Genomic DNA, 111,610 nt, shown 5'->3' with positions numbered 1-111,610 from the left:
GCCCTTCGCCCAGAGGATCTGCTGCGCCTGGTGCGACGCGGCGAGCCGGGCCTCCGGGGTGGCAGCGCTGCGGGCCTCGGCGACGAGCGCATCCGCCTCGGGCAGGGTGCCGGGCACGTGGTTCGGCTCGAAGAGCGCCGGCGGTGCGTACCCGGCGGCGAACGGCAGCTTCTGGTACGCGGCGTAGTCGGCGTAGAGCTGGCCCGCGGGCAGCTCGGAGAGGGTGGCATCGACGCCGATCGCGCGGAGGTCCTGCACGATCAGCGTGGCGGTCTCGACCATGCCGGGGAGCTCCGGCCCCGCCGTGAGCGTCACGGACATGCCGCTCTGGCCGGCCTCGGCGAGCAGCGCCTTGGCTCGATCCGGGTCGTGCTCGCGCACGGGCAGCGTCGTGTCGTAGCTCGGGAAGCCGAGCCCCGGCACGTCGTCGCCCGCGAACGCGTGGCCGAAGTAGACGGTGTCGACGATCTGCTGGCGGTCGATCGCGAGCTTGAACGCCTCCCGCACGCGCTCGTCGGCGAAGGGCGCGAAGGCCGGGTTCATCAGGAACTGCAGGGAGGAGGCGTAGGGCAGCTCACTCGTCGACACGGTGATCCCGGACGCTCCCGTGAGCTCCTGCGCCTGCGCCGGGGCGAGCCCGCTCGCGTAGTCGACCTGCCCCTGGCGGAGCGCGTCCTCGCGGGCGGTCGCGTCGGGGACGGACAGCAGCTCGATGGAGTCGAGCGTCGGACCGGTGCCGAGGGCGGTGCCGTAGAAGGTCGGGTTGCGGGTGAGGACCGTGCTCCTCCCTGGCTCGAACCCGCTGATGGTGAAGGGGCCGGAGGACGGCGTCGTCGGGGTGAACTCCGTGGTGCCGTCCTTGATGGCGAGCATGCTCTGGCAGATGAGCTGGCGCCCGTCGGCGACCGGGTGGCGCGTCGGCAGCGTGACGGTGAGGTCGTCGACGGCCGTCGCGGCGTCCACGTCGAGGTCGCGCGCGACGATCTGCGTGAAGGGAAGGCCGTGCAGCAGCCCCGGGGCGCGGAGCGAGTAGATGACGTCGGCGGCGGTGAGCGTGGATCCGTCGGTGAACGGCACGTCGGGCCGCACGTGCAGCGTGTAGGAGGAGAGGTCGGGGCTCACGTCGATGGAGGAGAGGGCGCCGTATGCGACGCCATCCGCGGCCGACGCGTCGAGCTCGCAGAACGGCGCGTGGACCAGGCGCGCGCGCACGTAGTCGAGCGCGGTCGGGCCGACGAGGTAGTCGAGGGTCTCTGCCGCGCCGCCGCCGGGGAAGGCCGCGCGGAGCGTGCCGCCGGATGCAGCGGCGTCGGCGGACGACGCGGAGGACGGCGCGCAACCGGCCGCTCCGGCCGTGATCGCGAGGGCGAGCAGCGCCGCGACGATCGCGGGATGCCTCCTGGGGAGCGTGGTCATGGGATCCTCCGTGCAGCTGCGTGGGGATCCGCGCGGTGGCGCGGATCGAGATGCAGGCTAGCGGCTTATCGAGAACCATTCTCATGGAACTGCACACCCTCACCCGCGCGGCATGGGCCCGGGGCTCCGCCGCGGATCAGCCCAGCAGCCGCTCCAGCTCGTCGGCCAGGTCCGCGATCGGGCGCCGGCCGTCGAGCTCGACGTCGGCCGACCTGCGGAGCAGGGGCTCCACCTCCCGCGCGTGCCGGCGGATCTCCTCGCGCTCGGCGGGGTCCTTCCCGTAGTCGTTCCCGGTGCGCGCGGCGATGCGTGCGAGCAGGACGTCGAGGGGTGCGCTGAGCAGCACGACGTGCGCGAACCGGTCGCGGAACGCACCCTGGTTCTCGACGGTGCCCGAGATGACGATGCGCGGCTCGCGGTCGAGGAGACGCGCCATCCGGGGCTCGTCCCATCGGCCGTCCGGCATGGTCCAGTCGTCGTGGTCGGTGTCGAGCGCGCGGTGCCCTCGCCGGGCGAGCTCGGCGAGGAGCGTCGACTTCCCGGCGCCGGACATGCCGGTGAGGAGGATCCGCGTCATGCGTCGACGGTACGCGACGGCGGGTGCCGTTGGTCGACCGGCGTCAATCACTGGTTGACATCGCCCGATGTCAAGAATATGTTGACGACATGGCAGACAAGCAGGAGATCATCCGCGGCGGGCTCACCTCGATCATGGCGGGGTTGGAGCCGGACATCGGCAAGGACCTCGATGACGACCCGGACGCGTACCTCCGTCTCGTCCAGGCGGCGGCGGACATCTCCATGGAGGCCGGCGACTCCCTCCGCGAGGCCGTCGTCTCCGCGCGGGCCGCGGGAGTGAGCTGGGAGCGCATCGGCGACGTGCTGCGGATCTCGCGTCAGGCGGCGCAGCAGCGGTTCGGAGGGCCGACCGCACCCGCCGACACGTCGGTCTGGAGGATGAAGCCGGTGACCGCGTTCACCGAGATGGAGAAGCTCGACGAGGCCGGGCGGCACGGGTGGCACTCCGTCGGGTTCGGGACGCTGTACCACGACCTCGTGCGCTCCGATCAGCGGTGGGAGCACCGGCGGGTGAGCATGTTCTCCTCGCATCACGCGCTGGAGGCGGCGGGCTGGACGCGGATCGGCACGATGTGGATCCCGTGGGCGTACTACGCCAGGCCCACCGGCGAGCCCGCCCTGCCCGACCCCGTCCAGCCCGGCAGCTGACGCACGCCGCTCAGCCCGCGAGCACCTTGCGGATCCGCTGAAGCGACACCGGTTCGGCCGTCGGCAGGTGCTGGGCGAAGAGGCTGAGGCGCAGCTCCTCGAGCATCCAGCGCGCATGCACGAGCGACTCGGGCGCGTGCGGCGCGGACGGGATGACGCCGCCGGCCTCGCGGTAGAGGTCGGTCGCCTTCTGCACCTCGGTCATCCACGCGCGGTCGCGCGCGGGCTGGTCGGGCAGGCGCTGGACGCGATGGGTGAGGCCTGACAGGTAGGGAGGCAGGCGCTGGAGCCGGGCGAGACCGGTCGCCGACACGAAGCCCGGGTGCACGAGGCTGGCGAGCTGCTCGCGCGCGTCGGTGAGCGCGCCGATCAGCTGCATGCTCGTCGCGGCCTTGATGGCGCGCTCGGCGTCGCGCGCGCCCGTGAGGATCCGGTTCACGAGCGCCACCGTGTCGAACATCGAGTCCATGACGACGCCCGAGACGCGGTCGCGCGCCGTCTCGAAGAGCTCCTTGGAGTAGATCGCGCCGCAGGGGGCCACACGCTCGAGCACCTGGTCGATGGCGGCGAGCAGGCAGTCGTCGAAGAGCGCCTGCACGTTCGGGTACGGGCTCGTCGCGAGCATCAGCTTCTCCTGGCTCGTGAGGTGCTGCTTCACGTAGGCGGAGGGGTTCGCGATGGCGAGCACGAGCAGGCGCCGGACGCCGCCGGGCATGGCGCGGGCCTGGTCCTCCGCGGTCGCCATGAGGCGGATCGCGACGGTGGATCCCTCGTCGACGAGCGCGGGGTACGCGCGGATGACGTGGCGGCTGTCGCCCGTGCCGCCCTGCGCGGTGTCGACGAAGCGCGGCAGCTCGTCGAGGTCCCACGTGGTGAGGCCTGTGCGCTCCATGCCGCGGGGCGCCCCGCCCGAGGCACCGGCCACGCGCTCGACCGGGCGCGCGGTGGCGCGGGCGACGCTGTCGCGCGCGCGGCTGGAGAGGCGCGCCTGCAGCTCCGTGAGGTCGCGGCCGGCGGCGACCTCGCGGCCGCGCTCGTCGACAACGCGGAACGCCATGCGCAGGTGCGCGGGGATCCGGTCGAGGTCGAAGTCGTCGTCGGCGACGCGCACGTGGGCCTTGCGCATGATGAGGCCCGCGATGGTGGTGGTGAACGCGACCGGGTGCTGCGGATCCGGCTCGGGCAGCCCCTCGAGGAGCCGGTCGGCCCAGTCCGCGGCGGGCACCACGTTCTTGCGCAGCGCCTTGGGGAGGGCCTTGATCATGGCGGTCACGAGGTCGCGCCGCATGCCCGGCACCTGCCAGTCGAAGCCGGCGGGGCTGAGGCGCGCGAGGAGCGCGAGCGGCACCTGCACGGTCACGCCGTCGTCGGGCGCGCCCGGCTCGAAGCGGTAGGTGAGCGAGAGGCGTTGGTCGCCCTGCTGCCAGGTAGGCGGGAACGCGGCTTCGTCGACGTCCACCGCGTCCTCCGCGAGGAGCTCCTCGGCGGTCATGGTGAGGAGCTCCGGCGTCTCCTGCCGCTGCTTCTTCCACCAGCCCTCGAAGGCGCGCGTGGAGGCGACGTCGCGCGGGATCCGCTTGTCGTAGAACTCGAACACGGCCTCGTCGTCGTTGAGGATGTCGCGGCGGCGCGTGCGCTCCTCGACCTCGGCGAGCTCCTCGCGGAGCTTCCGGTTGGCGCGGTCGAACGCCTGCTGCGACTCCCAGTCGCCCTCGACGAGCGCGTGCCGGATGAAGAGCTCGCGCGCGTACGCGGGATCGATGCGGGAGAACTGCACGCGGCGCTTGAGCACGATCGGCACGCCGTAGAGCGTCACGCGCTCCCACGCCACGGTCGCGCCCTGCTTCTTCTCCCAGTGCGGCTCGCTGTGGGTGCGCTTGACGAGTCCGCCCGCGATGGGCTCGGCCCACGCCGGGTCGATGGCCGCGTTCGTGCGCGCGAAAAGGCGGCTGGTCTCCACGAGCTCGGCGCTCATGATCGCGTCGGGCTGCTTCTTCGCGAGCGCCGACCCCGGGAACACCACGAACCGCGACTGCCGCGCGCCCACGTAGTCCTTCTTCTGCGCGTCCTTCAGCCCGATGTGGGAGAGGAGGCCCGCGAGCAGCGACTTGTGGATCCCGTCCGGGTCGGCCTTGGGCTCGTTCATCTGCAGGTCGAGCGGGCGCGCGAGCTGGCGCAGCTGCCGGAAGACGTCCTTCCACTCGCGCACGCGCACGTAGTTGAGGAACTCGGCCTTGCACATCCGACGGAACGCGCTCGAGGAGAGCTCGGCCTCCTTCTCCTCGAGGTGGTTCCAGAGGTTGAGGAGCGTGATGAAGTCGCTCGCCGGATCCACGAAGCGCGCGTGCTGCTGGTCGGCCTGCGGGCGCTTCTCGAGCGGGCGCTCGCGCACGTCCTGGATGGTGAGGCCGGCCACGATGATCATGACCTCGCGGCTCACGCCGTGCTTGCGCGACTCGACGACCATGCGCGCGAACCGCGGGTCGATCGGCAGGCGCGACAGGTCGCGGCCCACCTTCGTGAGCGCCGGCGTGCCGTCGGGGGAGCGGACGACCGCGCCCAGCTCCGTGAGCAGGTCCACGCCGTCCTTGATGCCGCGCGAGTCCGGCGGCTGGAGGAACGGGAACGCGGCGATGTCACCGAGGCCGAGCGACACCATCTGGAGGATGACCGCGGCGAGGTTGGTGCGCAGGATCTCCGGCTCGGTGAACTCGGGGCGGCGGAGGAAGTCCTCCTCGGAGTACAGGCGGATAGCGATGCCGTCGCTCGTGCGGCCGGAGCGGCCCGAGCGCTGGTTCGCGGACGCCTGCGAGATCGCCTCGATGGGGAGGCGCTGCACCTTGGAGCGCACGGAGTAGCGGGAGATGCGCGCGGTGCCGGCGTCGATCACGTACTTGATGCCGGGCACGGTGAGGCTCGTCTCGGCGACGTTGGTGGCGAGCACGATGCGTCGGCGCACGCCCGCCTGCGTCGACGGCTGGAAGACGCGGTGCTGGTCCGCGGACGAGAGCCGGCCGTAGAGCGGCAGCACCTCGGTGTGCGGGAGGTGCCGGCTCCGGATCGCGTCCTCGGCGTCGCGGATCTCGTTCTCGCCGCTGAGGAACACGAGCACGTCGCCCGACGACTCGCCCGCCAGCTCGTCGAGGGCCGCGTTGATGCCCTCCAGGAAGTCGCGATCGTCGGCCGGGCGCTCCATGGGCGCGTCGGCGAGGTCGTCGTCCTCGCCCGCGACGGCGGCCTCGGCCACGAGCGGGCGGTAGCGGATCTCCACGGGGTACGTGCGTCCGGAGACCTCCACGATGGGCGCGTCGCCGAAGTGCTTCGAGAAGCTCTGCGGGTCGATGGTGGCCGACGTGATGATGAGCTTGAGGTCGGGCCGGCGCGGCAGCAGCTGCTTGAGGTAGCCGAGCAGGAAGTCGATGTTGAGGCTGCGCTCGTGGGCCTCGTCGATGATGATCGTGTCGTACTTCTTGAGCAGCCGGTCGCGCTGGAGCTCGTTGAGCAGGATCCCGTCGGTCATGAGCTTGATGCGGGTGTCGGCCGAGACCTTGTCGGTGAACCGCACCTGGTAGCCGACGAGCTGGCCCACCTCGCCGCCGAGCTCCTCCGCGATGCGCTCCGAGATGGTGCGCGCGGCGAGCCGGCGGGGCTGCGTGTGGCCGATGCTCTCCCGGCCGAGCTCGAGGCAGATCTTCGGCAGCTGCGTGGTCTTGCCGGATCCGGTCGCGCCCGCGACGATGACGACCTGGTTGTCGCGGATGGCGTCGGCGATCTCGTCCCGCATCCGGCTGACGGGGAGCTCGGGCGGGTACGCGATGCTGAATTCCATGCTGGTTTGAGTCTATCCGCGGGGCGCCGCCCCTCCCCGTGGCGGCGGCCCGGAGGTAGCGTCGGGGAAAGGCGCCGGGACACCACGGCGCGCGGGTCGCAGTCGCCGCCCGAGTCGACGACGACCGACGGGATCCACCCATGAGCTCCGACACGCCCCTCCTCGCCACCGACCACCCGACGACGACCGGGTTCGCCTCGGTCTCGGTCGCCGCGATCCTCGCCGAGTCGGCCGAGCGGCACGCCGACCGGGTCGCCGTGGTCGTCGGCGAAGTCTCCACCACCTACCGCGAGCTCTGGGACGAGACGCGCGCCTACGCGGGCGCCCTCGCCGAGCGCGGGGTGGGGGAGGGCACGCGCGTCGCGATGCTCATCCCGAACGTCGCCGACTTCCCGCGCGTCTACTACGCGGTGCTCGCGCTCGGCGGCGTGGTCGTGCCCGTGCACGCGCTGCTGAAGAGCGAGGAGATCGCGTACGTGCTGCGCGACTCCGGATCCGCGCTCCTGGTCTGCGCCGGCCCGCTGCTCGAGCAGGGCGCGAAGGGCGCCGCGCTCGCCGAGGTGCCGGTGATCAGCGTGCTCGTGCCGTCCGACACCGAGGGCGGGCCCGACCGGCTGGAGGAGCTCGCGCAGGCCGCGACGCCCATCCGCACCTACGTGCCGCGTCGGCCGTCCGACACCGCGACGATCCTCTACACGTCCGGCACCACCGGCCAGCCGAAGGGCGCGGAGGGCAGCCACCTCGCGCTCGTGATGCAGGTCGACGTGCTCATCCTCGACACCTTCGACCTGCGCGCCGGCGACCGGATCCTCGGCTGCCTGCCCCTGTTCCACACCTTCGGGCAGACCTGCACCATGAACGCGTCGTTCCGGGCGGGCGCCACGATCGTGATGGTGCCGCGCTTCGACGGCGACACCGCGCTCGCGCTCATGGTCGAGCACGAGACCGAGGTGTTCATGGGCGTGCCCACCATGTACTTCGCGCTGCTCGCGGCCGCCGCCCGGAACCCCGCGCGCCCGGTCCTCCGCTACGCCATCTCGGGCGGCGCCGCGATCCCCGTCGCCGTCATCGACGCGTTCCGCGAGCAGTTCGACGCCGAGATCCACGAGGGCTACGGCCTCACGGAGACCTCCCCCGTCGCGTCGTTCAACCACGTCGGCGTACCGGCGCGGCCCGGCACCGTCGGGAAGCCGATCTGGGGCGTGCAGATCGAGATCGCCGACCCCGAGCACGAGGACCGCGTGGAGCTCGTCGAGCGGGGCGTGCTCGGCGAGATCGTGATCCGCGGCCACAACCTCATGAACGGCTACCTGCACCGCCCCGAGGACACGGCCCGCGCGGTCGTCGACGGCTGGTTCCGCTCGGGCGACCTCGGCACCATCGACGAGGACGGCTACATCCGCGTGGTCGACCGGACGAAGGACATGATCCTGCGCAACGGCTACAACGTGTACCCGCGCGAGGTCGAGGAGGTGCTCGCCCGGCACGAGGCCGTCGCGCAGTGCGCCGTGTTCGGCGTGCCGCACGAGGAGCACGGGCAGGAGATCGTCGCGGCGATCGTGCCGAAGGCGGACGCCACGGTCGACGCGGCGGAGGTCGTCGCGTACATGAAGGAGCGCATCGCCTCCTACAAGTACCCGCGGCGGGTCGAGGTGGTCGAGGCGCTGCCGCTCGGGCCGAGCGGCAAGATCCTCAAGCGGACGCTCGTCGAGCGGTTCGGCGCGTGAGCGGCGGGGTCCTCCGCACCTCCATCCCGTCGGTCGCGATGGGCGACGGCGTCCCCATCCCGCAGTTCGGCGTCGGCACCTACAAGGTGTCGGACGGAGATGCCGAGCGGATCGTCGCGGAGGCGCTCGAGGTCGGCTACCGGCACATCGACACCGCGGCCATGTACGGCAACGAGGAGGGCGTCGGGCGGGCGATCCGCGCGTCCGGGATACCGCGCGACGAGCTGTTCGTCACCACCAAGGTCTGGAACGACGACCACGGGCGCGAGCGGGCGGCCGAGGCGATGCGCCGCAGCCTCGACCGCCTCGGCATGCCCGCTGTCGACCTGATCCTCATCCACTGGCCCGCCGCCGAGCGCGGCCTCTTCGTGGAGACGTGGGAGGCGCTCGCCGAGGCGCGCGCTGCGGGGCTGACCCGCTCCATCGGGGTCTCCAACTTCCTCGTGCCGCACCTCGAGGCGCTGGATGCCGCCGGGCTGCCCGCGCCCGCGGTCGACCAGATCGAGCTGCACCCGCGGCACCAGCAGCGCGCGACGACCGAGTACCTCGCCGAGCACGGGATCGCGGTGCAGGCGTGGAGCCCGCTCGCGCGCGGCGCCGTCGCCGACGCGCCCGTCGTGCGCGACGCGGCCCGCGCGCACGACCGCACGGACGCGCAGGTCGTGCTCCGCTGGCACGTGCAGCGCGGCACCATCGTCTTCCCGAAGACCACGCGGCGCGAGCGGCTTATCGAGAACGCGGACGTGTTCGACTTCGCGCTGACCGATGACGAGATGGCCGGGATCACCGCGCTCGAGTCCGCCGGACGCGTCGGCAGCCACCCTGACCAGGTGGTCTGAGCCGGGCGCTCCCCAGCGGCACGGACGCGTCACCTCCGGCGGGTACCGTGTCCGTCATGTCCCAGCACCGCATCCGCACGCGCCTCAAGTCCGTGGTCTCCCGGGGCGTCGCGCCCCTCGGCGGGCATGCGGGCGGCGCGTCGCGGGCGCGGGCCGAGCGGGAGGATCCGGCGGAGCAGTCGGGCGCGCGCCGCCCGAGCCTCGTCGACAACGGCGTCTACGTCGACGGCTGCCGCGTCGCCTCGCCTGCCACGCTCGCCGACACGTTCCGCGAGCTCGACGAGCGGCCCGACGCGATGGCGTGGATCGGCCTCTACCGCCCCACGGTCGAGGAGCTGCAGGCGCTCGCCGAGGAGTTCGACCTGCACGAGCTCGCGGTGGAGGACGCGGTGCAGGCCCACCAGCGCCCCAAGACCGAGCGCTACAGCTCCACCCTCTTCACCGTGCTGCGCGCGGCCCGCTACGTGGACGACCGCGAGGAGGTGGAGTTCGGGGAGCTGCACGTGTTCCTCGGACGCAACTTCGTGATCACCGTCCGGCACGCCGAGTCGCCCGACCTCTCGGCCATCCGCACGCGCATGCAGGAGCGGCCCGAGCTCCTCACCCACGGGCCGCAGTCGGTGCTGTACGCGATCCTCGACGCCGTCGTCGACGGGTACGCGCCCGTCGTCACGGGCCTCGCCAACGACATCGACGAGATCGAGGACCAGGTGTTCGACGGGGATCCGGCCGTGTCCCGCCGCATCTACGAGCTGTCCCGCGAGGTCATCGACTTCCAGCGCGCGGTGCGCCCGCTCGGCGGCATGCTGCAGCAGCTGCAGGCGGGATCCGGCAAGTACGAGGTGAGCGAGGACCTGCAGCAGGCGCTCCGCGACGTGGCCGACCACGTCATCGTCGTCAACGAGCGCGTGGAGGAGTTCCGCGTGCTGCTGCGCGACATCCTCACGGTGAACTCCACGCTCGTCGGCCAGCGCCAGAACGAGGAGATGCGGGAGCTCAGCGAGTCGAGCAACCGGCAGAGCGTGGAGACCCGCAAGATCTCCGGCTGGGCGGCCATCCTCTTCGCGCCCACGCTCGTCTCGAGCGTCTACGGCATGAACTTCGACATCATGCCGGAGCTGCACTGGGACTGGGGATACCCCTTCTCCCTCGTGCTGATGCTCGGCGTGAGCGGCGTGCTCTACGGCATCTTCCGCAAGCGCGACTGGATCTGACGCCGGGGTCGGCGCCGCGCCCCGCGCGTAGCGTGGACGCATGCCCAACCGCCTCGCCGACGCCGTCAGCCCGTACCTCCTCAGCCACGCGGACAACCCGGTCGACTGGCGGCCGTGGGGCGAGGAGGCGTTCGCGGAGGCCCGCCGCCGCGACGTGCCCGTGCTCGTCTCGGTCGGCTACTCGACCTGCCACTGGTGCCACGTCATGGCGCGCGAGACGTTCTCGGATCCGGCGCTCGCCTCGCGTCTGAACGAGGGGTTCGTCGCGATCAAGGTCGACCGCGAGGAGCATCCGGAGGTCGACGCGGCGCTGATCACCGCGGCCGGCGCGTTCACCGATCAGCTCGGCTGGCCGCTCAACGTGTTCACGACGCCCGAGGGCCGCACCTTCCACGCGGGCACCTACTCGCCGCCCGAACCGCGCGCCGGGCACCCGTCGTTCCGGCAGGTGCTCGACGCCGTCGCCGACGCGTGGACCACGCGGCGCGAGCAGGTCGAGCAGGGCGCGGGGCAGCTGAGCGCCGCGATCCGCGAGGCCTCCGAGCGCGGATCCGTCGCGTCGCCGCTCCCCGACGCCGCCGCGCTCGACCGGGTCGCCGCCGAGCTCGCCTCGTTCGAGGACGCGGAGCACGGCGGGTTCGGATCCGCGCCCAAGTTCCCCGTCGCGCCCGTCGTGCTGCTCCTCGACACGCTCGCGACCTCGGGAGCGCTCACGTCCGAGCGCGCGACGGCGACCGCCGCGCTCGTGCGCCGCACGCTCGAGGCGATGGCCGGATCCGACCTGCGCGATCCGCTCGAGGGCGGCTTCTTCCGCTACTCCACGCGCCGAGACTGGTCCGAGCCGCACTACGAGCGGATGCTCTACGACAACGCGCTGCTCCTCGACGCCTACGCGCGCGCCGGGGACGAGGAGGTCGCCGCGGGCATCGTCGCCTTCCTCACGGGGACCCTGCGGCGGGCGTCGGGCGGGTTCGCCTCGGCGCAGGACTCGGAGAGCACGGTCGGCGGGCGCCGCGTCGAGGGCGGGTACTACGCGCTGGATGCGGCCGGGCGCGCGGCCGAGGAACCGCCGGCCGTCGACGGCAAGGTGCTCACCGGCTGGAACGGGCTCGCGATCGGCGCGCTCGCCCGGGCGGGCCGCGCGTTCGGACGCGGGGAGTGGATCGACGCCGCCCGCGGCGCCGCCGACATGCTGCTCGCGGAGCATGTGCGCGCCGACGGGTCGCTCGTGCGGGCCTCGATCGACGGCCGCGTCTCGCCCGCCGTCGCGACGCTCGAGGACCACGGGATGCTCGCCGACGGGCTCCTCGCGCTGGCGCTCGCGACGGGCGAGGTCGGCTACGCGGTGCGGGCGCGAGGGATCGTGGACGCGCTGATCGCCGCGGCGGACGGCGACCCGCAGCCGGGCGCGGCCGGGTTCCGGGTGCCGACGGGTGCGGATCCGGTGCTCGCGGGCTTCGGCCTCGACCTCGCGTCCGACCCCTCCGAGGGTGCGTACCCGTCCGGCCTCACGGCCGCGTCGTCGGCCGCGCGCGTGCTCGGGCGGCTGACGGCGGATCCGCGCTACGAGCGGGCGGCCCGCGCCGCGCTCGCGACGGTCGCCGCGGGCGGGGCGAGCCGGCCGATCGCGTTCGGCGGCGCGCTCGAGCAGGCGGCGGCGATCGAGGCGGCCGGGCGGCAGCTCGTCGTCGTGCTGCCCGACCAGGCGGAGGCCGGCGACGACCCGCTCGCCGCGATCGCGCACGCGCTGATCCGCCCGCCGCACGTGTCGCTGGTGGTCACGGAGACGGCCGCGCGCGCCTGGGCCGACGCGGGCTTCGAGCTGCTCGCGGACCGCATGGCCGGATCCACCGCCACCGCCTACCTGTGCGCCGACTTCGTCTGCCGCCTCCCGATGACGACGGCCGACGCGCTGCGGGCGCAGTTGGCCGACGCGGCCTGACCGCTCAGGCGACGATGTCCTCCCCGTGGGCGAGGATCCGCTCGAGCTCGGCGAGCTGACGCGGCGACGGATCGACGAGCGGCGCCCGCACGGATCCCACGGGCACCCCGCCCAGCCGCAGCCCCGCCTTGATGAGCGACACCGCGAACCCGGGCGTCTCGTCGCGCAGGCGCACGAGCGGCGTGAAGAACTCGTCGAGCAGGAAGCGCTGCCGCTCGAGGTCGTCGGCGCGGTACGCGGCGTGGAACGCGCTCGCGATCCGCGGCGCCATCGCGAACACGGCCGACGAGTACAGCGGCACGCCGATCGCCCGGTAGGCGGCCTGGCTCGACTCGGCCGTGAGCAGCCCGTTGAAGAACTGCACGTCGTCGCGCCCGGCCCGGCGCGCGGCGAGCACGAAGCGCTGGAACAGGGCCACGTCGCCCGCGCCGTCCTTGATCCCGGCCAGCGTCGGCAGCGCGAGGAGCCGCTCGACCGTGGCCTCCGTCAACTGCGCCTGGCCGCGGTGGTAGGCGATGAGCGGCAGGGGAGTCGTCCGGGCGACGGCCTCGACGTACGCGGCGAGGCCCTCCTGGGGGCCTGCGACGAGGTACGGCGGCAGCACGAGGATCCCGTCGGCGCCGAGCTCGGTGGCCAGCTGCGCGCAGCGGCGCGCGTGCCCGAGCGGCCCGCCGACCCCCGCGATGACGAGGTGCCGGCCGCCCGCCGCGGACACCCCGGCGCGCACGGCCTGCGCGTACTCGTCGATGTCGAGCGCGTGGAACTCGCCCGTGCCGCACGCGACGAACGCGGCGCCCGCGCCCTGGTCGAGGCCGTGGGACACGTGCGCGGCGAGCACGTCGACGTCCACGCGATCGGCCTGGTCGAACGGCGTGACCGGGAAGAAGAGCACGCCCTCGAACGGCGGGAGGAGGCCGGCGGATGCGGGAGCCGGGGCGGTGGCGGGGTGGGCGGCGGTGTCGGTCGTCGTCATCAGAACCTCGGGAGGGTGGGGTCGTAGGCGGGCTGGATGGTCTGCATGTAGCCGGAGTCGTCGCGCGCGGTGCGGCCCGACTCCACGTACACCAGGTGCTGGCGGTCGAGCGCGGCGTGGTCGAGCTCCACGCCGAGCCCGGGACCGGTCGGCACGGCGACGGATCCGCCGACGATCTCGAGCGCGCCCGGCACGATCACGTCGTCGCCGCGGTTCCACGGGTAGTGCGTGTCGCACGCGTACGCGAGCTCGGGGCTGGCTGCGGCGACGTGCGTCATGGCGGCGAGCGAGATCCCGAGGTGCGAGTTGGAGTGCATCGAGAGGCCCACGCCGAAGGTGCGGCAGATCGCGGCGAGCTCCCGGGTGTGCGCGAGGCCGCCCCAGTAGTGGTGGTCGGAGAGCACGATCTGCACGGCGTCCTTCGCGAACGCCTCCCGGATCTGCTCGAAGGTGACGACGCACATGTTCGTGGCGAGCGGCTGCGGCACCTCGGCGGCGACGCGCGCCATGCCGTCGATGCCGAGCACCGGATCCTCCAGGTACTCGAGCACGCCGTCGAGCTCGGCCGCCACGCGCACGGCCGTCTCGTGGGTCCACGCGCCGTTCGGGTCGATGCGCAGCGGGTGCGTCGGGAACGCCTCGGCCAGCGCGCGGATCGCGGCGACCTCCTCGTCGGGCGGGAACACGCCCGCCTTCAGCTTGATGGAGCCGAACCCGTACCGGTCGATGAGGTGGCGCGCCTGCGCGACGATGCCGGCGGGATCCAGCGCCTCGCCGAACGCGTCGGGCTCGGCGCCCGGGTGCGCCGCCCACTTGTAGAAGAGGTACGCGCTGTACGGGACCCGGTCGCGCACGCGCCCGCCGAGCAGCTCGCTCACGGGCAGCCCGGTGATCCGGCCCCACGCGTCGTGCGCGGCCACGTCGATCATGGAGAACACGACGCGGCGCTCCTGCCGGCTGAGCGGTCCGGCGTCGCCGCCGAGCGCGGCGTCCACCGCCCGCTCTATGCCGTGCAGGTCGGTGACGCGGAGGCCGACGATCGCGTCCCGCACGGACGCGACGCGCGCGGCCACGACGGCGCCGCCCTGTCCCTCGCCGAGGCCGACGACCCCGCCGTCCACGACGAGCTCGACGATCGTGCGGAGCGCGAGGGGCTCGTGCACGCCGTCGGCGTTGAGCAGGGGCGGGTCGCGGAAGGCGATGGGGGTGACGACGAGGTCGTGGATGATCATGGTGCTATCCCTTCGTCGCGCCCGAGGTGATCCCCCGGATGAGCGACCGCTGCATGAGCAGGTAGATGACGAGGCTCGGCAGGAGCGCGAGCAGCGCCCCGGCGAGCAGGACGCCCGAGCCGACCGTGGGGTCGGTGCGGAGGACGCTGAGCGCGACCGTGAGCGTGTAGTCGCTCGGGTCGTTAGCGGCGATGAGGGGGAGCAGGTACTGGTCCCAGATCATCATGAAGCCGAAGATCGTGACGACGCCCAGCACCGGCTTGCACAGCGGCAGGATCACGGTCCACAGCATGCGCAGCTCGCCGCAGCCGTCGAGGCGCGCGGCCTCCTCGATCTCGAGCGGGATGTCCTTCATGAACTCCGTCATCACGAGGATCGAGAAGCCCCAGACCGCCACCGGCAGGATCACGCCGAACGGCGTGCCGCGGAGGTCGAGGCCCGTGCCGCCCACGTTCCCGATGACCTGCGACAGCGGGATCGCGATGACCTCCTCCGGCAGCATCATCGTGAGGAGGAACAGCAGCAGCACGAACGACTGGCCGCGGAAGCGGTGCCGGGCCAGCGCGTAGGACGTGAGGATCGCGACGCTCACCTGCAGCACGAGCCCGCCGCCCGCGATCACGAGCGAGTTGCGGAGGTAGCCGAGCACGCCCGAGTCGAACGCGACGCGGAACGACTCCAGCGACAGCCTCTGCGGGAACAGGTGGATGCTCGTCGACGACGTGAAGGCGTCGAACGCGCCGGACACGATGATCACGAAGGGCGCCGCGAACACCACGAAGGCGACGGCGCAGAGCGCGAAGCGGATCACGTTCGACGGGCGGAGGCCGGGCTTCCAGCCGAGCGCGCTGTCGAACTGGCCGTCGTTCCCGCGGCGGGACGCGCCCGTCGGGCGCTCGAGGATGCTCATCGGACCTTCTCCTTGCGGGATGACAGGGCGCGGACGCCCACGGTGAGGCCCAGGGTCGCGAGCAGCAGCAGCACGGAGGCCGCCGACGCCACGCCCAGGTCGTTGGCCTTGAAGCCGAGCGAGAACACCCGGGTCATCCAGACCTCGGTGGATCCCGCGGGTCCGCCGCCCGTGAGCACGTACACCTCGGTGAAGGTGCGGAGGCTGCGGATCGCGGCGAGCGTCAGCACGACGCTGACGGCGGGGCGGAGGGCCGGCATCACGATGTACCGGAAGCGCTGGCGCAGGGTCACGCCGTCGACCGCCGCGGCCTCGTAGAGCGTGCGGTCGATGCCGGTGAGGCCCGCGAGGATGATGACCATGTTGTAGGGCGCGCCCGTCCAGACGCCGACGAGCATCACGTACCCGAGGGCCGTCGACTGGTCGCTGATGAAGCCCTGCGGCGGGATCCCCACCATCCCGAGCAGCGAGTTGAGGAACCCGGTCTCGGTGGGGAAGTAGAGGATCCGCCAGATCTCGCCGATGACCGCGACCGCGGTGACGACCGGCAGGAACACGGCCGTGCGCACGAACCACAGCCGGCGCGACGTGCCCTCCAGCAGCAGCGCGAGCGCGAGGCCGATGATCAGCGCGCCGACCGTCTGCCCGATGCCGAGCAGCACGGTGTGCCCGAGCGCCTCCGTGAAGCGCCGGTCGCGCAGCACGTGCACGTAGTTGTCGAGCCCGAGGAACTTGTCGCCGAGGAACGGCTGGACCTTCACGAAGCTCATCCGGAAGCCCTCGAGCATCGGGATGAACTTGAACAGCGCGCCGAGCACGAGGCCCGGCACCAGGAAGGCCCACGGGATCAGGGAGCGCGTCCGGAACGGCAGGCGGCCCTTCGGCTGCACGGGGCTGCGGCCCGCGGGCGCGCGGCGCTCGGGATCCACGAGGAGAGGTGCGGGGGCGCCGATGCTCATCCCTGCACCCCCTGCTCGTCGAGTTCGTCGGAGAGCTGGGACTGGATGTCGGACAGCGCGCCGGGGATGTCGCTGGAGCAGTCCGCGATGACGCCGTTCAGGCCGTCCGCGACGATCTGGCGGTACGGCGTGAAGTCGATCGCCCACGGGAACGACCTGCCGTGCTCGTCGTAGACCTCCTTCGCGGTGTCCCAGCGCGGGTCGGCCTTCACGGTGCCGATGTCGACCGAGGTGTTGACGGGGATCCGCACCACGGGCTGCGCCAGCACGCCCTGGTCGTTCGTCTTCACCTGCATGGCGAGCTCCTGCGCCTCGGGCGTGATCATGAACTCGGCCAGCTGCTCCTGGAGGTCCTGCTTCTTCGAGGAGGCGCCGAAGTAGATGTTCTCGCCCTCCGCGAAGGAGTCCGTGCCGCCGCCCGGGCCGGCCGGGGTCGGGATCACCTCCACGTTGTCCGCGCCGACCGCCGCGTCGAACGAGCTGAGGTTGTAGGGGCCGGTCTGGTAGATGCCGGCCGTGCCCTGCGCGAAGAACGGCGTGTTGGCGGTGGTGAGGTTGACGGAGCCGGGGACGACCACGCCGGGCGTGCAGAACTGGTCGCGGATCCACTTCACGGCCGTCTCGGTGCCCGGGTTGTCGAAGTCGGCGGTGTAGGTGCCGTCGCCCCCGTCCTTCAGGATGTCGCCGCCGGCCTGCCAGATGTACGACGCGGCCCAGCGGGCGATGTAGCCGTTCTCGGCGCTGCCCGGCACGACCATGCCGTAGGTGTCGGCCTTCCCGTCGCCGTCGGGGTCGTCGTCGGCGAACGCCTTCGCGAGCGCGGAGAGGTCGTCCCACGTCTTGGGCACCGCCAGGCCGAGCTTCTCGCGCCAGTCCTTGCGGATGAAGGTGATGTTCGCCTGGCGCGACCACGGGATGCCGTAGTGGTCGCCGTCGGTGCCGAGCGTGCTCTTCCACGTGGCGTCGGAGATCTGGTCGCCGCCGGCGACGGCGTCGCGGTCGACGGGGCGGAGGAACCCCTGCGACTCGTAGGCGCCCAGGTTGCCCGCGTCGGTGACCATCACATCCGGGAGGCTCCTCTGCTGGGCGCGTGCCTGCAGCTGGGTGTCGAACTCGGGGATGGGCTTGTAGTCGATCTTGATGCCGGTCTTCGCGGTGAAGGCGTCGAACACGAACTGGTACGACGCGGCGTCGTCCGGCGTGCTGCGCGTCCACACCTCGAGGGAGCGGTCGTCCGCGGACGAGCCGCCCCCGTCGTCCGACGCGGAGCAGGCGCTCAGGGTCCCCGCGAGCGCGGCGACGGACGCCAGGGCGATCGCCCTCCGCCCGAGTCGAGTCTTCATCATCGAATCTCCATTTACATGCATGAATGCATTACGTCAGTGTGAATGCGGTGCTAACGTAGGTGGACTCGACGGCGATGTCAATCGCCGCGGCCCGACCCTGGGGAGAAGGCATGACGACCTCGACGCGCATCGTGATCACGGGAGCGGCCGGCATGGCCGGGCGGGGCGTCCGACCCCTGCTGCGGGCGGCGGGCCACGAGCTCGTGCTCCTCGACCTGGTGGATCCGGATCCGGTCGACGGGGAGCGCGCGACCATCGCCTCGGTGCGCGACGTCGCCGCGATGCGCGAGGCCGTGCGCGACGCGGACGTCGTGGTGCACCTCGGGGGCATCAGCCGGGAGCGGCCGTGGGAGGACGTCCTCGCGGCGAACGTCGACGGCACGCGGACCGTGCTCGACTCCGCGCGCGAGGAGGGCGTCCGCCGCGTGCTCCTGGCGAGCTCCACGCACGCCGTCGGCTTCCACCCCGCGCCCGCGGAGCCCGTGGACCACCTGCCGCCCCGGCCGGACAGCCTCTACGGCGTGACGAAGGCGGCCATGGAGGCGCTCGGATCCGTGTACGCCGACCGCCACGCGATGAGCGTCGTGAGCGCGCGCATCGGCACGCTGCTCGACCGGCCGAACGGTCGCCGCTCGCTCTCCACCTGGCTCTCCTTCCCCGACCTCGCGCGGCTCATCGAGGCCGTCGCCGCGCTCGAGGAGCCCGGCCACCACGTCGTCTGGGGCGTCTCGCGCAACACCCGCGCGTGGTTCCGGCCCGACGCCGGCGAGCGGATCGGCTACTACCCTGAGGACGACGCGGAGGCCTTCGCGGGCGGCATCGACGACGTGGACGACGCCGACGGGAACGGCCTCATCGGCGGCGAGTGGGCCGCCCCGGAGCACGCACTGGGAGACGCATGGTGACCGAGGAGCAGGCCGCCGAGCGCGGCGCCCGGCCGGTCAAGTCGGCGGAGCGCACGCTCGCCCTGCTGGAGCGGCTCGCCGCGTCGTCCGAGCCCGTCTCCGTGGTGGAGCTCCACCGCGCGTCCGGCTACCCGCGCTCGAGCCTGCACCAGCTGCTGCACACCATGGCGGCGAGCGGCTGGATCGAGATGCTGCAGGACGGCACGCACGTCTCCATCGGATCCCGCGCGCTCGTCGTCGGCACCGCCTACCTCGACCGCGACAGGGCCCTGCCGCACGCGCTCGCCGCGCTCGAGCGGATCCGCGACGAGACCGGGTACACCGCGCACTACGCGCGCCGCGAGGGCGACCGGGTGCTCTACCTGGCCACGCGCGAGACGACCGAGTCCCGGCGGGCGACCTCGCGGGTCGGCCGCCAGCTGCCCGCGCACGCGACCTCGCTCGGCAAGGCCCTGCTCGCGGAGCTCAGCGCCGAGGAGCGGCGCGAGGCGCTCGGATCCGGCCCGCTCGCCGCCCTCACGCCCCAGACCGTGACCGACCCCGCGGCGCTCGACGCGCAGCTCGACCAGGCGCACGAGCGCGGCTACGCGCACGAGCGCGAGGAGAACCTGGCCGGCGTCAGCTGCGTGGCGGTGAGCGTGGGCTACCGGATCCCCGCGACCGACGCCATCAGCTGCTCCATGCCGATCGACCGCGCGACGCCGAAGGAGGCGGAGCGCGTGGCCCGCATCATCGGCGCGCACGCGGATCGGCTCGCCCAGACGCTGCGGTCGGCGGGCGTGCGGTGAGCGTCTCCTTCTGCGCCTACCCGTGGGACCTGATCGACGACCCGGACGCCGTGGCGCGGGTGCATGCGGCGGGCGCCGACGGCGTGGCCATTGCCGCGGCCTACCACTCCGTGCGGGCCGCGACGCCGCTGCATCCGCGGCACCGCATCGTCGACGCGCGCTCCGCCGCGCTCTACCTGCCCGTGCGCGACGGGGCGTGGGGCGAGCTCCGGCCCGACGACGACACTCCCTGGGTCGGCCCGGACGCGTTCGCGCGCGCCGCCGCGGTCGCGCGAGCCGCGGGCCTGCGCGTCGAGGCGTGGATCGTGCTCACGCACTCGACGTCGGTCGGCACGCGCAACCCGGACAGCTGCGTCGTCAACGCGTTCGGCGAGGCGTACCCCTACGCGCTCTGCCCCGCGCGGCCCGAGGTGCGGGAGTACGCGGCCGCCCTCGTCGCCGAGACGGCCGCGGCGGTGGACCTCGACGGCGTGATGCTCGAGGCGTGCGGCCCCATGGGCCTCGGCCACCTCGGCCACCACGAGAAGACCGCGGGCGCGGACTGGTCGGCCGCCCAGGAGGCGCTGCTCTCGATCTGCTTCTGCACGGTGTGCGTCGCGCTGCTGGCGGAGGAGGGCGCGGATCCGGACGCGCTCCGGGCCGAGGTGCGCGCCCGCGTCGACGCATCCGCGGGGCTCGACGGCCTCGACGCCGTCCTCCGTGTGCGCGGCCGGGCCAGGCGGCAGCTCCTCGACGCGTGCGTCGGGGTGGCGCGCGCGGCCGGCGTGCAGCGCGTCGTGGTGCACGCCCAGGCGGATCCCTGGGCCACCGGTCCGTTCGCCGCGCTCCTCGACGACCTCGACGAGGTGGACGGCGTCGTGGTGCTCGACGCCGTGGCCCACGACCCCGAGGCCATGCGCGGGCTCCGCGAGCGGCTGCCCGGCACCCCCATCGGCGGCTACCTCTGGGCGCTGCCGCCGGCGAGCCCCGCGAGCATCCGTGCCGGCTGGCCCGACGCGGTGCGCGGGCTCGACGACACGTACGTGTACCACCTCGGCCTCATCGGCCGAGAGCGCCTGGCGACCGTGGGCGACGCGCTGCGTGCGGCGGCCGCGCCGCGCTAGTCGCGCCGGGTCCGCGGCGGCCCGTACCGCTCGGCGTCCTGCCGCTCGGCCTCCTGCCGGCGGGCGACCCGCTTGGCCGCCTGCCCCGCGCGGAACGTGCTCCAGACGATCCCGCCGACCAGCAGCAGCCCGCCCCAGCTCGCGACGCTGTTCATCCCGGCACCGGCCGCGATCCCGCCGATGACGCCGCCGATCGCGACGGGCAGGCACGTGCTGCGGAGCGCGGGGAGGGCGGCCACGTGCCCGGCCCGCCAGGCCTCGTCGCTGGCCATGAGGGGGCGCGTGCGGATCCCTATCCAGCCGTTGCGCTTGAGGAGCCCCCAGGCCGCGAGCTGCGTGGTGCCGAGGACCAGCAGCGCCGCGACGGCGAGCAGCAGCGCGGGGACACCCATGCGCCCAGCCTGACACGGCCGGCCGCCGCCGGGGCGCTCAGCACTCGATGACGTTGACCGCGAGGCCCCCGGTGGACGTCTCCTTGTACTTGGTGGACATGTCGAGGCCCGTCTGGCGCATGGTCTCGATCACGGTGTCGAGCGAGACGAGGTGCGTGCCGTCGCCGTGCAGCGCCATGCGGGCGGCGTTCACGGCGGTCGACGCGGCGATGGCGTTGCGCTCGATGCACGGGATCTGCACGAGCCCGCCCACGGGATCGCACGTGAGGCCGAGGTGGTGCTCCATCGCGATCTCGGCGGCGTTCTCGACCTGCCGCGGGGATCCGCCGAGCACCGCGCACAGGGCGCCGGCAGCCATCGCGCACGCCGTGCCGACCTCGCCCTGGCAGCCGGCCTCCGCGCCCGAGATGGACGCGTTGGCCTTCACGAGCGAGCCGATCGCGGTGGCGGTGAGCAGGAAGTCGCGGATCCCGTCGCGGTCGGCGCCGGGCACGAACCGCAGGTAGTAGGAGCCGACCGCGGGGATGATGCCGGCCGCGCCGTTCGTGGGCGCCGTGACCACGCGCCCACCGGACGCGTTCTCCTCGTTGACCGCGAGCGCGAACGCGTGCAGCCACTCGTGCGAGGTGTCGCGCGCGCTCTCGGCGTCGATGGTCGCGAGCTGCGACGCGACGCGCGCCGCCCGGCGTCGCACGTTGAGCCCGCCCGGCAGCGTGCCCTGGCCGCCGAGGCCCGCGGTCACGCACGCGGCCATGGCGTCCCAGATCGCGTCGAGCCCGGCGACCGCGCGGCGGGATCCGTGGATCGACTCCTCGGTGTCGCGCGCGACGTCGGCGATGGAGCGCCCGGTGGTCTCGGCCAGCTCGATCAGCTCGTCGGCGTTGGAGAACGAGTGCGGCAGTCCGGTGGGCAGCACGGCCGAGGGCGCCTGGTCCTCGCGCAGCACGAAGCCGCCGCCGACCGAGAACCACGTGCTCTCGAGCACCGTGCCGCCGTCGGCGTCGAGGGCCGCGAGGTGCATCGCGTTGGGGTGGCGGGGGAGGCGCGTGAACGGCTCGAACGTGAGGTCGCGGCCCACCATCCGCACCGGGTGGATCCCCGCGAGCGGCACGTCGACGCCCTCGCCGAGCCCGGACCAGCGGCCGCGCACCTCGTCCGGGTCGCACGTCTCGGGCGCGAGGCCGGCCAGCCCCGCGACGACCGCGTCGGGCGTGCCGTGGCCGAGGCCGGTGGCGCCGAGCGAGCCGAAGAGCCGCACGGTGACGCGCGCGATCTCCGTGAACCGCGGCGACGCCTCGCACTCCCGGGCGAAGAGCAGGGCCGCGCGCATGGGTCCGACGGTGTGCGAGCTCGACGGCCCGATCCCGATGGAGAAGAGGTCGAGTGCCGAGACGTACGCTGTCATCCCGTCAGACTATGCCGCCGCCTCCGCGCGGTCCGCCGCGGGGGCGCTCGCGGGACCGGCGGATGCGCCGGACGGCCGGCGGGCGGGCCCGCGCGAGGCGAGCGCCAGCCAGGTCCAGCCGATGGCGAGGCCGAGCATGGTGATCACGCCGCGCGGGAAGAAGATGTGGCTGTCGACGAACGACACGGCCGCGACCACGGCGATCGCCGCTCCCGGCAGCGCCCGCAGCCCCGCGTGCCGGATCACGAGCGCGCTCGCGAGCACGGTGACCGCGACGTACGACCACACGCCGGTGACGACGATCCCGTCCGCGAGCGCGTACATGGTGGTCACGCCCTGCCCGCCCTCGAGCTTGAGGGCGCCGGCCGCGATGCCCGCGAGGATGTCGAGCGCCTGGTAGCAGACGGCGTACGCGAAGCCGAGGACGATCGCGAGGATCCCGAGGCGGCGGTCGTGGCGGCGCGTGACGAGGATCGGCGCGATGGCGAGCAGCGGGAAGACGGGGAGGAGCGCGATGTGCAGGTCGCGCCAGTGCATCGCGGTGTCGTCGGTCAGCGAGCTCGGGTGCGACAGGCCCGCGGCGGCGAGGGCCAGCGGCGGGAGCGCGACGGCGACGAGGACGGCGGCCGTGCGGGAGCGGGAGGGTGAGGAGGAGGGCGGGGCGACGGCGTCGGGCATGCGGTCATCGTAGGCAGACCCCGCCGCGCGACCCGCCCGGATCAGGATCCCGACATGACGAGAGCCCCCGCCGCCGATCCGGTCCGGATCAGGCGGCGGGGGCTCCGCGGAGCAGGAAGGACTAGGCCTTCTTGCGGCCCACGATCGCGCCGTAGACCAGCAGGACGATGATCGCGCCGACGATGGCGAGCGCGAGCGAGCCGAGGTCGAAGCCGTCGACCGGCTTGTTGAAGAGAGCGCTGCCGATGAAGCCGCCGAGGAAGGCCCCGACGACGCCCAGGATCAGCGTGACGATGATTCCGCCACCCTGCTTGCCCGGGAGGATCAGCTTGGCGAGCGCTCCGGCGATCAGACCCAGAACCAGAAAACCGATGATGCCCATGTGCGTTACTCCTCGAAGATCTCTTGCTGTGTGACACCCGAATGCGGGTGGACGAGTCCCAGTCAAGCACCCGGAGGACCATTCGTGCAAAAACGTTTAGTGGATACGTCTTTACCGGACGGGGGCGCGAGGCCCGTCCCGTCGGGGGATCCGGGGCGCTCAGGAGCCCGCGGTACCGTCGGCGCATGCGCATCCCACCCGCCCGACGTCCCCGCGAGATCCCCGGCGAGGGGCAGGAGTCGGTGTGGGACTACCCGCGACCGCCGCGCGTGGATCCGTCGTCCGAGCGCATCGTGATCGAGCTCGGCGGACGCGTCGTCGCCGACAGCCGATCCGCGGTGCGGGTGCTCGAGACCAGCCACCCGCCCGTCTACTACCTGCCCTCCGCCGACTTCGCCGCGGGAGTCCTCTCGTCCGCGGCCGGCCGGTCGTGGTGCGAGTACAAGGGGGAGGCGTCGTACCTCTCGCTCACGGCCGGCGGCGTCACGGCCGACCGCGCCGCCTGGTGGTACCCGTCGCCCACGCGCGGCTTCGAGGTGCTCGCCGACAAGGTCGCCGTGTACCCGTCTCGGATGGATCGCATCACGGTCGACGGCGTCACGGTCGAGGCCCAGGAGGGCGACTTCTACGGCGGCTGGATCACGCCGCGCGTGGTCGGCCCCTTCAAGGGCGCGCCGGGCACGCTCGGCTGGTGATGCGGGCGGGCGTCTCCGCTAGACCGCGGCCTTCCGCGAGCTGATGACGCCGGTGTCGAAGCCGAGCAGGTGCAAGCCGCCGTGGAAGCGCGCGTGCTCGACCTTGATGCACCGGTCCATCACGACCGTGAGGCCGCGCGCCTCCGCGTCGACCGCCGCCTCCTCGTTCCAGATGCCGAGCTGCACCCAGATGACGCGCGCGCCGATCGCGGCCACGTCGTCCACGACGGACGGGATGTCGCTCGCCTTCCGGAAGACGTCGACGATGTCGGGCACCTCGGGCAGCGACGCGAGGTCCGGGTAGGCCTCCTGCCCCAGGATCTCGGTGGCGTTCGGGTTCACGAAGTACACGCGGTAGTCGCTCGACTGCTGGAGGTACGTGCCGACGAAGTAGCTGGACCGGGCCGGGTTCGGCGAGGCGCCGACGATGGCGACGGACTTCGCGCGGCGGAGGATCGCCTGGCGCTCCTTCGCGCTCGGGCCGGTCCACGTGCGCTCGGAGCGGAGGAGCGCGGCGAGCGGGCTGGAGCGGGGGATCGCGCAGGTGAGGCCGTTCTGGAGCTGGGTGGTCTGGGTGCCGTCGGCGTCGGGGTCGGTGACCGGCTCGACGGGCGTGGATCCTTCCGCATCGTCCGCGTGCGCCCCGGCGGCATCGCCGGCTGCGCGGTCGGCGGCCTCCTCGGCCGGGTCGAGGGGCTCGAGGTCCGCGGCGTCGGCCGCCGGATGGGGCGCGGATCCGGTCTGCTCGGGCGGGACACCGCCGGTATCGAAGCTCACTTCGCTCCCTCCGTGGCGGCGGTCAGCGCCTGGTCCAGGTCGTGGATGATGTCGGCGACGTCCTCGATGCCGACGCTGATGCGGACGATCCCGGGCAGCACGCCCGCGTCCACCAGCTGCGCCTCGCTCAGCTGCGCGTGGGTCGTGGACGCCGGGTGGATGACGAGCGTCTTGGCGTCGCCGATGTTCGCGAGGTGGCTCGCGAGCTCCACCGACTCGATGAAGCGCTGGCCCACCGCGCGGCCGCCCGCGACCTCGAACGTGAACACGGATCCGGGTCCCGTCGGCAGGTACTTGCGCGCCCGCTCGTGGTGCGGGTGCGCGGGGAGGCCGGCCCAGTTGACGGCGGTGATGCGCGGATCCTGATCGAGCCACTCGGCGACGGCCCGCGCGTTGTCGATGTGCGCCTGCATCCGGTACGGGAGGGTCTCGACGCCCTGCGCGAGGAGGAACGCGGAGTGCGGCGCGAGCACGGGCCCGATGTCGCGGAGCTGCTCGGCGCGGAGCCGCGTGAGGAACGCGTACTCGCCGAAGTTGCCGGTCCAGTTGAGGCCTCCGTAGCTCGGCACGGGCTGATCCAGCAGCGGGAAGCGCGCGCTCTCCCAGTCGAAGAGGCCGGACTCGACGACGACGCCGCCGAGCGTGGTGCCGTGCCCGCCGAGGAACTTGGTGGCCGAGTGGATCACGATGTCGGCGCCCCACTCGATGGGCCGGTTGAGGTACGGGGTCGCGATGGTGGAGTCGATGACGAGCGGCACGCCCGCCGCGTGAGCGACGGCGGCGAGCCCCTCGATGTCGGCGATCTCGCCCGACGGGTTCGCGACCGTCTCCGCGAAGACCAGCTTGGTGCGGTCCGTGATCGCGGCGGCGTAGTCGGCCGGATCGCTCGACTGCACGAAGGTGGTCTCGACGCCGAAGCGGCGGAGGGTCACGTCGAGCTGGGTGATGGATCCGCCGTAGAGGTTGGCGGAGGCGACGATGTGGTCGCCGGCGCCCGCGAGCGAGGCGAAGGTGATGTACTGCGCGCTCAGCCCGCTCGACGTCGCGACCGCGCCGAGCCCGCCCTCGAGGCTCGCGACGCGCTCCTCGAACGCGGCGACCGTGGGGTTCGACAGGCGCGAGTAGACGTTGCCGTACTTCTGCAGCGCGAAGCGCGCGGCGGCGTCGGCGGTGTCGTCGAAGACGAACGCGCTCGACTGGTAGATGGGGAGGGCGCGCGCACCCGTGGTGGCGTCGGGGATGTTGCCCGCGTGGATCGCCCTCGTCTTGAACCCGTACTCGCGATCGACCATGGGGATGACGCTAGCCCGCGCTCCCGACGGTTCCCCGGCCGCGCCGTAATGCGGCGACATGCGGACGGCGGCATCGGCGGCCTGCGGATCAGGAGAGGCGCACGGCCGCGAGCGCGAGGCCCGCGATGAGCGCCCACGAGAGGAGGCCGGCGGCGAGCGCGGATCCGCCCTGGCCCACGAGCTCGCGGAGGCGCACCGCGGATCCGAGCGCCACGAGCGCGATCGCCAGGAGCGCGGTCTGCGCCACCTGCGCCGCGTCGAGCACGCCGACGGGCAGCGGCACGAAGGTGCGCACCAGCACGGCGGCGAGGAAGCCGAGCACGAACAGCGGCACGATCGGCGGACGCGCGGCGCCCTCGACACGGCCCTCGCGGCGACGCATCACGACCCCCGCGACGGCGACCACGGGCGCGAGCAGCAGCACGCGCGTGAGCTTCACGGCGATCGCGATGGTGAGGGCGGCGGATCCCGCGATCTGCGCGGTCGCGACGACCTGCCCCACGTCGTGCACGCCGGCACCCACCCAGTGGCCGAACGCGACGTCGTCTAGTCCGAGCGGGCCCGCGAGCGGCGGCAGCACGGCGATCGCGAGCGTGCCGCAGAGCGTGACGAGCGCGACGGGCGCGCCCTGGTCGGCGGGCTTCGCGCGAGTGACGCCGGCCATCGCGCCGATCGCGCTCGCGCCGCAGATCGAGAACCCGGTCGCGAGGAGGAGCGGCTGCTGGCCCGGCATGCGCAGCGCCCGGGCGATCGCGTAGGTGCCCGCGAACGCGAGGACCACGACCGCGACGACGAGCAGCACCGCGCGCCAGCCGAGGCCGACGATGTCGGAGAGGCCGAGCTGCAGGCCGAGGAGGACGACGCCGATCCGCATCAGCCGCTTCGACGCGAGCGTGAGGCCGGGCTTGAGCGGGCCGGTGAGCGCGGGCCGGGCCGCGGGGATCTGCGCGGCGACGATGCCGAGGGCGACCGCGACCGTGAGCAGCGGGATCGCCGGGACGAGCGCGTGCACGGCCCACGCGACGAGCGCGGCCGCCGCCGCGGCGCCGAGGCCGGGGAGCGCGGGGTGGAGGCGCGTGGCGGTGGCGGGCATCAGATCCAGCCCGAGGGGATCCACGCGTGCAGCCGCCAGAACCACGTGGGCACGAGCTGCCCGGTCCACAGCGGGTAGAAGAACGCGCTGACGAGGGCGCAGACCACGAGGATCACGCCGACGATCACGATCCCGCGCGTGCGCCTCGGCCGGGGATCGCGGCGGTCGCCAAGGATCATCCCCAGCACCATCGCCAGGCACAGGATGAGGTACGGCTCGAAGGCGATCGAGTAGAACTGGAAGACCGTGCGGTTCACGTAGAGCAGCCACGGCAGGTACCCGACGACCATGCCCATGAGCACGAGGCCCACGCGCCACTCGCGGCGGGCGGCGAGCCGGTAGACGAGGTACAGCATCGCGGCGACGGACAGCCACCAGATGATGGGGTTCGCGATCGAGGTGATGGACGCCGAGCACGCGTCGATCGTGCAGCCCGACTCCCCGTAGCCGTAGCCCTCGTAGTAGAACTGCGTCGGCCGGTAGAGGAGCAGCCAGAGGCGCGGATCCGCGCGGTACGGGTGCGTGACGTCGAGGCCCACATTGAACGCGTACTGCTGCGCGAGGTAGTGCCACAGGCTCTGGATCGACAGGGGCACCCACGCGAGCCCGCCCTGCCAGGCGTTCGCGCCCTCGGCCGCCCAGTTCCGGAAGTACCCGTTCGAGGTCGCGAACCAGCCCGCGTACGAGGCGAGGAACGCGGCGATCGCAGGTGGGACGAGGAGGAGGAAGGAGACGGGACCCTGGACCGCGGCGCCCGCCGTGAACCACGCGGCGAGCCCGTGCCGGCGGCGCAGCAGCATGTCGGTGAGCACCACGTAGAGGCCGAAGCCCGCGAGGAAGAAGATGCCTGACCACTTGACGGAGGAGGTCGCTCCGAACGCGAGGCCCGCCGCGATGAGCCACGGACGCCAGAGGATGACGGGTCCGAACTCCAGCGGCCGCGCGTCGCTCGGGCGTGCTTCGCGGCGGAGGGCGAGCAGCCGCTCGAACCGGCGCTCGTGCCAGGTGCGGTCGAGGAGGATCGCCCCGAAGCCCAGCAGGCCGAAGAACATGACGTGCGTGTCGAGCAGCGCGATGCGGCTCATCACGATGGCGTGGCCGTCGATCGCGAAGAGGAACCCGGCCATCGTCGCGACGACCGCCGAACCCGTGAGGCGGCGGGCGATGAGCATGAGCAGGACGACCGCGAGCGTGCCGACGACGGCCGTCGCGATGCGCCAGCCGACAGGATCCGCGGCGCCGAACACGGCGAGGCCGAGCGCGATGATCCACTTGCCGAGCGGTGGATGCGCCACGAACGCGGGCGCCTGCAGGTACCCGTCGGTCTGCCCGGCGATGAAGTCGGGATTCGGATCGGTCGGCCACGACCCCTCGTAGCCGAGGTGGAGGAGGGTCCACGCGTCCTTCACGTAGAAGGTCTCGTCGAACACGAGCGTGGCCGGGTGGCCGAGGCTCTGGATCCGGAGGATCGCCGCGAGCAGCGTGATGGCGATCGGGCCGCCCCAGTGCCAGGCGCGGCGGCGGGCGGGGGTGGAGACGAGGCGCGCCCAGAGCTCGTCGAGGCGGGATCCGTGGGCGGTGACCGCGCGCTCGCCGGCGCGCTGCGACGCCCGGGTCGGCGTCGCGTCCGGGTCGAGGGCGGTGTCCGCGGTCACGGGAGCCGGTGTGCCGGTCGCCTGCGTGCCGTCGTCCCCGTGCTCGGCGGGGCGGTAGGGCGAGTCGGGCACGGCTCATCATCGCACGCACGTGCGCCGGCGCCCGGGTCGCGGACGCTCGGCGGCTCCGGGTGCGCGTCGGGACGCCGTGAGGTTCGCGGCCGCGGCCGTAGGGGTGTCGTGAGCGGGCTCGCGGTCGGGATCCGCGCGGAGGTGGACTGGGCGCATGCCCTTCCCGTGCCGCGTGCCTCCCGTCCCCGTCCGTCCCGTCCGCGACCGCCGTGCGCGGGTGCGGCGATGAGCGTCCTCGCGGCGGTCGCGCCGCCGCGCGTGGATGCACCGGCCGCGACCGCGCCCGCCGCGCTCGACGACGTCGTGGTCGCCGGGGTCTCGATGCGGCGGCTCGTGGAGGTGTGCGGGACCCCGTGCGTCCACTCCGGCGATGCCGCGGGGATCCACGGCGACGGGGACGGCTGCGGCGCGCTCGTCGTCGTGGCGGTGACGGCCGTCCTCGCGGGACGCGTCGGGGAGCGCGTCGTGTGCGTCGACGGGCACCTCGACGGCGTGGACGCGCGCTGGGCGGAGGCGCGCGTCCTCGGCCGGGCGGTCGGCGGCCGGTCGCTGGCCCGGATCGTCGCGGCCGCGCCGACGTCGGGGGCGGCCGCGGTCGCGCTGCCCGACGACCTGGCGGTCGGGGACCTCGTCGTCGTGCCGTGCGGGGGATCGCCCGCCCTGCACGACGTGCGGCTGAGCGGGCGCCCCGTGGGGACGGGGCTCGTCCGAGGCGGCCGCGGCGCGGGGGAGCGCCGCGTACCGCCGCGTCGCCGGAGGAGGCACTGAGATGCGCGCGCCGCTCGTCGACCCGTCCGCCGGCGGCAGCCGGGCGCGGACGCCGCGCATGTCCTTCGCGGGCGACGCCATCCCGGCGCTCGCCGACCTGCGCGCCGGGCTCGACGGCCGGGACGAGGAGGATCCGCGTCCTGTGCGCGCGCTCGTCGTGGGCGTCGACGCCCAGGCCGGCGGGATCCGCGGGGTCCACGCCGCCGCCCGGTGCCTGCGTGCGGTGAGGGTGCCGGATCACCTGCCGGAGCTGCGGCACCTGGTGGTCGTGGTCGGCGGGCGCGTCGGGGCGATCCGGCCCGACCTCCGCGCGCTCGACGCCTGGGTGGTGCGCACGCACGCGGGGCTCGAGCGCACGCGCGGCGACGACGTCGCCGTGACGGGGATCCTCGCGTCCGGCTGCGTGACGCCGCGGCTCCTCACGAACCGGGTCGTCGACCTCGTGCGGCACCCGATCGCGGCGCCGCGGATCGCCGTCGAGTGGGCGGACATCCGCGACCGGCGGATCCGCGACGTCGCCCTCGAGGCGTGGTGCTGATCCGCCTGCCGTCGCGCTCGCGGCCCGGGGGCGGGGCGGCCTAGGCCTCCTCGGCCTCCTGCTCCTCGTCGAGCAGCAGGAACAGGCCCGCGTAGGGCTCGAGCTGCACGGGGAAGCTCGACAGGTCGTCGACCGTGCCGACCTCCTCGCCCGTGGTCGCGTCGCGGACGACGCGGCGGGCGGGGAGCTCCTCGGAGCGCACGGTCGCGAGGATCGGCTCGCCCGTGAAGTTCAGCACCGTGAGCTGCAGGCGCGCGTCGGCCTCCGGGTCGCCGTTGTCGAGCCGGTGCACCATCACGAGCATGCCGTGGTGGCCCACGTCCGGGACGTCGACCTGCGTGCCGAGCGCGACGTCGAAGCGCTCGCGCACCTCGAGCACGCTGCGGAGCCCGGAGACGAACGACTGCGGGTCGTCGACCTGCGCGGGCAGCGATCCGTACAGCGAGCGACCGCGCGGCATGCCGGATCCGGATCCGGTCGCCTCGGGCGCCGCGTCGAGCAGGTCGTGCCCGCCGCGGTGCACCCAGCGGGTGTCGCCGCCCTCGATGAGGTCGGCCACCTGCGACGCCTGCAGCGGCAGCACGCCGAGGAGGTCCCACGCGGAGAGCGCGAAGACGCCCGGCTGCCACGCGTTGAACTTGGCGAGCAGGAGGTGCGCGGCGCGGATCCCCGCGACGTCGTCGTCCCCGATCGCGTCGAGCGTCGTGAAGCCCTGCGCCGCCGCGATGACCGACGCCGTGGTGCAGGCGATGCCGTTGGTCGTGAACACGTGGTTGTAGTCCGCGCTGTCGCCCGTGAGCTCCTCGAGGAGGTCGCCGCGGATGGTCTCCGCGAGGTCCGCGCCCGTCATCTCGTCGCCGCGGAACGGGAAGACGTCCGCGCAGTGCTCGGTCGCCCAGTGCACGAGCTCGTAGGTCAGCTCGTCGTGGTTCTGCAGCGCGTGCACGAGGGTCACGGGCTCGACGCCGACCTCGAGCGAGGTGCGGAGCGTCAGGCGCAGGAACTCGGTGTCGCCGGTCGCGAGCGCGTGCTGGTACGCGGGCCGGTTGATGAAGTCGTAGGAGAGGTCGGCGCCGACGCGGCCGGTGTCGCGGATGTCCTCCATCGTGAGGTTCAGCTCCTGGAAGGAGAACCCGCCGACCTTGCGGACCATGCTCGCGATGAGGTGGTTCGCCGCCTCCGAGAGCGGGTGTCCCTCGGACCACGCCGGGCCCTCGACGCTCTTCTCCACGCCGAGGAAGCCGTTAGCGTCGAGGCGCAGCGCGCTCGCGCCGAGGTCGCCGAGCGAGTGCAGCGCGTCGCCGATGACCATCCGCATGCCGGCGAACGTGGGGTCGAGCCAGTTGATGGAGGGCTGGCCCTGCTTGAAGTAGTGCAGGTACACCCAGCGGCGCGTGCGGCCGTCGACGCCGAGCACGGGCGCGGTGGCGCTCCAGTTGGTCTCCTTGACGCCGGGCGCGTAGAAGATGACGCGCTGCAGGCGGCCGATGATGTAGCCCTGGTCGGCGAGCGCCTGCTCGGCGGCCACGTCGAGGTTCACGGCGTCGCGGCCGGGGAGCACATCGGGCAGCAGGCCCCAGTCCTCCTCGGGGATCTCGACCATGTGGTAGATCCCGGGGAAGTCCTTGTAGCCCATCTCCGCGAGGCGGAAGTCGGCGCCCTTGCCGGTGTGGCCGGGCACGATGTCGTCGATGACGCTGCCGCCGTGCTGGTCGGCGACCTCGGTGAGGCGGCGGAACTCGTCCTCCGTGCCGAAGGCCGCGTCGATCTGGGTGCTGATGCGGTCGAAGTGGCCGTCGACGCTCGCGGTCTGCGACCACTCGGTGATGCCGCCCGCGAGCTTCACGGGTCCGGTGTGCACGGCCTCGATGCCGATGGACTGGAAGATCTCCCACAGCTGCGGGTCGCCGAGCGCGCCGAGGTACGACTCGCCCTCCTTGGTGATGAGCGAGATCGGGTACGCCGTGAACCAGACCGACGCCGTGTCGATGGCCCGGCGCGCGTCCGGCCGGGCGTAGGGGTTCGACCACATGCTGGGCGATCCGGAGAGGCCGCGGCTCAGCACGTCGGCGTCGCCGAGCATCGACTGGCGGCGGAGCCACTCCACGTAGGAGGGGTTCGACGCGTCGGCGGCGCGCGGGTCGTTCGACGATCGGCGGATCCCGCTGGCGCGCAGCTGCGGGCGGGCGCGGAGCCGGGCGGGGCGGGCCGGGAAGCGCTCCTCGTCGTACGTGATCTCCGTGGGCTCCGGCTCGGGGATCGCGTTCGTCTCGATGGCGTCGTCCACTGGTGCTCCTCGGGGTGGGTGGTGGTGCGTCGTGCCCGATCCGGGCAGCGTCGGCCCGCGGGGCCGCTGTCCCGAGCGTACGCAGGATGCGGGGGCGCCGTGCGGGGCGGCGGGGCGGCCGGGCGCGCCGCGGTGACGTCGGACGGCGTCCGTCGTCGGGAGCCGGCGGCTAGCCTGGCCGGATGAGCGATGACGCGGGCGAGCGCCCTCCGGGACGCCCGAAGCGCTTCGACTTCCCGCGGCGCCTGGCGGCCTGGGCCGCGGTGCTGGGCGGCGCGGTCGCGACGTACCGCGGTGCGACCGGGGACCTGGGCTCGATCTTCCTCATCACCGGGCCCGCCCTCATGGTGCTCGGCGTCATCGGGATCTTCGTGTACCGGTGGATGGCGCGGCGGGGGCTGTAGCCGCCCGTCGGATCAGGCGGCGCGGGTGCGTCGGCCGAGGAGCCCGTCGACGCTGAAGCGGCCCGCGCCGAGCAGCACGAGGACGACCAGGCCGGCGATCAGGGCGAGCACGAGCTCGTAGCCGCCGCCGTCGACGAAGACGCCCTTGTCGGCGTGCACGATGACGAGGGCCCCGAGCAGGTTGAGGACGTTCAGCGCCGCGACCACGGGCGTCAGGAGGCCGAGGATCAGCGCCGCCCCGCCGACGGTCTCGACCGTCGCGGCGAAGACTGCCGCCGCGGCCGGGACCGGGATGCCCATCGTCGTGAAGGAGGCGGCGGTGCCGTCGAGCGTGTAGTCGAGGAACTTCTGCAGGCCGTGCGCCATCAGGATGAAGCCGATCGCCACACGGGCGATGAGCAGGGCGGCGTCCTGGAGGACGGGCGACGTGCGGGCGGGGTGGAGCAGCGTGCGCATGCGGGGTTCTCCTCTGTTCGGTGGTGGTGATGGAAGTGCGGGGATCGCGTCGTGCGGCCGAGGGGCCGGAGCGTGTGGTCGGCGCGCGGATCCCGGCGGTGCGCGATCGGGCGATCTTCGGTGGGGAGCGTCGAGGGCTCGACGATGTCGAGGGGCTCATGTCCACGGACGCCGTCCGCGAGCGAGGCGCCGAGGCCTCCCGCTGATTCGCGATCGGACGCCGGGCTACCGGCCGCGCTGCTCGAGACCGCGCCGGGATGCGCCTGATGAGCCGGCCGGACCGCCTGCGATCGGCGGTCCCGACATCCCCTCGGTTACTCCGCGCTATTTCGTTGAACGTTCAATGACCGTAGGGCGCGGTGCGCGGAGGAGTCAAATCGCTGCACGGTGGGGCGGGTGATTCCGCGGGGTCGTGCTGGCCTCGGCAGCACGGGCCTCGCCACCCACCGGTGCCGTGCCAGCATGGATCCGTGCCCCTCTTCGATCCCCGTCGCATCTCCGCGCTCGCACCCGCCGGCGCGGACCCCGGGGTGGCTGCCCGCGTGAGCTCGGGCGCCGACGCACCCGCGGTGCGCTGAATCGTGTTCCTGCGAAGCCGGTCGCGGGGCCGCGAGACCTGGGGCTACGTGATCCTCGGCCTCTTCCTCTGCCTGACGTCGGTGCTGGGCCTCACGGGCGTCCTCGGCGAGCTCACCACCTCGCGCGGATCCACTCTCGTGCTGTTCGGGGTGCCGCTCGGGCTCCTGTCGATCGGCGTCGGCGTGGCGAATGCGCTCCGCGGCTGGGGCGACCCGGGCGCCGAGGAGGTCGAGGACCCCGCGCACGTCGGCGACCGGGCCGGCCTCCCGCGCGAAGGTGAGGTCGAGGACGAGAGCCGCCCGGATGGGATGATCGACCGGTGATCATCCTCGGCGCGACCCCCATCGGCAACCTGGGCGACGCGTCGCGGCGGCTCGTGGAGGCGCTGACATCCGCCACGGTCATCGCCGCCGAGGACACCCGCACCACCATCCGCCTGCTCGGCGCGCTCGGCGTCGAGAACCGGCCGCGCCTCATCGCGCTGCACGACCACAACGAGCAGGAGCGCTCGGCCGACCTCGTCGAGCTGGCGCGCGAGACCGACGTCCTCGTGCTGTCGGACGCCGGCATGCCCGCGATCTCCGACCCCGGCTTCCACCTGGTGGAGGCGGCAGCCGCGGCGGGCGTCCGCGTCACGGTGATCCCCGGCCCGAGCGCCGTGCTCAGCGCGCTCGCCGTGTCTGGCCTCCCCACCGACCGCTTCACGTTCGAGGGCTTCCTGCCGCGGAAGGGCGGCGACCGGCGCCGCGTGCTCCGCGAGCTCGTGCGCGAGCGCCGCACCATGGTCTTCTTCGAGTCGCCGAACCGGCTGCAGGCGTCGCTCGAGGACGTCGTCGCCGAATGGGGACCCGACCGCCGGCTCGTCGTGTGCCGCGAGCTCACGAAGCTGTACGAGGAGGTGCGCCGCGGATCCGCCGCCGAGCTCGCCGCCTGGGCCGCCGAGGGCGTGCGTGGCGAGATCGTGGTGGTGGCCGAGGGTGCCGCGGCGCTCGAGGTCGACCTCGCGACGGGTGTGACGCAGGTGCTCGAGCTGGTCGCCGACGGCGCTCGACTCAAGGACGCGGCCGGCACCATCGCCGAGGCGACCGGCCTCGGCAAGCGCGACCTGTACCAGGCGGCACTGCAGGCGAGGTGACGCGGGCGCGGGCCCGCGCCTACCCGACGGGATCCGCCGCGCGGCGCTCCCGGAACGCGACCATGTTCATCCGGTTGCCGCAGCGCACGCTGCAGAACCGCTTCGAGCCGTTGCGGGACAGGTCGACGAGCACGCCGTCGCAGTCGTCGGCGGCGCACGCGCGGAGGCGGTCGGTGGCGTCGGAGCGCACGACGTCGACGAGGGCCATGGCGGCCTCCACGAGGATCCGGTCGGCGAGCGGCGCGTCCTCCGGTGTCGCGTGCAGGTGCCAGTCGAGGGCGTCGTGCCGGACGAGCCGGGGTGCCGCGTGGTGGCGGGCGAGCAGCTCGTTGACGGGATCCACCATCGCGTCGCGGTCGAGGCCCCAGAGCTCTCGGAGGCGCGCGCGGGCGCGGTGCACCTCGCGCAGCTCGCGGTCGTCGCGGTCGAAGCGGCCGGAGAAGCCGCTGCGGGTCATCAGGTCGGCGAGCTGCTCCGGGGTCGCGAGCAGGTCGTCGCCGGAGCGGGTGGCGCGCGGGGCCGTGTTGAGGATCACGGCGTCGAACGTCAGCACGTCCTCCGTGTCAGGGGTGAAAAGCAAGTTGACTCCTTATCCATGACGAGTCTAACGTCAGGACCGTAGGCCGCATGGCCCCTGACGAGACGAGCGCACCATGGATCGACGCCACCTGACCACCGGACTCGTCCTCGCGATCGTCGCCGCCTGCTCATTCGGGTTGTCGGGCGCGTTCGTGAAGCCGCTGCTCGAGGCCGGGTGGAGCCCGGTCGCGGCGGTCGCGCTGCGGGCGCTCGTCGGCGGGCTGATCCTCGCCCCCGTCGCGCTCGTGCAGCTCGGCGGCGACCTCCGGCCCGTGCTGCGGGCGTGGCGGCGCGTGCTCGGCATGGCCCTCGTGGGCGTCGCGGGCGCGCAGGTCATGTACTTCGCGGCCATCGAGCGGATCCCCGTCGGCACGGCGATCCTCATCGAGTTCATGGCGCCGCTGCTGCTCGTGGCGGTGGCGTGGGCGATGACGAGGCGACGGCCCGCGGTGCCGGTGCTCCTCGGATCCGTCGCGGCGGCGGGCGGGCTCGCGCTCGTGGTGTCGCCGTCGGGCGGTGGGGCGCTGGATCCCGTCGGCCTCCTCTTCGCGGTCGGAGCGATGGTCGGCTGCGCCGGCTACTTCGCCATCGCGGCCCGCGGCGCCGACGGCCTGCCGCCGGTGGCGCTCGCGGCCGCGGGGCTGCTCGTCGCGGCGGTGCTGCTGGCGCTCGTAGGCGTGACCGGGATCCTGCCGTTCACGGGATCCGTCGCCGACGTCGTGATGCTGGGGAGCGTCGTGCCGTGGTGGGTGCCGATGCTCGTGGTCGGCGTGGTCGCGACGGCGCTCGCGTACGGCGCGGGCATCACGGCGGGCGCGATGCTCGGATCCCGCCTCGCGTCCTTCACGGGCCTGCTCGAGGTCGCGGCGGCCGGCGCCTGGGCCTGGCTGCTGCTCGGCGAGGCGCTCACGGCGCTGCAGCTCGTGGGCGGGGCGCTCATCGTGGCGGGCATCGTCGCGGTGCGATTCGACGCGCGGGCAGATGCGCTGCCGGTCGGCGGCGAGGCGGGCGCGGCGGCTGCTGCGGCGTCGGCCTAGTCCGCGCGCGGATCCGCGCTACGGGGCCGGCGACTCCGCCGCGTCGACCGGCTCGAGGTGCCGCAGCACGCGCTTCAGGTGAATCGCCGTGAGGACGCCCGGCCCCATCGCCCGTCCGAGCTCCTGCGACTGTCGGTCGACCGCCTCCACGAGCAGCCGCACCTGTCGGGCGGCCTCGCCCATCGCGCGGTGGCGCTCGGGGGAGTCCGGGTCGTCGAGGTCGAGGACGCCCGCGACCGCGTGGCAGGCGTCGCGGATGGGCGCGCCGATGCCGTGGTCGAGGCCGAGGGATCCGCGCTGCTCCCAGATGGTGTCCGCCAGCGACGCCGACACGTCCCGGACGTGGAACACGATCTGGTCCATCGCCTCCAGCCGGGCGTGGTCGATGCGCACGTCGCGCTTGTTCACGAGCGCGCGCGGATTGCCCTTGCGGCTCTCGTCGGCCTCGCGGAGGTCGGCACGCACGGCCCGGGCGGTGCCGGCGAGGTCCTCGCTGGCGCGGATCCAGTCGGCGTGCGCGGGCGGGGACTCGGACTCGACCGCGTCGCCGACCTCCCGCAGCCGCTGGGCGACCTCGCGCTGGAACGCGCTGATCCGCGCCCCCGCGGCCCCGCTCGACAGCTGCGGCGCGATGAGCACGTTGATGAGGAGGCCCGTCACCACGCCGACCGCCATCTGCACGAGGTAGCCGAGCGAGTACGTGTCGGCGTCCTGCCCGCCGATGATCAGCACGAACAGCGCCGCCATCGGCACGTACTCGCGGCCCGCGCCGAACCAGCCGGAGCCGGAGAGGATCACGCCGATGCCGACGATCACGGGGATCGACCACCACGAGGGGCCGGTGGTGAGGATCACGGCGGTCGCGAGGACGATGCCCGCCGCGAGGCCGAGGAGCGTCTGGAGGCCGGTTCGCGCGGATCCCATGAGCGTCGGGTACATGCTCACGAGCGCGCCGAGCGGTGCGTAGTAGGGGTACTCGTTCGCGACGCCGGGCACGTAGGGCGCGACGGCCCAGGCGATGCCGACCGCGAGCGCGGTCTTGGCGGCGAGCAGCAGCCGGTGGGGGGAGACGGCGGCGTGCCAGGCGCGCGTGACCTCGTGCCGTGCGCTGTCCATCCCCATGTCCCGAGGCTATCGACGCCGGGAGCGCCCGGCCGCATCGGGCGGCGGGCGTCGGGCGCTCCCGTGCGGGATCAGGCGCGCGTGGCCTCGATCACCATGTCGTCGCGCGACGGGCTGCCGTCCGGGCGCTGGAGGCACGTGATCACGACGAGGCGGCCGGGGGTGTCCGCCCAGACCTCGGCGTCGTCGGGGAGCTCGCCCTTGGGCACCGCGCGGCTGGATCCCACGGCGTAGTCGACGCCCGCCACCTCGATCACCGCGCCGGGAGCGACGCTCGCGCTGCCCGCCCGGTCGTCGATGAGCAGGTCGCCGGGGCCGGTGCCGCCGCCGCGCACCGAGTGCATCACGACGAAGACCGTGCCCCTCGCCGCGTCCTCGGGCGCGACGCCGAGGTCGCGCACGCGGTACGCGGAGGAGAAGCCCGGGGGATCCACGACGCCGCCGACCACGTCGACCGCGCCGAGCGGCACGTCGAGCCCGACCGAGGGGGCGCGGAACCGGCCGAGGCCGGAGTCGACGGACGTGGCCGCGTCGGCGCTCGCCGCGGGAGCAGGCACGTCGGCCTGCACCGGGGCGCCCGCGAGGTCGCGCGGGAGGTCGGAGGCGCCCGGCCACCCGCCGACCGCGGCCAGCGCGCCCGCGACGACCGCCGCCGACGCGACGACGACCCCGGCGGCGGTGAGGAGCCGCCGCCGGGTCGCCTGGCCAGCCGTCGTCACGGCCTGCGCATCGCGGCGCGACGGCGCGCGACCGTGCGGCCCGCGATCGCGGCGAGGCCCGCGAGACCGAGGGCGGCGAGCGCGAGGCCCGGCCACGGGTCGGCGGCGACGGACGTGCCGCCGGTCGCGACCGCGGGGCCCGCATGGCGCGCGCCGGTCGCGGTCGCCGTGATGGCGGAGACGGCCGCCGCGCTCACGGTGATGGTGGCGGGATCCGAGACCGCCCGGCCCTGCGCGTCCACGAGGGTCAGCGTGTGCGTGCCGGTGTCGGTGCCCGCGGGGATCGTGACGGTGCCCGACGCGGTGCCGTCGGAGGCCGCGGTGACGGATCCGACGTCGGTCGGCGTCGAGTGCAGGACCACGCGGTACGTCGCGCCCGGGGTGAGGCCGGCGGCGCGGAACGCGACGGTGCCGCCCGCGGTGGGCGTGGATCCGCCCGGCAGCCCGATCGCCGCGAGCCCGGCCGTGATCCGGTACGTGCGCGTCGTGCGCCCGTCCGCCGCGGTGACCGTGACGGTGACCGTGCGGCCGTCGACCGCGACGGACGAGGTGGCGGCGCCGTCCGCGGTGGTGACCCGGACGTCGCCGGCCGTGAGGGCGGGGAGGCCGACGGGCACGACGGCCCCGGCGGATCCGGCCGCGTCTCCGAGCGGCACGGTCACGCCGCCCACGGTGATGGAGCCCGCTGCCGCGTCGTCCGAGACGAGGAGCTGCGCGCGGAGTGCGCTGATCTCCTGGTCGTCGACGCCGAGCGTGGTGCGGATGTAGGAGTCCATCCCCGCGTAGCGCGACGCGATGCCGGCCTCGAACGTGCCCTGGAGGAGCGCGGGCTTGGCCCAGTCGACGCCGAGCTGCGTGTTCGAGAGCAGGTAGTCGTGGAGGATGTCCGCGCTGCCGACGCCGAGGATCCGGTCGAGCAGGTCGATGACGGTGCCCGTGCGGTCCATGCCGTGCGAGCAGTGGATGAGGATCGTGCCGTTGCCGGTGTGCGACGCGATGGCCCGCAGGATGCTGCGGTACGCGCTGATCATCACGCCCGGGTCCGCCGCGTCGACGTGGCCCTTGTCGATGAGGTCGCGGTACATGACCGTGTCGTCCGGGTAGTCGCCGTCGGCGCCGAACATCGAGATGGCGACGGTCTTCGCGCCCGGGATCGGCACGTCGGGCTTCGCCTGGATCTGGCCGGGCGTGCGCAGGTCGATCACGAGGTCGACGTGGTGCGCGGTCGCGAGCGTCGCGGCGCCGGCGGCGGTGATCTTGTCGAGCGACTCCGTGCGGATCAGGCGGCTCGCGGCGACCGTGCGTCCGTCGAGACCGGTGAACGCGCCGAGCTCGCGTCCGTTGACGAGGCCGGGCACGTCGGTGATGAGGTGGTCGCTCGCGGTGGGCGCGGGCTGGAGCGCCGGATCGGCGGCGGCGTGCGCGGCGGGCGCGCCGATGCCGACGGAGAGCACCACGGCGGCGGCTGCCGCGGTGAGGGCGCCGATGCGCGCGGGGGCGGCACGGCGGGCAGGGGGGATCGTCACGTTCGTCCTTCTCGAGGGGGGATGCGCGCGGGGCCGCGCAGGCCGGCCCGCGCAGGCGCGCGGGAGATCGGCATCAGGATCATGGGGCGCGGTGCGGCGCCGTGCATGAACGGGATGTTCTGCTTCGGTGAACTCCTGCACGCGGCGGCACGCGACGGTGTCGCTGACGAGGAGCGCGAGTCCCCTGGTGCTGACGGCGTCCGGGAGGGATCCCCTCTCGGACGGGTCGAGGAGCGTCCCCTGGCGAGGCGGCTGCCAGACTCAGCCGGGTGATCGTCCTGCTCTCCGCTCCCACGAACCTCGGCCTGGAGCCGCCGCGACCGGGATCCGTGCCGGGTGCCGCGAAGGCGCCCGAGGCCCTGCGCGAGTCCGGCCTCTTCCGACGTCTCGCCGAGCTCGGCGCGCGCGATGGGGGAGTCGTCCTGCCCGGCCGGTACGTCGACGACGACGCGGACCGGCCGGCCCATCGGGTGCGCAACGAGTCCGCCATGGTCGAGCACGCCCGGCGCCTCGCCGACCGCATCGAGGGTGCGCTGCGCGATGGCTGCGCACCGCTGGTGGTGGGCGGCGACTGCAGCGTCCTCCTGGGTGCCGGCGTCGCCATGGCGCGCCGCGGGGGAGCGGGACTCAGGCACGTCGACGGGCACACCGACTTCCGCCACCCCGGGAACAGCGATCGTTGCGCGAGCGTGGCGGGGGAGGACCTCGCCGTCGCGGTGGGCCGGCATCGGCCGGCCATCGCGGACGTCGACGGGCACGGTCCCTACTTCGACGCGGCGCACGCGGCCCATGTCGGCTGTCGCGACGACGACGCCGAGATCGCCGAGGTGCGGTCCCTCCTGGGCGGCGTCCTACCCGCGAGCGAGTGGCGGGTCAGGGGCACGGAGGCCGTCGCGGACGTGGTCATGCGCGTCGCGGACGTGTCCGGGTACTGGTTGCAGGTCGACGTCGATGTGCTCGACCCGGAGATCATGCCCGCGGTGGACAGCCCGGATCCCGGCGGCTGCACCGCAGGCGAGCTCGTCGCGCTCCTGCGTCTGCTCGCCCCGCGCGCGGTCGGGGCGTCGGTGACGGTCTTCGACCCGGACCTCGACCCCGATGGGCGGTACGCGCGCCTCGTGAGCGACGTGGTGGTCGAGGGCCTCGCCCGACTCGGCTCGGCGCTCTGATGCCAGCTGTCCGGGGAGGGCCGCCGACCGGACGACGCCAGCGACCGGGTCGTACCCGTGGGCGGATCCACCCGGCATGACCGCGAAGCTGCCGCGGGAGGTAGCGTCACCAGCATGCCCATGTCCCTGAGCGCCGCGACGCGCATCGCGGCCTTGGCGACCACGATGGCGATCGTCCTCGCGACGGCGGGCTGCGCCCCCGCGACGTACATGGAGAGCACGCGGACGGATGCGTCCCCTGGCCCATCGGGCTTCGAGGAGTCGCTGGTCGCGTCGGTGGACGTGAAGATCGCCTGGCCGGATGACACCCGCAAGCGGCTCGTCACGACGGCGAGCAGCTCGGGGTGCCCGCTCACCCCGCAGCGGTTCGAGGGTCGTGATTCCACGACGCTCCTGATCACGGAGATGAACGGCGGTGGAGGCGCGTGCCCGGCCGACCTCCACCACTACACGTTCGAGGTGGATCGACCCGCGAGCTGGATCCCCGGCGCGGAGCTGGAGGGCTCGGGTTCCGACTCCCGGATCACGGTGTCGGTGAGGTGACCCCGGTGCCGTCGATCCGGCTGGAGCCGCGGCAGGGGCCGCCGGACGTCACCTCCCTCGTGCCGTCGTCGTTGCGCGTCTCCGGATCGAGACGCCGAAGGTCGGGTCGCTGATGGGCGCGGGATCCTCGCGGAGCGTCCTGAGGAGGGTCCGGGCCGCGTGACGCCCCTGCTCGTCGAGGTCGTGCGCGACCGAGCTCAGGGACGGGGTGACGAACGCCGCGGCGGGGATGTCGTCGGCACCCAGGACGGCGATGTCCTCGGGGACGCGGACTCCTGCTCGAGCGAGCGCATCGAGGGCTCCGATGTCCATGGCGTCGTTCGCGGCGAACACGGCGGTCGCGGTCCGGAGCTCCGTCCGCTCGATCGAGGCCGCACCGGACCGCTCGGTCCAGTCGCCGGCCGGAATGCGTCGCACCTCCATGCCCCGGGCCGCGCACCCGTCGCCGAACGCCTCCTCCGCGTACCTCGGCCTGTTCGCGGTCGACCCGTCACGACAGGGCGCGGGCGTCGGGCGCCAGACCATGACGGCGGCCGAGTCCCACGTGCGGAGACGATGGGGCATCGACCCCATCGACATCCAAGTCATGGAGCACCACGTCGCGCTGAGGGAGTGGTACCAGCGGCTCGGCTACCGCGCCACGGGCGGACGCACGCCGTTCACCGACGATCCCGGTGCGGTCCTCGCGGTGCTGGTCGGGATGCGCACGGCGTCCACGCCGGCCTGACCCGGGCCGGGGGATGGCGTCGGCGGCCCTGCCGGAGCCGATCCCGTCGTGGCCGTGACGGGTGGAGCCCCCGCGTCACGGACGCGCGCGCGGCTGGAGCCTCTCGAGCTGGGTGACGTGCTGCGGGGCCAGCTCCTCGAGCGAGTGCGCGCCGAGGAGCTTCATGGTGCGCACGATCTGGTCGCTGAGGATCGCGATGGTGCGGTCGACGCCCTGGCGCCCGCCGGCCATCAGGCCGTAGAGGTAGGCACGGCCGATGAGGGTGAACCGCGCACCGAGCGCGATGGAGGAGACGATGTCGGCGCCGTTCATGATGCCGGTGTCGACCATGACCTCCGTGTCGGCGCCGACCTCGCGCACCACCTCGGGCAGGAGGTGGAAGGGGATCGGCGCCCGGTCGAGCTGGCGGCCGCCGTGGTTGGAGAGCACGATGCCGTCGACGCCGGCCTCGACGAACCTCCTCGCGTCCTCCAGGCTCTGCACGCCCTTCACCACGAGCTTCCCCGGCCACATCCCGCGGATGATGCGGAGGTCGTCGAAGCTGATCGTGGGATCCATGGCGAGGTCGAGGAGATCGCCCACGGTGCCGCCCGTCGAGCTGAGGGATGCGAACTCGAGCTTCTTCGTGGTGAGGAAGTCGTACCACCACCAGGGGCGGGGCAGCGCGTCGAGGACGGTGCCGACCGTGAGCTGCGGCGGGATCGAGAACCCGTTCCGCTTGTCGCGGAGCCGGGCGCCGGCGACTGGGGTGTCGACCGTGAAGAAGAGCGTCTCGAAGCCCGCGGCGGCGGCCCGTTCGACGAGACCGTAGGAGATGTCGCGGTCGCGCATCACGTACAGCTGGAACCAGTTCCGGCCGTCGGGGTTCACCGCCTTCACGTCCTCGATGGAGGTGGTGCCGAGCGTCGACAGCGTGAAGGGGATGCCGGCGGCCGCCGCCGCCCCCGCTCCCGCGGTCTCGCCCTCGGTCTGCATCAGCCGGGTGAAGCCGGTCGGCGCGATGCCGAACGGCAGGGTGGACGGAGCCCCCAGCACCGTCGCCGTGGTGTCGACCGCCGCGACGTCCCGCAGCACCTGCGGGTGGAACTCGACGTCCTCGAACGCCTGGCGGGCGCGCGCGATGGAGATCTCGCCCTCCGCGGATCCGTCGGTGTAGTCGAACGCGGCCTTCGGCGTGCGGCGCTTGGCGATGGTGCGCAGGTCCTCGATGGTGAGCGCGGCGTCGAGCCGGCGCTTGCGCCCGTCGAGCTCGGGCTTCTTGAAGCTCATGTACTCGAGGAGCTCGACGGGCTTGGGGAACTGACGTTGCACCATGTGCGCGCCGCCCTTTCTGGTGGTGGGAGGGGAGGTGGTGGATGGGCTAGGAGGTGGGGCGTCGCGGCCGGTATCGGACCGGCGGATGCGTGCTGCGGACGAGCGAGCGGAGCGACTCGAGCGAGCCGGCGACGAGACCCTGGGATCGCGCCTGGATGAGGACGTTCCCGATCGCGGTCGCCTCGACGGGCCCGGCGAGGACGGTCCTCCCGGTGCGGTCCGCGGTCAGCTGGCACAAGAGCTCGTTCTGCGATCCTCCTCCGACGACGTGCACCACGTCGATCCGACGGCCGGACAGCGCGGACGCCTGCTCGAGCGTGGTCGCGTACGCGTCGGCGAGGGACTCCATGATCGCGCGGACGAACTCCGCCTCCGTGCGCGGCGGCGCGACGTCGTGCTCCACGCACCACTCGACGATCCGCCCCGGGATGTCCCCGGGCGCGACGAACCGCGCGTCGGCCGCGTCGAACGTCGGCCTGCGGCCACGGACGTCGGCGGCCTCGGCGAGCAGGGCGCCCAGGTCGATGCTCTCGCCCGATCGCCGTTCCCACGTGCGGATGGACTCCGACAGCAGCCAGAGGCCGGACACGTTCTTCAGGAACCGGATCCGCCCGTCGACGCCGCCCTCGTTCGTGAAGTTCGCGGCGCGACTGGCCGGGGAGATCACGGGTTCCTCGAGCTCGAGGCCGACCAGCGACCAGGTGCCGCTCGAGATGTAGGCGATGTGGTCCCCTGTCGACGGCACCGCGACGACCGCGGATGCGGTGTCGTGGGAGCCGACCGCGACGACGCCGAGATCCCGCGGGGCGTCGAGCTCGGCGGCCACGGCGGGGAGCAGCGCGCCGAGGCGCGTGCCCGGCTCGATCAGCGGGGCGAGGATCCCGCGCGGCAGGTCGAGCCGGGCGATCAGCTCCTCGTCCCAGGTGCGGGTGAGCGGGTCGAGGAGGCCCGTGGTCGAGGCGTTGGTGACCTCCGTCGCCTGGACCCCGGTCAGCCAGTAGCCGATCAGGTCGGGCACGAGGAGCGCGCGATCCGCGAGCGCCACGACGTCCCGCTCGGCCGCGAGCTGGTACAGCGTTGTGAACGGCAGGTGCTGCAGGCCGTTCCGCCGGTGCAGCTCCTCGGCGTCGATGCGCGCGTCCACGTCGGCGACGCCCCGCGCGGTGCGCTCGTCGCGGTAGTGGTACGGCGCGCCGAGCAGGCGGCCGCCGCGCAGAAGCGCGTAGTCGACGGCCCACGAGTCGACCCCGATCGAGGCGAGGTCGGGCTCCTCGCGGAGGGCGCCGGCCAGGCCGAGCGACAGCGAGCGGTGGAGCCCCAGGATGTCCCAGTGCAGGCCGGAGGAGCCGCCCTCGTGCGTGCGGACGGGCTGGTTCGGGAAGCGCGCCACGTGCCGCAGCCGCAGCTCGTCCTGGCCGACGTGCCCCACGACGACTCGCCCGCTGGTGGCGCCGAGGTCCACCGCCGCGACCGCCCTCATCGGAGGAACGCGGCCGCGACCCCGGCGTCGACGGGGACGTGGAGCCCGGTCGTGTGCGAGAAGTCGGACGTGCAGAGCGCGAAGACCGCGTTCGCCACGTTCTCCGGGACGACCTCGCGCTGGAGGATCGTTCGCTTCGCGTAGAACGCGCCGAGGTCCTCCTCCTCGATCCCGTACGTCTTCGCGCGGTTGGCGCCCCAGCCGGAGGCGAAGATGCCGGATCCGCGGACGACGCCGTCGGGGTTGATCCCGTTCACCTTGATGCCGTGCTCCCCGAGCTCGGCCGCCAGGAGCCGCACCTGGTGCGCCTGGTCGGCCTTGGTGGCGGAGTAGGCGATGTTGTTGGGTCCCGCGAAGACCGAGTTCTTCGAGGAGATGTAGACGATGTCGCCGCCGAGCCCCTGGTCGACGAGCACGCGGGCCGCGGCCTGGGACACGAGGAAGGAGCCCTTGGCCATCACGTCGTGCTGCAGGTCCCAGTCCGCCTCGGTCGTGTCGAACAGCGACTTCGACAGCGACAGCCCGGCGTTGTTGACGACGAGGTCGAGTCCGCCGAACGCGAGGACGGCGGCGTCGACGGCGGCCTTCACGGCTGCAGCGTCGGCCACGTCGGCGGCGACGCCGACGGCGACGTCGGTCGAGCCGAGCTCCGCGGCCGCGGCCTGCGCCTTCGCGAGGTCGAGGTCGGCGACGACGACGCAGGCGCCCTCGGCGGCCAGGCGCGTGGCGATGGCCTTGCCGATCCCGGACGCCGCGCCCGTGACGAGGGCGATGCGGGACGCGAGCGGCTGGGGCTTCGGCATCCGCTGGAGCTTGGCCTCCTCGAGCGCCCAGTACTCGATCCGGAACTTCTCGGACTCGTCGATGGGCGCGTAGGTCGAGATCGCCTCGGCACCGCGCATGACGCCGATCGCGTTGACGTAGAACTCGCCCGCCACCCGAGCGGTCTGCTTGTTCGGGCCGTACGAGAACATGCCGACGCCCGGGACGAGGACGATCAGCGGGTCCGCGCCGCGGATCGCGGGGCTCTCGGCCGTCCGGTGCGCGTCGTAGTAGGCCTGGTAGTCGGCTCGGTACGCCTCGTGCAGGACGGGGAGGCGCTCGAGGATCTCCTCGACGCTCGCCGTCGCGGGCAGGTCGACGACGAGCGGCTTCACCTTGGTCCGGAGGAAGTGGTCGGGGCAGGAGGTGCCGAGGGCGGCGAGGCGCGGGTGCTCCGCGCGGGCGAGGAAGTCGAGGACCGCGTCCGAGTCGGTGAAGTGGCCGACCTGCGCTCGGTCGCGCGACGCGATGGCGCGGAGATGCGGTGCCAGGGCGGCGGACTTGGCCCGTCGCTCGGCCTCGGGGAGCGCGCCGAACCCGTCGAGCTCCGGCCCGAAGGGGTCAGGCCGGCCGTGCTCGGCGATGTAGGCGGTCGCCGTCTCGATGATGCGCAGCGAGTTGGCCTCCGCCTCCTCGCTGGTGTCGCCCCATGCGGTGATCCCGTGCCCGCCGAGGATCACCCCGATGAGCGCCGGATCCCGGTCCTTGATGGCGGCGATGTCGAGGCCGAGCTGGAAGCCGGGACGACGCCACGGCACCCACGCGACGGTCCCTCCGAAGGCCTCGGCGGTCAGCCGCTCGCCGTCGGCCGCCGTCGCGAAGGCGATGCCGGAGTCGGGGTGGAGGTGGTCGACGTGGGCCGCGTCGACGAGGCCGTGCATGGCCGTGTCGATCGACGGCGCGGCACCGCCCTTGCCGTGCAGCGCGTAGTCGAACGCCGCCACCATCTCGTCCTCCCGCTCGACTCCCGGGTAGACGCCCGCCAGCGCGCGCATCCGATCGAGCCGCAGGACCGCGAGGCCCGACTCCGTCAGCGTGCCGAGGTCCCCGCCCGAGCCCTTCACCCAGAGCAGATCGACGGGTTCTCCCGTGACGGGATCCGTGTCCGTGCCCTTCGCGGAGGTGTTCCCTCCCGCGTAGTTCGTGTTCCGCGGGTCGGCGCCGAGGCGGTTCGAGCGGGCGATCAGCTCAGCTGCTGTGTCGTTCGTCATGGGGTTCAGGGGTTCCTGTCCGGAGGGGGATCGAGAGGTCGAGGGTGGAGGGGGGTGGCGCGTCAGGCGCCCCAGCTGGACTGCATGCCGCCGACGCGCTCATCGGCCAGCTGCTGCGCGCGACCCGAGGCGGCGTAGGCCTGCATCGGGTCGCCGGGAAGGCCGCGGCCCTCCCGCCACGCGGCCAGCGCGGGACGGACGTCGGAGTAGAACGCGTCCATGAGGATCCCGTTCGCGCCCAGCACGTCGCCGGCGAGCTGCGCCTGCTCGAGCGCCGCGCGGTCGACGAGCAGCGCGCGCGCCGTCATCTCCTGCACGTTGAGCACGGAGCGGATCTGGCCGGGGATCTTGTCCTCGACGTTGTGGCACTGGTCGAGCATGAACGCGACGGGGGAGTCGGGCCCGTAGCCGCCGCCGCGGACGACCTCGTAGAGGATCCGGAACAGCTGGAACGGGTCCGCCGCGCCGACGATGAGGTCGTCGTCGGCGTAGAAGCGCGAGTTGAAGTCGAACGAGCCGAGCTTCCCGAGGCGGAGGAGCTGGGCGACGATGAACTCGATGTTGGTGCCGGGCGCGTGGTGGCCGGTGTCCAGGCACACGAGCGCGCGGTCGCCGAGGGCCGCCACGTGCGCGTAGCTGGTGCCCCAGTCCGGGACGTCCATGTGGTAGAACGCCGGCTCGAAGAACTTGTACTCGAGCACCATCCGCTGCTCGGCCCCGAGCCGCGCGTAGATCTCCGCGAGGGAGTCGGCGAGGCGGTCCTGACGGCCGCGGATGTCCTGCTGGCCCGGGTAGTTGGATCCGTCGGCCAGCCAGATCTTGAGGTCGCGGGATCCGGTCGCGTCCATGATGTCGACGCAGGCGAGGTGGTGGTCGATCGCCTTCCGTCGGATGGCCGGGTCGGAGTGCGTGAGCGAGCCGAACTTGTAGTCGTCGTCCTGGAAAGTGTTGGAGTTGATCGTGCCGAGGGACACCCCCTTCGACGCGGCGAAGTCGCCCAGCGCGGAGTAGTCGTCCACCCGGTCCCAGGGGATGTGCAGCGCGACCGTCGGGGCGAGCCCCGTGAGCTCGTGCACCGTCGCGGCGTCGGAGATCTTCTCCTCGATGGTGCGCGGCGTACCCGGCGTCGCGAAGACCTTGAAGCGCGTGCCGGCGTTGCCGAACGCCCAGGAGGGCAGCTCGATGGCCTGCTGCTCGAGCTGGTGGAGGAGGTCGGGGCCGAGGTCGGTCACGGGGTGTCCTTGTCTACGACGGTGGAGGGGAGGACGCGATGAATCGTTTCATTCGCTCGATCGAGACAGTAGCGCGCGGGCGGATCCGCTGTCAACGGGATCGGGCCCGCCCGCGGTCGGCGCCTCCTGGCGGGTGCCGGCGATGGCCTAGCCTCGGAGTCCGAGGGGGCCGCATCGCCGCCCTCCATCCCGAGTCCGACGGGGGAGGAGCCGACGTGTCCGTGAGCATCCGCGACGTCGCCGCGCGGGCCGGGGTCTCCGTGGGGACGGTGTCCAACGTCCTCAACCGGCCGGAGAAGGTGACCCCCGACGCCGTGCGGAAGGTGCAGGCCGCCATCGCCGAGCTCGGCTTCATCCGCAACGACGCCGCACGCCAGCTCCGCGCGGGCCGCAGCCGGAGCATCGGCCTCGTCGTCCTCGACTCCGGGAACCCCTTCTTCGCCGAGCTCGCCCGCGGCGCGCAGGCGCGGGCCGCGGAGGCAGGACTCGCCGTGCTGCTCGGGAGCACCGACGGCGACGCCGGGCGGGAGGACGCCTACATCGACCTGTTCGAGGAGCAGCGGGTGACGGGCGTCCTCATCTCCCCGCAGGGCGAGGGCTCGGGCCGCATCGCCCGCCTCCGCGCGCACGGGATCCCCTGCGTCCTGGTCGATCGCGAGGCCGACGATCCGGGGCACTCGTCGGTCGCCGTCGACGACGTGGCCGGCGGTCGCCTCGCGGTGGAGCACCTCCTGCAGCTCGGCCGCCGTCGCATCGCGGTGATCGGGGGGCCTGCCTCCACCCGGCAGGTGTCCGACCGCGTGTCCGGGGCGCGCGCGGCGGTCGCCGCCGTGCCAGGGGCGACCCTCGAGGAGGTCCCCAGCGAGGCCCTCTCGGTCCTGGCGGGCCGTGAGGCGGGGCGCGCGATCGCCGACCGCGACGCGACGGCGCGCCCCGACGCGATCTTCGCCGCCAACGACCTCGTCGCCGTCGGAGTCCTGCAGGCGCTGGTGCTGCTGGGCGACGTCCGCGTTCCTGAGGACATCGCCCTCATCGGCTACGACGACATCGCCTTCGCGAGCGCGACGGTCGTGCCCCTGTCGAGCATCCGCCAGCCGAGCGCGCTGATCGGCGCCACCGCGGTCGAGCTGCTGCTCGGCGGCTCGTCGCGGCAGGTGCTCTTCCAGCCCGAGCTCGTCGTCCGGGCGTCCACCGGGGGCTAGGGCGGGGCGACGGCGCTCGTCGCCCCGCGCGCCCGAGGGGCGGCGGGTCCGTCAGGCGGAGGCGCTGCTGGCACGGACGATGAGACGCGGCGAGAGCGTCACCGTCTCATGCACGTGCTCCGCCGGCGCGGTGATCTCCTCGGCGAGCAGCCGCATCGCCCGGTGGCCCATCTCGACGCCCGGCTGCCCCACGGTCGAGAGCGGGAGCAGGGTGCTGTCGGCGAAGTGGTTGTCGTCGTAGCCGACGATGGCCACGTCGTCGGGGACGCGGACACCCTCGACGACCAGGGACTGCACGATCCCGGCGGCCAGGGCGTCCGACGCGGAGACGATCCCGTCGGGGCGCGCCGAGGGCGGCCGCGCCGCGATCTCGCGGCCGACGGCGATCCCCGGCGGCACGGTGAGCTTGGTCGTGGTGATGAGCTCCAGGGTGACGCCGGGGGCGGCGCGAGCCGCCCGCGACGCCCCCTCGAACCGGTCCCGGACGGCGGTCAGGCTGAAGGGGCCGCCGACGAAGGCGAGCCGCGTCCGGCCGTGGTCGATGAGGTGCTGCGCCGAGAGCTCGCCGCCCAGCACCTCGTCGACGACGACGCCGCAGCTCTCGCCGTCGACGCCCGGCCAGTTGACGAAGACGATCTTGGTCCCGCGGCGCCGCAGCGTGCGGACCTCGTCGAGGGGTCCGTCGAACGGCGCCAGGACGATGCCCGCGGCCCGCGCCTGCTCGAACAGCTCCAGGTGGGCCGTCTGCTTGCCGAGGTCCACGTCGGAGTTCGCGAGCAGCACCCGCCGCCCCAGCGTGTCGGCCTCCCGCTCGATGCCGCGGGAGATGTCGAGGAAGTAGGAGTTGCCGAGGTCGACCGCGATGAAGCCGATCGCCGTCCCACGCCCTGCCGCGAGGCTGCGCGCGGTGCTGTTCGGGACGAAGCCGAGGGTCGAGATCGCGTCGAGGACCCTCTCCCGGGTGCTGGCGCGGACGGCCGTCGGCGTGTTCAGCACGTTGGAGACCGTCCCGATCGAGACTCCGGCGAGCTTCGCCACATCCGACATGAGCGGCGCACGGCGCGGGGGAGTCGTCGAGGGAACCGTCATGGTGAGCCCGAGCGTACCGCGCCGTGATCGGATCGCGACTTGACACGGCGGTGGCGCCGTGACTTACTTTGAAGCGCTTCAACTTCTGAAGCATCCAGCCATTCAAGGAGGAATGTTGCTCAAGTCAGCTCGTCGGGCTGCTGCGGTCACCGCAGCGGGCGTGACCATCTTGGCCTTGTCCGCGTGCGCCGGCGGCGGAGGGGGCGCCGCTCCCACGGAGTTCACCGTCCTCGGCAACGTCGAGAACGAGGTCGTTCCTAAAACCCTTCAAACGCTCGCCGACGGCGCGTGCAAGACCGAGCAGGCGGCCATGCCGCTCAAGGTCGACACCGTGCCCCAGACCAACCTCAACCAGCAGGTCCAGCTCCTCGCCGGCCAGGGCGGTCTGCCCGTCATGTACGCCGTCGACACCAGCGAGCTCACCCTGCAGCTGAAGGAGGCCGGGAGCGGAGCCGACTTCAGCACCCTGTTCGACGAGCTGGGCGTCTCCGACAAGATCGAGCCCGCGGCGCGCTCCACCGTCGAGTCGCTCTACGACGGCGACTTCGTGGTCCTCCCCACCGAGTACAACATCGAGGGCGTCTGGTACAACAAGGCGCAGTTCCAGGAGAAGGGCGTCGCGGTCCCCACCACATGGGACGAGCTCGTCGCCGCCGCCGCCACCTTCGAGGCCGCCGGCGTCGTGCCGTTCTCCGCCAGCGGCGAGCAGGGCTGGCCCCTCACCCGCCTCATCGGCAACTACATCGAGCGCGACCTCGGCACGGACGCGCTCCAGAAGGTCAAGGACGGCGACGCCAAGCTGACCGACCCCGAGTACGTCGCGGCCGCTCAGAAGGTCGCCGACCTCGGCGCCGCCGGCTACTTCGGCCAGGGCGTCGGCTCCATCGACTACGACACGTCGATCAACCAGTTCCTCAACGGCAGCTCGCCCATGATCTACATGGGCAGCTGGCTCCTCAGCAGCATCGGGGACCCGGAGCTGAACAAGATCGGCGAGGACAACATCGGCTTCATGCCGTTCCCCGACGTCGACGGCGGCTCGGGCGACAGCAGCCAGCTGGTCGCCAACGTGGGCCTGCCCTTCACCATCAACGAGTCCGCGCTGAACGACGACAGCAAGGCCTGGGTGAAGTGCATCACCGAGAACTACGGCACGGTCGCCCTGCAGGACAGCAGCCGGATCTCCGGGTTCACGGTCGACGGCGACGTCCCCACGTCGCCGCTCACCACCGAGGTGCGCGACCTCATCTCCTCCACGGACACCACCGTCCCGTGGTTCGAGGCGTACTTCTCCGCGCAGGCGACCACCACGTCGCAGCAGAACGCGGCCCAGCTCGTGACGGGCGCGATCACCGCCGAGCAGTTCATGACCCTCGTCCAGGGCGACCTGGACTGATCGACCCCGGCGCGGCTCACGGCACCGCCGTGAGCCGCGCCTCCACGCGCCCATCCGCATAGAAGGCAGCCCATGAACCCCCTCCTCGGAGACCGGCGATCGACCCTGATCCTCGTCGGACCCGCCCTGCTGATCTACAGCGTGGTGATGCTCGTCCCGATCATCGTCTCGATCGGCTACACCTTCACCTCAGGCAACGCCATCGTCGGCTTCGAGTTCTCCGGCGTCGAGAACTACATGGAGCTCCTCTCCGACACCCGGGTGAGGGACGCGCTCCTGCTGACCATCCGCTACGCGATCGTCATGACCGTGCTCCAGGTGGGCTTCGGCTACCTCCTCGCGCTCACGTACGTCTTCGTCCTCCGCAAGTGGTCGAGCTCGGTGCGCACGCTCGTCTTCTTCCCCGTCGTCCTGCCCACCGTCGCGGTCGCGCTGCTCTTCCAGCAGATGTTCGCCATCGCCCCGCAGAACGGCCTCGTCAACACGTTCCTGAACGCCATCGGCCTGTCGTCCACCGACTGGTTCGGCGACGGGGGCACCGCCTTCCTCGTGATCATCGTCATGGATGTCTGGCGCTCGATGGGCTTCTACGGAGTGCTCCTCTACGCCGGTCTCCTCGACATCCCCGACGAGATCTTCGAGTCCGCGCGCCTCGACGGCGCCTCCGGGTTCGGGCTCGTGCGCCGGATCGTGCTGCCGCTCTCGCTGCCGGTGCTGATCTCCTCGCTGATCTTCTCCATCAACGGGACGCTCAAGGTCTTCGACAGCATCCTCGCGCTGACCAACGGCGGCCCCGGCACCTCGACCAGCCCGCTGACGATCTACATGTTCGACACCGCGTTCCGCTACGGGCAGTACGGCTACGGATCGACGGTCGCCTTCCTGCTCACGATCGTCTCGCTCGCCGTGACGGTCGTCATCTTCCGTGCCAACCGACGCGACGCCACGAAGGGCTGACCGATGAGCACCACCACCGCACAGCCGCGCATCGACGCGCCCCGTCCCGTCACCCGGTCCACCCGCCGACCGGTGTCCCCGCGGCGGGTGATCGGCCGCGTAGTCAGCGGCGCCCTCGTCGCCTTCCTGCTGGTCATCGTCGTCGGACCCCTGATCTGGATGGTCCTCGGGTCCTTCAAGACCCAGACCGAGTTCCTCGAGAACCCCGTCTGGATGCTGCCGCAGCAGTGGAACTTCGACAACTACGTCTTCGCGTGGACCACGGGCAACTTCGCGCAGTACGCGTTCAACTCCGTCGTCACGGTGATCCCGTCGCTCTTCCTCGTGCTGCTCCTCGGTTCGATGGCCGGGTTCGCGCTCGAGGTGCTCGTCTGGAAGGGCCGCGGCGCCATCCTGCTCACGTTCCTCGCGGGCATCATGGTGCCCACGCAGATGATCCTGCTGCCGCTGTTCGCGGCGTACTTCCGCACCGGCCTCACGGGCACGCTGTGGCCGCTGATCATCACGTACACGGCCACGAGCCTGCCGCTCACCGTGTTCCTCATGGCGACCTTCTTCCGCGCGGTCCCGCGCGAGGTGTTCGAGGCCGCGACCCTCGACGGGGCGAGCATCATCCGCTCGTTCTTCCTGGTCGGGCTGCCCATGGTCAGGAACGCGCTCTTCACGGTCGGGCTGGTCCAGTTCTTCATGCTCTGGAACGACCTCCTCATCGCGCTCACCTTCACCAACTCCGGCTCCCTGCGCACCCTGCAGGTCGGCCTCCTCAACTTCACGGGCCAGTTCGGCTCGGTGCAGTACGGCCCGCTGTTCGCGGCCATCTGCCTCAACGTGATCGGAATCCTCGTGATCTACCTCTTCCTCAACAAGCAGGTCCAGAAGGGCCTGACCGCCGGCGCGGTCAAGGGCTGAGGCATGGCGCGCATCGAGGGCCCCATCCGCGTCGAGCACCTCCGCGAACCGCTCGGCGTCGGCACCGCGACGCCCCGTCTGAGCTGGCGCAGCGACGCCGCCGACGACTGGCGGCAGGCCGCCTACGAGATCGAGCTCCAGCGCGGCACCGACGAGCCCCTCGACGCGCTCGTCGGGTCGCCCGACCAGGTGCTCGTGCCCTGGCCGTTCCCGGCGCTCGGCAGCCGCGATCGGGTCGCCCTGCGGATCCGCCTCCACGGCGAGGACGGCACGGCGGGCGAGTGGAGCGCGCCGACGGCCCTCGAGACCGGGCTCCTCGAGCCGTCCGACTGGTCGGCCGCCCCCGTGGGAGGCAGCTGGCCGGAGGAGGCCGGCACCGACCGCCGCCCGTCGCGCGTGCGGCGGCGGTTCCACGTCGACGCGCCGATCGCCTCCGCCCGCCTCCACGCCACCGCCCACGGCGTGTTCGAGGCCGAGGTCAACGGCACACGCGTCGGCGACGACGTCCTCGCGCCCGGCTGGACCTCCTACGCGTCCCGGCTGCGCTACCGGACCTACGACGTCACCGACCTCCTGGTCGAGGGCGACAACGCCATCGGCGCCTGGCTCGGCGACGGCTGGTACCGCGGCCGGCTCGGCTTCAACGGGGGCTACCACGACCTCTACGGCACCGACCTCTCCTTCATCGGGCAGCTCGAGATCACCCTCGCCGACGGCACCGTCCAGCGCGTCGCGACCGACGCCTCCTGGGAGGCCAGCCCGAGCCCCCTCACCTCCAGCGGCCTCTACGACGGGGAGCGGTACGACCAGCGCCTCGACGACCCCGCGTGGTCGACGCCCGCATCGACCGGCGGGGAGTGGACGCCCGTCGCCGTCGGCGCGCGTGACCCGGGGACCCTCGTCGCGCTGGAGCAGCCGCCCGTGCGCCGCACCGAGGAGCTCGCCCCCGTCGACGTCCGCCGCACCGGATCCGGCGCGCTGCTCCTCGACTTCGGCCAGAACCTCGTCGGGCGGCTCCGCGTCACCGTCGACGGCTCGGCCGGGCACGTCGTCACCCTCCGTCACGCGGAGGTCATCCAGGACGGCGAGCTCTACCGCCGCACGCTGCGCATCGCGGCCGCCGAGGACAGCATCACCCTCGCCGGCACCGGACCCGTGACCTGGGAGCCGCGCTTCACCATCCACGGGTTCCGCTACGCCGAGATCACCGGGGCGCCGGACGGCTTCGACGCGTCCACCGTGAGGGCGCTGGTCTGCCACACCGACATGGAGCGCACCGGATGGTTCGCGTCCTCGGACGCGGACCTCGACCGGCTGCACGACAACGTCCTCTGGAGCACGCGCGGCAACTTCGTGGACATCCCCACCGACTGCCCCCAGCGCGACGAGCGCCTCGGCTGGACCGGCGACATCCAGGTCTTCGCCCCCACGGCCTCGTTCCTCTACGACTGCTCCGGCATGCTCGGATCCTGGCTGCAGGACCTCGCCATCGAGCAGCTCCCCGACGGCACGGTGCCGTGGTTCATCCCGCGCATCCCGGGCGGTCCGTCCTGGGAGCCCATCGAGCCGGGCGCGGTCTGGGGCGACGCCGCCGTCCTCACCCCGTGGGTGCTGTACGAGCGCTTCGGCGACGCCGGCGTCCTCGCGCGGCAGTACCCGTCGGCGAAGGCGTGGGTGGACCTCATCGTCTCCCTCGCGGGCGCCGACCGGCTGTGGGACGAGGGCTTCCAGCTCGGCGACTGGCTGGATCCGGCCGCACCGCCGGAGGATCCGGCGGACGCCTCCACGGACCGCTACCTCGTGGCCACCGCGTACCTCGCGCAGTCGACGCTGCACCTCGCCCGGACCGCCGAGGTCCTCGGGTTCGACGACGACGCGGCGCACTACGCGCGCGTCGCCGAGGAGGTGCGCGACGCGTTCCGCCGCGCCTACGTCCTCCCGGACGGGACCATGACGAGCGACGCGCAGACCGCGTACTCGCTCGCCATCGAGTTCGGCCTGGTCGCGGGCGACGCCGCCGAGCGGGCGGGCGACCGGCTCGCCGAGCTCGTCCGCGAGGCCGGCAACCGCATCGCCACCGGGTTCGCGGGCACGCCGCTCGTGACCGGCGCCCTCACCTCGACCGGCCACGCGGACACCGCGTACGACCTGCTGCTCGAGCGGTCCTGCCCCTCGTGGCTCTACACGGTCGGCATGGGCGGCACGACGATCTGGGAGCGCTGGGACAGCATGCTGCCGGACGGCACCGTGAACCCCGGCGAGATGACGAGCTTCAACCACTACGCGCTCGGCGCCGTCGCCGACTGGATGCACGGCACCATAGCCGGGCTCGCGCCCGCCGCACCCGGCTGGCGACGCATCCGCTTCGCCCCCCGGCCCGGCGGCGGGCTGACGCACGCGAGCGCGCGGCATCTCTCGCCCTACGGATCGGCGTCGTCCTCCTGGCGGATCGTCGGCACCGAGATGCACCTCACCGTGACGCTGCCCGTCGGCACCACCGGCGACGTCCTGCTGCCCGACGGCTCGACGCACGCGGTCGGCCCGGGAGAGCACTCCTTCACGGCGGTCGTGGCGCAGGTCCTCGTCACGACGTGAACGAGGGCCGGCGCTCGCGAGCGCCGGCCCTCGCCGCCGAGGCGGGACCCGTGGTCCGCCTCGCGGTGCGTTCGCCCGTCAGGCCGTCCGCTGCTCGAAGCGGATGAGGTCGATGACCGCGCTGAACTCGGGCACCCCGTCGGCGGCGACCGGCCAGTCCGCGAGATCCACGTCACCGCTCGCCCAGGACCCCACCGTGACGACGATCTGCACGAAGAACGGCTGGTCGAACGGCCAGCCGCCGGCGGCGCGCGGATCCGCGGGCGTGGCGGAGTGGTACACCTGGCCGTCGATGGCCCAGGTGATCTCCGACGACGACCACTCGAGCGTGTGCTCGACCCAGCGGCCGGCCAGGGAGTCGAGCGGACCGGTGTAGGTCCCGGAGATGGGCGACGCGCCGGAGTACCCCGGCCCGTGGATCGACCCGAACGGGGCGCCGGGGCGGCCCAGGGCGATCTCCGTGGCGTCGATCTCCCCGCACTGCGGCCAGCCCACGGCGTCGATGTCCTCGCCGAACAGGCAGACGCCCACCCCGACGCCGGTGCCCGTCGTGAGGTACTGCCGGGTGGTCAGGCGCCCATGCGGTCCCAGGACGCGCTTGCCGCGCGTGGTGATGCTCCCGGCGCGGTACGCGAACCCGTTCGTGGGCTCCTTCCGCGCCTTGAGGACGAGGTTCTGTCCATCCAGGAAGACCATCCCCGCGTCGTTGTACTGCTGGTCACGGAGGTCGGTCTGCCCGCCGCCGACGATGGCGCTCCAGGACCCGGTGTCCAGGGCGCCGCCGCCGAAGCCGTCCTCCCAGACGGTGATCCAGCCGCCTTCGCCCGCGGCGCGGGCGGCGGTGCCGGGGTTCAGGGCGGTGGCAGCGGCGGTGGCGGCTCCTCCCAGGAGGCCGGCCGTGACCGTCCGACGCGAGATGGCACGAGAGGCTTCTGATCCGTTCATGAGAGCTCCGATGTTCGAGGGCGGGAGGGCGAGGAGGGTGGGCTACTTGCAGGCGATGGCCGCGTAGGGCGCGGTCACGGTCGACGCCACGGACCCCTTGGCGGAGGCGACTGCGGTGACGGAGGCCGTCCCTGCGGCGACCGACGACTTCGTGGAGCTGACGGGGTAGAAGACGGTCCGTCCCGGGGCGACGTTCCAGAACTGCTGCTTCCCGCTCAGGGCCCTCAGCGTGATGTTCGACTTCGCCGTGGAGGTGTTCGTGGCGGTGACCGTCACGTACGCCTTCGTGCCGACGCATCGCGAGACGGCGGAGACCTGCACGACACCCGCCGACGCGGACGGGACGGCGATGCGGGCGACGGGCGAGACGAGCCCCGCGACGTCGGTCGCCCGATAGCCGATCGTGGCCGCCCCGGCGCCGACGGGGACGGGCGCCGAGTACGGCGTCCACGGACCCGTGTCGCCGACCCGGTACTCCACCGAGGCGATGCCGGAACCGGCGTCCGTGGCGCTGATCGAGACCGCGCGAGACGGCGCGTCGAGGGCCGCGGACGCGACGGGCGCGACGCGATCGATGTCCACCCGGACCGACCCCGCGGCCGCGGGGACCTCGGCGCCGTCACGCAGGACGCGGTACCTGAGGGAGTGCGCTCCGTCCTCGTCCACGGTGATCGGTCCCGCGTACGGGGTCCAGGCGTCCCCGACGGCGTACTCGAGCGTCCCCGCTCGCGATCCCTGCTGGAGCTCGAGCGACACGCGCACGGGGGCGTCGGTGAACCAGCCGTTCGCGCCCTGGGGTGCGGCCGGGTCCGTGGTCACCGTCACGGACGGATCGACGGGCGCTCCGGCGAAGGCATGCAGCTCCGCGACCGACCAGTAGGCGGCGGGCGCCGCGGCCGTGAGGGTCACCCGGACGTACCGGGTGTCGACCGTGGGGAACGCGATGTTCGTGAACCTCTTGGTGCCCCGCCCCTTCGCGATCGGCTCGCTCCACGTGGACGCGTCGTCGGAGACTGCCACCTCGTAGCCTCGCGGCCAGTCGTCGGAGCTGGCGCCGCCCTCAATCGTCCCCGAGTCGAGGGTCAGCTGGTCGATGGCCGTGCGGCCGCCCATGTCGAGCGTGATGCTCTGACCCGCGGCCTGCGCGGTGAAGTTCCGCCACGCCGTGCCGGCGTCGCCGTCGAGCATCGAGGCCGCGCCCCACTCCTGCAGGCTGGCGCTCGCGGTCCACCCGTCGCGGGGCAGCGCCTCGGCCTCCGGTGTCCACGTGTAGGTGCCGACCGTGGCCGCCGGGAGCGTGTCCACCGCCTGGCCGTCGAAGGTCGCGATCCGGAACTGCTGGTCGTAGTCCGTCTGGTTCACGACCACGGCGACGTGCTCCCCGTCGGGATTGCGGAACACCACGTTCGTCACGGTGCCGGCCGATCCGGGGTCGCTGGCGATGCGGACGGCCCCGTTGTCCAGGAAGCGCGAGAACTGCGCGTAGAGGTAGTAGTCCCGATCGAGGTAGTAGGAGTCGAGGTCGCCGTGCGGCGCGCCGATCTGCTGGGGGAACGAATCGCCGTCCAGGGGCCCCGCGTTGGGGAGGCCGTCCTCGTCGAGGAAGGTCAGCCAGTACGTCCAGCTGCTCACGTCGTTGCGGAACAGCTGCACGAGGCGGTCCATCCCCTTGACGTCGTAGTACGACCGCTCGGTGAGGCGCACCTCGACACCCGGGTACCGGTCCACGATGCCCGTCGCCTGCGTGACGTCGCCGTCGTCGTAGTCGTGCACGCCCACGCCGTCCACCATCGGGCCGACGACCGGGTCCTTGAGGATGTTCTCGAACTGCGAGGTCGTCCACCAGTTGTCGTCCTGGATCCAGATCTCGGTCTCCGGCGACACCTCGTCGAGGGCCTGACGCAGATGCGGGATGAAGTCCCGCTCCTGCTCCCACGTCCACGACGACGACGGGTAGTCCGGCACGACGAGCGGCTCGTTGGCGACCGTCACGGCCGTGATCGGGATGCCCTGCTCCGCGTACGCCGCGATCGCGAGGCGGTAGTAGTCGGCCAGCGCCGGGTAGTACTCGGGCAGCACGGAGCCGCCGTTGTTCAGGCTCTTGTTCTCCTTCATCCAGGCGGGCGGGCTCCACGCGGATGCGAAGAACTCGACGTCCGGGTTGATGCGGAGCGCCTGCTGGGCGACGTCGATGATCCCCGCGTCGATGTCCTTCTGGATGGAGAACCCCTCCAGCTCCGGGTCGACCTCGCCGTCGGGCAGGTCGTCGTACGTGTAGAAGTCCTCGGCGCAGAAGTCGGGGCAGCCGAACGACAGGCGCATCAGGTCGTACCGGTTTCCGGTGGCGGGATCGAAGAGGGCCCGCATGACCGCCTCGCGATTCCCCGGCGACAGCTGCGTGATGTTGTAAACGCTCGACGACTCGAGGGATCCGCCGATCCCGTCCAGCGTCTGGCCCGTCGTCGTCGGATCGACGCCGATGGTCGTGATGCCGGCGCCGCTGATGGGCGCGAAGGCGAGGTCGTCCTGCTTCGCGAGCTCGTCGCTCCCGTCGGACGAGCTGTAGGTGACGGAGACGGACGGACCGGAGGCCGTGGCTCCGACCGCGGGGTGGGCGGGGAGGGCGAACGACCCCACGGCGATGGCCACGGCCGCGGTCGTCGCGTAGGCCCTCCTCCGGGCACGGGCAGCAGGTGGGCGCAAGGGATTCTCCTTCGAATCACGGACTCCGGGCAGCCGGAGCGCTGGGCGCGGGTGAAGCGCTTCAAGTGCCTCGAACTGTAGGGAGGACTGCCCAGGACGTCAACCCTCGCGCCCCCGCCCTTGGACGGACGGCGCGGTGCGTGCGATGCGGACATCGCTCGAAGACTCCGTCAGCTTGAGCATCCAGAGGGTCGATTCGGCGAGTCCCCCGGGAGCCGCGCACGGGCGGCATCCGGCGTTCCGCGCCGTTGACGCGTCCCCCACCCAGGGAATAATCTCCGGACATTGCAGCGCTTCAAGTGCGCTCACTCTCAATGACGAGGGAAGGGACCCCATGCACGAGACCCCCGCATCACGACCCGGAGCACGGCGACGCAGATGGGTGGTCGCCGCGGCGACGGCCGTCGCGCTGCTCGTGCCCGCGGTCGCGACGACCATCGACGCCGCTCCCGCGGAAGCGGCCGACTGCCTCAGGGCGCCCTGGATGAAGCAGACCCAGGCCCCCGAGAAGCGCGCCGCGGCGCTGCTGGCTGCCAGCAGCCAGCACCAGAAGTACAGGTGGCTCGTCGAGCAGCCCGCGAACAACCCGCGGCAGACGGACTTCGGCGGCGTCCTGTACCCGGCCCAGCTCGACTGCACGCCGCAGATCACCTACGTCGACGGTCCGGACGGCGTCCGCGCCGGAGAGGGCGTCACCGCGTACCCGGCACCGATCGCCATCGCGTCGAGCTGGAACACCGCGCTCGCGCAGACCAAGGGCGCCGAGATGGGGGCCGAGGCGTTCGACAAGGGCAAGAACGGCGTCCTCGGGCCCGGGCTCGCCAGCGGCCGCACCCCGCTCGCCGGCCGGACGCCCGAGTACTTCGGCGAGGATCCCGTCCTCACCGGTCTGCTCACGGCCGCGACCGTCACCGGGCTCGAGGAGGGGAACCGGAAGAAGCCCGTCATCTCGAACCTCAAGCACTACCTCGCGAACGAGCAGGAGCTCGACCGCACGACCAGCTCCTCGAACGTCGACGAGCGCACCCTCAAGCAGATCTACGACCTGCCGTTCGAGATCGCCCTCAAGCGGAGCGCGCCCGAGAGCGTCATGTGCTCCTACAACCAGATCAACGGCGCCTACGCCTGCGAGAACCCCCTCCTGGACTCGACCCTCAAGGGCGAGCTCGGCTTCGACGGCTTCGTCATGTCCGACTTCGGCGCCGTGCACTCCACGGCCGCGTCGCTCGTGAACGGCCTCGACCAGGAGCTCAACCGGCCGATCTGGTACACCCCCGAGAAGCTCGACGCGGCGCTGGCCGCGGGCGAGATCACCCAGCAGCAGATCGAGGCCGCGGCGACGCGCGTCATCGCCGGCTACATCCGCGGCGGGCTGTTCGACACCCTGCTTCCGACCACCCCGAAGGCGGACGCCTCCACCGCCCAGCACAAGGCCACCGCCCGGCAGCTCGCCGAGCAGGGGACCGTCCTGCTCAAGAACGACGGGGTGCTGCCGCTGACGACGAAGGCCGGCACGAGGATCGCGGTCTTCGGTCCCACGGCGTCGACGACGCCGACCGACGGGATCAGCGCATCGTCCGTCTGCAGCATGTCCATCCGCTTCGGCGCCGGGCCGCTCCGGAACACCCTCCCGTGCGAGGACATCGTGTCCCCGGAGGCCGCCATCCGCGAGCGCGCCGCGAAGTCAGGCGCCACCGTCACCTTCAACCCGGGCACGGACCCGGCGAGCGTCGCGGCCGACGCGGCGGCGGCTGACGTCGCCATCGTGTTCGGCTACCAGCGCATGGGGGAGTTCAACGACATCCCCGATCTGCGTCTGCAGGGCGGAGGCGACGCGCTCATCGAGCAGGTCGCCGCGGTCAACGACTCCACGGTCGTGGTCCTGAACACCGGCAGCGCGGTCGAGATGCCCTGGGTCGACGACGTGCAGGGCGTCTTCGAGGCCTGGTACCCGGGAGAGCAGGGCGGTCCCGCTGTCGCTGGCCTCCTCTTCGGCGACGTCAACCCCTCCGGGAAGCTGCCCATGACGTTCCCGAGGTCGCTCGCCGACACCCCGACGAGCACCCCCGCGCAGTACCCGGGCGTGTTCGCCGACGGATCCACCACCCGCCCCGCAGGAAGCCAGGAGATCCGACAGGTCGACTTCAGCGAGGGCCTCCAGGTCGGCTACCGCTGGTACGAGGCGCAGGGCATCGACCCGCTCTTCCCGTTCGGGCACGGGCTCAGCTACACCGACTTCGCCTACACGGACGCGAAGGTCACCTCGAACTCGGCGAAGGGCGACAAGCTCGTCCGGATCCGCGTCCGCGTGACCAACACCGGTGACCGCCCCGGGACGGAGGTCGCGCAGGCGTACGTCGCCCTGCCCGACGCCGCGGGGGAGCCGTCGAAGCGCCTCGTCGCCTGGCAGCGCGTGACCCTGCAGCCGGGGCAGCAGAAGTGGGTCGACATGCTGCTCTCCGCGTCCGACCTGGCGGACATGCACCTGCTCCAGCACTGGGACGAGGGGGCGAAGGCGTGGGTGACGTCGCCCGGGAGCTACGAGGTCACGGTCGGATCCTCCATCGACACGGCGGTGACCTCGGCGCTGACGGTGAAGTAGCCCACGTGGCGTGGGCGGTCGCGCGGCGGCCGTCCACGCCACGCTGCCCCCGCAGATCGCCCGTGGTCCCGAGCGACAGAACTGTACGGTACAGTACACATGTGTCCCTGCCCTCTCCATCGGCTCGTCCCGCGCGCGTCCGCGCCGTCCTGGACGCTGCCACGGACATGCTCATCGAGCAGGGCTACGCCGCGCTGACCATCGACAAGGTGGCCGCCAGGGCCCACGCCTCCAAGGCCACGATCTACAAGTCCTGGCCGACGAAGACCGACCTCATCTGCGCCGTCGCGGCCGACGTGACCCTCGTGCCGGTCCCAGAACAGCCCCTCGAGCGCTCGTCCGCCGACGCGCTCACCGACATCGCGGAAGCCGTCGTGTCGGTCACGCGCGGGCGGAACGGGCGCCTCCTCCTCGCGCTTCACGAGGCGAGCAGGGCGGAACCGCGGATCGCCGAGGCCGTGTCGACCCACCTCGTCACCCCCCAGCACGAGGCGATCGCCACCGCGATCCGCTCCCTGCAGCAGCAGTCGCGCGTGGCGGACGGCATCGACCCGGCGGTCGCCAGCCGCGTGATCTCCTCCGTCATCATCGACCGGGCGCTCGTCAGCGGCCAGCCGCTCGAGGGCGATGAGCTGCGTCGCGTCGTGACGCAGTGGCTCATCCCGGCGATGAGCCCCCGGGCCGTGAGCGGCCGGACCGCGGGCCCCACGGCCGGTCCCGGTTAGGCGGGACGCGCGCGCCTCCCACCCGGGAGGATCCTCCGCGCGCCCGCCGTCGCGCTCCGCCCTCGTCCCGTCGTCGTGACCGTGAGGCGGAGGGGTCCGCCATGCCCAGCCCGCACCCGTCCCACCCCATCGGAGACCACCACCATGTCCTCTTCCCCCTCGACGTCCCCCCGGGGCTCCCGTCCCCTCCGCGGCAATCCCGCGCTGACCCTCGCGGCGGTCTGCTTCGGCCTCTTCATGGTCGGCCTCGACGGCACCGTCGTCTCGATCGCGAACCCCGCCATCGCGCAGTCGCTCGGCACCGACTTCGCCGAGCTCCAGTGGATCACCAACAGCTACCTCCTCGGGCTCGCCGTGTTCCTGATCCTCGGCGGGAAGCTCGGCGACCGCTTCGGCCGCCGCCGCATGTACCTCATCGGCGTCGCCGCGTTCGCGGTGACCTCGGTCGCGATCGGGCTGGTCGGGAGCACGGAGGGCGTCATCGCCTTCCGCGCGCTCCAGGGCCTGAGCGCCGCCCTCCTGATGCCGCAGACCCTCGCGCTGCTGCGCGCCACGTTCCCGCGGGAGAGGTTCGGCGTCGCGATCGGCATCTGGGGCGGGGTCTCCTCCGTCGCCATCGCCGCAGGACCCATCCTCGGCGGCTTGCTGGTCGGAACCCTCGGCTGGGAGTCCGTCTTCTTCATCAACGCCCCCATCGCCGTCGTGGGTCTGATCCTCGGCATGTCCGTGCTGAAGGAGAGCACGGCTCCCGGGAGGGCGCGGTTCGACTTCGCCGGCGTCGTGCTCCTCGCCCTCGGCCTGTTCGCGATCGTGCTCGCCGTGGTCCAGTCCGAGGGCTGGGGATGGGGCAGCCCCCTGACCCTCGGGGTACTGCTCGTCGGTCTCCTGCTCCTGGTCGCCTTCGTGCTCGTCGAGAACCGGGTGGCCGCCCCGCTCCTCCCCATGGGGCTGTTCCGTGACCCGACCATCACCGTCGGCGCCCTGGCGGTCGGCGCCAACTTCTTCGCCCTGTTCGGCGTCACGTTCTTCCTCTCCCTCTTCCTGCTCAACCTGCGCGGGGAGCAGGGGCTCACGGCCGGGGTGATGCTCCTCCCGCTGAGCGGGGTGTCGATCATCGCGTCGCCCATCGGAGCGGCCCTCGTCAGCAAGCTCGGGATCCGCGTCACCATGGCATCGGGGCTCGCCCTGGTCGGGATCTCCCTGTTCGCGCTCACCGGCATCTCCCTCGACTCCCCGTACATCGGCATGGCGATCCCCTTCGTCGTCCTCGCCCTCGGGGTGGGCATGGTCATGACCTCGGGCGCCGAGGCGATCGTCGGCAGCGCACCCGTGAAGCTCGCCGGGGTCGCCGGCGGCCTGCAGGCGACCGCGCTCCAGCTGGGAGGCGTCCTCGGCACCGCGGTGCTGGCCGCCGTCGTGTCGGCGGGGACGGCGTCGCGACTCGGGGCGCTCGATGTCGCCGGATCCGAGGGCGTCGCCCAGGGCATCATCCCCACCGGCCTCGACGCGGCCGGCCGGGCCGTCGCCCAGGGCGCGTTCGTCGGCGGGCTCCACTCCGCGCTGATCGTCGCCGGGGTCGTCGCCGTCGCGGTCGCCGTCCTCGCGGCGGTCTTCGTGCGTCCCGTGCGGACGCACGTGCCCGCGGCGACCGTGATCGAGGAGGCCGAGTCCGGGCTGTCCGGATCCGCCCTCGCCACCTCCGCGGGATGAGGCCCCTCCGCCGGTGCGTCACGCCGCGGCCGGGAGGGAGGGGAGCGCCCCTCCCTCCCGGGGGATCCGTTGGGTGACAGCGCCGAGACCCGGGAGCGCCTGCTGCTGGCCGGCTTCCGGGAGTTCGCGTCCAAGGGCCTGGCGGGTGCCCGCGTGGACCGGGTGGCCGACGCGGCAGGGATCAGCAAGCAGGGCATCTACAACTACTTCGGGGGCAAGGAAGGCCTGTTCCTCGCCGTGATGGAGAGGCACGTGACGACTCCCGTCGCCGCGCTCCCGTTCGCGGCGGGGGAGCTCCCCGACTTCGCGGGACGCCTGTTCGACCTCCTCGACGCGGACCCCGACATCGCGCGTCTGATCGCCTGGTCCGCCCTGGAGTCACGGCACGGGCCGGGGATGGCCCTCGACGCGTTCGGGGTGGCCGCGGACGTGCGGCGGATCCGGGACGGTCAGGTGCCCCCCGAGGGGGCCGGCGGCGTCTACGCCGGCCACCTGGCCGCCCTGCTCCGCCTCTGCGTCGCCTGGTGCGGGAGCCCTGTGCGGTCGTCCGCATCCGTCGAGTCCGGCGACGGCTCCTGGCGGCGGGCGGCCGTCGTCGAGTCGGCCCGTGCACTGGCGGCGGCGTCGGCCGCTGTCATGACGTCCGGGTCCGGCCGCCAGGGGGCTCCGCGCTCGCCTGTTCCACGACACGGTCCTGTCCAACCTGCGCCTGGCGCGGCTCGAGCCGCTCATCCGCTCCCTGCCTGACCAGCTCGACACCATGGTGGGGGAGCGCGGCTACCGGCTGTCCGGTGGCGAGCGTCAGCGGATGACCATCGCGCGGCTCCTGCTGGCCGGACGGCCCTGGTCATCGCGCACCGCCTGTCCACCATCCGCGACGCGGACCTGATCCTCGTGGTCGAGGACGGCGCGATCGTCCAGCGTGGCACGCACGAGGAGGTGCTGGCCGCGGGCGGCCGGTACGAGGACGTGCACCGCACCCAGTTCGCGGTGCGGATGGGGACGGCGGCCGATGAGGCGGCGCGGAGCGGGAGCCAGTCCCGAGGTCGGCGATCCAGGCGCTCCCGCGGGCCAGACTGGGCAGCATGGACGACATCGACTGGAACAGCGGCTCCTGGACCAACGCACCCGCCCACGTGGCGGTCGCCGACGACGGCATGCGCGTCACCGCCGTCGAGGGGAGCGACGCCTGGCGCATCACCTCCTACGGCTTCGTGCACGACACCGAGCACGCCCTCCTCGTGCCGTTCGAGCAGGGCGCGGCGATGGAGGTGTCGTTCCGGCTCGACCTCTCCGCCCAGTTCGACCAGGCCGGCATCTTCGTCCGCGTCGACGAGAGCACGTGGATCAAGGCCGGCGTCGAGCGCAGCGACGGCGAGGACGGTCTCGGCGCGGTCGTCACCCGCGGGATGTCCGACTGGTCGCTGGCGCCCGTCCCCGACTGGCGCGGCCGACTCGTCACGATCCGCGCCAGCCGCTCCGGCGACGCGTTGACGATCCGCGCCCGGGTGGACGACGAGCCGTGGGGTCTCGTGCGGGTGGCGCCCCTCGATCCCGATGCCGCGGCGTTCGCCGGCCCGATGTGCTGCGCCCCGACGCGGGAGGGACTCACCGTGCACTTCGCCGCGTGGCGGACCGGGGCGGCGGACGCGGGCCTGCACCCGGAGGGCTAGGCGGTTCAGGCGGGGATCACCTGCTGGGTCCCGGGCGCTGCCGCCGGTGGGCGTGCGGTCACCACCAGAACGGCGGCTGCGTCACGTACGGGCTCTCGAGCCGGGCGACCTCGTCGTCGGTCAGCTCCAGCTCCAGCGCGGCGACGGCGTCGGTGAGGTGGTGCGGCTTGGTCGCCCCGATCACCGGCGCGGCGACCGTCGGGTTCCGGAGCACCCACGCGAGCGCGACGCGGGCCATGGGCACCTCGCGCTCGGCGGCGACCTGCTCGACCGCGTTGATGACGGGGCCGTCGGCGTCGGTGTCGAACGCCTCCGCGACCTTGTCCGTCGCCGAGCGCGCGGTGGTCGCGCCGCGCGGCCGGGTGAGCCGGCCCTTGCCATTCGGGGAGTACGGCGTCAGGCCGACGCCGGTGTCGGCGCAGAGCGGGATCATCTCGCGCTCCTCCTCGCGCTTGAGGAGGTTGTACTGGTCCTGCATCGCGGCGAAGCCCGTCCACCCGTTGACCGCCGCGGCCCGCTGCAGCTTCGCGAACTGCCACGCGTGCATGGACGAGGCGCCGAGGTAGCGGACCTTGCCCGCGCGGACGACGTCGTCGAGGGCCTGCATCGTCTCCTCGACGGGGGTCTCCGGATCGAAGCGGTGCAGGTAGTGGACGTCGATGTGGTCAGTGCCGAGGCGACGGAGCGACGCGTCGACCTGCTCGAGGATCGCGGCCCGCGACAGGCCGGACCCGCCGGGCCCGTCGTGCATCCTCCCGGAGACCTTGGTCGCGAGCACGATGTCCTCGCGCCGGGAGAAGCGCCGGATGGCCCGGCCCACGTACTCCTCGCTGGTGCCCTGCTGGTAGACGTTGGCGGTGTCCCAGAACGTGATGCCGAGCTCGACCGCCTGGCGGAAGAAGGGCGCCGACGCCTCCTCGTCCATGGTCCAGGAGTGCATGCCCCGGGCGGGATCGCCATACGTCATGCAGCCGAGGGCGAGGCGGCTGACCTGGAGGCCGGTGCTGCCGAGTCGGGTGTGCTCCATGTGCGTGCTCCTTCGCGGTGTGGATCCCACGTTACGGCGAGGCGGATCCCGCGGGTCGGGTGCCAAGCGCCACCAGCCACACGTCCACAGCGTCCTCGCGCTCGACGCGGAACCCCGCCCGCTCATAGAGGCGCCGCGCGGCGCTGCCCTGGAACACGTCGAGGCGGAACGGGCGGCCGTCGCCGTGCCGGGCCATGAGGTCGCGCAGGACCTCGCCGCCGATCCCCGCGCCGTGCAGGGCGGGATCCAGGTAGAAGTGCTCGATCCAGTGCGCGTCGGGCTCGTCGCGGCAGGCGATGAGGCCGACGTCGCGGCCGCCGACGCGGATCACCCACGTGCGCTCGGGTGCCCACCTGTCCAGGAAGCGCCGGCGGACCCGCACCGGATCCCACCGGCCGAGCCGCTCGAGGTCGGGCCGCAGCACGACGGCGCGCAGCTCGGCCATCCAGGTCGCGTCGTCCGGGAGGGCGGGGCGGAGGATCCAGCGGGGGAGCGGCCCGGGCGCCTCCCGCAGGTCCCGCTCCATGCAGACGCTCGTGGGATCCGCCGCGTACGGCCCGAACCGCGGCACGTGCCTATACCCGCCGCGCTCGTACATCGCGATGGCGGCGGTCTGCGGCAGGCCGGTCTCCAGCCGCATCACGTGAGCCCCCAGCTCGCGCGCCCGCTCCTCCGCGGCGACGAGCAGCGCGCGCCCCACGCCGAGGCCGCGCGCCGCGTCCGTGACGAACACGCGCTTCAGCTCCGCGGATCCGTCGCCCCCGTCGACGACCGCCGCCGTGCCGACCGCGCGGCCGTCGTGGCGCGCGACGAGGAACGTGACGCCGGGCCGCTCGAGGTCGCCGACGTCGAGCGCGTGGTAGTTCTCGGCGGGGTAGAGGGCGAGCGCGAAGTCGTCGGCCTGCCGCAGCAGCGGCAGCACGTCGCCCTGGCGGGGGGACTCCGGGGTGACGGTGAGCACGCTCCAGCGTATGGCGGGCCCGCCGGTGGATACGCTGGACCGGTGCCGCGCGGACGGGGCCACGAGCCCTCCGCGACAGGCGCCCGACCGTGAGGAAGAGCATGCAGATCCACCGCGTCCGCGTCCACCGCAGCGACGAGGCCCTGCCTCCCGGGGAGCAGCTGGCGGGGCGCATCGCCGCCGTCGCCGCGGACCCGGTCGAGGTCGACGCCGAGGTCACCGAGATGATCGTCAACCGCATCATCGACAACGCGGCCGTCGCGACCGCCTCGCTCACCCGGGCACCCGTCGTCGCGGCGCGCGCGCAGGCCCTCGCGCACGGGCCGTCCACGGGCGGCGCGGGCGCGACCGTCGTGGGCGCGGATCCCGCCACCCGCGTCAGCGCCGAGTGGGCGGCCTGGGCGAACGGCGTGGCCGTGCGCGAGCTCGACTACCACGACACGTTCCTCGCCGCCGAGTACTCGCACCCGGGCGACAACATCCCGCCGATCCTCGCCGCCGCGCAGCACGCCGCAGCTGGAGGCCGCCCCGACGGCCGCGCGCTCACGGGCGCCGACGTGATCCGCGGCATCGCGACCGGCTACGAGATCCAGGTCGACCTCGTGAAGGCCATCAGCCTGCACGCGCACAAGATCGACCACGTCGCGCACCTCGGCCCGTCGGCCGCCGCAGGCATCGGCACGCTCCTCGGCCTGGATCAGGAGACCGTCTTCCAGGCCATCGGCCAGGCCCTGCACACCACGACCGCCACGCGGCAGTCGCGCAAGGGCGCGATCAGCACGTGGAAGGCGCACGCGCCCGCGTTCGCCGGGAAGATGGCCGTCGAGGCGATCGACCGGGCGATGCGCGGCCAGACGAGCCCCACCCCCATCTACGAGGGCGAGGACGGCGTGATCGCGTGGCTGCTCGACGGCCCCGATGCCGGGTACGACGTGCCGCTGCCCGCGCCCGGCGAGGCCAAGCGCGCGATCCTCGACACGTACACGAAGGAGCACTCGGCCGAGTACCAGGCGCAGGCGTGGATCGACCTCGCGCGCCGCCTGCACAACACCCACCCGGTGCTCGCCGACGCGGACGCGATCGACCGCGTCCTCATCCACTCGTCGCACCACACGCACGTCGTGATCGGATCCGGTGCCAACGACCCGCAGAAGTACGACCCGCGCGCCAGCCGCGAGACGCTCGACCACTCGATCCCGTACATCTTCACGGTCGCGCTGCAGGACGGCGCCTGGCACCACGTCGACTCGTACGCGCCCGAGCGCGCCGGCCGCCCCGACACGGTGGACCTCTGGCGCCGCGTCACCACGACCGAGGACCCGGAGTGGACCCGCAGGTACCACTCCATGGATCCGGCCGAGAAGGCGTTCGGCGGCCGCGTGGAGATCCGCCTGACCGACGGCTCGACCATCGTCGACGAGATCGCCGTCGCCGACGCGCACCCGCTCGGCGCCCGGCCGTTCGCGCGCGCCGACTACGTGGCCAAGCTCCGCACGCTCGCCGACGGCGTGCTCGAGGACCGCGAGGTCGACCGCTTCCTCGCGCTCGTCGAGCGCCTGCCCGAGCTCACCGCCGACGAGCTCGCCGGCCTCACCGTGACCGCCCGGCCGGGCCTGCTCGATCAGGCCGGCTCCCCGAAGGGACTCCTCTAGTGCTGCACTCCGCCCTCACCTCCGCCGCCAAGCGCCGCGCCTTCCGCGAGCGGCTCGCGACCGGCGAGCTGCTCCGGATGCCGGGCGCGTTCAACCCGCTGTCGGCCCGCCTCATCCAGGACAAGGGCATGGACGGCGTCTACATCTCCGGCGCCGTGCTCTCCGCGGATCTCGGCCTCCCCGACATCGGCCTCACCACGCTCACCGAGGTGGCCGGGCGCTCGCAGCAGATCGCGCGCGTCACCGACCTGCCCTGCCTCGTGGACGCGGACACGGGCTTCGGCGAGCCGATGAACGTCGCGCGCACCGTGCAGATGCTCGAGGACGCCGGCGTCGCGGGCCTCCACATCGAGGACCAGGTGAACCCCAAGCGCTGCGGCCACCTCGACGGCAAGCAGGTGGTGGACGAGTCGACGGCGCTGAAGCGGATCTGCGCGGCCGTCGACGCCCGCCGCGACCCCGACCTGCTGGTCATGGCCCGCACCGACGTGCGCGGCGTCGACGGCATGGCCGCCGCGGTCGACCGGGCGCGCGCTCTCGTCGACGCCGGCGCCGACGCGATCTTCCCTGAGGCGATGGCCGACCTCGCCGAGTTCGAGGCGATGCGCGCCGCGGTGGACGTGCCGATACTCGCCAACATGACCGAGTTCGGGAAGAGCGAGCTGTTCACGACGCAGCAGCTCGCGGACGTGGGCGTCAACATCGTGATCTACCCGGTGTCGCTCCTGCGCCTCGCGATGGGCGCCGCCGAGCGCGGCCTCGACGCGATCCTGGAGGAGGGCACGCTCGCCGGCAAGGTGCCGGAGATGCAGACCCGCGCCCGCCTGTACGAGCTCCTCGACTACGCGGGCTACAGCGCCTTCGACGAGGACGTCTTCACCTTCACGCTCGAGGGGAACCGCGGCGGGGCGTGATGCCTAGTCGCGGTCGTCGAGGTCGCGGAGCGATCCGTCGAGCGTCATGCCCACGGTGAGGACGGCCAGAAGGATCCCCATCGCGATCGACGCGAGGACGTGCCCCGCGCGGGTGACCGCACGCACCCCGCCGGATCGGGCGGCGGGGGCGGCGGGCATCCCGCGAGGCTAGCCGTGGACGGCCCGCGCGGCGCCGGAGCGTCCACACGGGGCGGGCGTCACAGCCGCGGATCCACCGGCTCGGACTCCATCGCGAGCACGCCGAAGACCGCCTGGTGGACGCGCCACGTCGGCTCGCCCGCGACGACGCGCTCGACCGCCTCGACGCCGAGCGCGTACTCCCGGAGCGCCATCGACCGCTTGTGGCCGACGTCGCGGTCGCGCAGGCGGCGGAGGTTCGCGGGCTCCGTGTAGTCGGGGCCGTAGACGATGCGCAGGTACTCGCGGCCGCGCACCTTGATGCCCGGCTGCGCGAGCGCCTTCCGTCCCCGGACGAGACCCGCGACGGGCTTCACGACCATGCCCTCGCCGCCCGCGTCGGTCAGCTCCTGCCACCAGCGGGTGGCGGCTGCCTCAGACTCCGGGTCGGCGAGGTCGACCTCGAGGGAGCGCGTGGGGATCACGAGGCCCGGATCCGCGACCGCCAGCCGCCGCGCGAGCGCCAGGTGCCAGGAGTGCTCGCGCGCCAGGTGGGTCGCGCCCTCGGTGGCGAGGAGCTGGAACGGGGCGAGGCGCACGTCGTCGAGGCCGGCGGAGGGCGCGGCGTGCCGCCGGTACGCGGCGACGTACGCCTCCGCGTCGGCGGCGCGTGCGCGCGTGCGGTCGAGGAGGTCGGCGACGTCGATGCCGGACGCGGCCGCCTGCTCGAGCGTGCGGACGGCGGCGGGCAGCGCGGCCGTCGCGGCGGCGCCGACGGACGCGTACTGGTCGCGGATCAGTGGCCCGGCCTTCACCGACCACGGCAGCAGCTCCGCGTCGAGGAGCAGCCACGACGTGTCGATCTCCTCCCAGAGGCCGGCCTTCTCCACGGCGGCGTCGAGCCGGGCGAGCAGCGCATCCGTGTCGGTGGCGTCGAAGAACGGGCGGCCGGTGCGCGTGTGCACGACGCCGCGCCAGCCCGCGGGCGCGTCGAAGCGGGCCGGGTCGCGGGTGAGGAGCACGACCGCGCGGGATCCCATGTGCTTCTCCTCGCAGATCACCCGCTCGAGCCCGTCGCGCCGGTACGCCTCGAAGGCCTCGGCCGGGTGCTCGAGCACGTCGTCGCGGGACGAGGTCGCGGGCGGGCTCATCGTGGGCGGCAGGTAGAGGAGGTGCCGCGGGTCGACGGCGAAGCGGCTCATGGTCTCGAGCGCGCCTGCGGCGGCGTCCTCGCGGATCCCGACCGGGCCGAAGGCGCGCGTCTCCACGACCTGCTTCCCGAGCACGTCGTCGATGCGGAGGAGGCCAGGGGCGCGTTCGTCGTCCGCGGCGGATCCCGAACCGGATGCGGCGGCGGACGAGGCGTACCGGCGGCCGAGCGGCACGGTCGGCTCCGACCAGACGCGCTCGGCGGGCACGGAGACGACCTCCCGCTCGGGCCAGCGGAGGGCGCTGAGCTCGCCGCCGAAGACGCATCCGGTGTCGAGGCACATGGTGCCGTTGACCCACTCGGTGCCGACGCCGGCGACGTGCCCGTAGAGGACCGTCGCGGATCCGCGGTAGTCGAGCGCCCAGTCGCGCCGCACGGGCAGGCCGTGCTCGTCGGTCTCGCCGATCGTGGCGTCGCCCCACAGCGCGAAGGCGCGCACGCGGCCGGACGCGCGGCCCTGGTACGCCTCGATCAGGCCCGCGTGCGCGACGACGAGGTCACCGCCGTCGAGCACCAGGTGCGAGACGAGCTCGCGGCAGAAGCGCTCGACGTCGGCGCGGAACGCGTCGTCCTCCTCGGCGAGCTGCGCCAGCGACTCGGCCAGCCCGTACGCGATCCGCACCTTCTTCCCCTGCAGCGCTTTCACGAGCTTGTCCTCGTGGTTGCCGGGCACCGCGAACGCGTGGCCCGCGCGCACCATGCCCATCGCGAGGCGGAGCACGCCGGGGGTGTCGGGTCCGCGATCCACGAGGTCGCCGAGGAACACCACGCGGCGGCCCTCCGGGTGCGCGGCGTCGACGGGCCGACCCCGCTCGTCGCGCTGGATCTCGTAGCCCAGCTCCCCGAGCAGCGTCTCGAGCTCCGCGCGGCAGCCGTGCACGTCGCCGATGGCGTCGAAGGGCCCGCGCTCGTGGCGGAGGTCGTTGAGGAGCGGCGCGACCGTGAAGCGCGCGGCGGCGATCTCGTCAACGCCGCGGAGCACGTGCACCCTGCGGAAGCCCTCGCGGCCGAGGCCCTTCAGCGACCGCTGGAGCTGGTCGTGCTGGCGCTTCACGACGGAGGCGCCGAACGAGCGATCAGTGCGGGTTGCGTTGCGCTCCACGCACACGCCGACCGGCACGTCGAGCACGATCGCGACGGGCAGCACGTCGTGGTCGCGGGCGAGCTGCACGAGGGACCGCCGCGACTCGGGCTGCACGTTCGTGGCGTCGATCACGGTCATCAGCCCGCGGCGGAGGCGGTGCGCGGCGACGTGCCGGAGCGCCTCGAAGGCGGCCGACGTCGCGCTCTGGTCGTTCTCGTCGTTCGACACGAGGCCGCGGAAGACGTCGCTCGACAGCACCTCGTACGGGCCGAAGTGCTTCCGGGCGAAGGTGGACTTGCCGGATCCGCTCGCGCCGACGAGCAGCACGAGCGACATGCGGGGGATGGGCAGCGGGTCCGGGAGGATCGACTCGGTCATCGCGTGGCCTTCCGGAACAGGGCGAGCTGGGTGGGGGAGCCGTGGACGGGATCCGCGTCGCCGACGGGCCGCACCTCCACGCGGTAGCCGAAGCGGTCGGCGACGCGGTCCGCCCACGCGGCGAACTCCGCGCGGGTCCACTCGAAGCGGTGGTCGGGGTGGCGGAGGGCGCCCGCGGCGAGGCCCGGGTAGAGGGCGTTGTGCTCGGAGTTCGGCGTCGTGACGATCACGGCGGCGGGCGACGCGGATCCGAACACGCTCGCCTCGAGGGCCGCGTGCCGGTCGGGATCCACGTGCTCGATCACCTCCATCAGCACGATCGCGTCGAGGCCGGCGATGCGCGGATCCTCGTAGGTCGCGGACGACTGCAGCAGCCGGATCCGCTCGCGCACCCGGTCGCTCGCCTCGCGGAGGTCGAGGCGACGGGCCGCGGCCTCGAGGTCGGACGCGGAGACGTCGGTGCCGATGATCGTCGTGAACGCGGGATCGGCCACCAGGTGCCGCAGCAGCGCGCCGGATCCGCAGCCCACGTCCGCGACCGTGCGGGCACCGAGCTCCGTGAGCACGGCGTGGACCGTCTCGGCGCGCATGCGGGCGAGCGAGGGGGAGCGCGGCGCGGGGAGATCCGTGGCGGGAGCGGTGTCCGCGGGCGCATCGGACCCCGCGTCGAGCAGCTCGTCCGCCTCGCCCACGAGGTCGCGCTGGTGCGCGAGGTAGCGGCGGGTGATGAGGTCGCGCGACGGGTGCTCGGCGAGCCAGCCGTCGCCGGCGCGCATCAGCTTGCCGACCTCGTCGTCGGACACCCAGTAGTGCTTCCCGTCGTCGAGCACGGGCAGCAGCACGTAGAGGTGGCGGAGCGCGTCGGCGAGGCGGACCTCGCCCGTGAGCACGAGGTCGACGTAGCGGGAGTCGCCCCAGTCGGGGAACGCGGGATCCAGCGGCACGGGCGTCGCCTCCACCCGCCAGCCGAGGGGCGCGAACAGCGCGTGCACGAGGTCGGCGCCGCCGCGCGCGGGCAGGGCGGCGACCGTGATGCGGAGCGGGAGGGCGTTCGCCGCGAGCTCGGGGAAGGTCTCGCTGCGGCCGCCCATCGCCGTGCGGAAGACGTGCCCGAGCGCGACCGCGAGCATCGACGACGACGCGTAGGGCCGGTCGTTCACGTAGTGCGCGATGCTCGACGCACCTGAGCTCCGGAAGCGCGAGGAGCGGACGAGCGCGATCGGATCCACCTCCAGCAGCAGCGCCACCGTGCACCGCTCGTCGGTCGCCTCCGGGTAGAGGACGTGCGCGGTGCCGACCGCGAGGTCGAAGGACTGCGCCTTCGCCGGGTGCTTGCGGAGCAGGTGGCTGAGGTCCGACGCCGAGGGCGCGGTCGAGGTGAGGGTGATGAGCACGGCGGACTCCCTGGTGGGCGGATGCGACCCGGTGCGGAGGCCGAGACCCACCGTATCGATCGGGCGATCCCCGCGGGGATGCGCGACACGGCCCCCTCACCGGGGGTTCCGTGAGGCGTGCCGGCCGTGGTCGACTCGTCGTCGGGAGGGGCGGATGCCACGAGCACGAGCGCGAGAGGTCGCGCCGCCGACGCCCGATCCCGCGGATCCATCGCCCGCACCCCGCCCGCGCCTGCTCCTGCGTGCCGCGCTCCTCGGCGGGATCCCGCTCGTGGCCATGTCGGCGATCGGCGCGTACCTGCTCCACGAGGGTCAGACCGCCGACGGTCGCTCGACCCTCGCGGTCGGCGTCATCGTCGCCGCGACGGCCGCCGGCTCGCTCCTCTACCAGGTGCCCGGCTGGAGCCTCCCGCGGCAGTCCGTCGCCCACTTCGCGCTCATGCTCGTGACCGTCCTGCCCGCGCTCCTCCTCAGCGGCTGGTTCCCGACGGACACGGCGGGCGGCGTGCTCGCGGTCGTCGGGATCTTCCTCGCCGCGGGCCTCGTGCTCTGGACGACGCTCTTCCTCGTGATGACGGCGGTCGAGCGGGGCCGAGCGCGGCGATCGGTCGCCGGCCCGTAGCAGCGCGGACGCGCGGGACCGAGGTCAGCCCGTCGTCGCTCCGCCCGCGCAGAGCCCGTCGCGCACGTGCGCCGCGAGGGCCGCGCGGCGCCGGGCGTGGAGGGCCGCCGGGTCGTCCCTCGTCGCGACCGTCGTGATCGAGACCTGCGCCCAGCTCGCCGCGGTGGCGATGAGGAGGGTCCACACATCGTCGGGGTCGAGGTCCGCGCGGATCCGGCCGGACGCCTGGGCCGCGGCGATGTCGCGGAGGTGCGCCGCGTCGTGCTCCTCGAGGCCGGGGTAGAGGTACCTGGTGCCGTCGCGCTCGAGCCGCTTCCACATCACGAGGCGGGCGAGCGCCGGATCGGCGAGGTAGTCGTCGTAGAGGCGGGCCGCGTAGCCGGGCAGGTCGTCGGCGGTGAAGGGGACCCGGTCGCCGTTGGCGATCACGTGCTCGGCGAACACCGCGTCGAACAGCCGGTCCTTGCCGCCGAAGTGCGAGTACAGCATCGGCTTGCTCATGCCGGACGCCTGGGCAATCCGGTCGACGCGGGCCCCGGCGATGCCGCGGGCGGCGAACTCCTCCGTCGCGGCGTCGAGGATGAGCTGCCGGGTGCGGTCGGCTGTCGAGGTCATGCGCCCATCGTACGGATCTACCAACTAGTAGGTAGAGTGAGCGCATGCGCACCACAGCCCTCCAGTCCCCGGCCTCCGGCCAGCCCGTCCGCCCGACCTCGATCGAGCGCCGCGACCTCCGACCCGACGACGTCGACGTCCGCGTCACCCACTGCGGCGTCTGCTTCTCCGACTTGCACGCCCTTGACCAGCACGGCCGTGCCGACGCGCTCGTCCCCGGCCATGAGTTCGTCGGGGAGGTGGTGGCCGTCGGATCCGCCGTCACGGCCTTCGCGCCCGGCGACCCGGTCGCGGTCGGCAACATCGTCGACTCGTGCGGCGTCTGCGCCATGTGCCGCGGCGGCCACGAGAACATGTGCGTCGAGTTCCCGACGCTCACCTACGGCGGCCGCGACCGCGTCGACGGATCCACGACCCGCGGCGGCTGGTCCGGCCGCTACGTGGTCCGCGAGTCCTTCGTCTACCACCGCCCGGCGTCGCTCGATCCCGCGGCCGTCGCGCCGCTCATGTGCGCGGGCGTCACGGTCTGGGAGCCGCTGCGGTCCGAGGGCGTCGGGCCCGGCACGCGCCTCGGCGTCGTCGGCCTCGGCGGTCTCGGCCACCTCGCAGTGCGGCTGGGGCGGGCCCTCGGCGCGGAGGTCACGGTGTTCACGACGAGCGCGGCCAAGGCCGCGGACGCCGAGCGTCTGGGCGCCACGCGGGTGGTCGTCTCCACGGACGCCGACGCGATGGCCCGTGCCGCCTCCAGCCTCGACCTCGTGCTCGACACGGTCTCCGTCGCGCACGACCTCGCCCCCTACCTCCGCGTGCTCGACCTCGACGGCACGCTCTGCGTGCTCGGCTTCCTGGGTCAGCTCTCCGTCCCGGCGATGGACCTGCTCACCGGCCGCCGCCGGCTCGCGTCCTCCGGCAGCGCCGGGCGTCCCGCGACGCAGGACCTGCTCGACTTCTGCGGCGAGCACGGGATCACGGCCGACGTGGAGGTGCTGCCCGCGGAGGAGGTCGCGACGGCGATCGACCGGCTCCGCCGCAACGACGTCCGCTACCGCTTCGTGCTCGACATGGCGGGGATCGACGACGGGGTCTGAGCGGACCCCGCATCCCCCGGGATCAGGCCGCGCCGACCGCCGCGACGACCTCGGCGACGGCCCGATCCATCTCGGCGCCCACGGCGTCGCGGTCGCCCGACTCGGAGTCGTGCACGAACGCCAGAGCGCCGTGGCGCGCGCCGCAGTAGTCGAGGATCCCGTGGCCGATCTGCGTCTGGAACGCGGACAGGTAGCCGTGCCGGGCGAACGACGCGCGGCCGAAGCCGGCGACGGGCAGGAGGTGCACGGTGAGGCGCTCCAGGTGCGTGTGCACGCGCCCGTCGTCGTCGATGTCGAAGGCCCAGCCGCCGATGAAGGTGCGGTCGATCCAGCCCTTGAGGAGCGCCGGCATCGACCACCACCACACGGGGAAGACGAGCACGACATGGTCCACGGCGTCGAGGCGCGCCTGCTCGGCGAGGACGTCCGCGGGCGCGGGGGCGCCGCCGGAGTACGCGCCGCGGTCGGCCATGCCGAACACCGGGTCGAAGCCCTCCTGCGCGAGGTGCGCGGTCGTGACGCGGGATGCGCCGGATCCGCCGAGCGCCGCTTCGAGCCGGCGGGCGACCTCGTGGGTGAGGGAGTCGGGATCGGGATGGGCCGTGACGATGAGCGCGGTCATGCGTACATCCGACCACGCCCACCCGGGCGCCGCCTCAGTCGAGCTCGCCCGCCCGGTCGTCCTCCTGGAGCAGCCGCCGGGCGGCGATCCCGATGATCGCGCTGTACGTCGGGTACGCGAACCGCACGTGCGCGAGGGTCGCGACGTCGACGCCCGCGGCCATCGCGGTGGTGACCGACTGGATCACCTCGACCGCGTTCTCGCCGACGGCGTGCGCCCCGAGGATCAGCTCGCGGCGGCGGTCGGCGATGAGGAGGAGGAAGCCGGCCTCGCGGTCGTCGATCACGGCCCGGTCGACCTCGGCGAACGGCACCCGCGCGACCACGCACGCGCCGTCGCGCTCGCGCGCCTCCGCCTGGGTGAGGCCGACGCCCGCGTAGTCGGGGTCGGTGAAGCCGCCGGCCGGGAGGAGCTGCAGCGGGATCCGCCGGTTGACGCCGAGCACCGCGTTCTCCGCCGCGGCCTCGCCCTCGGACTGCGCCGCCTGCACGAGCATGTCCTTCCCGTTGGCGTCGCCCACCGCGAGGATGTGCGGCACGCGCGTGCGGAGGTAGCGGTCGACCGGGATGGCCGACCTCGCCACCTCGAGGCCGGCGTGCTCGAGCCCCAGATCCTCGACGTCGGCGGGCCAGCCGGTGGCCATGATCACGGCGTCGAAGCTGGAGGACTGTGGGCGGTCCCCTTCACGCCAGAGCAGGGTGATGGATCCGTCGCCCGTCTTCGTGAGGCCCGTCACGGTGTCGATGCCGGTGCGGACGCGCACGCCCTGCGCGGTGAAGGCCTCGGCGACAGCCTCGGAGATCGCCTCGTCGGATGCGGTGAGCACGCGCGGCGCGACGTCCAGCAGCGTGACCTCGGAGCCGAACGAGCGGAAGACGGTGACGAGCTGCGCGCCCGTGTTGCCGGCGCCGATGACGGCGAGGCGGCGGGGGATCCCCGGCAGCGCGAGCACGTCCTCGGGCACGGTCGCGAGCTCGGCGCCGGGCACGGGCAGGCGGCGCGAGTGGCCGCCGACGCAGACGATGATCGAGCCCGCGGTGATGCGCCTGCCGCTGTCGAGCCGGAGCGTGCGGTCGTCGACGAAGCGCGCGCGGCCCTCGTGGATCAGCGTCACGCCCGCCGCCTCGAACCGGGCGGCCTCGTCCTTGAGGGAGCGCACCCGGTCGACCTGCTCGTGCACGCGCGCGACGATCGACGGCCAGTGCGGCGCGGGCTCGCCCACTCCGATCCCGTTCTCGCCCGCGGAGCGGACCTCGCGCACGAGCCGCGCGGTCTTCGCGAGCACGCGCGTGGGCACGCACCCGGTGTTGACGCACGTGCCGCCGACGCGGCCGGCCTCCAGCACGACGACGCTCGCGCCGAGCTCGGCGGCGCGGAGGGCGGCGGCGGTGCCAGCCGGTCCGGCGCCGATGACGGCGACGTCGTAGCGGTCGGGCTCGGTCGCGGCGTCGGGCTGCGCGTGGTCGCGCTGCTCGCCGGCCGCGCGCTCGGCGGTCTCGGCGGCGGGATCGGCGTGGTCGGTGCTCTCGGGCATGGCGTCCTCCGGGTCGGCGCTGCTGCGCGGGCGGCGCCTCGGGTGCGCCTGATCGAGAGGCTACCGAGCGGATCCCGCGGCGGCCCGGGTGCGGAGGCGCCCGTCATCGCGCGGTCGCCCCGCGCCTCCTCCCCAGCCCGCCGCCGCGCGTCCACCGCATCGACGTCGGCGCCCCTCGCCCCCGCGCCACCCGCCCCGATACAGTGACGAACGCACCCCGAGGCGACCCGATCCGCCCGACCGACGCGGGTGCGGCATGACGCGAAGGAGCACCATGGCCGACATCCGCAAGGGCCTCGCCGGGGTCGTCGTCGACACGACCCGCATCAGCAAGGTCGAGCCGGCCACCAACTCCCTCCTCTACCGCGGGTACCCCGTGCAGGAGCTCGCGGCGCACTGCTCCTTCGAGCAGGTCGCGTACCTCCTCTGGCACGGCGAGCTGCCGACCGACGAGGAGCTCGCGCACTTCGAGAACCAGGAGCGCGCCGAGCGGCGGCCGTCCGACGCGGTGCTGCGGATCGTCGACGCGCTGCCCGTCGACGCCCACCCGATGGACGTCCTCCGTACCGCGGTGAGCGCGATCGGCGCCGCGGATCCCGCGCCCGACGACCACTCCGCCGACGCCGACCTCGAGCGGTCCGTGCGGCTGCTCGCGCAGATCCCGGTGCTCATCGCGTACGACCAGCGCCGCCGCCGGGGCCTCGACCCCGTCGAGCCGCGCGACGACCTCGGCCTCGCCGAGAACCTGCTCCTCATGGTCCACGGCGAGCGCCCCACCGAGGCCGACGCGAAGGCCATGGAGGTCTCGCTGATCCTCTACGCCGAGCACTCCTTCAACGCCTCCACGTTCACGGCCCGCGTCATCACCTCGACCCTCGCCGACCTGCACTCCGCGGTCACGGGCGCGATCGGGGCGCTCAAGGGCCCGCTGCACGGCGGCGCCAACGAGGCCGTGCTCGAGACGCTCGACGAGATCGGTGACGCGTCGCGCGTCGAGTCGTGGCTCGACGAGGCGCTCGCCGCGAAGCGCAAGGTCATGGGCTTCGGCCACCGCGTCTACCGCGCGGGCGACTCGCGCGTGCCCACCATGAAGGCGGCGCTCGACGACCTCGTCGCGGTGCGGGTCGAGGCGGGCGGCGAGGCGGGGGAGTCCGCCCGGCGCACCATGGACCTGTACGACGCGCTCGAGCGCGGCATGGCCGACCGCACCGGGATCCTCCCGAACCTCGACTACCCGTCCGGCCCCGCGTACGCGCTCCTCGGCTTCGAGACCCGCGCATTCACGCCGCTGTTCGTCGCCGCGCGCGTGGTCGGCTGGACCGCGCACATCGTGGAGCAGCGGGCGGCCAACTCGCTGATCCGGCCGCTCTCCGAGTACGACGGACCCGCCGAGCGCCACCTGTCCTGACCGCCGCCGCAGCCGCCCGGGGCCCCCGTCACACGGCCGGGAGCGCTCCCGCCGATCGTTAGGATGGAGCCCATGTCCCGCGGCGAGCCCTTCTACATCACCACGCCGATCTTCTACGTGAACGACGTCCCGCACATCGGGCACGCGTACACGGAGGTCGCCGCCGACGTGCTCGCCCGCTGGCACCGCCAGCGCGGCGACGACACCTGGTTCCTCACGGGCACGGACGAGCACGGGCAGAAGATCCTCCGCACCGCGACCGCGCACGACACGACCCCGCAGGCCTGGGCCGACCGTCTCGTCACCGAGAGCTGGCAGCCGCTGCTCGAGGCCGTCGACATCTCCAACGACGACTTCATCCGCACAACCGACGCCCGCCACGAGGAGTCCGTCAAGGTCTTCCTGCAGCGCCTCCACGACGCCGGGTACATCTACACCGGCGAGTACAAGGGCTACTACTGCGTCGGCTGCGAGGAGTACAAGCAGCCCTCCGACCTCCTCGAGGGCACGGGTCCGTTCGAGGGTCAGCTCGTGTGCGCCATCCACTCGAAGCCCGTCGAGCTGCTGGAGGAGAAGAACTACTTCTTCCGCATGAGCGACTTCGGCGAGCGGCTCCTCGCGTTCTACGAGGAGCGCCCCGACTTCATCCAGCCGGAGAGCGCGCGCAACGAGATCCTCTCGTTCGTCCGCCGGGGCCTGGAGGACCTGTCGATCTCGCGCTCCAGCTTCGACTGGGGCATCCCCATCCCGTGGGATGAGAGCCACGTCGTCTACGTGTGGTTCGAGGCGCTGATGAACTACGTCACGGCCATCGGCTACGGCGTGGACGACGAGCAGTTCCGCCGCCGCTGGCCCGCCACGCACCTCGTGGGCAAGGACATCCTCCGCTTCCACGCGGTCATCTGGCCGGCGATGCTCATGGCGCTCGGCGAGGAGCCGCCCCGCCGCGTCTTCGGCCACGGCTGGCTGCTCGTCGGCGGCGAGAAGATGTCGAAGTCGAAGCTCACGGGCATCGTGCCGCAGACCATCACCGACACCTTCGGCATCGACGCGTTCCGCTACCACTTCATGCGCGCCTTCGCCTTCGGGCAGGACGGCTCGTTCAGCTGGGAGGACTTGAGCGCGCGCTACCAGGCCGAGCTCGCGAACGGCTTCGGCAACCTCTCCTCCCGCGTGATCGCCATGGTCGGCCGCTACTTCGACGGCCGCATCCCCGAGGCGAACGAGCTCACCGAGGCCGACGAGCGCGTGCTGTCCGTCGCGCGCACCGCGGCGTCCACCGCCGACGAGGCCATCGAGCGGCTCGCGATCCACGAGGCGCTCGCCGCCGTGTGGACCCTGGTCGACGAGCTCAACGGCTACATCACGAGCCAGGAGCCGTGGGCCCTCGCCAAGAAGGAGGACGGCCGCGCGCGCCTCGAGACCGTGCTGCACACCGCGGTCCGTGGCCTCGGCACGCTCGCCGTGCTGCTCGCGCCCGTGCTGCCCGGCGCCACCGCCAAGCTCTGGACCGCGCTCGGCGGCACCGGCACGGTCGGCCAGCAGCGCATCGACCTCGCCGACGAGTGGACCGGATCCGGCACCGTCACCCCGCTCGAGGCGCCGCTGTTCCCGCGCATCGAGCAGGAGCCGGCGACCGCCTCCGCCTGACCCGCACGCCGTGGCGGGTGCCGCGCCCACCCGGCGCAGCACCCGCCCCTCGGTAGAGTGAGCGCGATGTCCGACTCCAACTACGTGCGCCAGCGCGACACATCCGCGGCCCACGGCCAGACGCGCGACCTCACGTACCCGCCGCTGCCCGAGGCGCTCACGGTCCCCGTCTACGACAACCACACGCACCTCGAGATCGCGGACGGCGAGTCGCCCATCGACTTCACCGAGCACCTCGACCGGGCGAGCTCGGTCGGCGTCCGCGGCGTGATCCAGGTCGGCGGCGACCTCGAGACCTCCCGCTGGTCCGCCGAGACCGCGGCGCACGAGCCGCGCATGCTCGCGGCCGTCGCCATCCACCCGAACGAGGCCCCGGCCTACGAGGAGGCGGGCACGCTCGACGACGCGCTGGCGGAGATCCACGAGCTCGCCGGTCGACCGCGCGTGCGCGCCGTCGGCGAGACCGGCCTCGACTTCTTCCGCACGGGCGAGGAGGGCCGCGCGGCCCAGCAGCGCTCGTTCGAGGAGCACATCCGCATCGCCAAGGAGCGCGGCATCGCCCTCCAGATCCACGACCGCGACGCGCACGACGAGGTCGTCGCGACCCTGCTGCGCGTCGGCGCCCCCGAGCGCACCGTCTTCCACTGCTTCTCCGGCGACGAGGACCTCGCCCGGATCTGCGCGGAGAACGGCTGGTACATGTCGTTCTCGGGCACCGTCACCTTCAAGAACGCGGGGGAGCTCCGCGAGGCGCTCGCCTTCGCGCCGCGCTCGCTGCTGCTGGTGGAGACGGACGCGCCGTTCCTCACGCCCGTGCCGTTCCGCGGCCGGCCGAACGCGCCGTACCTCATCCCGCACACGCTGCGCGCGATGGCCGCGCACCTCGGCACCGACGTGTCGATGCTGGCCGCGCAGATCTCCTCCAACACCGAGCTGGTCTACGGGCGCTGGGACGACGAGCCCGTCACGTCGCCGTCGAAGGATCCCGCCGAGATCGACCCGGCGGGCCGCGCGTGAGCGACGAGACGGCTCCCGGCGCACCTGCTCCCGCCGCCGCTCCCGCTCCCGCTCCCACGCTCCTCGGCCCCGCCGAGATCCGCGACCTCGCCGAGCTGCTCGGCGTCGCGCCCACCAAGAAGCTCGGCCAGAACTTCGTCATCGACGCCAACACGGTGCGCCGCATCGTGCGCGTCGCCCGCGTCGAGGCCGGCACGCACGTGGTCGAGGTGGGGCCGGGCCTCGGATCCCTCACCCTCGGCCTCCTCGAGACCGGCGCGAGCGTCGTCGCGGTGGAGATCGACGGCCGGCTCGCCGAGCAGCTGCCGATCACGGTGGCGCTCTACCAGCCGGACGCCGCGCTCACCGTCGTGCACGAGGACGCGCTGCGCGTCGCCGAGCTGCCCGGGGATCCCACGGCTCTCGTCGCGAACCTGCCCTACAACGTGTCCGTGCCCGTGCTGCTGCACCTGCTCGAGCACTTCCCGGCGATCCGCACGGGCGTCGTCATGGTGCAGGCCGAGGTCGGGCACCGCATCGCGGCGGCGCCCGGATCCAAGGTCTACGGATCCCCGAGCGTCAAGGCCGCCTGGTACGGCGCGTGGCGCACGGCCGGCCAGGTCAGCCGCCAGGTGTTCTGGCCGGTGCCGAACGTCGACTCGGTGCTCGTCGCGTTCGAGCGGCACGCGGAGCCGTTCGCCTCGGAGGGGCTGCGGAAGCGCACGTTCAAGATCGTCGACGCGGCCTTCCAGCAGCGCCGCAAGATGCTCCGCCAGGCGCTCGCCGAGCTGCTCGGCGGGAGCGAGGCCGCGTCCGCGCTCCTCGAAGCCGGAGGGGTCGCCCCCACTTCGCGGGGCGAGGAGCTGAGCGTCCACGACTACCTCCGCGTAGCCCATGCCTGGGCGGATCGCGAGGCGGACGGAGTGCCTCCCAGCCTCCGCTAGGTTGGATCACATGACCTCCGCGGCCACCACCTCAGATGTGGTGCACGCGCGGGCCCCCGGCAAGATCAACGTCTCGCTCACGGTGGGCGCCCTCCAGGAGGACGGCTACCACGACGTCGCCACCGCCTACCAGGCCGTCGGCCTCTACGAGGACGTCTGGGCCACGAAGGCCGACGGGTTCTCGGTCGAGTTCGGCGGATCCATCGACACGTCGCACCTCACCACCGGCGCCGACAACCTCGCCGTGCGCGCGGCCCGGCTCCTCGCCCGGAGCACCGGCTACCGCGGCGGCGTGCACCTGCGCATCGAGAAGAACGTGCCGATCGCGGGCGGCATGGGCGGCGGATCCGCGGACGCCGCGGCCACCCTCCTCGCCTGCGACACCCTGTGGGGCACCGAGCGCACGCGCGACCAGCTGCTCGCCCTCGGTGCGGAGCTCGGCGCCGACGTGCCGTTCGCGCTCGCCGGCGGCACCGCCATCGGCACGGGCCGCGGCGACCGGCTCAGCCCCGCGCTCGCCAAGGGCACGTTCCAGTGGGTGCTCGCCATCGCCGAGTTCGGCGTCTCCACGCCCGACGTCTACGGCGAGCTCGACAAGCACCGCGAGCGCCACGCGCAGGACATCTTCCCGGCGCAGCAGATCCCGCAGGTCGACTCGGGCGTGCTGCAGGCGCTGCGGGCGGGGGATCCGCACATGCTCGCCGAGGTCCTCCACAACGACCTGCAGGCGCCCGCGCTCCACCTCGCGCCCGGCCTCGGCGAGGTGCTGCAGCTCGGCGAGGAGAACGGCGCGCTCGCAGGAATCGTCTCCGGATCCGGCCCCACGGTCGCGTTCCTCGCGGCGGACCTCGACAGCGCGCTCGAGCTGCAGATCGCGCTGAGCGCCGCTCGCCTCACGGTCATCCGGGCGACCGGGCCCGTGCACGGCGCCCGCATCATCACGGGCTGACGCGGGCCGCTCCGCTCCATGCGCACGATGCTGCCCCGCGCCGTCCGGCCGTCCCGCCCCGAGTGGGCGCTCATCGGCATCACGGCGATCTGGGGCGGCACGTTCCTCGCGGTGCATGTGGCGATGGAGCACAGCGGGCCGCTCTTCTTCGTCGGGCTCCGCTTCCTCGCGGCGGGGCTGATCAGCGTGGTCCTGTTCCGCCGGGCCCTCCGCGGGATGCGCCGGATCGACCTCGCGGCCGGGTCCGCGATCGGGGTCATGATCTTCCTCGGCTACGGCCTCCAGACGTACGGGCTGCAGACGATCCCGAGCAGCACGTCCGCCTTCATCACCGCGCTGTACGTGCCGCTGGTGCCGCTGCTGCAGTGGGCGGCGTTCCGGAAGCGGCCGAGCGCGCTGGCCCTCGTGGGCGTGGCGCTCGCGTTCGTCGGGCTGCTGCTCGTCGCCGGTCCGCAGGAGGGCGTGGCGCTGGGGGCGGGGGAGGTGGCGACGCTGGTCAGCACGCTCCCGATCGCCGCCGAGATCATCCTCATCGGGCTGTTCGCGGGTCGCGTGGACGTCGGCCGGGTGACCGTCGTGCAGCTCCTCGTCGCCGGCGCGCTCTCGCTCGCGTGCATGCCGCTGGCCGGGGAGGCGATCCCCGCGTTCTCGTGGGTGTGGCTCGTGTCGGCGGTGGCGCTCGGGGCGAGCAGTTGCCTCATCCAGCTCACGATGAACTGGGCGCAGCGCTCCGTCTCACCGACGCGCGCGACCATCATCTACGCGGGCGAGCCGGTGTGGGCGGGCGTCGTCGGACGCGTGGCGGGGGAGCGGCTGCCGGCGCTCGCGATCCTCGGCGCGGCGCTCATCGTCGCGGGCACGGTCGTGAGCGAGCTGCGGCCGCGGCCGGCGCGGGAGCCCGTCTAGCGCACGGCCCGGATGCGCGGAGATGGCGGATCAGGTCGTCCGGCCCGCATCAGTCCCGCACCCGCTGCGCGTGGGCGCGGGCCTTCATCCGGTTGCCGCACGTCGCCATGGAGCACCACTTCGCGGTGCCGGGGCGGCTGTGGTCGACGAGGAAGAGCTCGCACTCGGAGTTGGCGCACGGTCGGAGGCGGCCGGGGAGCCGCGCCGAGACGGTCGACCAGGCGAGCACGGCGTCCACCGGGAGGCGCTCGTCGCGGGGGGCGCGGAGCTCCCACGCGATGCCGTCTGCGGTGACGCGTGGTGTGCGGACGGCCCCGTCGACCACGGCCGCGAGCTCCTCGACGGCGGCGGGCGCTGCGGCATCGCCGCGGATCACGGCGTGCAGGGCGTCTCGGGTGCGCCGGAGACGCTCGAGCTCGGCCGCGGTGCCGGTGCCGCCCCAGGTGCGGGCGAGCTCGCGGCCGGATGCGCCGGCGAGCCGGTCGTCCCGGTGCCCGTCGACCACGGGCGCGCTGTTCAGCAGCGCCAGCAGCAGCTCCTCGTCCGGGTCCATGGGTCCTCGCCTCCTGCGCGCTCGGGTGGCGCGATGGATCCATGCTACCGTCCTGCTAACCACCAAAACAACTCAAAGGGGTTAGCCATGGTCACCGTCCACCACCGCACCGTCTCGGTCTCCGTCGACGGGCTCGACGGCCTCGACGTCTTCTGGCGCGAGGCCGGGCCCGCCGATGCACCCGTGCTCCTGCTCCTGCACGGTTACCCGTCGAGCTCGCACATGTTCCGGCACCTGATCCCGGCGCTCGCGGGCCGCTTCCGCGTCATCGCGCCGGACCTCGTCGGGTTCGGCCGCTCGTCCGCGCCGTCCGTCGACGAGTTCGACTACACGTTCGCCGCGCTCGCCGAGGTCACCGGCCGCTTCCTCGCCGAGATCGGCGTCGAGCGCTACGCGATCTACGTGCAGGACTACGGCGCACCCGTCGGCTGGCGCCTGGCGCTCGCCGACCCGTCCGCCGTCACGGGTGTCGTCACGCAGAACGGCAACGCCTACGAGGAGGGCTTCGTGCCGTCGTTCTGGGATCCGATCTGGGCCGACGCCGCCGAGCGCACCGACGCCACGCGCGATGCCCTCCGCCCGGCCCTCGGTCGCGAGGCCGTGGAGTGGCAGTACACGCACGGCGTGCCGGACCCGTCGGTCGTGGATCCCGACGCCTGGGAGCACGACCTCGCGCTCCTCGCCCGCCCGGGCCAGGACGACGTGCAGCTCGCGCTCTTCCGCGACTACGCCACCAACCGCGAGCTGTACCCGGCTGTGCACGCGTGGCTCCGGGAGTCTCGCGTGCCGCTGCTCGTGATCTGGGGACGGAACGACGAGATCTTCGCCGCGGCCGGTGCCGAGGCCTTCCGCCGTGACGCCCCGCACGCGCGGATCGAGCTCGTCGACGGCGGGCACTTCCTGCTCGAGTCGCACCTCGACCGCGCCGTCGCGGCGATCGGGGAGTGGAGCCCCGTGGCCTGAGCCGCCGCGGGATCAGCCCGCCGCGACCCGCTCGTACCGCTCGACGTTCGCGTTCATCACGTGCCAGTCGTCGGTCTTGGCGAATCCGCGCGGGGTGAGCGCCTCGGCCACGTCGTCGCGGATGTCCTGCTTGTCGCTCGTGACGAGCCACACGACGTCGGCGCCGTCGACCTCGTCGACCCGGTCGGCGAGCGGGTAGGTCTCCTCCCAGAGGCCGTCGGTGTCGCCCGGCGGGGTGCGCAGGAGGATGTCGTCCATGCCGTGGAACGCGTCCGGGTAGGAGTACGCGACGATGCGCGAGGTGGCCTTCGGGTGGCGGCGGACCGGGCCGAAGATCACGGCCTCGGTCGTGCCGGGCGCCTCCTGCGCGCGCTCCTCGGAGACGATCCGCGCGATGGCGGCCCAGTCGGAGTCGGCCTTCACGGTGGTGGTGCGGTCGTGCACCAGCTGCATCACCGACAGCGCGACGAGCACGGCCGTGACGGCGGCGACGAGCGGCTTCCACTTGAGCGCGAGGATCCCGACCGCCATGAGCATCGCGAACGCGGGCGCCGTGTACGCCATGTAGCGCGGCGAGTAGAGCGGCGACATGAGGGTGGACGCGCCGATGAGCAGCAGCGTCGGGACGACGAACCAGACCACCGCGAGCTGCAGGATCGTCGGCGACCACCCGGCGTGCAGGTACGCCGACTCGAACTCGGCGAGGGCGCCCTCCGGCTCGAGGCGCGATGCGCGGCGGGCGCGCACCAGGCGGATCCCGCGGCGCACCAGCAGCGCGAGGCCCACGAGCGCGAGCGCCCAGGCGAGGAAGCCGAAGACGTCGTTCTGGTAGAAGAGCTGGGTCGAGATCACCTGCGTGATCGTGTTCGGGCCGATGGGCTTGATCCACCCGACCTGGCCCGACTGCTCCGTCACCACGCGCACGAGCGGCAGCGACAGGAGCCCTGCCGTGATGGAGGCGAGGGCCCAGCCGAGCAGCGACACGACCATGGGCCGGCGGCTGCGGCGGCCGACGCGCGCGGAGGCGATGGCCCACAGGATCACGACGCCGTGCGCGCCCACGAGCAGCGCCAGGTACACGAAGGTGGATGCGCCGAGCCACGCGAGCAGCCCGTACAGCGCCCACCACCTGGCCTGCACCTGCCAGCGGGATCCGGCGCGGCGGGCCGCGAGCACGAACGCGACGGTGAGCGCGACCGCGATGAGGGTGCCGAGCGCGAACGAGCGCCCTTCCGTGCCCATCCACGCCGAGCGGGGGATCACGACGAACACGATGCCGGCGACGATGCCGGTGGCTCGCGTCGAGATCGTGCGGGTGAGCAGCACGACGCCCGCGGCGGCCAGGCCGATGAACACCGCGCTCGGGAAGCGCAGCGAGGTGGGCGAGTAGCCGACCAGCTCGAACCACACCTTCATGCCCGCGTAGTAGAGGCCGTGGACGGCGTCGACCGTGCTGAGCTCGCGGAGGAGGTCGTCCCAGCCGCGCGTGGCCGAGATGACGGTGGCGGCCTCGTCGTACCAGACCGAGGGGGCGCCCGCGAGGGGGAGCGCGAGCAGGAAGCCGAGGAGGCCGATGAGCCAGGCGTCGCCCCAGCGACGGTGGTGGAAGCGGCCGAGCGGGCCGGACGGGCGGCCGCCGCGGGGACCGTCGGCGGGCCGTCGTACGCTGGGTCCGGTCGACGCGGGTCCGCGTCCGCCGTCCGTACGGAGGTCTGTCATGGGGTCGTCTCTGCCGCTCGTCGATCTGGACGGCACGCACCCCGGGGGGCGGGGCCTCGGTGGTCATGGCTCCGGGCAGGATGCGCACGAACGGCGCGAACGCCACTCCCGGCACCTCGCCCTTCCCGGCATCGGGATGGGGGGTCAGTCCCGCATCGACCAGGCGCGCGTGCTCGTGATCGGCGCGGGCGGCCTCGGTTCCCCCGTGCTGCAGTACCTGGCCGCGGCGGGGATCGGGACCATCGGAATCGTAGACGACGATGCTGTGGACCTCTCCAACCTCCAGCGCCAGACCATCCACGGCACGCCCGACGTCGGCCGGCCGAAGACCACGTCAGCTGCGGATTCCGTGCACCGCACCGACCCCGGCATCGAGGTCGTGGAGCACGCCGAGCGGCTCACGAACGACAACGCCATCCGGATCCTCAGCGGATACGACGTGGTCGTCGACGCCACCGACAACTTCGCCACGCGTTACCTCATCAGCGACGCGGCGGCCCTGGTCGGCGTGCCGTGCGTGTGGGGATCCGTGTACCGGTGGGACGCGCAGGTCACCGTCTTCTGGGACGCGGCGCCCGACGGCCGCGGCATCGACTACCGCGACGTCTTCCCCGAGCCGCCGGCCGACGGCGCCGTGCTCTCCTGCGAGGAGGCGGGCGTGTTCGGCGCGGTGTGCGGCACGGTCGGTGCGCTCATGGCGACCGAGGTCATCAAGCTCGTCACGGGCGCGGGGACGCCGCTGATCGGCCGGGTCGTCGTGCTCGACGCGCTCGCCGGCACCAGCCGCACCATCGGCGTGAAGCGCGCGAAGGGCCGCCAGCGGGTCACGGCGCTCGCCGACTACGACCTGTTCTGCGGTGTCGGCGCGGCCACCGACGGCACCGAGCTCGACGCGGAGGAGGTGGAGCGGATCCTCGCCTCCGACGAGAAGGTGGTGCTCCTCGACGTTCGCGAGCCCGACGAGCGCCTGGCCGACTCCATCCCCGGCCACGTCGCGGTGCCCGTGCGCATCGTCACGGTGGATCCGGGCGCGGTGCCCGGCGCGATCACCGACCGCGTGATCGTCTACTGCGCCTCGGGCGTGCGCTCGCGGGCGGCCGCGGCGGCCCTGCGCGAGGCGGGCCGGGACGCGGTGAGCCTCCGCGGCGGGATCCAGTCGTGGCGGAGCGTGGCGGGGCGGGCGTGACGGGAAGCGCCGCCGACGCCGGTCCGGCCCTCGGCCTCGACCACGACTCGTTCCTCGAGCACGTCGCCGATGCGCTGGCGTCCGTGCCGGGCGTGCGGGGCGTCGCGCTCGGCGGATCCCGCGCCCAGGGCGTCGCCCGGCCCGACAGCGACTGGGACGTGGCCGTCTACTACCGAGGGTCCTTCGATCCCGACGACCTGCGCGCGCTCGGCTGGCCCGGCGTGCTCAGCCCGCGCGGCGGGTGGGGGCGGATCTTCGACGGCGGCGGCGCGCTCCACGTCGACGGCCGCACGGTCGACGTCCACTACCGCGACCTCGACGCGATCGAGGCCGTCCACGAGGAGGCGCTCGCCGGCCGCTTCACCCTCGAGACGCTGCTCTACCACCAGGCGGGCCTGCCGAGCACGATCCTGCTGGCCGAGGTGGGCGTGAACCGCGCCCTCCGCGGCGAGGTGCCGGAGTTCGCGTACCCGCCGGCGCTGCGCGCGTCCGCGCCCGGGATCTGGTGGCAGCGCGCCGAGCTCACGCTGCACTACGCCCGCGAGGGTCACGCCCGCCACGGTCGGGTCGCGCAGTGCGCGGGTCTCCTCTCCGAGGCGGCGTGCTCCGCGGCGCACGCGATCCTCGCCCACCGCGGTGAGTGGATCACGAACGAGAAGCAGCTCCTGACGCGCGCGGGGCTCCGCGGGGTCGATGCGGTCGTGGGACGCATGGGCACGGAGCCCGCGGAGATGGTGCGCGCGGTCGACGCGGTGGAGGTCCTTCTCGTCGAGGCGGTGCGGCGGGACGGGATCGCGGGCGGGGGCTGATCGGGGCGGTGCATCCGTCTCCCGCCTCCCGCGACGACGTCGCCGGTCGTCTATATCCTCCAGTGAGGAAACGACTTCGACGGGGATCGGTGGCGTGCGATGGACGAGCAGCGCGGGTTGGGCAAGGCCAGGGACGGCATCGCGAAGGTGATGGACGAGGCGGCCCGGAGGGCGCGCGCCGCGTCCACGCAGGTGGGCGAGCGGGTGGGGGATCTCCGGGACACGACGAAGGAGACCGTCGAGAAGCTCGCCGCCAGGAAGCCGGATCCCTACGAGGACGCCGTCGCCGCGTACAACATCGCGTACACGGCGATGAACGACGCGGGACTCGCGCTCCTGCGCCAGCGCGAGCGGTCGACCGACCTGATCGAGCACGTGGAGGCGCTGGTCAACAGCATCGCCAACACCCCGAAGTCCTTCGACGTGGCCATCGGCCGGATCGACGTCGACAAGGCGGAGTTCCTGGACGTCGAGGAGTTCGCCCGGCGGGACCTCGAGGCCGCCCGGCGGTCCGCGGCCGGAGGCGGTGCCGGGTTCGCCGCCGGGGCCGCGGTCGCGAGCGTGGCGCCGAGCGCGGCCATGTGGGTCGCGACCACCTTCGGCGCCGCGTCGACCGGCACCGCGATCTCCGCCCTGTCCGGCGCTGCGGCCACGAACGCGGCCCTCGCCTGGCTCGGCGGCGGCGCCCTGGCAGCCGGCGGCGGCGGGACGGCCATGGGCGGAGCGATCCTCGCGTTGTCCGGCCCGATCGGCTGGAGCGTCGCGGGAGCGGCGATCCTCACCTCGGTCGCCCTCTTCGCGTGGAAGAAGGGCGAGACCCGCGAGGAGAAGCAGGAGGCTCTCGGCGCGGTCACGCGCAACACCGCGCGCGTGGAGGAGCTGGCCGCCAGGGTCGACGCCCTCCTCCGACGCACCGACGAGCTCCGGTCGCTGCTGACCGCGAGCTACCGCGAGGCCATGCGCTCCTTCGGTGCCGACTTCTCGACTCTCCCGGCGAGCGACCGGTCCCGCCTGGCCGCCCTGGTCAACAGCACGCAGGCCTGCGCGGCCCTGCTGAGCGAGCGCGTCGAGGGGGACGCCGACCGTGGTTGACGTGCCGGACCTCGCCGAGCGCAACCAGGAGCAGGCGGTCGCGGCATGGGTGAACCACCTCAACCAGGTGCGCCTCGACGGGCTGCTCGCCGCCCTCCGGCGCCAGGACGGGAACCTCCGCGACGCATTGGCAAGGGTCGACGCGGCCATCCGCACCATCGACCTCGAGGTGGTCGGGCGCAACCGGGGTGGGACGAAGGGGATGCACGGCTTCATCGCCGAGGCGGCCGAGAGCGGGATCGGGGACGCCAGGAGCCAGATCCTGGGCGAGGGGCGGGTCTACGAGTGGGTGAACGACAACGGGCCGGTCGACCTGATGCGCGGCGGCGTCGAGATCCAGCAGAAGTTCGTCGCGGCGGGCGGTCGATTCGGGCTCGGCGCCATCGCCGAGCACCTCGAGAGGTACCCCGACTTCGTGAGCGGCGGCGGCAGGTACCAGATCCCGAGCGACCACTTCGAGGTGATCCAGGCGCTGCACGGCATGAGCCGGGAGGAGGCGGGCCGCCTGCTCACTCGCGGGGGCGATGGCCCGTCCTTCCGCGACTGGAAGGCCGTCCAGACCTTCTTCGCGACCCGCGACCTGGGGATCGAGTCGCTCGAGGCCTCGCACCTCCGCTACGACGAGGTGCAGCGCGGCGTGTACGACACGACGCTGGAGGGGGAGAAGGACTCGCTGCGCGCGACCGACCAGACCCGCCGGGACGACGCCCACCGTGCGAGCAGGCCGACAGTCCGTGAGGGTGCGAAGGCGACCCTCGTCGCCGCCGGGGTCGAGGGGGCGACGGCGTTCGTGCTCGCCGTGGTGCGGAAGCGCCGCGCCGGCACGAGGCTCCAGGACTTCACCGAGGAGGACTGGACCGAGATCGCGGGCGACTCCGGCCGTGGCTTCCTGACGGGCGGGATCCGCGGCCTCAGCATCTACGCGCTCACCAACTTCACCGCCACGTCCGCAGCCGTGGCCAGCGCCATGGTGACCGCTGCGTTCGGCGTCGCGGAGCAGGCGCACCGGCTCCGGACGGGCGAGATCGCCGAGGCGGAGTTCCTCGAGAACGCCGAGCTCGTGTGCCTGGAGGCGGCCGTCGGCGCGCTGTCCTCCTTCGTGGGCCAGGCGCTCATCCCGGTGCCGGTGCTGGGGGCGGTCATCGGGAACACGGTGGGCATGATCATGCACTCGGCCGTCTCGGACGCGCTCTCCCGGCGGGAGGCCGCCCTCGTCGAGGGCTACCTGCGCGACCAGCGCGAGCTCGACGAGCGCCTCGCCGCCGAGCACCAGGCGCTGATCGACGAGCTCGACGCGAGCATGGCCACCTGCCTCGAGGTGCTCGAGAGGGCCTTCTCGCCGGACGTCGAGGCGGCCCTGGTGGGGTCGGTCGACCTCGCGCGCTCGGTCGGGGTGGAGACGGAGCGGATCCTGGACTCCGACGAGAAAATCCGCGACTACTTCCTCGGCTGACGAGGACCGCGGGGCACCTCATCTCGTCGCTGCGCCACACCACCGCGAACAGCCGCAGCATCCCGTGGCCCTCCGTGCAGCGGTCGGCGGCGCGGGTCGGATGCCTGTCCTGGGCGCTCCCGCCATGCCAGGCTCGCAGGATGAGCGCCGACCCCGTCATCGCCCGATCCGACGACCCGCGGGTGGCGGAGCTGCTCGCCGCCGGCTGGATCGTGACCGCCCGGTCGTGGGGCGCGCAGCTCGACGCGGCGGACGCGGATCCCGCCCGGCTGCGCACGCTGGTCGACCGGGTCGCCGGGTCCGCGGTGCTCCGCGAGCTGGGCCCGGACGACGTCGGTGCCATCCTCGCGCTCGACGCCGCCACGCTCGACGACTACCCGGGCGGCCCCGCCACGCGGCACGCGGGTCTCACGCCGGACTCGGCCCGCGTCCCGGCATCCGGCCGCCGCGGCTACGGCGCCTTCGACGCGGCGGGTGCGCTCCTGGCGATGACGTTCGTCGACCTGGACCCCGCGGGCCGCGCCGCCGAGACCGACGTGACGGTCGTCGACGCCGCCCACCGCGGTCGCGGCCTCGGTACGGCCGTGAAGGCGGCGTCGGTGCTGGCGCTCCTCGAGGCGGGCGTGACGGCGTTCCGCACCGGAGGCTCGAGCGAGAACGCGGCGATCATCGCGGCCGGCGCGTCGCTCGGCTACCGCATCGACGAGGAGTGGCTCACGCTCGAGGCGCCCGAGGACGCACCCCGTACGTGACGACGCGGACGGGCGGCTGGGCCGTCCGTCCGCGTCGACATGATGCGGCGGGTCAGGCGCGCGGCGCGCCCGTCGTGTCGAACAGGATCCGCGACGCCTCGGCGGCCCGCGCGCTGTCGACCAGCACGTCGTAGCGGCCGGCGGTCAGCGTCTGGATCGAGGCGAAGTCGCGCTTGCCGCGCGTGGCGTAGTGGCCGACGAAGCCGAACAGCGCTCCCCAGAGCGCGCCGATGCCGACCGCGACGAGCAGCACGCCGAGCCAGGCGACGCCGGGGGTGAAGATCCCGAACAGGAGGCCCAGCATGAGGCCGAACCACGCGCCGCCCGCGGCTCCGCGCACGGCGGCGCTGCCGTTGGTGACCCGGCCCGTCACGGTCTCGACGGTGCGGACGTCGTGGCCCACGATCTGCGTCGAGGCGACCGGGAACTCCTTGTCGGACAGCGTGTCGACGGCGGCCTGCGCGTCGGCGTACTCGGTGTAGCTCGCGATCACCTCGCGGGGCGTGGCCGGGACGGCGTGCGCGCGGGGGTCGGTGCTCGGGGTGGACATGGGGTGCTTCCTCTCGGATCGTGCGGGGCGTGCGTTACGTCCGGGTTCGGACGATATGGTTTGAGGATACCAACGGTCGGCGAGCACGGAGGAGGCGGGGATCCAACAGTGAGCGAGCTCCCAGGCAAGGACGGCGCGGGCGTCGGGGCAGCGATGGAGCGCGCGGTCCTCGCGATCACCCGCTGGGCGTCCCGGCCCGACGTGCGCCGCCGGATGCTCGCCGACGAGGGCGGGGCGTTCTCGTCCACCGACACCTGGCTCCTCGCCCACCTCGCCGAGTGCGGCGCGACGCGGATGCGCGTGCTCGCCGACTGGCAGGGCGTCGACAAGTCGACGATGACCGCGCACGTGCGCCGCCTCGAGGAGCGGGGCCTCGTGATCCGCGAGCCCGACCCCGACGACCGTCGCGCCGTCCTCGTGCGCGCGACGCCCGACGCGGAGCGGGTGCTCGACCGCAACTCCGCGACCGCCCGCGCGCTCCTCGGCGAGCTCGTGGGGGAGTGGTCCGCGCGCGAGCGGATGGAGCTGACCCGGCTGCTCGGGCGGCTCGTCGCGGAGATCGAGGCGGAGGGCGCGGATCGGTGATCGCTTCGGCGCGCCCATTCCTTTCCAACTCGGAAACACTTAGTGTTGCCAACATGGAAACACACGCTCAAGACCCCTCGTCCGACCGCCCCGACGCCCCGTTCGACGCCGATGCCATGCGCGCCGCGGCCGACCGGCTCACCGGCCGCCTGCGCTCGCCGTGGTGGTTCCACGCGCTCCGCGGCCTCAGCGTCGGCGCCGTCGTCTTCGGCATCGTGCCGCGCGCCGACTGGGCCATCGCGGTCCTCGCCGTCGGCCTCGTCGGCCTCGTCCTGCTGCCCCGGCTCCGCATGTCCGCCGTCGGCTTCTCGAGCGCGCACCCCGACCGGTGGCGCTTCGTGCGGGACGGCGCCCCGTGGTCGGTCGTCTCCCTCGCGGCGTCCGCGGCCGGCATCGCCGTCGTGCTCTTCGCGCGCCAGCTCGGGATCCTCGAGGTCACCGGCATCGCGGTCGGGGTCGCCGTCGTCGTCGCCGTGCTCGGACCGCTGGCCGACCGCTCCGCGCGCCAGCGCCTCGCCCGCGGGCTCGCGTAGTGGCCGCGTCCGCGCCGGAGTTCGACGCGGTCATCCACGCACCCCAGCGGCTGCAGATCTGCGCGCTGCTCGCCCGGGCCGGGGAGATCGAGTTCGGCACCCTCCGCGACGCGCTCGCCGTGTCCGACGCCACCCTCAGCAAGCACCTCAAGACCCTGTCCGAGTCCGCGATCGTCGAGTCGCGGCGCGTGCAGCAGCCGCGCGGCCAGGCCCGCACCTGGGTCGCGCTCACGAAGGACGGGCGCCGGCGGCTGGCCGCGCACTTCGCCTTCCTGCAGGGGCTGGATCCGGGCGCTGCGGCGGAGGGATGAGTCGCGGATCGGGTGCGGGGCGTGAACGTTCACGCGCGGCATTCGCAGGAGCTCTTGACGACCCCGCGACCCGCCCCGTAGCGTCGACGTGAACGTTCACGCCGACGACGCCGCGAAGGGCTCCACCATGACCGACCCCACCCCGACCACCACGACCGCACCCGGCTGGGCGGTCCTCGGCCCGGGCAGCATCGCCCGCCGCTTCCTCTCCCAGCTCCCCGCGAGCGAGCGCGACGCGCGTCTCGTCGCCGCCGGCAGCTCGAGCGCCGAGCGCGCCGCGTCCTTCGCCGCCGAGGCCGCCGACCACGGCTTCGCCGACGTCACGGGCGCCGACTACGACGCCGTCCTCGCGGATCCCGCCGTCGACGCCGTCTACGTCTCCACCGTGCACACCGGCCACGCCGACCTCGTCATCCGCGCGCTCGAGGCCGGCAAGGCCGTCCTCTGCGAGAAGCCGCTCGCCGTCAACCACGGCACCGCCATGGCGCTCGTCGACGCGGCCCGCGAGGCCGGCCTCCCGCTCGTCGAGGCGTACATGTACCGCTTCCACCCGCAGACCGCAGCGCTCCTCGAGCTGCTGCGCGAGGGCGTGATCGGGGAGGTCGCCCACGTCGACGCGTCCTTCTCCTTCCGCACCGGATCCCGCACCGGCCGCCTCTACGACACCGCGACCGCGGGCGGCGGGATCCTCGACGTCGGCGGCTACACGGTCACCGCCGCGGCCGCCGTGGTGCAGGCGGCGACCGGTATCGCCGTCGCCGAGCCGCTCACCCTGGAGGTGGACGGCACGGTCGGCCCGACCGGCGTCGACGAGTGGTCCGTCGCGCGGGCGGCCTACCGCGGAGGGATCACCGCCACCCTCCGCACGGGCGTCGCGCTCGACGAGCCGCAGTCGCTCACGATCCTGGGCTCGCGGGGCCGCATCCACCTCAGCGACCCGTGGACCCTCGGCGACGCGCCCACCATCGAGGTCTCCGTCGTCGGCGAGGAGCCGCGCACGCTCACGTTCGCAGGCGCCAAGCCGTACGCGATCGAGGCCGACGCCACGACAGACGCCCTCGCGGCCGGCCTCGGCGAGGCCGCCCAGATGACGCTCGACGAGACGCTGGCCACCGCCCGCACCCTCGACCGCTGGCGCGCCGCGCTGGAGCTGCGCTACCCGTTCGAGGCGGAGGACGCCGACATCCCCACCGTCTCCGGCCGGCCCCTCGCGGTCCGCGACGACAGCCCCATGCTCTACGGCGAGATCCCCGGCGTCGGCAAGCGCATGTCGCGCCTCGTCATGGGCGTCGACAACCAGCCCGACCTCGCCCACGCGTCCGCGATCTTCGACCACTTCGTCGAGCAGGGCGGCAACGCCTTCGACACCGGCTACATCTACGGCGGCGGCGTGCTCGAGGGGCGCCTGGGGAAGTGGATCCGGAACCGCGGCATCCGCGAGGACGTCGTCGTGATCACCAAGGGCGCCCACACCCCGCACTGCGACCCCGAGTCGCTCACGAGCCAGCTGCTCGAGAGCCTCGATCGCCAGGGCACCGACTACGCCGACATCTACCTCATGCACCGCGACAACCTCGAGGTGCCGGTGGGGGAGTTCGTCGACGTGATGGACGAGCACCAGCGCGCCGGGCGGATCCGCTCCTACGGCGTCTCCAACTGGACGCCCGAGCGCTTCGACGAGGCGCAGGCGTACGCGAAGGCGAACGGCCGCGCCGGGTTCCAGGCGCTGAGCGACCACTTCGGCCTGGCCGAGGCGTACGACGTGCCGTGGGCGGGATGCGTGCACGTCACGGATCCCGCGTCCAAGGCGTGGCTCGAGGAGCGGCAGATCCCGCTGCTCCCGTGGTCGTCGCAGGCGCGCGGCTTCTTCACGGGCCGCGCCCGCCCCGACGACCTGAGCGACCCGGAGCTCGTGCGCTGCTACTACGGCGACGACAACTTCGAGCGCCTGCGTCGCGCCGAGCAGCTGGGCGCGGAGCACGGCGTGCAGGCCACGGCGATCGCGCTCGCCTACGTGCTCGCGCAGCCGTTCCCGACCTTCCCGCTCTTCGGCCCGCGCACCATCACGGAGGTCCGCTCCTCGATGCGCGGCCTGTCCGTCGAGCTCACCCCGGAGCAGGTGGCGTGGCTGGACCTGCGGGGCTGAGCGGGTCGGGCGCGGCCGGTCGGGAGACGGGCTCGGGCGATGGCCCGGCCGGCCGCGCCACGATCCACGACGTCGCGGCCGCCGCCGGGGTCTCCCGCCAGACCGTGACGCGCGCGATGAACGGCATGCCCGGCATCAGCGAGGAGACGAAGCGGCGCGTGCTCGACGCCGCGGATCAGCTCGCGTACCGCCCGTCGCGGTTCGGCCGGGGGCTCGTGACGGGTGGGGACCACCAGCTCGGCCTCGTCGTCGACGACCTGCGCAACCCATGGTCGCCCGAGCTCGCGGCCGCGGTCGTGCGGATCGCGGCGGCGCGCGGCTGGAACGTGTCGCTCGCCGACGTCGGCCTCGCCGCCGACTCCGACCGCATGGTCGAGGCGCTCGGCGCGCAGACCGACGCCGTCATCGGGACCCTCGGGTCGCGCGCCGCCGAGTGGATCGCACGGCTCGGCTCGGTGCCGGTCGTCGAGCTGGATCCGCGTGGTGACCCCCTGCGCGCCGCCGTGCAGCTGGATCCCTCGGAGGCGATCGACGCCCTCGCCGACCACCTCGACGCGGTCGGCGTGCGGCACCCGGTCGTGCTCGACGCCGCGGTCGCCGCGGGCTCCAGCCCGCGCGCCGCCCTGCTCGTGCGCGCGTTCGAGGCGCGGTCGATGGAGGTGTCCGTCGTCCGCGCGTCCGCGCCCACCGCGGAGGCGGCCGCCGTCGCGACCGAGCGCGTCGTCGCCCGCCCGCGCACGGCCGACGCGATCGTCGCCTTCAACGACGTGTGCGCGCTCGGCGTGCTCTCCGCCTGCCGCCGCGCGGGCGTCGACGTGCCGGGCGACGTGCGCGTGGTCGGCATCGACGGCCTCTCGCTCGGCCGACTCCTCGCGCCCACCCTCACGACGCTGGCGGTGGACCTGGACGAGCTCGCCCGCCACGCCCTCGACCTCGCCGTCGCGATGATCGCGGGCGACCTGCCGCGCTCCGGACCCGAGGTGATCCGCACGGTGCGGCACCAGCTGGTGGTGCGCGAGTCGGCATGACCCGCGCCCCTGGCTAACGGAGGCATTGTTCGCATAGAATGCGAACATGCTCATCACGGTGGATCCTGCGGCGAAGGCCTCGCTCGCCGAGCAGGTGGCCACGCAGATCCGCTGCGCGATAGCGCGCGGCGAGCTCGCGAGCGGGGAGCGGCTGCCGTCGGCGCGGGACCTCGCCGCCTCCATCGAGGTGAACATGCACACGGTGCTCCGCGCCTACGCGAGCCTCCAGTCGGACGGGCTGATCGAGCTGCGTCGAGGCCGCGGCGCGACGGTGATCCGCTCGGGCAACGCCTCCTTCGACCGCCTGCGGACGCTCGTCGAGGAGCTGCGCGACCAGGCGGAAACCCTCGAGGTGCCGCTCGACGACCTCCTCACCATGATCAAGGGAGCACGATGACCACCACAGCACCCCTGCCTCTGCCGACCGGCGCGCGCGTCGCGGTCGTCGCCCCCGCGGCGGTCATCGCCCTGTCGCTCGGCACCGCGGCCGTCCTGCTCGCGCCGGAGCTGCCTGGCCGCATCGCCGTCCACTTCGCCGCCGACGGGACGCCCGACGGATGGGGCTCGCCCTGGGTGATGCTCGCGGTCGCGCTGGGTCTCGCGGTCGTGGCCGTCGCGCTGGCCGTCGCCGCCCTGCGGTCGCGGGACCGGCGCACGGCGGCCACGGTGCTGCTCGTCGCGAACCTCGTGGCGGGCATGCTCGGCACGGGATGGATCGGGATCGCCGCGTCCGCCGCCGTCGGCGACGGCACCCTCCCCGTCGCGTGGAGCGTCGTGCTGCTCGGCGTGGGGGCGGTGGCCGCCGGGATCCCCGTGGCCGTCCTGGTCCGCGCCGCCGGGCCCCTGCCCGCGCACGACGTGGCGCCGCTCGAGATCCCCGCCACGGCGCGCGTCGCGTGGCGCGGTCGCACCGGGAGCGGGTGGTTCGCGGGGATCGGCGCGGTCGTCGTGGTGCTCGGGTTCGTCGCCGCGGCCAGCGCTCCGGCGAGGGACGTCGGCACCGCCGCGCTCACCGGCCTCCCGCTGGTCGTCGTCGGCCTCGCCATGCTCGCTCTCGCCCGCGTCGACGTCACGGTCGACCGGCGCGGGTTCCGCGTCGTGTCGGCGTGGACGCGGATCCCGATCATGCGCGTGCCCCTCGCGCGCATCGAGTCGGCCGGCTGGGAGGACGTCTCGCCGGGGCAGTGGGGCGGATGGGGCCTGCGCGTCTCGGGTCGCGGCGTCGCCTACGTGACGCGGTCCGGGTCCGGCCTCGTGGTGCGGCTCAGCGGCGGGCGAGCCCGGCTGGTCACCGTCGAGGACGCGGATCGCGGCGCTGCCGTCCTCGAGGCGCTCCTCGCGGGGCGCCGCACGTCCTGAGCCGCCCGCCGCATCCGCCGTCGGTCGGGCTCTGGTCCGCGGGCTCGCCGGTGGCTAGCGTGGCCCCGACGGCGCGCGACGACGCCGCCGTCGGACACGAGGAGCCGCCATGCCGCGCATCACCCCCACCCTCTGGTTCGGCGAGGAGATCGAGGAGGCGGCCCGGTTCTACGTCGACCTGTTCCCCGGATCGCGGATCCTCGACACCTCGCGCTACCCGGACGACTTCCCCGATCCGGCGCTGCGCGGCACCGCCCTCGTCGTCGACCTCGAGCTCGACGGCCAGGGGATCCGCCTGCTCAACGGCGGCCCCGGCATGCAGGCGACCGAGGCGGTCTCCCTGTCGATCTCCGCCGCGACCCAGGAGGAGGTCGACCGCTACTGGGACGCCTTCGCCGACGGCGGGACCGAGGGCCGGTGCGGCTGGGTGCGCGACCGCTGGGGCTTCTGGTGGCAGGTCGTCCCGGAGGCGATGGCGTCCACGATCGGCGGACCCGACCCCGCGGGCGCCGCGCGCGCCATGGCCGCGATGATGGGCATGGGCCGGCTCGTCGTGGCGGAGCTGCAGGCGGCGTACGACGGGCGGTGACGGACCGGCGCCCATCCTGACCCCCACGCCCGTCAGGATGGGGTGATCCCCGCACCCGCCCACTCGACGGGATCGGCCGCCCTCGACCGGATCGGATGCCCATGCTCACGGGTCTCAGCGCCTTCCCCCTCACCCCGCTCCGCGACGACGCGGTCGACGAGGCCGCGTACGCGGGCCTCGTCGGGCGGCTCGCCGTCGCCGGGGTGGACTCGATCACCGCCCTCGGGTCCACCGGCTCGTACGCGTACCTGGGCCGGGAGGAGCGCCGCCGGGTCGCGACCGCGACCGTGGACCACGCGGGTCCCGTGCCGGTGATCGTGGGGATCGGCGCCCTGGCCACGTCGCAGGTGCGTGCGCTCGCGGAGGACGCGCAGCGGGCCGGGGCGCGCGCGGTGCTCCTCGCGCCCATCACCTACCAGGCGCTCACGGACGACGAGGTGCACGGCCTCTTCGCCGACGTGACGGCCGAGCTGTCGGTGCCGCTCGTGGTCTACGACAACCCGGGCACCACGCACGTGACCTTCACGGACGACCTGTACGCGTCCATCGCGCGGCTGCCGCACGTCGCGTCGATCAAGATCCCGGGCGTGCCCGCGGATCCCGCCGCGGCCGCCGCGCGCGTGCAGGCGATCCGCGCCCGGATCCCCGCCGGCGTGACGATCGGCGTATCCGGCGACGGCTTCGGCGCGACCGGCCTCGTCGCGGGCTGCGACGCCTGGTACTCGGCGATCGCCGGCACGCTGCCGGAGCCCGCCCTGCGGATCACCCGCGCGGCTCAGGCCGGGGATCGCGAGGCCGCTGCCGCGGAGTCCGCCCGGCTGCGGCCGCTGTGGGACCTGTTCGCCGAGCACGGCGGCAGCTTCCGGGTGATCGCCGCGATCGCCGAGCACCTGGGCCTCGTCGCGCCTGGCTCGCTGCCGCGCCCGGTGCGGGGGCTGGATGCCTCTGCCCGTGCGCGCGTCGCCGCGGTCGTGGCCGAGCTGGACCTCCGCGCGTAGGGGACCGCGGGGTGCGGCGCCTCCCCGTCAGGTCCCCGCGCGCTCCGACAGCAGCAGGAGGAGCAGCGAACCGAGCGCGACGACGGCGATGAGGCCCATGAGCCAGGCGAACGCGAGGTTCCGGATGCGCGCCGTGCGCACGGTCGCGGCGACGACGAGCATCGCGAGGTAGAGGAGCGCCGTCGCGGCGATGCCAGCCAGCGGGATCGCCGTCTCCAGCCGGAGCGCCGCGACGAGCAGCCCGACGGTGACCCCCGCCATCAGCCCCGCGGGGACGAGCCACTGGCGCCGGCGCCCGGTGCGGATCGCGGGCTGGTCGCGGACGCGTGTGGGATCGGGTTCGGGTGCGGCGGGCATGCCCCACCCTCCCGCTGCGGGGCGCTCCTGGCTACGGGTGCGAGCGGCCCGGATTCAGCCGCCCGAGAACGGCGGCAGCACGTCCACCGCGCTGCCGTCGGTGAGGGGCGCGTCGCAGTCGGTGGTCGCGACGCCCTCGACGAGGTAGGTGCAGCGGGCGAGGACGTGAGTTGCGACCGTGTGGCTTTTCCTTACGCCCTTTGCCTTCGCGTTGTACAGCCTCCAGGCCCTCTCGGACTCGACGGCCACCCTCGTGGGAACCTGCCTCACGTCAAAAACGCACTCGAGGAAAAGCCACTGTCGTGCTCGCCTTGGGGCCCGAAAAAGCCCTTTTTACCCTACTGTGGAAACATGCCGGATGAAGAGACACAGGAGCAGGGGCGTGATGGAGTGATCTTCACGCGGCGCTGGCTTGAAGCCACGACATTCATCGAGCTCCCCTGGAACGCTTATGAGAATAAGAAGCTATGTGTTCTTCCTCTCCTGAAAAGTGGTCGAAAGAAGTATGATTTGCGTGGACGCTTTCTCCATGAAGGGCGCCATGAAATCTACGTGGAAAATAAAGCCGCCAATGTGGCGAGTAATCAAACAGCTGATTTTCGTGAGTTCCTCGCTAACGCATATAGCACGACCGCGAGGCAATGGGCTGACTTAGACGGCGATCCGGAAATAGAGTACATTTTTGTCACGTCGTACCCTTTTGGTCGCCTTGCAGATTGGGGCAAGCTGCACACCAAGGAAGCCGTCATCGAAGCGGTTGAACATGAAGAGGTCCTACCGGCGGGGACGTCTCTAGACGACAGTCTCGCGGCGCTTGTCTCGGAACGTTGTTGGTTGCTCGTGGTCCACGCTAAGCAGGAAAGAATAACACTCGATCAGCCTGAGCTCGAGGTTGCCCTTCGGGCTTTGGAGAGAAAGAAGCACACGCTATGACGTTCCTCGAGGCTTTACGTGTCGCTCGAGACACGGACGATCCAGTATTGTACGCGTCGCGTGTCAAAGATACAGTGCGGGCTGAAATTGAATCAATAGATCCTACGTGTCATATAGAAAATACCCAGTATTTCAATCACACGGCGGTCCCTGATTTCGTACTCAGTTGGCCTGCCGACAGTCGGCAAGCCGTTTCTGGGGCACGTTCCGTGTTCCTACGCCCATCCTACCGGGCGTTAAACGCCGAGAAGGATGAGTACTATTTAGCGAAGACAGACGCTGTTGTCGTGTCGATTTTGCCTGGTCGTCACTTACGGCCATCGGCCCCGCGACCTTCGTCCTCTTCTCGCTTGCTTATAACGGACTCAAAGGCATTCCAACTAGTAGCAGAATCTGCTACCCCAGAAATCAATAACCCTTTACAGGGCTTGGTTCGAGCCAACTTTATCCGAGGTGGTAAAGGACGCCAGAATCCCGCGGACGTCGCGCGGCTATTGAGTATCGGAGTCAGTGACTACGTCGGGGCATCGTCTGATGGAATCGACTTAATTGCGTCCGCGTTCACGGAGGATGCCGTGGCCAGGATCTCACGCACAGCACGTCTCATGGAGCTAGCGGTGGGTGACATGGATGATACTCCTCTCGCAAGCGAGGATGGCACCCTTTCTGCTGCCGAACTGCGTCTCTTGCTCCCGTGGCTATTGCAACAACCCTCGGACGATGTCAACGCAGCAATTTGGAGCTACCTCGGTGGCCTTTTTTCCTTCAGTGACCTGGAAGCCATCCGGGAGGACATCGCTGGCTTGAATTTGTCCCCCCTCATTATAGCGAATGCCAGCAGGTGGTTCGCGAAGCGCGCTTACGTAGGGTTCGTAATTGTGGAATCTGACAATGCGGACGCGCCAAATGCAGACGAGGGCACGGGGTCCGAGGTGGAGGATACTGAGGGCGCGGCCGCCGAGGCGGATGCTATCAATGACGTTGATCAATCAGGCGCCCCTGCTGCGCTGGAAGGAAGTAGCACATTTCCGTTATGGAGTTTCCGAGCGGGTTCCCTTTCCGCTCTTAGTGTGGAATTAGGTGACCGTCGACTCCACATTGCGCACCTAGGAAATATGTTACGAAAGGGGCGCCCTAATGCTTCCACTGCTACTTGGGAGCAGGTGCAGAGGGCGGCTGAGGGTGTTCGGCTAAGGCGAGTGGATCTCCACGGTATACAGAGTTCAGTCAGCATTAATGCTGAACAGAGCCCTGACATACAAGGGCATGTGATGCGGGTTGCAGAATCTCTTGACGACGATTACCTTGTGGATGCAGTCACTCTTCGATACCTTGCGCCCGAGGGCGAGGAAGGTTACTCGGACGTGGATATAGATTTCGGCCAGGGCTTAGTCGTGGCCAAAGATACTGCTTCTCTTGCGGACCTCACTTCGGCCGCGCTAGGCATTGCGGAATGTCGTAATCCAGCGTCGCCTACCGAGGTGCAGTCCCTACTGGAGTAGGAATCAGAGCGCTACTTTCATTGGCGCGAGGTTCGACGCTGCCACTGTGGACCGCGGGTAGGAATAGGTCACAGGCCGATCGGACCATCAATAGTGGGTGAGCCGTAACTAGCTTTCAGCCGCCCGAGAACGGCGGCAGCACGTCCACCGCGCTGCCGGCGGTGAGGGGCGCGTCGCGGTCGGTGGTGGCGACGCCCTCGACGAGGTAGGTGCAGCGGGCGAGGACGGCGGCGGCGTTCGCGGGATCCGCCGAGGTGGCGGCACGGGAGCCGAGCGCGTCCATCAGGTCGCCGAGCGCTGCGCCGTCGGGCAGCTCGAGATCGTCGGTGGTGCGGCCGAGCGCCGCTGCTGCGGCCGCGAAGAGCTCCACGGGCACGATCACGTCAGCCCCCGATCGCGCTCATCGAGCGGGCGGGCTGGATGAAGTCGGCGTCGTCCATGCCGTGGCCCTTCGGCTTCGCCCACATGGCGCCGCGCCAGAGGTCGGCGATCTCCTGGTCGGATGCGCCGGAGCGGAGAGGTGCGAGCAGGTCGGTCTCGGTGTGCGAGAAGAGGCAGCTGCGCACGCCGCCCGTCGCGGTGAGGCGGGTGCGGCGGCAGTCGGCGCAGAACGGCTCGGTGACGCTCGCGATGACGCCCACGCGGCCGAGCATCGCGGTGCCGGCGCCGCCCTCCCGGGAGTGCACGCGCCAGAGCTCGGCGGGGGATCCGTCGCGCGGCTCCTCGTCGGGCACGAGCGTGAAGCGCTCGGAGAGGCGCGCGCGGATCTCGGCGGCCGTGATCATCTCGTCGCGGTCCCACGCGTGGTCGGCGTCGAGCGGCATCTGCTCGATGAAGCGCAGCTGGTGCCCGCCCGCGACCGCCCACTCGAGGAGGTCCGCCGCCTGTTCGTCGTTGACGCCGCGCACGAGCACCGCGTTGATCTTGATGGGCGCGAGCCCCGCAGCAGCCGCGGCGTCGATCCCGTCGAGCACGCGGTCGAGGAACGGGCGGCGCGTGATGAGCCGGAACGTCTCGGCGTGAACGGAGTCGAGCGAGACGTTGATGCGGTCGAGCCCCGCGTCCTTGAGGGCCTGCGCGCGCGACGCGAGGCCGATCGCGTTGGTGGTGAGCGAGATCTCGGGCCGGTGGGGGATGGCAGCGCAGGCGGCGATGATCTCGATGAGGTCGCGGCGCAGCAGGGGCTCGCCGCCCGTGAAGCGCACCTGGCGGACGCCGAGGTCGCGCGTGCCGATGCGCACGAGCCGCTCGATCTCGGCGAGCTGCAGCGCCTGCCGGTCGGGCGTGAACGGGAGTCCCTCGGCCGGCATGCAGTAGGTGCAGCGCAGGTTGCAGCGGTCGGTGAGCGAGATGCGGAGGTCGGTCGCGCGGCGGCCGAAGGGGTCGAGGAGCGCCGGATCGTCGGGCCGGGCGGGGCCCCTAGCGGCGGCGGGACGCGGCATCGCCGGCATCCCCAGCGAGGTGCTCATCACCCCAGGCTACGCGCGCGCCGGAGCGGGACCGACACGGAGCGGATGAGGGCGACGGGCGCGCGCCGCGCCTGCGGTGCCTAGGATCGGTGCATGACGCAGAAGAGGGACCGCCCGCCCGCCCGCGCCGCGGATGCCGAGCAGCCCGTCGCCGCGGATCCCGCATCCGGGCCCTTCCGCTACCGCGTGAGCGAGGCCGCCGCGCTCATCGGCGTGAGCGACGACACCCTCCGTCGCTGGGCCGATGCCGGCAGGCTCGACCTCGTGCGCGGCGAGGGGCGGCTGATCCAGGTCGACGGCGTGCAGCTCGCCCACCTCGCGACCGAGCTCGCCGCGGACGGGTCGCTCGCCGCATCCGGCGCCGGTCGCCCGCCGACCTCGGCGCGGAACCGCATGCCCGGCATCGTCACGCGCGTCGTGCGCGACGGGGTCATGGCGCAGGTCGAGATCCAGGCGGGGCCGTTCCGGATGGTGTCGCTCATCAGCCGCGAGGCCGCCGACGAGCTCGGGCTCGAGGTGGGCGCGCCCGCCGCCGCGACCGTGAAGGCCACGAACGTGGGCGTAGAGCTGCTCGCCCCTGAGACGCTGACGGGAGGGAGGGCGTGATCCGCGTCGCGCGCGCGGCCGTCGTCTGCGCCCTCGCGGCCGGGCTCCTCACCGGGTGCTCGGCGGCCGGATCCGCGCCCGCCGGCGTCCCCGACCCCGCGCCCGACTCCCTCGCCGGCACCCTCGTCGTGCAGGCCGCGGCGTCGCTCACCGGCAGCATGGACGAGGTCGCCCGCGGCTTCGAGAGCGCGCATCCGGGCGTGACCGTCACGGTGTCGTACGGCGGCAGCTCGACGCTCGCGCAGCAGATCGTGCAGGGCGCGCCCGCGGACGTGTTCGCCTCCGCCTCGGACGCGACGATGAAGACGGTCGTCGACGCGGGGGAGACGGCCGCGGATCCGCGCGTGTTCGCCCGCAACGCGCTCGAGATCGCCGTGCCGCCCGGGAATCCCGGCCGCGTCGCGGGCCTCGCGGACTTCGCCGACCCCGCCCGCACGCTCGCCCTCTGCGCGCCCGAGGTGCCGTGCGGGGCCGCGGCGGCGCAGGCGTTCGCCGCGGCGGGCATCACGCCGCAGCCGGACTCGCTCGAGCAGGACGTGCGCGCCGCCCTCACCCGCGTCGAGCTCGGCGAGGTGGACGCGGCGGTCGTCTACGAGACGGACGTGCGCGCCGCGGGCGACGAGGTCCTGGGCGTGCCGCTGCCGGACGACGTGAACGCCACGACCGACTGCGTCGTGGCGCCGCTCGCCGGATCCGCGTCGCCCGCTCTCGCCGCCGCGTTCGCCGACTACGTGGCCGGCGACGACGCCCGCGCCGTGTTCCAGGCGGCGGGGTTCCGTGCGCCCTGAGCGGCGCGCCGACCGCAGCCGCGTCCGTGCGGGCGAGCGCGCCGACCGCGTCCCCGCCCTGCTCTGGCTCCCCGCCGGGGTCGCCCTCGCGTTCCTCGTGCTGCCGCTCGCGGCCCTCGTGGTGCGCGCGCCGTGGGCGACGCTGGGGGAGCGGCTGGCGGATCCCGGCATCGCGCGCTCCCTCGGCCTCTCGCTCGGCAGCGCGCTCGCCGCGACCGCGCTCAGCCTCCTGCTCGGGGTGCCGCTCGCGTTCGTGCTCTCGCGGTCGGCGGGCCGCCCGCCCGTGGTGCAGCGGATCCTCCGTGCGCTGGTGACCGTACCGCTCGTGCTGCCGCCCGTGATCGGCGGCGTGGCGCTGCTGCTCCTGCTCGGGCGCCGCGGGCTGATCGGCGGGCCGCTCGAGGCGCTGACGGGGATCACCATCCCGTTCACTACGCCCGCCGTGGTGATCGCCGAGACGTTCGTGGCCATGCCGTTCCTCGTGCTCGCGGTGGAGGGGGCGCTGCGCGGCGCTGACCGCCGCTTCGAGGACGCCGCCGCGACGCTCGGCGCGAGCCGCTGGACGGTGCTGCGCCGCGTGACGCTGCCGCTCGTGGCACCCGGGATCGGCGCGGGCGCGGTGCTGTGCTTCGCCCGCGCGCTCGGCGAGTTCGGCGCGACGCTCACCTTCGCGGGCAGCTTCCCGGGCGTGACGCAGACGGTGCCGCTGTCGGCCTACCTGGCGCTGCAGACGGATCCGGACGCCGCCGTCGTGCTGAGCCTCGTGCTGCTCGCGGTGTCGGTGGTCGTGCTCGTGAGCCTGCGCGACCGGTGGGCGTCGGGGGTGCACGCGTGAGCGGGGACGCTCGGCCGGCCTCCGGTGGCTTGGACGCGCGCGTCGTCGTGGAGAGCGCCGCGTTCCGGCTCGACGTCGCGCTCGCGGTGCCGGCCGGATCCACGACCGCGGTCGTCGGGCCGAACGGCGCGGGCAAGTCCACGCTGCTCCGGGCGCTCGCCGGGCTCGCGCCGCTCACGGCGGGACGCGTCGCGCTCGACGGCCGGGTGCTCGAGGACCCGGGCGGGAGCGCCGCGCGGATCCCCGCCGAGCGCCGCGGCATCGGCGTCGTCTTCCAGGACCACCTCCTCTTCCCGCACCTGTCCGCCCTCGCCAATGTCGCGTTCGGGCCGCGGGCGCGCGGCGTCGCGCGCGCGGTCGCCGACAGCAGGGCGCGCGCGCTCCTCGACCGACTCGGGATCGCGGACCTCGCCGACCGCCGCCCCGCCGCGCTGTCGGGCGGCCAGTCGCAGCGCGTCGCGCTCGCCCGCGCCCTCGTGCTCGAGCCGTCGCTGCTCCTCCTCGACGAGCCGATGGCGGCCCTCGACGCGGGCACGCGGCTCGACGTGCGCGAGCTCCTCGCCGACGAGCTGCTGCGGTTCGGCGGCGCGGCGGTGCTCGTGACGCACGATCCGGTGGACGCGCTCGCGCTGGCCGAGCGGATCCACGTGCTCGAGGACGGGCGGCAGGTGCAGGAGGGCGCACCCGCCGAGGTCGCCGCGCGGCCCGCGACGGACTACGTGGCGCGGCTGGTGGGGATGAACCGGCTGACGGGTCGGGATCCCGACGGGCGGCCGACCGTGCTCATCGCCGCGCCGTCGGACGTGCGGCTCTCCCGCGACCGTGACCCCGCATCCGAGCCGGCCCCGGCCGCCGCCGGCCACGTCGCGACCGGCGAGGTCCGCCGCATCGAGGGCGTCGCCGGCCGGATCCTCGTCACGCTCCGCCTCGCACCCGACGGCCCGTCGGCGCTCGAGGGCGACGTCACCGCCGAGCTCGACGCCGTGTCCTTCGCCGCCCTCCGCCCGGTCGCGGGCGAGCGCCTCGCCATCCGCATCCCTCGCAGCCCGCGCTAGCCTCGGCCCGTGAGCACCCTGCAGACGCTGCGCATCCTCGGCCGCCTGCGCCGCCACCCCGCCATCCTCAGCGCCCTCCTCGGGGTGCTCGCCGTCCTCATGATCGTCGTCGGGTCGCTCGGGGTGGCGACGAGCACGGACGACGCGTCCCGCATCCGCGAGCTCCGAGTCGCCGGCGGCAGCGTCGAACCCGGCGTGCTCGTGGAGTCCGTGCCGGTCGACGTGGACGGGTCCCCGAACGGATCCCGGCGGACCGAGTTCTGCCCGCGATACGCCTACACCGCGTCCGACGGCGTGGAGCGCACGATCCTCGACCACGACGACTGCGCGAGCCGGCCCGAC

The 111,610-nt window shown here is 73.1% G+C and carries 104 protein-coding genes and 1 pseudogene (2 of these 105 only partly in view); 60 read left to right on the top strand and 45 right to left on the bottom strand.

Annotation, left to right across the window (positions count from 1 at the left end; translation table 11 throughout):
- Positions 1-1,416 carry the 5' portion of an ABC transporter substrate-binding protein gene (locus NL142_RS12670; RefSeq protein ID WP_435080005.1) on the bottom strand. Its footprint begins 114 nt before the window's first position, so only the first 1,416 of its 1,530 coding nucleotides appear in the window; the start codon lies at positions 1,414-1,416; the stop codon falls past the left edge of the window.
- 136 nt (positions 1,417-1,552) lie between these two features.
- The gene (locus NL142_RS12665) at positions 1,553-1,993 is read right to left on the bottom strand and encodes a shikimate kinase (protein WP_435080003.1); all 441 of its coding nucleotides are present in this window, start codon (positions 1,991-1,993) and stop codon (positions 1,553-1,555) included.
- An 89-nt stretch (positions 1,994-2,082) separates the two neighbouring features.
- Between NL142_RS12665 and NL142_RS12660 the strand changes: the two genes are divergently transcribed.
- Entirely contained in the window at positions 2,083-2,643 is a 561-nt protein-coding gene (locus tag NL142_RS12660) for a hypothetical protein (RefSeq protein ID WP_435080001.1), read from the top strand.
- Positions 2,644-2,653: 10 nt separating this feature from the next.
- Here the strand turns inward: NL142_RS12660 and hrpA are convergent, their stop codons facing one another.
- Positions 2,654-6,472, bottom strand: a complete 3,819-nt coding sequence (hrpA, locus tag NL142_RS12655) for an ATP-dependent RNA helicase HrpA (protein WP_435079999.1) — start codon at positions 6,470-6,472, stop codon at positions 2,654-2,656.
- 140 nt (positions 6,473-6,612) lie between these two features.
- Here hrpA and NL142_RS12650 point away from each other — a divergent pair, with 140 nt between their 5' ends.
- The 4 genes from NL142_RS12650 to NL142_RS12635 are packed head-to-tail and all read left to right on the top strand — an operon-like array spanning position 6,613 to position 12,194.
- Positions 6,613-8,199, top strand: a complete 1,587-nt coding sequence (locus tag NL142_RS12650) for a long-chain-fatty-acid--CoA ligase (protein ID WP_435079997.1) — start codon at positions 6,613-6,615, stop codon at positions 8,197-8,199.
- Positions 8,196-9,038, top strand: a complete 843-nt coding sequence (locus NL142_RS12645) for an aldo/keto reductase (RefSeq protein ID WP_435079995.1) — start codon at positions 8,196-8,198, stop codon at positions 9,036-9,038. Before NL142_RS12650 ends, NL142_RS12645 begins: the two co-directional genes overlap by 4 nt.
- 47 nt (positions 9,039-9,085) lie before the next feature.
- Complete coding sequence (locus NL142_RS12640) at positions 9,086-10,252, top strand: magnesium and cobalt transport protein CorA (RefSeq protein WP_104235069.1); 1,167 nt, start codon at positions 9,086-9,088, stop codon at positions 10,250-10,252.
- Between the two features lie 40 nt (positions 10,253-10,292).
- A complete protein-coding gene (locus NL142_RS12635; protein WP_435079992.1) occupies positions 10,293-12,194 on the top strand; it encodes a thioredoxin domain-containing protein in 1,902 nt (633 codons plus the stop codon).
- A gap of 4 nt (positions 12,195-12,198) precedes the next feature.
- Here NL142_RS12635 and NL142_RS12630 read toward each other — a convergent pair whose 3' ends face one another.
- Genes NL142_RS12630 through NL142_RS12610 form a run of 5 tightly spaced genes read right to left on the bottom strand, consistent with a single transcriptional unit; the run spans position 12,199 to position 17,614 of the window.
- A complete protein-coding gene (locus tag NL142_RS12630; protein WP_435079990.1) occupies positions 12,199-13,167 on the bottom strand; it encodes a 5-dehydro-4-deoxyglucarate dehydratase in 969 nt (322 codons plus the stop codon).
- Complete coding sequence (locus NL142_RS12625; RefSeq protein WP_435079988.1) at positions 13,167-14,399, bottom strand: enolase C-terminal domain-like protein; 1,233 nt, start codon at positions 14,397-14,399, stop codon at positions 13,167-13,169. The genes NL142_RS12630 and NL142_RS12625 overlap by 1 nt, the downstream gene beginning before the upstream one ends.
- A gap of 4 nt (positions 14,400-14,403) precedes the next feature.
- Positions 14,404-15,309: a carbohydrate ABC transporter permease gene (locus tag NL142_RS12620; RefSeq protein ID WP_435079986.1), complete on the bottom strand. Its 906-nt coding sequence runs from the start codon at positions 15,307-15,309 to the stop codon at positions 14,404-14,406.
- Positions 15,306-16,268: a carbohydrate ABC transporter permease gene (locus tag NL142_RS12615; RefSeq protein ID WP_435079984.1), complete on the bottom strand. Its 963-nt coding sequence runs from the start codon at positions 16,266-16,268 to the stop codon at positions 15,306-15,308. The genes NL142_RS12620 and NL142_RS12615 overlap by 4 nt, the downstream gene beginning before the upstream one ends.
- Positions 16,265-17,614: an ABC transporter substrate-binding protein gene (locus tag NL142_RS12610; RefSeq protein WP_435079982.1), complete on the bottom strand. Its 1,350-nt coding sequence runs from the start codon at positions 17,612-17,614 to the stop codon at positions 16,265-16,267. The genes NL142_RS12615 and NL142_RS12610 overlap by 4 nt, the downstream gene beginning before the upstream one ends.
- A 110-nt stretch (positions 17,615-17,724) precedes the next feature.
- Here NL142_RS12610 and NL142_RS12605 point away from each other — a divergent pair, with 110 nt between their 5' ends.
- The 3 genes from NL142_RS12605 to NL142_RS12595 are packed head-to-tail and all read left to right on the top strand — an operon-like array spanning position 17,725 to position 20,410.
- Positions 17,725-18,519, top strand: a complete 795-nt coding sequence (locus tag NL142_RS12605) for an NAD-dependent epimerase/dehydratase family protein (RefSeq protein WP_435079980.1) — start codon at positions 17,725-17,727, stop codon at positions 18,517-18,519.
- A complete protein-coding gene (locus NL142_RS12600; protein ID WP_435079978.1) occupies positions 18,513-19,307 on the top strand; it encodes an IclR family transcriptional regulator in 795 nt (264 codons plus the stop codon). The genes NL142_RS12605 and NL142_RS12600 overlap by 7 nt, the downstream gene beginning before the upstream one ends.
- Positions 19,304-20,410, top strand: coding sequence for a hypothetical protein (locus NL142_RS12595; protein ID WP_435079976.1), 1,107 nt, complete (start codon positions 19,304-19,306; stop codon positions 20,408-20,410). The genes NL142_RS12600 and NL142_RS12595 overlap by 4 nt, the downstream gene beginning before the upstream one ends.
- Here NL142_RS12595 and NL142_RS12590 read toward each other — a convergent pair.
- The 4 genes from NL142_RS12590 to NL142_RS12575 all read right to left on the bottom strand — a co-directional run bounded on the left by NL142_RS12590 (position 20,407) and on the right by NL142_RS12575 (position 23,267).
- The gene (locus NL142_RS12590) at positions 20,407-20,802 is read right to left on the bottom strand and encodes an SdpI family protein (protein ID WP_043583372.1); all 396 of its coding nucleotides are present in this window, start codon (positions 20,800-20,802) and stop codon (positions 20,407-20,409) included. The two genes, NL142_RS12595 and NL142_RS12590, sit on opposite strands and share 4 nt — an antisense overlap.
- A 37-nt stretch (positions 20,803-20,839) precedes the next feature.
- Entirely contained in the window at positions 20,840-22,207 is a 1,368-nt protein-coding gene (locus tag NL142_RS12585) for an L-serine ammonia-lyase (protein WP_435079974.1), read from the bottom strand.
- 9 nt (positions 22,208-22,216) lie between these two features.
- A complete protein-coding gene (locus tag NL142_RS12580) occupies positions 22,217-22,885 on the bottom strand; it encodes a hypothetical protein (RefSeq protein WP_435079972.1) in 669 nt (222 codons plus the stop codon).
- 121 nt (positions 22,886-23,006) lie between these two features.
- Entirely contained in the window at positions 23,007-23,267 is a 261-nt protein-coding gene (locus NL142_RS12575; RefSeq protein WP_043583378.1) for a GlsB/YeaQ/YmgE family stress response membrane protein, read from the bottom strand.
- Between the two features lie 185 nt (positions 23,268-23,452).
- Between NL142_RS12575 and NL142_RS12570 the strand changes: the two genes are divergently transcribed.
- A complete protein-coding gene (locus NL142_RS12570) occupies positions 23,453-23,962 on the top strand; it encodes a DUF427 domain-containing protein (protein ID WP_043583380.1) in 510 nt (169 codons plus the stop codon).
- An 18-nt stretch (positions 23,963-23,980) separates the two neighbouring features.
- Here NL142_RS12570 and NL142_RS12565 read toward each other — a convergent pair whose 3' ends face one another.
- From NL142_RS12565 to NL142_RS12550, 4 genes are all read right to left on the bottom strand, one after another.
- Positions 23,981-24,499 (bottom strand): CoA-binding protein, encoded by a 519-nt coding sequence (locus tag NL142_RS12565; RefSeq protein ID WP_435081600.1) that lies wholly within the window; start codon positions 24,497-24,499, stop codon positions 23,981-23,983.
- A gap of 236 nt (positions 24,500-24,735) precedes the next feature.
- Complete coding sequence (locus NL142_RS12560; protein WP_435079969.1) at positions 24,736-26,031, bottom strand: O-acetylhomoserine aminocarboxypropyltransferase/cysteine synthase family protein; 1,296 nt, start codon at positions 26,029-26,031, stop codon at positions 24,736-24,738.
- Positions 26,032-26,119: 88 nt separating this feature from the next.
- Positions 26,120-27,124, bottom strand: a complete 1,005-nt coding sequence (locus NL142_RS12555) for a YeiH family protein (protein WP_435079967.1) — start codon at positions 27,122-27,124, stop codon at positions 26,120-26,122.
- Positions 27,124-28,851: a dolichyl-phosphate-mannose--protein mannosyltransferase gene (locus NL142_RS12550; protein WP_435079965.1), complete on the bottom strand. Its 1,728-nt coding sequence runs from the start codon at positions 28,849-28,851 to the stop codon at positions 27,124-27,126. Before NL142_RS12550 ends, NL142_RS12555 begins: the two co-directional genes overlap by 1 nt.
- A 225-nt stretch (positions 28,852-29,076) precedes the next feature.
- On the opposite strand from NL142_RS12550, the gene NL142_RS12545 reads away from it, so the two are divergent.
- Both NL142_RS12545 and NL142_RS12540 read left to right on the top strand, forming a co-directional pair.
- Positions 29,077-29,619 (top strand): hypothetical protein, encoded by a 543-nt coding sequence (locus tag NL142_RS12545; protein WP_435079963.1) that lies wholly within the window; start codon positions 29,077-29,079, stop codon positions 29,617-29,619.
- Position 29,620: 1 nt separating this feature from the next.
- On the top strand, positions 29,621-30,157 hold the full coding sequence (locus NL142_RS12540) for a hypothetical protein (RefSeq protein ID WP_194684920.1): 537 nt from the start codon (positions 29,621-29,623) through the stop codon (positions 30,155-30,157).
- Between the two features lie 40 nt (positions 30,158-30,197).
- On the opposite strand, the gene treS is transcribed toward NL142_RS12540, so the two are convergent.
- Positions 30,198-32,444 carry a maltose alpha-D-glucosyltransferase gene (treS, locus tag NL142_RS12535; RefSeq protein WP_435079961.1) on the bottom strand — a complete coding sequence of 749 codons (2,247 nt, stop codon included), beginning with the start codon at positions 32,442-32,444 and terminating at the stop codon, positions 30,198-30,200.
- Between the two features lie 182 nt (positions 32,445-32,626).
- Here treS and NL142_RS12530 point away from each other — a divergent pair, with 182 nt between their 5' ends.
- Complete coding sequence (locus NL142_RS12530; protein ID WP_220015696.1) at positions 32,627-32,848, top strand: hypothetical protein; 222 nt, start codon at positions 32,627-32,629, stop codon at positions 32,846-32,848.
- A 12-nt stretch (positions 32,849-32,860) separates the two neighbouring features.
- Here NL142_RS12530 and NL142_RS12525 read toward each other — a convergent pair whose 3' ends face one another.
- Complete coding sequence (locus NL142_RS12525; protein WP_435079958.1) at positions 32,861-33,304, bottom strand: DoxX family protein; 444 nt, start codon at positions 33,302-33,304, stop codon at positions 32,861-32,863.
- Between the two features lie 581 nt (positions 33,305-33,885).
- Here NL142_RS12525 and NL142_RS12520 point away from each other — a divergent pair.
- The gene (locus tag NL142_RS12520; RefSeq protein WP_194684916.1) at positions 33,886-34,206 is read left to right on the top strand and encodes a hypothetical protein; all 321 of its coding nucleotides are present in this window, start codon (positions 33,886-33,888) and stop codon (positions 34,204-34,206) included.
- Complete coding sequence (rsmI, locus tag NL142_RS12515; protein WP_158207218.1) at positions 34,203-35,018, top strand: 16S rRNA (cytidine(1402)-2'-O)-methyltransferase; 816 nt, start codon at positions 34,203-34,205, stop codon at positions 35,016-35,018. Before NL142_RS12520 ends, rsmI begins: the two co-directional genes overlap by 4 nt.
- Positions 35,019-35,037: 19 nt before the next feature.
- On the opposite strand, the gene NL142_RS12510 is transcribed toward rsmI, so the two are convergent.
- Entirely contained in the window at positions 35,038-35,598 is a 561-nt protein-coding gene (locus NL142_RS12510; RefSeq protein WP_194684915.1) for a CGNR zinc finger domain-containing protein, read from the bottom strand.
- Between the two features lie 73 nt (positions 35,599-35,671).
- On the opposite strand from NL142_RS12510, the gene NL142_RS12505 reads away from it, so the two are divergent.
- Positions 35,672-36,634, top strand: coding sequence for an EamA family transporter (locus NL142_RS12505; protein ID WP_435079955.1), 963 nt, complete (start codon positions 35,672-35,674; stop codon positions 36,632-36,634).
- A gap of 18 nt (positions 36,635-36,652) precedes the next feature.
- Here the strand turns inward: NL142_RS12505 and NL142_RS12500 are convergent, their stop codons facing one another.
- The 3 genes from NL142_RS12500 to NL142_RS12490 form a co-directional block, all read right to left on the bottom strand.
- The gene (locus NL142_RS12500; RefSeq protein WP_435079953.1) at positions 36,653-37,756 is read right to left on the bottom strand and encodes an FUSC family protein; all 1,104 of its coding nucleotides are present in this window, start codon (positions 37,754-37,756) and stop codon (positions 36,653-36,655) included.
- A 71-nt stretch (positions 37,757-37,827) separates the two neighbouring features.
- Positions 37,828-38,475 (bottom strand): sortase family protein, encoded by a 648-nt coding sequence (locus NL142_RS12495; RefSeq protein ID WP_435079951.1) that lies wholly within the window; start codon positions 38,473-38,475, stop codon positions 37,828-37,830.
- Positions 38,472-40,001 carry a tyrosine-protein phosphatase gene (locus tag NL142_RS12490; protein ID WP_435079949.1) on the bottom strand — a complete coding sequence of 510 codons (1,530 nt, stop codon included), beginning with the start codon at positions 39,999-40,001 and terminating at the stop codon, positions 38,472-38,474. The genes NL142_RS12495 and NL142_RS12490 overlap by 4 nt, the downstream gene beginning before the upstream one ends.
- Before the next feature lie 269 nt (positions 40,002-40,270).
- Between NL142_RS12490 and NL142_RS12485 the strand changes: the two genes are divergently transcribed.
- Both NL142_RS12485 and NL142_RS12480 read left to right on the top strand, forming a co-directional pair.
- Positions 40,271-41,170 carry an arginase family protein gene (locus tag NL142_RS12485; RefSeq protein WP_435079947.1) on the top strand — a complete coding sequence of 300 codons (900 nt, stop codon included), beginning with the start codon at positions 40,271-40,273 and terminating at the stop codon, positions 41,168-41,170.
- Positions 41,171-41,284: 114 nt separating this feature from the next.
- A complete protein-coding gene (locus NL142_RS12480; protein WP_435079945.1) occupies positions 41,285-41,713 on the top strand; it encodes a hypothetical protein in 429 nt (142 codons plus the stop codon).
- A 48-nt stretch (positions 41,714-41,761) separates the two neighbouring features.
- Here the strand turns inward: NL142_RS12480 and NL142_RS12475 are convergent, their stop codons facing one another.
- Positions 41,762-42,130 (bottom strand): substrate-binding domain-containing protein, encoded by a 369-nt coding sequence (locus NL142_RS12475; protein ID WP_435079943.1) that lies wholly within the window; start codon positions 42,128-42,130, stop codon positions 41,762-41,764.
- Between the two features lie 4 nt (positions 42,131-42,134).
- Here NL142_RS12475 and NL142_RS12470 point away from each other — a divergent pair, with 4 nt between their 5' ends.
- Positions 42,135-42,440, top strand: a complete 306-nt coding sequence (locus tag NL142_RS12470; RefSeq protein WP_435079941.1) for a GNAT family N-acetyltransferase — start codon at positions 42,135-42,137, stop codon at positions 42,438-42,440.
- A gap of 75 nt (positions 42,441-42,515) precedes the next feature.
- On the opposite strand, the gene NL142_RS12465 is transcribed toward NL142_RS12470, so the two are convergent.
- From NL142_RS12465 to rhaI, 4 genes are all read right to left on the bottom strand, one after another.
- The gene (locus tag NL142_RS12465) at positions 42,516-43,754 is read right to left on the bottom strand and encodes an alpha-hydroxy acid oxidase (RefSeq protein WP_435079939.1); all 1,239 of its coding nucleotides are present in this window, start codon (positions 43,752-43,754) and stop codon (positions 42,516-42,518) included.
- A 46-nt stretch (positions 43,755-43,800) separates the two neighbouring features.
- Positions 43,801-45,234 carry a rhamnulokinase gene (locus tag NL142_RS12460; protein ID WP_435079937.1) on the bottom strand — a complete coding sequence of 478 codons (1,434 nt, stop codon included), beginning with the start codon at positions 45,232-45,234 and terminating at the stop codon, positions 43,801-43,803.
- Positions 45,231-47,267, bottom strand: a complete 2,037-nt coding sequence (locus NL142_RS12455) for a bifunctional aldolase/short-chain dehydrogenase (RefSeq protein WP_435079935.1) — start codon at positions 47,265-47,267, stop codon at positions 45,231-45,233. The genes NL142_RS12460 and NL142_RS12455 overlap by 4 nt, the downstream gene beginning before the upstream one ends.
- Positions 47,268-47,329: 62 nt before the next feature.
- Complete coding sequence (rhaI, locus tag NL142_RS12450; protein WP_435079933.1) at positions 47,330-48,499, bottom strand: L-rhamnose isomerase; 1,170 nt, start codon at positions 48,497-48,499, stop codon at positions 47,330-47,332.
- A 215-nt stretch (positions 48,500-48,714) separates the two neighbouring features.
- On the opposite strand from rhaI, the gene NL142_RS12445 reads away from it, so the two are divergent.
- The gene (locus NL142_RS12445; RefSeq protein WP_435079931.1) at positions 48,715-49,701 is read left to right on the top strand and encodes a LacI family DNA-binding transcriptional regulator; all 987 of its coding nucleotides are present in this window, start codon (positions 48,715-48,717) and stop codon (positions 49,699-49,701) included.
- Positions 49,702-49,752: 51 nt separating this feature from the next.
- Here NL142_RS12445 and NL142_RS12440 read toward each other — a convergent pair whose 3' ends face one another.
- Positions 49,753-50,790 carry a LacI family DNA-binding transcriptional regulator gene (locus tag NL142_RS12440; RefSeq protein WP_194684902.1) on the bottom strand — a complete coding sequence of 346 codons (1,038 nt, stop codon included), beginning with the start codon at positions 50,788-50,790 and terminating at the stop codon, positions 49,753-49,755.
- Between the two features lie 175 nt (positions 50,791-50,965).
- Between NL142_RS12440 and NL142_RS12435 the strand changes: the two genes are divergently transcribed.
- The 4 genes from NL142_RS12435 to NL142_RS12420 all read left to right on the top strand — a co-directional run bounded on the left by NL142_RS12435 (position 50,966) and on the right by NL142_RS12420 (position 56,647).
- Complete coding sequence (locus tag NL142_RS12435; RefSeq protein ID WP_435079929.1) at positions 50,966-52,186, top strand: ABC transporter substrate-binding protein; 1,221 nt, start codon at positions 50,966-50,968, stop codon at positions 52,184-52,186.
- Positions 52,187-52,258: 72 nt separating this feature from the next.
- Complete coding sequence (locus NL142_RS12430) at positions 52,259-53,143, top strand: carbohydrate ABC transporter permease (protein WP_194684900.1); 885 nt, start codon at positions 52,259-52,261, stop codon at positions 53,141-53,143.
- A 3-nt stretch (positions 53,144-53,146) separates the two neighbouring features.
- Positions 53,147-54,052 carry a carbohydrate ABC transporter permease gene (locus NL142_RS12425; RefSeq protein ID WP_194684899.1) on the top strand — a complete coding sequence of 302 codons (906 nt, stop codon included), beginning with the start codon at positions 53,147-53,149 and terminating at the stop codon, positions 54,050-54,052.
- 3 nt (positions 54,053-54,055) lie between these two features.
- The gene (locus NL142_RS12420) at positions 54,056-56,647 is read left to right on the top strand and encodes a family 78 glycoside hydrolase catalytic domain (protein WP_435079926.1); all 2,592 of its coding nucleotides are present in this window, start codon (positions 54,056-54,058) and stop codon (positions 56,645-56,647) included.
- 78 nt (positions 56,648-56,725) lie between these two features.
- Here NL142_RS12420 and NL142_RS12415 read toward each other — a convergent pair whose 3' ends face one another.
- Complete coding sequence (locus NL142_RS12415; protein WP_435079924.1) at positions 56,726-57,592, bottom strand: glycoside hydrolase family 16 protein; 867 nt, start codon at positions 57,590-57,592, stop codon at positions 56,726-56,728.
- Positions 57,593-57,634: 42 nt separating this feature from the next.
- The gene (locus tag NL142_RS12410; RefSeq protein ID WP_435079922.1) at positions 57,635-60,241 is read right to left on the bottom strand and encodes an OmpL47-type beta-barrel domain-containing protein; all 2,607 of its coding nucleotides are present in this window, start codon (positions 60,239-60,241) and stop codon (positions 57,635-57,637) included.
- Positions 60,242-60,629: 388 nt separating this feature from the next.
- Here NL142_RS12410 and NL142_RS12405 point away from each other — a divergent pair, with 388 nt between their 5' ends.
- From NL142_RS12405 to NL142_RS12380, 6 genes and pseudogenes are all read left to right on the top strand, one after another.
- Positions 60,630-62,897 carry a beta-glucosidase gene (locus NL142_RS12405; RefSeq protein WP_435079920.1) on the top strand — a complete coding sequence of 756 codons (2,268 nt, stop codon included), beginning with the start codon at positions 60,630-60,632 and terminating at the stop codon, positions 62,895-62,897.
- Entirely contained in the window at positions 62,813-63,622 is an 810-nt protein-coding gene (locus tag NL142_RS12400) for a TetR/AcrR family transcriptional regulator (protein WP_435079918.1), read from the top strand. Before NL142_RS12405 ends, NL142_RS12400 begins: the two co-directional genes overlap by 85 nt.
- Before the next feature lie 144 nt (positions 63,623-63,766).
- The gene (locus NL142_RS12395; RefSeq protein WP_435079916.1) at positions 63,767-65,332 is read left to right on the top strand and encodes an MFS transporter; all 1,566 of its coding nucleotides are present in this window, start codon (positions 63,767-63,769) and stop codon (positions 65,330-65,332) included.
- A 69-nt stretch (positions 65,333-65,401) separates the two neighbouring features.
- On the top strand, positions 65,402-66,079 hold the full coding sequence (locus NL142_RS12390; protein ID WP_435079914.1) for a TetR/AcrR family transcriptional regulator: 678 nt from the start codon (positions 65,402-65,404) through the stop codon (positions 66,077-66,079).
- Positions 66,009-66,355, top strand: a pseudogene (locus tag NL142_RS12385) (ABC transporter ATP-binding protein); the annotation flags it as partial. The gene NL142_RS12390 and the pseudogene NL142_RS12385, both read left to right, overlap by 71 nt.
- Positions 66,356-66,417: 62 nt before the next feature.
- Positions 66,418-67,005, top strand: a complete 588-nt coding sequence (locus NL142_RS12380; protein ID WP_435079912.1) for a DUF1349 domain-containing protein — start codon at positions 66,418-66,420, stop codon at positions 67,003-67,005.
- Positions 67,006-67,063: 58 nt separating this feature from the next.
- Here the strand turns inward: NL142_RS12380 and NL142_RS12375 are convergent, their stop codons facing one another.
- The gene (locus NL142_RS12375) at positions 67,064-68,032 is read right to left on the bottom strand and encodes an aldo/keto reductase (protein ID WP_435079910.1); all 969 of its coding nucleotides are present in this window, start codon (positions 68,030-68,032) and stop codon (positions 67,064-67,066) included.
- A 31-nt stretch (positions 68,033-68,063) separates the two neighbouring features.
- Complete coding sequence (locus tag NL142_RS12370; protein ID WP_435079908.1) at positions 68,064-68,993, bottom strand: GNAT family N-acetyltransferase; 930 nt, start codon at positions 68,991-68,993, stop codon at positions 68,064-68,066.
- Between the two features lie 101 nt (positions 68,994-69,094).
- On the opposite strand from NL142_RS12370, the gene NL142_RS12365 reads away from it, so the two are divergent.
- Positions 69,095-70,645, top strand: a complete 1,551-nt coding sequence (locus NL142_RS12365; protein WP_435079906.1) for an MmgE/PrpD family protein — start codon at positions 69,095-69,097, stop codon at positions 70,643-70,645.
- Positions 70,645-71,559: a methylisocitrate lyase gene (prpB, locus tag NL142_RS12360; RefSeq protein ID WP_435079904.1), complete on the top strand. Its 915-nt coding sequence runs from the start codon at positions 70,645-70,647 to the stop codon at positions 71,557-71,559. The genes NL142_RS12365 and prpB overlap by 1 nt, the downstream gene beginning before the upstream one ends.
- Before the next feature lie 3 nt (positions 71,560-71,562).
- Here prpB and NL142_RS12355 read toward each other — a convergent pair whose 3' ends face one another.
- The 3 genes from NL142_RS12355 to NL142_RS12345 are packed head-to-tail and all read right to left on the bottom strand — an operon-like array spanning position 71,563 to position 75,763.
- Positions 71,563-71,718 carry a hypothetical protein gene (locus tag NL142_RS12355; protein ID WP_160444712.1) on the bottom strand — a complete coding sequence of 52 codons (156 nt, stop codon included), beginning with the start codon at positions 71,716-71,718 and terminating at the stop codon, positions 71,563-71,565.
- Positions 71,719-71,777: 59 nt separating this feature from the next.
- On the bottom strand, positions 71,778-74,369 hold the full coding sequence (locus NL142_RS12350) for a polynucleotide kinase-phosphatase (protein WP_435079901.1): 2,592 nt from the start codon (positions 74,367-74,369) through the stop codon (positions 71,778-71,780).
- A complete protein-coding gene (locus tag NL142_RS12345; protein ID WP_435079899.1) occupies positions 74,366-75,763 on the bottom strand; it encodes a 3' terminal RNA ribose 2'-O-methyltransferase Hen1 in 1,398 nt (465 codons plus the stop codon). Before NL142_RS12345 ends, NL142_RS12350 begins: the two co-directional genes overlap by 4 nt.
- Before the next feature lie 154 nt (positions 75,764-75,917).
- Here NL142_RS12345 and NL142_RS12340 point away from each other — a divergent pair, with 154 nt between their 5' ends.
- Positions 75,918-76,385, top strand: coding sequence for a DUF3021 domain-containing protein (locus NL142_RS12340; RefSeq protein WP_435079897.1), 468 nt, complete (start codon positions 75,918-75,920; stop codon positions 76,383-76,385).
- A 24-nt stretch (positions 76,386-76,409) separates the two neighbouring features.
- On the opposite strand, the gene NL142_RS12335 is transcribed toward NL142_RS12340, so the two are convergent.
- Positions 76,410-77,000, bottom strand: coding sequence for a TetR/AcrR family transcriptional regulator (locus NL142_RS12335; RefSeq protein ID WP_435079895.1), 591 nt, complete (start codon positions 76,998-77,000; stop codon positions 76,410-76,412).
- Between the two features lie 44 nt (positions 77,001-77,044).
- Between NL142_RS12335 and NL142_RS12330 the strand changes: the two genes are divergently transcribed.
- Positions 77,045-78,088 (top strand): NAD(P)-dependent alcohol dehydrogenase, encoded by a 1,044-nt coding sequence (locus NL142_RS12330; protein WP_435079893.1) that lies wholly within the window; start codon positions 77,045-77,047, stop codon positions 78,086-78,088.
- 22 nt (positions 78,089-78,110) lie between these two features.
- On the opposite strand, the gene NL142_RS12325 is transcribed toward NL142_RS12330, so the two are convergent.
- Positions 78,111-78,710 carry an NAD(P)H-dependent oxidoreductase gene (locus tag NL142_RS12325; RefSeq protein WP_435079891.1) on the bottom strand — a complete coding sequence of 200 codons (600 nt, stop codon included), beginning with the start codon at positions 78,708-78,710 and terminating at the stop codon, positions 78,111-78,113.
- A 34-nt stretch (positions 78,711-78,744) separates the two neighbouring features.
- Entirely contained in the window at positions 78,745-80,244 is a 1,500-nt protein-coding gene (locus NL142_RS12320; RefSeq protein ID WP_435079889.1) for a dihydrolipoyl dehydrogenase family protein, read from the bottom strand.
- Between the two features lie 256 nt (positions 80,245-80,500).
- Between NL142_RS12320 and NL142_RS12315 the strand changes: the two genes are divergently transcribed.
- The 6 genes from NL142_RS12315 to NL142_RS12290 all read left to right on the top strand — a co-directional run bounded on the left by NL142_RS12315 (position 80,501) and on the right by NL142_RS12290 (position 87,097).
- Positions 80,501-81,652: a bifunctional 2-methylcitrate synthase/citrate synthase gene (locus NL142_RS12315; RefSeq protein WP_435079887.1), complete on the top strand. Its 1,152-nt coding sequence runs from the start codon at positions 80,501-80,503 to the stop codon at positions 81,650-81,652.
- Positions 81,653-81,724: 72 nt separating this feature from the next.
- Positions 81,725-83,302 (top strand): methionine--tRNA ligase, encoded by a 1,578-nt coding sequence (metG, locus tag NL142_RS12310; RefSeq protein ID WP_435079885.1) that lies wholly within the window; start codon positions 81,725-81,727, stop codon positions 83,300-83,302.
- 66 nt (positions 83,303-83,368) lie between these two features.
- The gene (locus tag NL142_RS12305) at positions 83,369-84,319 is read left to right on the top strand and encodes a TatD family hydrolase (protein ID WP_435079883.1); all 951 of its coding nucleotides are present in this window, start codon (positions 83,369-83,371) and stop codon (positions 84,317-84,319) included.
- Complete coding sequence (gene rsmA / locus NL142_RS12300) at positions 84,316-85,242, top strand: 16S rRNA (adenine(1518)-N(6)/adenine(1519)-N(6))-dimethyltransferase RsmA (protein WP_435079881.1); 927 nt, start codon at positions 84,316-84,318, stop codon at positions 85,240-85,242. The genes NL142_RS12305 and rsmA overlap by 4 nt, the downstream gene beginning before the upstream one ends.
- A 10-nt stretch (positions 85,243-85,252) precedes the next feature.
- The gene (locus tag NL142_RS12295; RefSeq protein WP_012039056.1) at positions 85,253-86,191 is read left to right on the top strand and encodes a 4-(cytidine 5'-diphospho)-2-C-methyl-D-erythritol kinase; all 939 of its coding nucleotides are present in this window, start codon (positions 85,253-85,255) and stop codon (positions 86,189-86,191) included.
- A gap of 18 nt (positions 86,192-86,209) precedes the next feature.
- Positions 86,210-87,097, top strand: coding sequence for a DMT family transporter (locus NL142_RS12290; RefSeq protein WP_435079878.1), 888 nt, complete (start codon positions 86,210-86,212; stop codon positions 87,095-87,097).
- Between the two features lie 49 nt (positions 87,098-87,146).
- Here the strand turns inward: NL142_RS12290 and NL142_RS12285 are convergent, their stop codons facing one another.
- On the bottom strand, positions 87,147-87,650 hold the full coding sequence (locus tag NL142_RS12285; RefSeq protein WP_435079876.1) for a CGNR zinc finger domain-containing protein: 504 nt from the start codon (positions 87,648-87,650) through the stop codon (positions 87,147-87,149).
- An 87-nt stretch (positions 87,651-87,737) separates the two neighbouring features.
- Here NL142_RS12285 and NL142_RS12280 point away from each other — a divergent pair, with 87 nt between their 5' ends.
- Entirely contained in the window at positions 87,738-88,613 is an 876-nt protein-coding gene (locus tag NL142_RS12280) for an alpha/beta fold hydrolase (RefSeq protein WP_435079874.1), read from the top strand.
- 12 nt (positions 88,614-88,625) lie between these two features.
- On the opposite strand, the gene NL142_RS12275 is transcribed toward NL142_RS12280, so the two are convergent.
- Entirely contained in the window at positions 88,626-90,332 is a 1,707-nt protein-coding gene (locus NL142_RS12275) for a glycosyltransferase family 39 protein (RefSeq protein WP_435079872.1), read from the bottom strand.
- Positions 90,333-90,468: 136 nt separating this feature from the next.
- Here NL142_RS12275 and NL142_RS12270 point away from each other — a divergent pair, with 136 nt between their 5' ends.
- The 5 genes from NL142_RS12270 (at position 90,469) to NL142_RS12250 (ending at position 95,624) form a co-directional block, all read left to right on the top strand.
- Positions 90,469-91,518 carry a ThiF family adenylyltransferase gene (locus tag NL142_RS12270; RefSeq protein ID WP_435079870.1) on the top strand — a complete coding sequence of 350 codons (1,050 nt, stop codon included), beginning with the start codon at positions 90,469-90,471 and terminating at the stop codon, positions 91,516-91,518.
- Positions 91,515-92,327, top strand: a complete 813-nt coding sequence (locus tag NL142_RS12265; protein WP_435079868.1) for a nucleotidyltransferase domain-containing protein — start codon at positions 91,515-91,517, stop codon at positions 92,325-92,327. The genes NL142_RS12270 and NL142_RS12265 overlap by 4 nt, the downstream gene beginning before the upstream one ends.
- A 99-nt stretch (positions 92,328-92,426) precedes the next feature.
- Positions 92,427-93,419 carry a hypothetical protein gene (locus NL142_RS12260; protein WP_435079866.1) on the top strand — a complete coding sequence of 331 codons (993 nt, stop codon included), beginning with the start codon at positions 92,427-92,429 and terminating at the stop codon, positions 93,417-93,419.
- Positions 93,412-94,872: a hypothetical protein gene (locus tag NL142_RS12255; RefSeq protein WP_435079864.1), complete on the top strand. Its 1,461-nt coding sequence runs from the start codon at positions 93,412-93,414 to the stop codon at positions 94,870-94,872. Before NL142_RS12260 ends, NL142_RS12255 begins: the two co-directional genes overlap by 8 nt.
- A 140-nt stretch (positions 94,873-95,012) precedes the next feature.
- Complete coding sequence (locus tag NL142_RS12250) at positions 95,013-95,624, top strand: GNAT family N-acetyltransferase (RefSeq protein ID WP_435079862.1); 612 nt, start codon at positions 95,013-95,015, stop codon at positions 95,622-95,624.
- A 52-nt stretch (positions 95,625-95,676) separates the two neighbouring features.
- Here NL142_RS12250 and NL142_RS12245 read toward each other — a convergent pair whose 3' ends face one another.
- Positions 95,677-96,174, bottom strand: a complete 498-nt coding sequence (locus NL142_RS12245; protein WP_194684867.1) for a YflT domain-containing protein — start codon at positions 96,172-96,174, stop codon at positions 95,677-95,679.
- A 108-nt stretch (positions 96,175-96,282) separates the two neighbouring features.
- Here NL142_RS12245 and NL142_RS12240 point away from each other — a divergent pair, with 108 nt between their 5' ends.
- The 9 genes from NL142_RS12240 to NL142_RS12200 all read left to right on the top strand — a co-directional run bounded on the left by NL142_RS12240 (position 96,283) and on the right by NL142_RS12200 (position 103,723).
- Complete coding sequence (locus tag NL142_RS12240; protein ID WP_435079860.1) at positions 96,283-96,759, top strand: MarR family winged helix-turn-helix transcriptional regulator; 477 nt, start codon at positions 96,283-96,285, stop codon at positions 96,757-96,759.
- Between the two features lie 53 nt (positions 96,760-96,812).
- On the top strand, positions 96,813-97,292 hold the full coding sequence (locus NL142_RS12235; RefSeq protein WP_435079858.1) for a hypothetical protein: 480 nt from the start codon (positions 96,813-96,815) through the stop codon (positions 97,290-97,292).
- A complete protein-coding gene (locus tag NL142_RS12230; protein ID WP_435079856.1) occupies positions 97,292-97,603 on the top strand; it encodes a transcriptional regulator in 312 nt (103 codons plus the stop codon). The genes NL142_RS12235 and NL142_RS12230 overlap by 1 nt, the downstream gene beginning before the upstream one ends.
- A 127-nt stretch (positions 97,604-97,730) precedes the next feature.
- Positions 97,731-99,749, top strand: a complete 2,019-nt coding sequence (locus tag NL142_RS12225; protein WP_435081599.1) for an aldo/keto reductase — start codon at positions 97,731-97,733, stop codon at positions 99,747-99,749.
- Complete coding sequence (locus NL142_RS12220) at positions 99,728-100,777, top strand: LacI family DNA-binding transcriptional regulator (RefSeq protein WP_435079854.1); 1,050 nt, start codon at positions 99,728-99,730, stop codon at positions 100,775-100,777. The genes NL142_RS12225 and NL142_RS12220 overlap by 22 nt, the downstream gene beginning before the upstream one ends.
- A gap of 46 nt (positions 100,778-100,823) precedes the next feature.
- On the top strand, positions 100,824-101,174 hold the full coding sequence (locus NL142_RS12215; RefSeq protein WP_435079852.1) for a GntR family transcriptional regulator: 351 nt from the start codon (positions 100,824-100,826) through the stop codon (positions 101,172-101,174).
- On the top strand, positions 101,171-102,136 hold the full coding sequence (locus NL142_RS12210) for a DUF1648 domain-containing protein (RefSeq protein WP_435079850.1): 966 nt from the start codon (positions 101,171-101,173) through the stop codon (positions 102,134-102,136). The genes NL142_RS12215 and NL142_RS12210 overlap by 4 nt, the downstream gene beginning before the upstream one ends.
- Before the next feature lie 109 nt (positions 102,137-102,245).
- Positions 102,246-102,725, top strand: coding sequence for a VOC family protein (locus tag NL142_RS12205; protein ID WP_160478655.1), 480 nt, complete (start codon positions 102,246-102,248; stop codon positions 102,723-102,725).
- Positions 102,726-102,826: 101 nt separating this feature from the next.
- Complete coding sequence (locus NL142_RS12200; RefSeq protein ID WP_435079848.1) at positions 102,827-103,723, top strand: dihydrodipicolinate synthase family protein; 897 nt, start codon at positions 102,827-102,829, stop codon at positions 103,721-103,723.
- Positions 103,724-103,750: 27 nt separating this feature from the next.
- Here the strand turns inward: NL142_RS12200 and NL142_RS12195 are convergent, their stop codons facing one another.
- Both NL142_RS12195 and NL142_RS12190 read right to left on the bottom strand, forming a co-directional pair.
- Positions 103,751-104,080: a hypothetical protein gene (locus tag NL142_RS12195; RefSeq protein ID WP_435079846.1), complete on the bottom strand. Its 330-nt coding sequence runs from the start codon at positions 104,078-104,080 to the stop codon at positions 103,751-103,753.
- A 54-nt stretch (positions 104,081-104,134) separates the two neighbouring features.
- Entirely contained in the window at positions 104,135-104,329 is a 195-nt protein-coding gene (locus NL142_RS12190) for a ubiquitin family protein (protein WP_435079844.1), read from the bottom strand.
- A 102-nt stretch (positions 104,330-104,431) separates the two neighbouring features.
- Here NL142_RS12190 and NL142_RS12185 point away from each other — a divergent pair, with 102 nt between their 5' ends.
- Positions 104,432-105,013: a hypothetical protein gene (locus NL142_RS12185; protein WP_435079842.1), complete on the top strand. Its 582-nt coding sequence runs from the start codon at positions 104,432-104,434 to the stop codon at positions 105,011-105,013.
- 1,617 nt (positions 105,014-106,630) lie between these two features.
- Here the strand turns inward: NL142_RS12185 and NL142_RS12180 are convergent.
- Both NL142_RS12180 and moaA read right to left on the bottom strand, forming a co-directional pair.
- Positions 106,631-106,897 carry a MoaD/ThiS family protein gene (locus NL142_RS12180; RefSeq protein WP_435079840.1) on the bottom strand — a complete coding sequence of 89 codons (267 nt, stop codon included), beginning with the start codon at positions 106,895-106,897 and terminating at the stop codon, positions 106,631-106,633.
- A gap of 1 nt (position 106,898) precedes the next feature.
- On the bottom strand, positions 106,899-107,957 hold the full coding sequence (gene moaA / locus NL142_RS12175; RefSeq protein ID WP_435081598.1) for a GTP 3',8-cyclase MoaA: 1,059 nt from the start codon (positions 107,955-107,957) through the stop codon (positions 106,899-106,901).
- A gap of 120 nt (positions 107,958-108,077) precedes the next feature.
- On the opposite strand from moaA, the gene NL142_RS12170 reads away from it, so the two are divergent.
- The 5 genes in view from NL142_RS12170 to NL142_RS12150 are tightly spaced (at most 9 nt apart) and all read left to right on the top strand, a layout consistent with a single transcriptional unit that may run on beyond the window.
- Positions 108,078-108,590: a TOBE domain-containing protein gene (locus tag NL142_RS12170; RefSeq protein ID WP_435079838.1), complete on the top strand. Its 513-nt coding sequence runs from the start codon at positions 108,078-108,080 to the stop codon at positions 108,588-108,590.
- Positions 108,587-109,378: a molybdate ABC transporter substrate-binding protein gene (gene modA / locus NL142_RS12165; RefSeq protein WP_435079836.1), complete on the top strand. Its 792-nt coding sequence runs from the start codon at positions 108,587-108,589 to the stop codon at positions 109,376-109,378. Before NL142_RS12170 ends, modA begins: the two co-directional genes overlap by 4 nt.
- On the top strand, positions 109,368-110,213 hold the full coding sequence (locus NL142_RS12160; RefSeq protein ID WP_435079834.1) for an ABC transporter permease: 846 nt from the start codon (positions 109,368-109,370) through the stop codon (positions 110,211-110,213). The genes modA and NL142_RS12160 overlap by 11 nt, the downstream gene beginning before the upstream one ends.
- Complete coding sequence (locus NL142_RS12155; RefSeq protein WP_435079832.1) at positions 110,210-111,268, top strand: ABC transporter ATP-binding protein; 1,059 nt, start codon at positions 110,210-110,212, stop codon at positions 111,266-111,268. The genes NL142_RS12160 and NL142_RS12155 overlap by 4 nt, the downstream gene beginning before the upstream one ends.
- A 9-nt stretch (positions 111,269-111,277) precedes the next feature.
- A protein-coding gene (locus NL142_RS12150; RefSeq protein ID WP_435079830.1) for a DUF3592 domain-containing protein crosses the window boundary here: on the top strand, positions 111,278-111,610 show its 5' portion. 231 nt of this gene lie beyond the right edge of the window; the window shows 333 of its 564 coding nt (coding positions 1-333); the start codon lies at positions 111,278-111,280; its stop codon lies off the right edge, out of view.

It is taken from the genome of Clavibacter quasicaliforniensis, assembly GCF_051201715.1.
GTDB lineage: Bacteria > Actinomycetota > Actinomycetes > Actinomycetales > Microbacteriaceae > Clavibacter > Clavibacter seminis.
The sequence above is the reverse complement of the archived record's forward strand: the minus strand, read 5'-3'. Positions and strand labels throughout refer to the sequence as shown.

What these genes read in the sequence shown, in the direction of transcription:
- NL142_RS12545 (WP_435079963.1), top strand. Translation starts at nt 29,077, where the DNA reads ATGAGCGTCCTCGCGGCGGTCGCGCCGCCGCGCGTGGATGCACCGGCC.
- NL142_RS12650 (WP_435079997.1), top strand. Translation starts at nt 6,613, where the DNA reads ATGAGCTCCGACACGCCCCTCCTCGCCACCGACCACCCGACGACGACC.
- NL142_RS12260 (WP_435079866.1), top strand. Translation starts at nt 92,427, where the DNA reads ATGGACGAGCAGCGCGGGTTGGGCAAGGCCAGGGACGGCATCGCGAAG.
- NL142_RS12375 (WP_435079910.1), bottom strand. Translation starts at nt 68,032, where the DNA reads ATGGAGCACACCCGACTCGGCAGCACCGGCCTCCAGGTCAGCCGCCTC.
- NL142_RS12620 (WP_435079986.1), bottom strand. Translation starts at nt 15,309, where the DNA reads ATGAGCATCCTCGAGCGCCCGACGGGCGCGTCCCGCCGCGGGAACGAC.
- NL142_RS12560 (WP_435079969.1), bottom strand. Translation starts at nt 26,031, where the DNA reads ATGGTCGATCGCGAGTACGGGTTCAAGACGAGGGCGATCCACGCGGGC.
- NL142_RS12460 (WP_435079937.1), bottom strand. Translation starts at nt 45,234, where the DNA reads ATGAGGGCGGTCGCGGCGGTGGACCTCGGCGCCACCAGCGGGCGAGTC.
- NL142_RS12225 (WP_435081599.1), top strand. Translation starts at nt 97,731, where the DNA reads ATGACCGACCCCACCCCGACCACCACGACCGCACCCGGCTGGGCGGTC.
- moaA (WP_435081598.1), bottom strand. Translation starts at nt 107,957, where the DNA reads ATGCCGCGTCCCGCCGCCGCTAGGGGCCCCGCCCGGCCCGACGATCCG.
- NL142_RS12585 (WP_435079974.1), bottom strand. Translation starts at nt 22,207, where the DNA reads ATGACAGCGTACGTCTCGGCACTCGACCTCTTCTCCATCGGGATCGGG.
- NL142_RS12625 (WP_435079988.1), bottom strand. Translation starts at nt 14,399, where the DNA reads ATGATCATCCACGACCTCGTCGTCACCCCCATCGCCTTCCGCGACCCG.
- NL142_RS12430 (WP_194684900.1), top strand. Translation starts at nt 52,259, where the DNA reads ATGAACCCCCTCCTCGGAGACCGGCGATCGACCCTGATCCTCGTCGGA.
- NL142_RS12415 (WP_435079924.1), bottom strand. Translation starts at nt 57,592, where the DNA reads ATGAACGGATCAGAAGCCTCTCGTGCCATCTCGCGTCGGACGGTCACG.
- NL142_RS12575 (WP_043583378.1), bottom strand. Translation starts at nt 23,267, where the DNA reads ATGGGCATCATCGGTTTTCTGGTTCTGGGTCTGATCGCCGGAGCGCTC.
- NL142_RS12580 (WP_435079972.1), bottom strand. Translation starts at nt 22,885, where the DNA reads ATGCCCGACGCCGTCGCCCCGCCCTCCTCCTCACCCTCCCGCTCCCGC.
- NL142_RS12500 (WP_435079953.1), bottom strand. Translation starts at nt 37,756, where the DNA reads ATGGGGATGGACAGCGCACGGCACGAGGTCACGCGCGCCTGGCACGCC.
- NL142_RS12455 (WP_435079935.1), bottom strand. Translation starts at nt 47,267, where the DNA reads ATGACGAACGACACAGCAGCTGAGCTGATCGCCCGCTCGAACCGCCTC.
- NL142_RS12380 (WP_435079912.1), top strand. Translation starts at nt 66,418, where the DNA reads ATGGACGACATCGACTGGAACAGCGGCTCCTGGACCAACGCACCCGCC.
- NL142_RS12320 (WP_435079889.1), bottom strand. Translation starts at nt 80,244, where the DNA reads ATGCCCGAGAGCACCGACCACGCCGATCCCGCCGCCGAGACCGCCGAG.
- NL142_RS12170 (WP_435079838.1), top strand. Translation starts at nt 108,078, where the DNA reads ATGACGCAGAAGAGGGACCGCCCGCCCGCCCGCGCCGCGGATGCCGAG.
- NL142_RS12245 (WP_194684867.1), bottom strand. Translation starts at nt 96,174, where the DNA reads ATGTCCACCCCGAGCACCGACCCCCGCGCGCACGCCGTCCCGGCCACG.
- NL142_RS12630 (WP_435079990.1), bottom strand. Translation starts at nt 13,167, where the DNA reads ATGACGACGACCGACACCGCCGCCCACCCCGCCACCGCCCCGGCTCCC.
- NL142_RS12610 (WP_435079982.1), bottom strand. Translation starts at nt 17,614, where the DNA reads ATGATGAAGACTCGACTCGGGCGGAGGGCGATCGCCCTGGCGTCCGTC.
- NL142_RS12525 (WP_435079958.1), bottom strand. Translation starts at nt 33,304, where the DNA reads ATGCGCACGCTGCTCCACCCCGCCCGCACGTCGCCCGTCCTCCAGGAC.
- NL142_RS12215 (WP_435079852.1), top strand. Translation starts at nt 100,824, where the DNA reads ATGCTCATCACGGTGGATCCTGCGGCGAAGGCCTCGCTCGCCGAGCAG.
- NL142_RS12315 (WP_435079887.1), top strand. Translation starts at nt 80,501, where the DNA reads ATGACGCGAAGGAGCACCATGGCCGACATCCGCAAGGGCCTCGCCGGG.
- NL142_RS12235 (WP_435079858.1), top strand. Translation starts at nt 96,813, where the DNA reads ATGGAAACACACGCTCAAGACCCCTCGTCCGACCGCCCCGACGCCCCG.
- NL142_RS12480 (WP_435079945.1), top strand. Translation starts at nt 41,285, where the DNA reads ATGCCCATGTCCCTGAGCGCCGCGACGCGCATCGCGGCCTTGGCGACC.
- NL142_RS12195 (WP_435079846.1), bottom strand. Translation starts at nt 104,080, where the DNA reads ATGCCCGCCGCACCCGAACCCGATCCCACACGCGTCCGCGACCAGCCC.
- NL142_RS12270 (WP_435079870.1), top strand. Translation starts at nt 90,469, where the DNA reads ATGGGGGGTCAGTCCCGCATCGACCAGGCGCGCGTGCTCGTGATCGGC.
- NL142_RS12330 (WP_435079893.1), top strand. Translation starts at nt 77,045, where the DNA reads ATGCGCACCACAGCCCTCCAGTCCCCGGCCTCCGGCCAGCCCGTCCGC.
- NL142_RS12210 (WP_435079850.1), top strand. Translation starts at nt 101,171, where the DNA reads ATGACCACCACAGCACCCCTGCCTCTGCCGACCGGCGCGCGCGTCGCG.
- metG (WP_435079885.1), top strand. Translation starts at nt 81,725, where the DNA reads ATGTCCCGCGGCGAGCCCTTCTACATCACCACGCCGATCTTCTACGTG.
- NL142_RS12200 (WP_435079848.1), top strand. Translation starts at nt 102,827, where the DNA reads ATGCTCACGGGTCTCAGCGCCTTCCCCCTCACCCCGCTCCGCGACGAC.
- NL142_RS12285 (WP_435079876.1), bottom strand. Translation starts at nt 87,650, where the DNA reads ATGGACCCGGACGAGGAGCTGCTGCTGGCGCTGCTGAACAGCGCGCCC.
- NL142_RS12275 (WP_435079872.1), bottom strand. Translation starts at nt 90,332, where the DNA reads ATGACAGACCTCCGTACGGACGGCGGACGCGGACCCGCGTCGACCGGA.
- NL142_RS12600 (WP_435079978.1), top strand. Translation starts at nt 18,513, where the DNA reads ATGGTGACCGAGGAGCAGGCCGCCGAGCGCGGCGCCCGGCCGGTCAAG.
- NL142_RS12185 (WP_435079842.1), top strand. Translation starts at nt 104,432, where the DNA reads ATGCCGGATGAAGAGACACAGGAGCAGGGGCGTGATGGAGTGATCTTC.
- NL142_RS12280 (WP_435079874.1), top strand. Translation starts at nt 87,738, where the DNA reads ATGGTCACCGTCCACCACCGCACCGTCTCGGTCTCCGTCGACGGGCTC.
- NL142_RS12505 (WP_435079955.1), top strand. Translation starts at nt 35,672, where the DNA reads ATGGATCGACGCCACCTGACCACCGGACTCGTCCTCGCGATCGTCGCC.
- NL142_RS12440 (WP_194684902.1), bottom strand. Translation starts at nt 50,790, where the DNA reads ATGACGGTTCCCTCGACGACTCCCCCGCGCCGTGCGCCGCTCATGTCG.
- NL142_RS12405 (WP_435079920.1), top strand. Translation starts at nt 60,630, where the DNA reads ATGCACGAGACCCCCGCATCACGACCCGGAGCACGGCGACGCAGATGG.
- NL142_RS12540 (WP_194684920.1), top strand. Translation starts at nt 29,621, where the DNA reads ATGCGCGCGCCGCTCGTCGACCCGTCCGCCGGCGGCAGCCGGGCGCGG.
- NL142_RS12350 (WP_435079901.1), bottom strand. Translation starts at nt 74,369, where the DNA reads ATGACCGAGTCGATCCTCCCGGACCCGCTGCCCATCCCCCGCATGTCG.
- NL142_RS12325 (WP_435079891.1), bottom strand. Translation starts at nt 78,710, where the DNA reads ATGACCGCGCTCATCGTCACGGCCCATCCCGATCCCGACTCCCTCACC.
- NL142_RS12615 (WP_435079984.1), bottom strand. Translation starts at nt 16,268, where the DNA reads ATGAGCATCGGCGCCCCCGCACCTCTCCTCGTGGATCCCGAGCGCCGC.
- NL142_RS12635 (WP_435079992.1), top strand. Translation starts at nt 10,293, where the DNA reads ATGCCCAACCGCCTCGCCGACGCCGTCAGCCCGTACCTCCTCAGCCAC.
- NL142_RS12395 (WP_435079916.1), top strand. Translation starts at nt 63,767, where the DNA reads ATGTCCTCTTCCCCCTCGACGTCCCCCCGGGGCTCCCGTCCCCTCCGC.
- NL142_RS12605 (WP_435079980.1), top strand. Translation starts at nt 17,725, where the DNA reads ATGACGACCTCGACGCGCATCGTGATCACGGGAGCGGCCGGCATGGCC.
- NL142_RS12295 (WP_012039056.1), top strand. Translation starts at nt 85,253, where the DNA reads ATGACCTCCGCGGCCACCACCTCAGATGTGGTGCACGCGCGGGCCCCC.
- NL142_RS12570 (WP_043583380.1), top strand. Translation starts at nt 23,453, where the DNA reads ATGCGCATCCCACCCGCCCGACGTCCCCGCGAGATCCCCGGCGAGGGG.
- NL142_RS12340 (WP_435079897.1), top strand. Translation starts at nt 75,918, where the DNA reads ATGCCACGAGCACGAGCGCGAGAGGTCGCGCCGCCGACGCCCGATCCC.
- NL142_RS12205 (WP_160478655.1), top strand. Translation starts at nt 102,246, where the DNA reads ATGCCGCGCATCACCCCCACCCTCTGGTTCGGCGAGGAGATCGAGGAG.
- NL142_RS12470 (WP_435079941.1), top strand. Translation starts at nt 42,135, where the DNA reads ATGCCCCGGGCCGCGCACCCGTCGCCGAACGCCTCCTCCGCGTACCTC.
- NL142_RS12250 (WP_435079862.1), top strand. Translation starts at nt 95,013, where the DNA reads ATGAGCGCCGACCCCGTCATCGCCCGATCCGACGACCCGCGGGTGGCG.
- NL142_RS12335 (WP_435079895.1), bottom strand. Translation starts at nt 77,000, where the DNA reads ATGACCTCGACAGCCGACCGCACCCGGCAGCTCATCCTCGACGCCGCG.
- NL142_RS12355 (WP_160444712.1), bottom strand. Translation starts at nt 71,718, where the DNA reads ATGCCCGCCGCCCCCGCCGCCCGATCCGGCGGGGTGCGTGCGGTCACC.
- NL142_RS12365 (WP_435079906.1), top strand. Translation starts at nt 69,095, where the DNA reads ATGCAGATCCACCGCGTCCGCGTCCACCGCAGCGACGAGGCCCTGCCT.
- NL142_RS12290 (WP_435079878.1), top strand. Translation starts at nt 86,210, where the DNA reads ATGCGCACGATGCTGCCCCGCGCCGTCCGGCCGTCCCGCCCCGAGTGG.
- NL142_RS12590 (WP_043583372.1), bottom strand. Translation starts at nt 20,802, where the DNA reads ATGGGTGTCCCCGCGCTGCTGCTCGCCGTCGCGGCGCTGCTGGTCCTC.
- NL142_RS12530 (WP_220015696.1), top strand. Translation starts at nt 32,627, where the DNA reads ATGAGCGATGACGCGGGCGAGCGCCCTCCGGGACGCCCGAAGCGCTTC.
- NL142_RS12660 (WP_435080001.1), top strand. Translation starts at nt 2,083, where the DNA reads ATGGCAGACAAGCAGGAGATCATCCGCGGCGGGCTCACCTCGATCATG.
- NL142_RS12420 (WP_435079926.1), top strand. Translation starts at nt 54,056, where the DNA reads ATGGCGCGCATCGAGGGCCCCATCCGCGTCGAGCACCTCCGCGAACCG.
- NL142_RS12465 (WP_435079939.1), bottom strand. Translation starts at nt 43,754, where the DNA reads ATGGTGCAACGTCAGTTCCCCAAGCCCGTCGAGCTCCTCGAGTACATG.
- hrpA (WP_435079999.1), bottom strand. Translation starts at nt 6,472, where the DNA reads ATGGAATTCAGCATCGCGTACCCGCCCGAGCTCCCCGTCAGCCGGATG.
- NL142_RS12305 (WP_435079883.1), top strand. Translation starts at nt 83,369, where the DNA reads ATGTCCGACTCCAACTACGTGCGCCAGCGCGACACATCCGCGGCCCAC.
- NL142_RS12555 (WP_435079967.1), bottom strand. Translation starts at nt 27,124, where the DNA reads ATGCCCGCCACCGCCACGCGCCTCCACCCCGCGCTCCCCGGCCTCGGC.
- NL142_RS12665 (WP_435080003.1), bottom strand. Translation starts at nt 1,993, where the DNA reads ATGACGCGGATCCTCCTCACCGGCATGTCCGGCGCCGGGAAGTCGACG.
- NL142_RS12425 (WP_194684899.1), top strand. Translation starts at nt 53,147, where the DNA reads ATGAGCACCACCACCGCACAGCCGCGCATCGACGCGCCCCGTCCCGTC.